Raw genomic sequence first — 111,850 nt, 5'->3', positions numbered from 1 at the left:
GGTGCGAATCGCCTTGCCCATGCAGACCTGCAGCTCGATCACCGGACGGGCGGTATAGGCCTTGCCCTCGTCGGGGTTGAAGTCGCCGTGGCGGCGCTTGATCTTGCTGATCCGCGCCAGGGGCTTCTCGATCGGGGTGTCGTCGGCGTTGTCGGTGGCCAGGTAGAAGCGCACCCAGGTTTCGCCGTCGCGCTTGAAACGCTTGATGTCGCGGGCGCTGAGGGAGGCGGTCTTGGCGCCGGTGTCGAGCTTGGCGGCCAGCTGGATGTCCGGGTCGTTGATGCGCGCGTATTCGTTCAGGCCGTAGACCGTCTTTTCGGCGGCTACGCTCAGGCCTGGTACGGCGATGAATAGGCAGAGCAGGGGAGCTAAGGGCTTGAGTTTCATAAGTCCTGGTTGGTGTCGCGTTCGGCGGGTCGATCTTGCGATCGCTGTCCAGTCCGTGACGGAAAACCCTGCGTCATCGACCTGCGCTCGGCAGGCCGGGCATGCCGGGCGCCCCGCCAGGCGCATGCGGGCCGCATTCTATCACGCGGTTTTTCGGCAGCGACAGCCGCTTATACCACTTGGTCGGGGTTTTGCCCCTGGGATGAAACGAAATTCCATCCAGGGGCTCGAAGCGTTACCGGAAGCGGGCAAGGGACCTTGGCGGTGCCGAGCCGCTGGCCCCGGAGCGGTTATTTGAAGCGCCGTTCCACGCCTTTTTCGACGAGGATCTTTGCGGAAATCTCCTCCACCGAGAAATGCGTGGAGTTGATGTAGGCGATGTTTTCGCGGCGGAACAGGCTTTCGACCTCGCGTACCTCGAATTCGCACTGGGCGAAGCTGGCGTAGCGACTGTTGGGCTTGCGTTCGTTGCGGATCGCGGTGAGGCGGTCGGGGTCGATGGTCAGGCCGAACAGCTTGTGCTTGTACTGCTTGAGGGCGTTCGGCAGTTGCAGGCGCTCCATGTCCTCTTCCGTCAACGGGTAGTTGGCGGCGCGGATGCCATACTGCAGGGCCATGTACAGGCAGGTGGGCGTCTTGCCGCAGCGCGAGACTCCGACCAGGATCAGGTCGGCCTTGTCGTAGTAGTGGGTGCGGGCGCCGTCGTCGTTGTCGAGGGCGAAGTTCACCGCCTCGATGCGATCCATGTAGTTGGAGTTGTGGCCGATGGAGTGGGACTTGCCGACCGAATAGGACGAGTCGGCCGAAAGCTCCTGTTCCAGAGGCGAAAGAAAGGTGGCGAAGATATCGATCATGAAACCGTTGGATTGCGCCAGGACCGCCCGGATGTCGCGGTTCACGATGGTATCGAAGATGATCGGGCGGGCCCCGTCCGACTCGGCAGCATTATTGATTTGCTGTACCATGGCGCGCGCTTTTTCTTCGGTATCGATGTACGGTCTCGTCAGTTTGACGAAGCTGATGTTCTCGAACTGTGCCAGAAGGCTTTGGCCCAGGGTTTCGGCGGTGATACCGGTGCCGTCCGAGATGAAGAATGCGGTTCGTTTCATTTGCACCGAAAGCCTTAAGGTAGGAACGATTCTTGGCTATGATAGGCCGCGCGTTGTCAGAGGCCTTTCTGTCGCAGCATTGTCACTTATTTCTAAGGGCCAGGCCAGAATCCAGCGGAGCTGCTCCTGGCCCCGCTTGAGCTTTTCCAATTCAATAGTGGAGAGATCACCTTGGTAGAGTACGTAGTTTCCCTCGATAAGCTCGGCGTCCATGATGTAGAGCATGTGGGGGGCAAGAACGCATCCCTCGGCGAGATGATCAGCAACCTGGCCGGTGCCGGCGTTTCCGTACCCGGCGGATTTGCCACCACCGCCCAGGCCTACCGTGACTTCCTCGAGCAGAGTGGCCTCAACGACCGTATCCACGCGGCCCTGGACGCCCTGGACGTCGACGACGTCAACGCCCTGGCCAAGACCGGCGCGCAGATCCGCCAGTGGGTGATGGAAGCCGAGTTCCCGGCCCGTCTCGACAGCGAGATCCGCCAGGCCTTCGCCGCCCTGGCCAACGGCAACGACAACCTCGCCGTGGCAGTGCGTTCCTCCGCTACCGCCGAAGACCTTCCGGACGCCTCGTTCGCCGGCCAGCAGGAAACCTTCCTCAATATCCGCGGCGTGGACAATGTGATCCGCGCAGCAAAAGAGGTCTTCGCCTCCCTGTTCAACGACCGCGCCATCGCCTACCGCGTGCACCAGGGCTTCGACCACAAGCTGGTCGCCTTGTCCGCCGGCGTGCAGCGCATGGTCCGCTCGGAAACCGGCACCGCCGGGGTGATGTTCACCCTGGACACCGAATCCGGCTTCCGCGACGTGGTCTTCATCACTGGTGCCTACGGCCTGGGCGAGACCGTGGTCCAGGGCGCGGTGAACCCCGACGAGTTCTACGTCCACAAGCCGACCCTGGAAGCCGGGCGTCCGGCCATCCTGCGCCGCAACCTGGGTAGCAAGGCGATCAAGATGATCTACGGCGACGAAGCCAAGGCCGGTCGCTCGGTCAAGGTGGTGGACGTCGATCGCGCCGATCGCGCCCGCTTCGCCCTGAGCGACGCCGAGGTCACCGAGCTGGCCAAGCAGGCCATGATCATCGAGAAGCACTATGGCCGCCCGATGGACATCGAATGGGCCAAGGACGGTGACGACGGCAAGCTGTACATCGTCCAGGCACGCCCGGAAACCGTGAAGAGCCGCGCCAGCGCCACGGTCATGGAGCGCTACCTGCTGAAAGAGAAGGGGACCGTCCTGGTGGAAGGACGTGCCATCGGCCAGCGCATCGGTGCCGGTCCGGTCAAGGTGATCAACGACGTGTCGGAAATGGACAAGGTCCAACCGGGTGACGTCCTGGTCTCCGACATGACCGACCCGGACTGGGAGCCGGTGATGAAGCGCGCCAGCGCCATCGTCACCAACCGCGGCGGGCGTACCTGCCACGCGGCGATCATCGCTCGCGAACTGGGCATCCCGGCGGTGGTCGGTTGCGGCAATGCCACCCAGATCCTGCAGGATGGCCAGGGGGTGACCGTTTCCTGTGCCGAAGGCGATACCGGCTTCATCTTCGAAGGTGAACTCGGTTTCGATGTGCGCAAGAACTCGATCGACGCCATGCCCGACCTTCCGTTCAAGATCATGATGAACGTCGGCAATCCCGATCGCGCTTTCGATTTCGCCCAGTTGCCGAACGAAGGCGTGGGCCTGGCCCGCCTCGAATTCATCATCAACCGCATGATCGGCGTGCACCCCAAGGCATTGCTGAACTTCGCCGGCCTGCCGGCGGACATCAAGGAAAGCGTGGAGAAGCGTATCGCCGGCTATCCCGATCCGGTCGGCTTCTACGTCGAGAAGCTGGTGGAGGGCATCAGCACCCTGGCCGCGGCGTTCTGGCCGAAGAAGGTCATCGTGCGCCTGTCCGACTTCAAGTCCAATGAGTACGCCAACCTGATCGGCGGCAAGCTCTACGAGCCGGAAGAAGAGAACCCGATGCTCGGCTTCCGTGGCGCCTCGCGCTACATCAGCGAGTCGTTCCGCGACTGCTTCGAGCTGGAGTGCCGTGCGCTGAAGAAGGTCCGCAACGAAATGGGCCTGACCAACGTCGAGATCATGGTGCCCTTCGTGCGCACCCTGGGCGAGGCGAGCCAGGTGGTCGAGCTGCTGGCCGGGAACGGCCTGAAGCGCGGCGAGAACGGCCTGAAGGTCATCATGATGTGCGAACTGCCGTCGAACGCCCTGCTGGCCGACGAGTTCCTCGAGTTCTTCGATGGCTTCTCCATCGGTTCCAACGACCTGACCCAGCTGACCCTGGGCCTGGATCGCGATTCCGGCATCGTTGCCCACCTGTTCGACGAGCGCAATCCGGCGGTGAAGAAGCTGCTGGCCAACGCCATCGCTGCCTGCAACAAGGCCGGCAAGTACATCGGCATCTGCGGCCAGGGTCCGTCGGACCACCCGGACCTGGCCCGCTGGCTGATGGAGCAGGGCATCGAGAGCGTCTCGCTGAACCCCGACTCGGTGCTGGATACCTGGTTCTTCCTTGCCGAGGGGCAAGACCAGGCCTGATCGGTCCTCGCTGTATCCGGAAAGGGCGGGTAACACCGCCCTTTTTCGTGCCTCCTGTACAAGACAAGCATGCAAAGCAGTAGTCGCCTCTTTCCTGTCGCCCTGGTCAGCGCCGAGTTGCGCGCCGACCTTACCGAAGACATCTACCGCCTGAAGCCCGGCAACAGCCCCGATGCCAGCGTCGAGCTGGTCGTAACCCGGCTTGGACAGCAGGCCGCCGGCGAGCGGCGCGGACCGCCTGTGATCCTCCTGCACGGGAGTTTTTCCAACCGCCGCTTCTGGTACTCGCCGCGTGCGCTCGGACTAGGTCCTTACCTGGCGCGGGCGGGGTTCGATGTCTGGCTGCCGGAAATGCGCGGCCATGGCCTGTCGATTCGCAACGATGGTTACCGGGACAACCGGGTCGCCGACTACGCGCGCTACGACCTGCCGGCGCTGGCCTCCTTCATCCACGAGCAGTGCGGGCAGCCGGCGCACTGGATTGGCCACTCCCTCGGTGGGGTGGTGCTGGCGGCGGGACTGGGCGGGGGCTACCTGGACCAGGCGCGGATCGCTTCCGTGGCGTTGTTCGGTAGCCAGGTCAGCACCGCGCACTGGCTGTTCAGGTTGCCCATGGCAGGCATCCTCGCGCGCCTGCTGCTGCGCCGCGTCGATGCGCTGTCCGGAAGCCGTTGGCGGCAGGGGCCGGAAGACGAGCCGGTCGGCCTGGCGCTGGAGGTCCTGCGTTGGCATGGGCTGTTCGGCCGCTTCGGCGAGCCGGGCAACGACTGGTGGAAGGGGCTCGCCGCAGTCGACGTACCGCTATTGGCGGTCGCCGGGGCTGGGGACCGGCAGGACCCGTCCTGGGCCTGTCGCAAGTTGTTCGAGCAGTTCGCCTCGTCCGAGCGCGAATACCTGTTGCTCGGACGCGAGGCTGGCTACGCCGAGGACTACGGGCATATCGAGATGCTGATCGGCAAGGCGGCCCAGCTAGAGGTCTGGCCCTTGGTGGAGCGCTGGCTGCGCCAGCGATCGCCGGCGGGCGACGAATCCGCGTGGAGTGAGGCGCTAGACGTATCGGAAGCCGGAATCAGCGGCTAACATGTGACGCAAATGGCGGCTCCGGTCACGCCGGCGCCGCCGGGGCGGGCGGCCGATGATCCTCCGGAGCTGCCCGAGCCGATCCCTTCACCCACAGGAGCTTCCCATGCATTACGTCACTCCCGATCTGTGCGATGCCTATCCTGAGCTGGTCCAGGTCGTCGAACCCATGTTCAGCAACTTCGGCGGCCGCGACTCCTTCGGCGGCGAGATCGTCACCATCAAGTGCTTCGAAGACAATTCGCTGGTCAAGGAGCAGGTCGACAAGGACGGCAAGGGCAAGGTCCTGGTCGTCGATGGCGGTGGTTCGCTGCGCCGCGCCCTGCTGGGCGACATGCTGGCCGAGAAAGCGGCGAAGAACGGCTGGGAAGGGATCGTCGTATATGGCTGCATCCGTGACGTCGACGTGATCGCCCAGACCGACCTCGGCGTCCAGGCCCTGGCCAGTCATCCGCTGAAGACCGACAAGCGCGGCATCGGCGATCTGAACGTCGCCGTGACCTTCGGCGGCGTCACCTTCCGCCCCGGCGAGTTCGTGTATGCCGACAACAACGGCATCATCGTTTCTCCGCAGGCCTTGAAGATGCCCGAATAGGGCTTTTTAACAGCCGTTCCGGCCCCGGTGACGCAGGCAGCGTCCCGGGGCTTTTTGCTGGAATGAACCCGAGGCGCGCATATGGGTCTCAGGACTGGCTTTAAGGTTATGCCGCAAGTCCATGAATTGACTGGTACCGGACTTGTGTTTTTACTGTCGAAATGGTCGTTTTACCAAGGGAAGCGCAATGCAAGCGTACGAGTCGGGTGACGAGCGCGGCTTGATCTATGGCTACGTCCTCAACGGGCGCGGCGGCGGACGCCGTGTCGGACGCAACCAGATAGCGGTGCTCGACCTGCTGCCGGAGGAGAGCCTTTGGCTGCACTGGGACCGCGGCGTACCGGAAGCGCAGGCCTGGCTGCGGGATTCCGCGGGGCTCAGCGAGTTCGCCTGCGATCTGCTGCTGGAGGAGGCGACCCGCCCCCGTTTGCTCGATCTCGGGGCCGAAAGCCTGCTGGTGTTCCTCCGTGGAGTGAACCTGAATCCGGGCGCGGAGCCGGAAGACATGGTTTCGCTGCGGGTATTCGCCGACGCGCGCCGGGTGATCTCGCTGCGCCTGCGGCCGCTGAAGGCGGTGGCCGATCTGCTCGAGGACCTGGAGGCGGGGAAAGGGCCGAAGACGGCATCCGAGGTCGTGTACTACCTCGCGCACTACCTGACCGATCGCGTCGACACGCTGATCAGCGGGATAGCCGACCAGCTCGATGCTGTCGAGGAACTGGTCGAGGCGGACGAGCGCGCCAGTCCCGACCAGCACCAGTTGCGTACCCTGCGCCGCCGGTCGGCGGGGTTGCGGCGCTACCTGGCGCCGCAGCGGGACATCTACTCGCAACTGGCGCGCTACAAGCTGTCCTGGTTCGTCGAGGACGACGCCGATTACTGGAACGAGCTGAACAACCGGCTGACGCGGAATCTCGAAGAACTCGAGTTGATACGGGAGCGCATCAGCGTCCTGCAGGAAGCCGAGTCGCGGCGAATCACCGAACGGATGAACCGCACCATGTATCTCCTTGGTATAATCACCGGCTTTTTCCTGCCGATGAGCTTCGTCACCGGCCTGCTGGGAATCAATGTCGGCGGCATTCCAGGGGCGGATGCACCGCATGGGTTCTGGCTGGCCTGCCTGCTGATCGGCGGGGTCGCCACCTTCCAGTGGTGGGTATTTCGTCGGCTGCGCTGGCTCTGACGTGACCTGGAGTGAGGAGAGGGCGTCACTCCCTCGTACAGACATGAGGTGCGCATGCACGATCCGTTCGAAGAGTCCCTGCGGGACCTGCTCAAGGCTTCGGCTCCCCAGCCGGACGACGACGCGCGTCTGGGACGGGTGCTGAAGACCGCCAATCGCCAGGTCGGCGCCGGTGACCTGTTCAGCCTCATGGGGCACTGGCTGCAGGCGCTGATGATCGGCATCAACAACGGTTCGCCGCATCTGGCGCCGGTTTCCCGTATTTCCGCGAAAAACGCATCTTCTGCTGACAAGGCTGAGTGAACATGCAATTCGATATCTGGACCCAGAGCTTGCTGACCGCGATGAACACCCTGTGGGGCAAGCTGGCAGGCTTCATCCCCAACCTGCTCGGCGCCCTGGTGGTCGTTCTGCTCGGCTTCGTCATCGCCAAGCTGCTCGATGCGCTGCTTTCCAAGCTGCTGGCCAAGCTGGGCCTGGACCGGCTGATGGGTGGCACCGGCCTGACCAAGCTGCTGGCCCGGGTCGGTATCCAGGTTCCGGTCTCGACGCTGGTCGGCAAGATCGTCTACTGGTTCGTGCTGCTCGTCTTCCTCGTATCCGCCGCCGAGTCGCTCGGCCTGCAGCGGGTATCCGCCACGCTGGACGTCCTCGCCCTGTACCTGCCCAAGGTGTTCGGCGCGGCCCTGGTGCTGATCGTCGGCGTGCTCCTGGCGCAACTGGTGAACAGCGTCGTGCGCGGCGCGGCGGACGGCGTCGGCCTCGAATACGCGAACGGCCTGGGGCGGATCGCCCAGTGGCTGGTCATCATCATCAGCATCTCGGTGGCGGTGGGGCAGCTCGAGGTCAAGACCGACCTGCTCAACTACATCATCGCCATCGTCCTGATCACCGTCGGCCTGGCCGCTGCGCTGGCCCTGGGCCTGGGCAGCCGCGAGGTCGCCGGGCAGATCATTGCAGGAATCTACGTCCGCGAGCTGTATCAGGTCGGACAACAGGTGAAAGTGGGTGACGTTGAAGGCACTATTGAAGAGATAGGTACGGTCAAGACCATCCTGCTGACAGAAGAGGGAGAGCTTGTGTCGCTGGCCAACCGTCTACTGCTCGATCAGCGAGTTACCAGCCGCTGATCCGGGAGAGATAATGGACGTGGCTGCTCTGCAGGGCGGCCCGGCTTACGATATGACTGGCCTGATCTCACTTGAATAAGCCTCACCCCCTGTCACAGCGGTATGACCCACGCCAGCTTTCCGATGAAGAGCTGGTCGAGCGTGCGCACTCGGAGCTGTTCCACGTGACGCGCGCCTATGAAGAATTGATGCGGCGTTACCAGCGCACGCTGTTCAACGTCTGTGCCCGCTACCTGGGCAACGACCGCGACGCGGACGACGTGTGCCAGGAGGTGATGCTGAAAGTTTTGTACGGGTTGAAGAACTTTGAGGGCAAGTCGAAGTTCAAAACGTGGCTATATAGCATCACGTACAACGAGTGCATCACGCAGTACCGCAAGGAGCGCCGCAAGCGCCGATTGATGGATGCGCTCAGCCTCGACCCGCTGGAGGAGGCTTCCGAGGAGAAGTCGCCGAAGGTTGAGGAGCGGGGCGGATTGGATCGTTGGCTCGTCCATGTCAATCCGATAGATCGGGAGATTCTGGTTCTTCGCTTCGTCGCGGAACTGGAGTTTCAGGAGATAGCGGATATCATGCACATGGGTCTGAGTGCGACGAAAATGCGCTACAAGCGGGCACTGGACCGCCTGCGCGAAAAGTTTTCAGATGCGACCGAAACATAGTTGGGTAAATATTGTCTCTCTATGCGGGAAGTTCTGATAAACTTGCCACCCAAGTTGTGCGGCTGATTGTTGGACAACTAACTGACCATCAAGATGGGGATTTAACGGATGAAACTGAAGAACACCTTAGGCGTTGTCATCGGCTCGCTGGTTGCCGCTTCGGCAATGAACGCCTTTGCCCAGGGCCAGAACTCGGTAGAGATCGAAGCCTTCGGCAAGCGCTACTTCACCGACAGCGTTCGCAACATGAAGAACGCGGACCTGTACGGCGGCTCGATCGGTTACTTCCTGACCGACGACGTCGAGCTGGCGCTGTCCTACGGTGAGTACCATGACGTTCGTGGCACCTACGAAACCGGCAACAAGAAGGTCCACGGCAACCTGACCTCCCTGGACGCCATCTACCACTTCGGTACCCCGGGCGTAGGTCTGCGTCCGTACGTGTCGGCTGGTCTGGCTCACCAGAACATCACCAACATCAACAGCGACAGCCAAGGCCGTCAGCAGATGACCATGGCCAACATCGGCGCTGGTCTGAAGTACTACTTCACCGAGAACTTCTTCGCCAAGGCCAGCCTCGACGGCCAGTACGGTCTGGAGAAGCGTGACAACGGTCACCAGGGCGAGTGGATGGCTGGCCTGGGCGTCGGCTTCAACTTCGGTGGTTCGAAAGCCGCTCCGGCTCCGGAACCGGTTGCCGACGTTTGCTCCGACTCCGACAACGACGGCGTTTGCGACAACGTCGACAAGTGCCCGGATACCCCGGCCAACGTCACCGTTGACGCCAACGGCTGCCCGGCTGTCGCCGAAGTCGTACGCGTACAGCTGGACGTGAAGTTCGACTTCGACAAGTCCAAGGTCAAAGAGAACAGCTACGCTGACATCAAGAACCTGGCTGACTTCATGAAGCAGTACCCGTCCACTTCCACCACCGTTGAAGGTCACACCGACTCCGTCGGCACCGACGCTTACAACCAGAAGCTGTCCGAGCGTCGTGCCAACGCCGTTCGTGACGTACTGGTCAACGAGTACGGTGTAGAAGGTGGTCGCGTGAACGCTGTTGGTTACGGCGAGTCCCGCCCGGTTGCCGACAACGCCACCGCTGAAGGCCGCGCTATCAACCGTCGCGTTGAAGCCGAAGTAGAAGCTGAAGCCAAGTAATCGGCTGAGCCTCTAAGGAAAAACCCGGCTCAGGCCGGGTTTTTCTTTGCCTGGAAAAAGACCGCTCGTCAGGCGCTCAGGGAAATCGGTTGCGACACGATGTCGCGGGTTACTTCGCCGATCACCAGGATCGCCGGGCTTTTCAAGGCGAAACGTCCGGCGTCCCGCAGTAGCTCGCCGAGGTTGCTGCGGCATTCGCGCTGGTTGCCCAGGGTGGCGTTCTCGATCATCGCCAGCGGCGTATCCTCGGCCATGCCTCCAGCCAGCAGCCCGGCCTGGATCTCCGCGAGACGGGCGACGCCCATGTAGACCACCAGCGTGGTACCGCTGCGTGCCAGGGCTTCCCAGGCCAGCGGGCTGTCGTCCTGGGTATGCGCGGTCACCAGGGTCACGCCGCGGCTGATGCCGCGGTAGGTCAGCGGTATGCCGCAGGCAGTGGCGCCAGCCAGCCCGGCGGTGATGCCGTTCACTATCTCGCTGTCTATCCCGTGCCGGGCCAGCCATTCGGCTTCTTCGCCGGCGCGGCCGAAGATGCATGGATCGCCGCCTTTCAGGCGCACCACGCTGCGTCCCTGGCGGGCATGCCGCAGCATCAGGCGCTGGATGAAGTCCTGCGGTGTGGAGCGGCAGCCGCCGCGTTTGCCGACCCGGACCAGCCGGGCGGACGGACAGTGCTCCAGTATGCTCGGGTTGACCAGATCGTCGACCATCACCACATCCGCGTCCTGCAGGGCGCGAACTGCCTTCAGGGTCAACAGTTCCGGATCGCCGGGACCCGCACCCACCAGCCAGACCTTACCGCTCATCGTCGTTCTCCTCAGGCATTCGCCGCCATGGGCCGGGGGGCCGCCAGCAGTCTCTTGATTTCCGGTACGCAGGAGCCGCAGCCGGTGCCGCAGCCGAACTCGCGCTTCAATCCGTCCAGGTCCAATCCGCGGGCGATGCCGCCGAGCACCGTTTGCTGGCTGACGTTCTGGCAACTGCACAGGGTCTTGCCGCCCGCACCCTGGCTGGGTCGTCCCGGTGCCGCGCCGAGTGGGGCGAGCAGCCAGCGGCGTAGCTCGCTATCGGCCCGGCCGGTAAGCCAGAGCTCTTTCAACCAGTCACGGGCGAGGGTTTCGCCGGCGAGCCGGACGGCGACGATGCGCCCGTCTTCGAGGCGCACGCGCTTGCCGATGGCGCGCCGTGGGTCGTCGTAGGCGAGGATCGGCCCGTCGAGCAATTCGAGTTGGCGATCTATCCGCTCCAGCAGGTCTGCGCCAGGTGCCTCATGGTGTGCGGCGCTGACCAGCAGGGCGGGGCGCTCGCGTCCGGCGAGACTGAAGCTGGCGTGGTCGAAGACTTCGCACAGCGCACGGAGGGCCTCGAAACGCGCCTGGATATCGGTTTCCACCAGCGCGAACAGGCGCCAGGGCAGTTCGACGGACTCGACCTGAACCCCGGCGTGCTTGAGTTCGGGTTGTTTCGACAGGGGGTCGAACGCCGGCAGGGTTAGGACATTGCAGCCCAGGCCCTTGAGGAAGCGATCGCCCCAGTGCATCGGCAGGAAGGCCTGGCCGGGGCGCACCGAGTCGTCTGCGCTCACCGGCAGGACCAGGGCGCCACGCCGGCTCTTCAGGCGCACGAGCTGCCCGTCCAGCAGTTGGCGGCGGCGCAGTTCCTCGGGATGCAGGTGCACCAGGGCCTCCTCTTCATGGCCGAACAGGCGTGCGCAGGTGCCGGTCCGGCTCATGCCGTGCCACTGGTCGCGCAAGCGTCCGGTATTGAGGGTCAGCGGGTAGCGCGCGTCGCGTTTTTCCTGGGCGGCGCGGTAGGGTTCGGCGACCAGTTGCGCGCGTCCCGAGGCGGTAGGGAAGCGGCCGTCTGCATAGAGCCGTGCGGTGCCTTGCTCCGCGCCAGTGGGAAATGGCCATTGCTGCGGCCCCAGGCGGTCGAGCAGTGCGTAGCTGAGGCCGGAAAGATCGAGGTCGCGCCCGGCGGTGAGCAGCTTGTATTCGTCGAACAGGCTGCGGCTGTCGGCAAAGGCGAACAGGCCGGGTTTAGCGGGCCGCAGGTGCCCTTCCAGGCGGCGAGCGAAGTCGCAGACGATGTTCCAGTCCTGGCGTGCTTCCCCGGGGGGCGGAACGGCCCGACGGACATGACTGACCCGCCGTTCCGAATTGGTCACGGAGCCTTCCTTTTCTCCCCAGGATGCGGCTGGAAGCAAAAGGTCGGCGTATTGGCAGGTTTCCGTGCCGGCGAAGGCTTCCTGGACCACCACGAAGGGACAGCGGGCAAGGGCTTCGTGGATCTTGCGCTGGTCCGGCAGCGATTGCGCGGGGTTGGTACAGGCGATCCAGAGCGCCTTGATCCGGCCGTCGTGGACCGCATCGAACAGCTCGATGGCGCTGAGACCGGGGGACGTGGGCAACTGTTCCACACCCCAGTAGTGCGCCACCTCGGCGCGATGGCCGGGATCGGCGGCTTCGCGGTGGCCGGGCAGCAGGTTGGCCAGGCTGCCGGTCTCGCGACCGCCCATGGCGTTCGGCTGGCCGGTGAGGGAAAACGGTCCGCATCCGGCGCGGCCGATCTTGCCGGTGGCCAGGTGCAGGTTGATCAGTGCGCTGTTCTTGGCGCTGCCGGCGCTGGACTGGTTGAGCCCCATGCACCAGAGCGAAAGGAAGCGCGGCGAACGGCCGATCCATTCGGCGCAGCGCTGCAGGTCGGCGCGGTCGATGCCGCAGATGTCGGCGACGGCGGCCGGGGTGTAGTCGCGCACCAGTTCCTTCAGGTCGGCGAAACCCTCGGTATGCTCGGCGATGAACGAACGGTCGATCCAGTCCTCCCAGAGCAGGATATGCAGGATGCCGTGGAACAGTGCGACGTCGGTACCGGGCAGCAGCGCCAGGTGCAGGTCGGCCAGCTCGCAGGTGTCGGTGCGCCGCGGGTCGATCACCACGATGCGCATCTCCGGCCGAGCGGCCTTGGCGGCTTCCAGGCGACGGAACAGGACCGGGTGGGCGAAGGCCATGTTGCTGCCGGCGATCAGCACGCAATCGGCGCAGTCGAGGTCTTCGTAGCTGCAGGGCGGTGCGTCGGCGCCCAGGCTGCGCTTGTAGCCGACCACCGCCGAGGACATGCACAGGCGCGAATTGCTGTCGATGTTGTTGGTGCCGACCAGGGCCCGCGCCAGCTTGTTGAAGGCGTAGTAGTCCTCGGTCAGCAACTGGCCGGAGATATAGAAGGCCACGCTGTCCGGCCCGTGTTCGCGAATGGTCTCGGCGAAACGCCCGGCGGCATGTTCCAGGGCACTCTCCCAGTCGCTGCGAGCCCGCGCCAGTTGCTTGCCGAGGCGCAGTTGGGGGTACAGCGCGCGGGCCTGGAGGTCGCCGGTCAGGTGCAGGCTGGCGCCTTTGCTGCAGAGTCTGCCGAAGTTGGCCGGGTGCCGCGGATCGCCTTGCACGCCGAGGATGCGTTCGCCGTCGTGTTCGATCAGGACGCCACAACCCACGCCGCAGTAGCAGCAGGTCGAAGCGGTGGTGCGCAGCGGGGAATCTGTCGACATGCTCGGCTCCTGTTATCGGCGAGAGATCAGGCGCACAGCGCCACGCTGTCCAGGCCGAGCAGCACCCGTCCGTTCTCCACCCGCACCGGGTGGCGATGGGCGCAGCCCTGGTCCGGGGCCACGGCTTCGCCGCTCTCCAGTTCGATCTGCCAGTTGTGCAACGGACAGGCCACTCGCTTGCCGTAGATCAGGCCCTGGGACAGCGGGCCGCCCTTGTGCGGGCAGCGGTCATCGAGGGCGAAGACCTGGTCGTCGGCGGCGCGGAAGATGGCGATGTCGCCTTTCGGGCCGGCGACCACGCGCGAGCCCAGCGGGTTGATTTCATCGAGGGCGCAGATATCCAGCCAGTTCATCGGTTCACTCCGGTAGGGGGAGGGCCGCCGTGGGACGGCCCGGGCAAGGGATTCAGACGTTTTCCAGTTGCTTGAGCGGAATCCGTTCGAACTCCTTCTTCAATTGCGGCTGTTCGATGCGCTGCTTCCATGGGTCCTGCTCGAAGGACAGGGCGAATTGCAGGCGGTCGTTGAGCGCCTTGCGGTTTTCCGCGTCCTCGACCACCGCCTTGCGGATGTGCTCCATGCCGACCCGCTGCAGGTAATGCACCGTGCGCTCCAGGTAGAAGGCTTCCTCGCGGTAGAGCTGGAGGAAGGCGCCATTGTATTCGCGCACCTCTTCGGCGGTCTTGAGCTTGACGAAGAACTCCGCGACCTCGGTCTTGATCCCGCCGTTGCCGCCGATGTACATCTCCCAGCCGGAGTCCACGCCGATGATGCCGACGTCCTTGATCCCGGCCTCGGCGCAATTGCGCGGGCAGCCGGAGACCGCCAGCTTGACCTTGTGCGGCGACCACATGTTGAACAGGTCGTGTTCCAGATCGATGCCCAGCTGCGTCGAGTTCTGCGTACCGAAGCGGCAGAATTCGCTGCCGACGCAGGTCTTCACGGTGCGGATGGATTTGCCGTAGGCATGTCCGGAGGGCATGTCGAGGTCTTTCCAGATGGCCGGCAGGTCGTCCTTCTTCACCCCCAGCAGGTCGATGCGCTGGCCACCGGTGACCTTGACCATCGGCACCTGGTACTTGTCGGCGACGTCGGCGATGCGCCGCAACTCGGCGGCGTTGGTCACGCCGCCCCACATCCGCGGTACCACCGAGTAGGTGCCGTCCTTCTGGATGTTGGCGTGGGCGCGTTCGTTGATCAGGCGCGACTGCGGATCGTCCTTGGCTTCTCCCGGCCAGGTCGAGATCAGGTAGTAGTTCAGGGCCGGGCGGCAGGTGGCACAGCCGTTCGGGGTCTTCCAGTCCATGAAGCGCATGGCGGCGTCGAGACTGGTCAGCCGGTGTTCGCGAATGGCCTTGCGGATCTGCCCGTGGTTGAGGTCGCTGCAGCCGCAGATGGCCTTCTCGCTCTTCGGCTTGACGTCGGCGGCGCCGCCGACGGTGCTGATCAGGATCTGTTCCACCAATCCCGCGCAGGAACCGCAGGAGCTGGCGGCCTTGGTGTGTTTCTTGACTTCGTCGACGCTGAACAGGCCGTGTTCTTGTATCGCCTTGACGATGGTGCCCTTGCAGACGCCGTTGCAGCCGCATACTTCGGCCGTGTCGGGCATGCTCGCGGCGCTGTTCTGGCCCTGGTGGCCGACATCGCCGAGGGCGTTCTCGCCGAACATCAGGTGGTCGCGGATCTGCGCGACGTTGTGGTTCTCGCGGATCTGCCGGAAGTACCAGCCGCCGTCGGCGGTGTCGCCGTAGAGACAGGCGCCGACCAGTACATCGTCCTTGATCACCAGCTTCTTGTAGACGCCGCCGATGGGGTCGGAAAGGGTGATGGTCTCGCTGCCTTCGCCGCCGATGAAGTCGCCGGCGGAGAACAGGTCGATACCGGTCACCTTGAGCTTGGTCGAGGTCACCGAGCCCTGGTAGCGGGCGTAGCCGAGATGAGCCAGGTGGTTGGCGCAGACCTTGGCCTGCTCGAACAGCGGCGCAACCAGGCCGTAGGCGATGCCACGGTGGTTGGCGCATTCGCCGACCGCATAGATGCGTGGGTCGTAGGTCTGCAGGGTGTCGTTGACCAGGATGCCGCGGTTGCAGGGGATGCCCGCGCTTTCGGCCAGCTCGGTATTGGGGCGGATGCCGGCGGCCATTACCACCAGGTCGGCGGGAATCACGTCGCCGTCGTTGAACTGCACGGCACAGACCCGGCCGCTGCCGTTGTCCATCAGTTCCTGGGTCTGGGTGTTCAGGCGGAAGCGGATGCCGCGGGCTTCCAGCGCGCCTTGCAGGAGTTTGCCGGCGGTGCGGTCCAGTTGGCGTTCCAGCAGCCAGTCGGAGAGGTGCACGACGGTCACGTCCATGCCGCGTTGCTTGAGGCCGTTGGCCGCCTCCAGGCCGAGCAGGCCGCCGCCGATCACCACCGCGTGGCTGTGGGTCCGGGCGCAGTCGATCATGGCCTGGGTGTCGGCGATGTCGCGGTAGCCGATCACGCCCTGCAGGCGATTGCCGGGTATCGGCAGGATGAAGGGGACCGAGCCGGTGGCCAGCAGCAGGCGGTCGTACTCGGCCTCGCTGCCGTCCGCGGCGACCACCCTGCGGCGAAGCCGGTCGATCTGCACCACCTTGCGGTCGAGGAGGAGCTTGATGCCGTTTTCCGCATACCAGTTGAGGTCGTTGAGGACGATTTCCTCGAAGGTCTGCTCGCCGGCCAGCACCGGGGACAGCAGGATGCGGTTGTAGTTGGGATGGGGCTCGGCGCCGAACACCGTGATGTCGTAGAAGTCCGAGTTGAGCTTGAGCAGTTCTTCCAGGGTACGGACCCCGGCCATGCCGTTGCCGACCATCACCAGCTTGATCTTCTTCATGCGGAGGAGCTCCTGCATAAGGTTGGCGCAAACAAAAAAGGCGTCCCGCTGTTGCCAGCAGGACGCCTTTGTCCAGGTCCCGTTCGGTCGGGAAACGCCGCCTCGTCGTTGAGGCAGGCGCTTTGTTGTCGATTGTCGGGAGAACCCAAGCAGGCGCCGTGCCAACTTGCGCTATTGCCTATCTCCATGGCCTTGCAGGGATAACGCGGGGCCTCCCCGCGGTCTTTCTGCCCCGTGCCGGGGCGTATCGCACCGGGCTGGTGCCTCTCAGCCCTTCAGCCAGACCAGGAGTAGCGCCAGGTTGGCGGCCAGGGACAGCAGGGCGATGGCGCGCCAGGTCTGCAGCGGTTCGCGCTCCAGCAATGGGCGGGTTGCCGCGGCCGGCAACGCTTCTCCCTGTTGCAGCGAGAGCAGCCATTCCTCGGCGGTCTCGAAGCGCTGTGCGGGGTCGCAGGCGACGGCGCGCAGCAGCAGGTCGTCGATCCAGGCCGGCAGGTCGGGGCGATAGCGGCTGGGCGGGACGGGGCGACCGAAGCGCGGGTGCTGGAAGGCTTCGATCTCGCCATAGGGATAGCGCCCGGTCAGAGCCTGGTAGAGGCAGACGCCGGTGGCGTAGAGATCCTGGCGCACCGAGGGCGAGGTGCCGGAGAAGCACTCCGGCGCCAGGTAGCTGGGCGTACCCGGTAGCAGATGGGGGTCTTCGCGCGACAATCCCGGACACCAGGCCAGACCGAAATCCAGCAGGCGCAGCTCGCCGTCGCGGCCGAGGTGGAGATTTTCCGGCTTGAGGTCGCGGTGCAGCAGGTTGCGTCGATGCAACTGGCCAAGCCCGCGCAGCAGCTGGTTGGCCAGCCCCAGCCACTCCGGCAGCGACAGCGGGCCATGGTTGCGCAAGCGCTCGGCGAGAGTCTCTCCGGGGTGCTCGCGCATCAGGTAATACAGATGCTGGCGCTGCGCCAATCCGTGCAGCTCGGGGAAATGCCGGCCCTGGACGCGGCGCAGGAACCATTCCTCGAGCAGCAGGGCCTGGGTTGCCAGCGGATCGTCGGCACGTGCGGCGGGAAGGGTCTTCAGCAGCCAGGGTTGGCCCTGGCCATCCTCGACCCGGTAGAGCAGGGACTGGCGGGATTCGCCGAGCAACTGCCGGACCCGCCAGCCTTCGAAGAGCTGGCCGGGCTTCAGCGGCGGCGGCAGTGGCCAGTGGCCCAGTTGCGCGAGGGCGTCGCCGAGGCTGCCTGCGGGCACGGCTTCCACGCGTACCAGCAGGGCGCTGGCGTTGTCCTGGCTGCCTGCCAGGTGGGCGGCGCGAACCAGAGCCTCGGCGCTGCGCTGCGGCTCTTCGGCGTTGCGCAGGATGCTGCGGATGCCGCTGTCGCCCAGCGTCGCCCAGACGCCGTCGCTGACCAGTAGCCACTGGCTGCCGGGCTCCAGATCGCCTTCCAGATAGTCGACCACCAGATGCTGGTCCAGTCCCAGGGCGCGGGTCAGCACGTGTTGCATGTGCGGCTGTTCCCAGACGTGGTCGCTGGTCTGCCGGAGCAACTCGCCGTCGCGCCACAGGTAGGCCCGGCAATCGCCGACGTGGGCAAGGGTGTAGCGGGTGCCGCGCAGCACCAGGGCGGTGAGGGTGGTGAGCAGCGGCTGGCCGCCGCCGTTGGCCTGTAGCCAGCGGTTCTGCGCCAGCAGCAGGCGGTCCAGGGACTGCACGATGGCCCAGGTTTCCGGAGTCGCATAGTAATCCAGGGCCAGCGCTTGCAGGCTGCTGCGCGCCGCCAGGCCGCCATCGGCGCACTGGCTGACACCGTCGGCGATGGCCAGCAGGTGTCCCTTGCTGGCGGCCAGGGCCGGCGCCGGGGTGACCACCCGCAGCGCGTCCTGGTTTTCCGTGCGAGGCCCGCAGGCGCTGGCCTCGCCGATGCTCAGTCGCAGCCCCACGCTCAGACCCGCGCGGCGGTAACCGCGGCCGAGCCCCAGGTGGTGCGCCAGCGCCGCTTCACCCCGTGGAGGCCGAACCAGGCCAGCACGCCGAGACTGGCGAACAGCCACAGGCCGAGCTGGTAGTCGCCGGTGCTTTGCTTGATCGCGCCGAGGCCGGCAGTCAGGCAGAAGCCGCCGATGCCGCCGGCCATGCCGATCAGCCCGGTCATCACGCCGATTTCCTTGTGGAAGCGCTGCGGTACCAACTGGAACACCGCGCCATTGCCGGCACCGAGACTGAGCATGGCGACCACGAACAGGCCGAGGGCGGCCATCGCGCTGGACAAGTGGAAACCGACCGCGGCGATGCAGATGGCGGCCAGGGTGTACACCATCAGCAGGCTGCGGATGCCGCCGATGCGATCGGCGAGGGCGCCACCGAGCGGGCGCATCAGGCTGCCGGCGAAGACGCAGGCTGCGGTGTAGTAGCCGGCGGTCACCGGGTTCAGGCCGTACTGGTCGTGGAAATAGCCGGGCAGGGTGCTGGCCAGGCCGAGGAAGCCGCCGAAGGTGACGCTGTAGAAGAACATGAACCACCAGCTGTCGCGGTCGCCGAGGGCTTTCAGGTAATCGCCCATGGCCTTGGGCGCCGGCCGCTGCGGGGCGTTGCGCGCGACCATGGCGAACACCAGGAGGGTCAGGACGAGCGGCAGCAGGGCGAAGCCGAACACGTTGTTCCAGCCGAACGCGGCGGCCAGGCCGGGGGCGAAGAGGGCGGCGAGCACGGTGCCGGAGTTGCCCGCGCCGGCGATGCCCATGGCCTTGCCCTGGTGTTGCGGCGGGTACCATTGCGATGCGAGCGGCAGGGCCACGGCGAAGGATGCCCCGGCGAAGCCGAGGAACAACCCCAGCAGCAGTGCCTGCGCATAGCTGTTCACGCCCAGCAGCCAGGCGGCCGCGAGGGCGGCGATGACGATGACCTGGGCGAGGATGCCGGCGCTCTTCGGCGACCAGCGATCGGCCAGCAGGCCGAGCAGGAAGCGCAGTACGGCGCCGGCGAGGATCGGCGTGGCGACCATCATCGCGCGCTGTTGGGTGCTCAGTTGCAGGTCGCCGGCAATCTGCACCCCCAGCGGGCCGAGCACGTACCAGACCATGAAGCTCAGGTCGAAATAGAGAAACGCCGCGAACAGGGTCGGCGCATGGCCGGCCTTCCAGAAGCTGTTGTTCATCGAACACCTCGTATCCAGCGGAATCGGGGCGGAACGGCCGCCCGGCGGAAGTTGCATCGCTACAAGGTGAGCGTCCGACAGCGGACCACCCACCCGCCCCGACGCTGGGGCGAAACGACGAAGACGCCACGGGCCTCTGCCGGGAAGGAGAGGCCGCGCGACGTCTTTGTCGGGGATGGGTAACCGCCGTTGGCTACCGACTGGCAGGACGTAGCAAGCTCTTTGCCAAGTTGTCGAAAGCGCGGCGTAGAGCGGTTGCAGGGACAACCATGGCGTCGGGCGTGCACGCCGCGGTGGCAGGCGTCGGGGGCTTGCACAGGGCTGGGGCGGCGCGTCCGTGCGCCGTCGGCGGTTCAGCGATGGGCGGTGTTCAGGTGGTAGATGGTCACGCGGCTGCCTTCGCCGCTGTCGCCGGCGTTGTCGTTCACGTAGGCGCCGGCCTTGAAATAGAGCAACTGGTCGCTCCAGGCGCTGCCGAGGGTCTGGTAGTAGGCGTCCTCTTCGCCGTCCTGGCTGCGCGCGCGCACCGCCAACTCGCCGCTGGAGGTGACGCGCAGGCTGTAGTTGAAGCGCTCGCCCAGGCGTACCTGCTCGAGGATCGACACGTTGCGGCTATAGGAATCGTCCGGGTGGTTGCGTACCAGCGCCTCGACCCGGCCGAGGCCTTCCTCGGGCTTGTAGTAGTACTGCAGCTTCACCAGAGGTTCGCCGTCGTCGGTCTGTGGCGACTTGCTGTGGATCTGGCCGATGATCACCTTGTTCTTCGAGGGGACCTTCTCGACGCTCATGGTCACCCGCAATTCGTTGTCGGCCTGCCAGTAGTACCAGTTGTCGAGGCTGCCGTCGGCCTGGGTTTCGCGCAGTTCGGTGCGAGGATAGGTGCTGTCCTCGGTGTGCGAGCCGTCGATGGGCACCCAGAAGACCAGGCCGCCATCGTTGCCTTGCTGGAAGTACCGGCTCTGGTAGCCGTTGTTGAGTTGCTGGGTGGTGATCACCTGCGGGGTGGGTTCGGTGGGAATGGTAAGGTTCCAGGTGCTGAGATCGATCATGCTGAGCATCTCCTGACCGCTGAGTCGGCGGTGCGGTTCGGGCGGACGCCTGCGGCTCCTAGCCCTGGGCGTCCACTGCGGGCCTCCCTGGTCATGCTAGTCGAGGGTGGCGAGGGGGTAGCTCCCAGAACGGATAGGGCCGTTCCGGGCGCACGAGCATAGCCGCGCCGCTCTGCGCCGGGGGCCAGCAGGGTGGCTGGCGATATGATCGCCAGCTGCCCAGCCGGATTCAGCCGCCGAGCATGTCGTGCATGGCGATGATCTGCTCGGCGACCTGGATCAGCTTCTGCTGGCGGCTCATGGCCTGGCGTCGCATCAGCGTGTAGGCCTCCTCTTCGCCGCAATGCTTCATCTTCATCAGCAGGCCCTTGGCCAGCTCGATGCGCTTGCGCTCGGCCAGCTGCGCCTCGCGCGCCTGCAGTTGAGCGCGCAGCGCCTGGTCGCTCTCGAAGCGCGCCATGGCGACGTCGAGGATCGGTTGCAGGCGGCTGGCCTGGATGCCTTCGACGATGTAGGCGCTGACCCCGGACTGGATGGCGCGGCGCATCACTCCCGGATCGTGCTCGTCGGTGAACATCACGATCGGGCGCGGCTGGTCGCGGCTGACCAGGCAGACCTGCTCCATCACATCGCGGCCGGGAGACTCCGTGTCGATCAGGATCACGTCGGGACGCAGCGCTTCGACGCGCGCCGGCAGGTCGATGGTCAGCCCCGACTCGTCCACCACTTCGAAACCGCTCTCGAGCAGGGCGGCCCTGAGGCGTCCGACTTTCTTCGGCGTGTCGTCGATCAGCAGGATACGCAGCATGGCGGGCGCACCAGGGTCAGAGGTCGATGCCCTGGCCGGTTTCGGCCAGGGCGTGGATCGGGAAGCTGCGGGCGTAGCCGGCGGGGTCGCTGCCGTCCCAGGTGCGCCCGTCGATCAGTGTCGAGCGGCGCATGTCGGCGCCGTCCAGGCACAGGCCAAGGGCCGTCGCGGCATCGCGGTACAGCGCGGTCTGCTGGACCCTCCGGGCGATGCCCAGGTAGTCCGGGTCTTCGCGCAGCAGGCCCCAGCGGCGGAATTGGGTCATGAACCACATGCCATCCGAGAGCCAGGGCCGGTTGACTTCGCCGTCGGCATAGAAACGCAGCGGATGCGGGTCCTGCCAGGCGTTGCCGAGGCCGTCCTGGTAGCGGCCGAAGAAGCGCGGCTGGATCGCGCCGAGCGGAGCGTCGACATAGTCGCGGCCGCTGATCAGTTGCGCGGTGCCCAGGCGGTTCTCGGCGTTCTGTTCGATGAAGCGGCTGGCGTCGAGGACCGCCATGACCAGCGCGCGGGCGGTGTTCGGGTAGGCGTCGACGAAGGCGCGGGTAGTGCCGAGGACCTTTTCCGGGTGGTCCGGCCAGATCGCCTGGCTGGTGGCGATGGTGAAGCCCTGGCCCTGGTCCACGGCCAGGGCGCCCCAGGGACCGCCGGCGCAGAACCCGTCGATGCGCCCGGCCTGGAGATGGCCGACCATCTGCGCCGGTGGAACCACCACGCTGTGCACGTCGTCCAGCGGATGCAGACCGATGCTCGCCAGCCAGTAGTTCAGCCAGAGCGCGTGGGTACCGGTGGGAAAGGTCTGCGCCAGGGTCAGGCGTGCACCATTCTGGCGCCGATGCCGGAGCAGTGCCTCCGCACTGGTCACGCCAGCCTGCTTCAGCGGTTCGGAAAGATTGATCGCCTGGCCGTTCTGGCACAGTCCCATGAGCACCGCCATCTCGCTTGCCGCGCTGCCGCCGAGGCCGAGCTGGACGCCGTAGACCAGCCCGTACAGGCACTGCGCGGCATCCAGCTCGCCGCTGAGCAGCTTGTCGCGCAAGGCGGCCCAGGACGGTTGGCGCCTGAGATTGAGCGTGAGGCCGTAGGGCTGGGCGAAGCCCTGGGTGGCGGCCACGATCAGCGAGGCCGAATCGGTCAGCGCCATGAAACCGATGTCCAGGGCGCTCTTTTCCGGTGCGTCGGAACCGCCGGCCCAGGCCTGGCTGCGTATCGCTCTGTCTGTCATCACCACCTCAAGTGCGGGAGGGCGGCGCGGGCCGTCCCGTTTTCCAGTGCGCAGGCGCCGTCGTCGGCGCGCTTTTCCATAGCTGCCACAGCAAGCGCTATGCCAGGCGGCGCGGGGGTTTTCGCCGGGCAAGAAAAAGCCCCGCACGGGGCGGGGCTTGTTCGACGCGTCGCTGGATCAGGCCTGGACGACCGGGATCTTGGCGTTCGCAGCCGCTTCGCGGAACTCGGCGATCTGGTCGAAGCTCAGGTAGCGGTAGACGTCGGCAGCCATGCTGTCGATGTCCTTCGCGTAGGCCATGTACTCCTCCACGGTCGGCAGTTTGCCGAGGATCGAGGAGACCGCCGCCAGCTCGGCCGATGCCAGGAACACATCGGTGGCATCGCCCAGACGGTTCGGGAAGTTACGGGTCGAAGTGGAGACCACGGTGGAACCGGTCTGGACGCGAGCCTGGTTGCCCATGCACAGCGAGCAGCCCGGCATTTCCATGCGCGCGCCAGCCTTGCCGTAGATGCCGTAGTAGCCTTCCTCGGTCAGTTGGTGGGCGTCCATCTTGGTCGGCGGAGCCAGCCACAGACGGGTCGGGATGCCGCCCTTGACCTTGTCCAGCAGCTTGCCGGCGGCGCGGAAGTGACCGATGTTGGTCATGCAGGAGCCGATGAACACTTCATCGATCTTGCGGCCCTGTACGCTCGACAGCAGACGCGCGTCGTCCGGATCGTTCGGCGCGCAGAGCACCGGCTCCTTGACGTCGGCCAGGTCGATCTCGATCACCGCGGCGTACTCGGCGTCCTTGTCGGCTTCCAGCAGCTCCGGCTTGGCCAGCCAGGCTTCCATCGCCTGGGCGCGACGCTCCAGGGTGCGCGGGTCGCCGTAGCCTTCGCCGATCATCCAGCGCAGCAGGGTGATGTTGGACTTCAGGTACTCGGCGATCGCCTGTTCCGGCAGCTTGATGGTGCAGCCGGCGGCGGAACGCTCGGCCGAGGCGTCGGACAGCTCGAAGGCCTGCTCCACGGTCAGGTCGTTGAGGCCTTCGATCTCGAGGATGCGGCCGGAGAAGATGTTCTTCTTGCCCTTCTTCTCGACGGTCAGCAGGCCCTGCTGGATCGCGTAGTAAGGGATCGCATGGACCAGGTCACGCAGGGTGATGCCCGGTTGCAGCTTGCCCTTGAAGCGCACCAGCACCGACTCCGGCATGTCCAGCGGCATCACGCCGGTGGCGGCGGCGAAGGCCACCAGGCCGGAGCCGGCCGGGAACGAGATGCCGATCGGGAAGCGGGTGTGCGAGTCGCCGCCGGTACCAACGGTATCGGGCAGCAGCATGCGGTTCAGCCAGCTGTGGATGATGCCGTCGCCCGGACGCAGCGACACGCCGCCACGGGTCATGATGAAGTCGGGCAGGGTGTGGTGGGTCTTGACGTCGATCGGCTTCGGATAGGCCGCGGTGTGGCAGAAGGACTGCATCACCAGGTCGGCGGAGAAGCCGAGGCAGGCGAGGTCCTTCAGTTCGTCGCGGGTCATCGGGCCGGTGGTGTCCTGGGAACCGACGGTGGTCATCTTCGGTTCGCAGTAGGTGCCCGGGCGCACGCCCTGGCCTTCCGGCAGACCGCAGGCGCGGCCGACCATTTTCTGCGCCAGGGTGAAGCCCTTGCCGCTATCGGCCGGTGCTTCCGGCTTGCGGAACAGGTCGGAGGCGCCCAGGCCCAGCTCGGCGCGGGCCTTCTCGGTCAGGCCACGGCCGACGATCAGCGGGATACGGCCGCCGGCGCGGACTTCGTCGAGCAGGACCGGGGTCTTCAGCTCGAAGGTGGTGACCACTTCGCCGCTGTCGTGGCGAACGACCTTGCCTTCATAGGGGTATACGTCGATGACGTCGCCCATGGCCAGGTTGGTGCAGTCGAACTCGATCGGCAGGGCGCCGGCATCTTCCATGGTGTTGTAGAAGATCGGTGCGATCTTGGTGCCGAAGCAGAAGCCGCCGGCACGCTTGTTCGGCACGAACGGAATGTCGTCGCCGAAGAACCACAGCACCGAGTTGGTGGCGGATTTGCGCGAGGAACCGGTGCCGACCACGTCGCCGACGTAGGCGACCGGGAAGCCCTTGGCCTTGACCGCTTCGATCTGCTTCAGCGGACCGACCGAACCCGGCTGGACCGGCTCGATGCCGTCGCGGGCCATCTTCAGCATGGCCAGGGCGTGCAGCGGGATGTCCGGGCGCGACCAGGCGTCGGGGGCCGGGGAGAGGTCGTCGGTGTTGGTTTCGCCGGGGACCTTGAATACGGTGAGAGTCAGCTTTTCCGGGACTTCCGGCTTGGCCTTGAACCACTCGCCATCGGCCCAGGATTGCAGCACGGACTTGGCCGCGGCATTGCCCTTCTTGGCGCGCTCGGCGACGTCGTGGAAGGCGTCGAACATCAGCAGGGTGTGCTTCAGCTGTTCGGCGGCGGTGTTGGCCAGTTCGGCGTCGTCCAGCAGCTCGACCAGGGTGGCGATGTTGTAGCCGCCCTGCATGGTGCCCAGCAGCTCGGCGGCACGTTGCTTGTCGATAAGGGGGGAGGTGGCTTCGCCCTTGACGATGGCGGAAAGGAAACCGGCCTTGACGTAGGCGGCTTCGTCGACGCCCGGCGGTACGCGGTTGGTGATCAGGTCAAGGAGGAATTCTTCTTCGCCGGCCGGCGGGTTCTTCAGCAGCTCGACCAGGCCTGCGGTCTGTTCGGCGTTCAGCGGTTGGGGCACGACACCCTGGGCGGCACGCTCTTCTACGTGTTTGCGGTAGGCTTCAAGCACAGTATTTCCCTCATCAGTGGTCCCGGGGGACACGTATCCAGGAACCGACGCAGATCCGCTCGTCAGGCCCAGGTGGACGGTAATCCACCAACCTACGAGGGCATCGGCAGGTTCCAGACAGAAGCTGTTTTCAAAGTTTTACGCCGGCGGGCTGGGGTGGGGCTGGCGAGACGCTTGAGGGAGGCGCCGTCGCCAGCGTACCTGCCGGAAACTGTGCTCGTGACGCTTTGAAAACAGCTTCTAACGGACATTGGCGCCTAAAAAGGCGGGCCAATGTTACTGGAAACTCGACGCAAAGTTAAGTCGGAAACCCTAGGAACCACGGGGTGAACTTGATTAGACAAAGGGCTAAGATGCCGCTTTGTTTTCGTTGTCCCGGCCATGTCTTCGCAAAGAATCAAAACCCCCTGCGTAGGGCTTTGCTCCACGGTATACGGCGACCTGGTATGCCGTGGCTGCAAGCGTTTTCACCATGAGGTGGTCAACTGGAACCTCTACGACGCCGAGGAAAAGCGGGCTGTCTGGAGTCGCCTTGAGCAGTTGCTGGCCCAGGTGATGGCCGCCAAGCTGGAAGTCTTCGACGCCGCGCGCCTGCGCCTGCAACTGGAGCAGCGGCAGATCCGTTTCGTCCCCGAGCAGTCCCCCTATTGCTGGGCCTACCAGTTGATCGCCCGCGGTTCCCGGCTGATCAACCAGATCGAAGCCTACGGCGTGGCACTGCTGCCGGAATTCCGCGACTGGAGCCTGCCGGACCTGCGCGATGCCATCGACCGGGAATTCTTCCTGCTGTCGGAAGCGCATTACCAGCGCTACATCGCGCCCTCGTTCCTGCAGGCGATCGACAGATAGGCGGTGTCTCCAGCGAAAAAGCCGCCCTTGGGCGGCGTTTTCGTCCGACCAGCGGTCACTCCTTGCTGGCCAGCTCCTCCAGGTGGGCGATGATGTCGTCCGGCTTCAACACCAGCACGTCGCTTTCCAGGGTATCCAGCACCACTTCCGCGGTATTGCCGATCAGCGCGCCGGACAACCCGGTGCGCGCCACGGTGCCGATCACGGTGACCACCGCGTCGAGCTTCTGCGCGGTGCGCGGGATCAGCACGTCGGCCGGACCTTCCTCGATGTGCAATTGTTCGTCGCTGAAACCGTACTCGGCCTGGAAGGTGCGGCAGGCCTCGCGATAGCGGGCCTCGATGGTTTCGCTGAGCTGGAAGGTCGGGTCGGCAGAGGAGAGCATCGGCGAGGGGTGGGCGCTGATCACGTGCAGCGTGGCCTTGGCCAGGCCGGCGATGTCGTAGGCATGGCTGATGATCCCGGCGTGCAGGGAGCGGTGCTCGCCGTCGTTGTTGCCGACGTCGACCGCGGCGAGGATCTTTCCGCCCGTCCAGGGCCGGGCGGTCTTGGTCATCAGTACCGGACAGGGCGCGAAGCGCAGCAGCTTCCAGTCGTCCGGGGTGAGGATGGCCTTTTTCAGCGGGTTGTCGGGAAAGTGCTGCTTGATGATCAGTCCGCAGCCTTCGGCCTGTTGCTCGGCGATGATGGTCTGGTGCAGGGAGTCCTTCCAGGCCTGGTTGGTCGAGACGCTGTAGCCTTCCTCGCGCAGCTCCTGGGCCAGGTCGTTGAGAGCGGCGCTGTGGTCGCGGCGCTTCTCGCAGACCAGCAGGTGCAGGTGCGACTGGGTCACGCCGGCGATCAGTTGTGCCCGTTTCAGGGCGAGACCTTCCAGCTGGTCCGGTTCAATCACCACGAGGATGCTGCGAATGGCTTGCATGATCGTCTCCCTGAGTGCTTGTGGTTATCGCTGAAACAACTCTAGACGCAATCCAGCCGCTGCTCTTGATGCATATCAAACGGGTCGGCCTGCCCGACCGCCGCAGCTTCCGTATAATGCTCCGCCTTTCCTGCCCCGACCAGCGTCATGGCAGGCCCTTTCCAGAATGAGTGACCTGCACCATGTTGCCCGAGATCGACCAATTCCTTGCCTGTTCCACTCCCGCCGCCTGGGTCGAGGCGGCCCTGGAGCGCCAGGACGTCATGCTGCTGGACCACAAGGCCTGCGAGATGAAGGCCGCGGCGACGGCGATGCAACTGATCGGCAAGTACTCCGGCCGCCTGGACCTGGTGAACAAGATGAGCCGCCTGGCGCGCGAGGAGCTGCGCCACTTCGAGCAGGTGCTGGCGATCCTGAAGAAACGCGGTATCCCGGTGGTCAATGTCAGCGCCTCCCGCTACGCCTCGGCGCTGCGCGACCTGGTGCGCAAGCAGGAGCCGCAGCGGCTGACCGATACGCTGGTGGTCGGCGCCTTCATCGAGGCGCGTTCCTGCGAGCGCTTCGCCGCCCTGGTGCCGCACCTGGACGCGGAGCTGGCGAAATTCTACGGCGGTTTGCTGAAGTCCGAGTCGCGGCATTTCCAGGACTACCTGAAGCTGGCCTACCAGTACGGCGACGAGGCCGACGTGGAGCGGACGATCGAGGTGGTGCGGGCCAAGGAGGCCGAGCTGATCAGCAGTCCGGACAACGAATTCCGCTTCCACAGCGGCCTCCCGGTGGACCTGGTGGCCTGAGCCGGAAACAAGAAAGCGCCCCGCGGGGCGCTTTTTTTGCTGCCTGGATCAGTCCTTGACCTTGAGGTCGAGGGCCAGGTCGCGGGCGGCCTTGGTCGCCAGAACGCCCATCAGCTGGCCGATCTCGTCCTGGCGGCTCGCCGCGCCGTTGGCGCCGGCACCCATCATTACGCTGGGGACGGGGGCCTGGGCGGCGGCTTCGGCCCAGACCTTGTTGATCGCGATCAGCGCGTCGAGCTTCGGCTGCAACGCGCCGTCCGCCTTGATCACCGCTTCGCGGGCGTAGGCCTCGGCGTCGGCGGTGATCTTGGTGGCCTGGGCGGTCACCGTGGCCTTGTCGCGCAGCAGTTCGGCGGTCTGCTTCTCGATCTCGGCGCGCTGCTTCTCGCGCTCGGCGTTGATCACCGCCAATTGCTTGTCGGTTTCCGCCTGGGTGGTGCGTTCGATCTGGTCGCGCAGGGTTTCCTGGCGCTTGGCCTCGACTTCCTTCTCGCCGCGGGCGGTGACCAGCAGCTTTTCCTCTTCTTCCTTCAGGCGGTTCTGCCGCGCCACCGCCAGCTCGGCGAGCGCCTGCTGGACCTTGACCATGCGCTGCTTGTACTGCGGGTTGGGATCGACGTTGGTGATCCGCGCTTCCACCACCTCGACGCCGAACTTGCGGAACTGCTGTTGCTTGCGTACCGGGATGCCCTTGGCATCGGTGACCTTCTCGGTGACGAACTGGCTGGCGTTGTTGTCGCCGAACGCTCCCTGCTCGGTGCCGGCCTGGAGGATCGCGGTCTGGTGCGGAATGGCGCCGCGCGGCCCGCGGACTTCCTTGCGCTTGATCAGGTACAGGCCGTCGTTGAGCTGGTTCTCGAACTCGGCGGCGAATTCGCTGCGGGCTCCGGCGTAGTAGTCGTCGGCGCTCATCAGCGAAGCGGTGGCCTGGAGGGTTTCCTTGATCGCCGGCACCAGTGCGGTGCGGATGAAATTGTCCGGGTTGCGGTATTCCTGGGCCATCTTCAGGAACGGCTCGCCGCCGGGCAGGCGAAAGCGCGCGGAAGATTCGACCTTGGCGTCGACGTTGCCGAGGAACACGATCGGGAAAGCCTCGATGGTGGCGCCGAGGCCGTCGTTGTCCGGATTGGTGTCGTTATCGTCCATGACCAGCACGGACTGCACGCTGATGGCCTTCTTCCAGGTGGTGGCGCGACCGAACCACTTGGTCGCGTAGCCGACGTCATCGACGATCTTCTCGTCGCCGAAGATGGTCCTTACGTGGGTCATGAAGCCGGCTTCGTTATAGAAGAACACGCCGTTGAACAGGCCGAAGCCGAGGGCGAGCACGCCGAGGGGGGCGGCGACGAACTTGATCAGGTTTCCCTTCGAGATGATCACGATCATTCCTTGATGCGGGGTGGGGGAGCGCGATCCTGCTGAAAGGTGGCCCGCGACGTCAAGATGGACGGCGGAAAAAATGCGAATCGCATAATGTTTCGCTGAAAGGCCCGCATGGCGGGCCTGGGGTGGGTCAGAGCGGGAAGGGCGCCTGGCGATGGCCGTTGGCGTCGATCTCCAGGGCCCAGCCCTGGCGGTCCCAGTCGCCGAGCACGATGCGCCGGGCGGGCTGGCCGTCGATGTCCAGCGGGTGTTCGGCCGGCCGATGAGTGTGGCCGTGGATCAGGGTACGCACGCCATGCCCGCGCATGACCCGGGGCACTTCTTCGGGCGTGACATCGATGATGTCGACGGCTTTCATGCGGGTCTGCGCGCGGCTTTCCTTGCGCAGCTTGCGTGCCAGCTTGTGTCGGGTGGCCAGCGGCAGGTGGCGCAGTACCCAGAGCGTGAGCGGGTTGCGCAGCCAGCGGCGCAGGCGCATGTAGGCCTCGTCTCGGGTGCACAGGCTGTCCCCGTGCATCAGCAATACCGGCTCGCCGTACAGGTCGATCACGCTCGGGTCGGGCAGCAGCGTGCATCCGGCCTCGCGGCAGAACGCCTTGCCAATGAGGAAGTCGCGATTGCCGTGCATCAGGTAGATGCGCGTACCGCCGTCGGCCACCTGGCGCAGGGACTGGGCGATGGAGCGCTGGAAGGCGTCCATGCCGTCGTCGCCGATCCAGGCTTCGAAGAAGTCGCCGAGGATGTACAGGGCCTCGGCCCGGCGGGCGCGCTCATCGAGGAAAGACAGAAACGCCCGGGTGATGTCCGGGCGTTCCGCTTCGAGATGCAGGTCCGAGATGAACAGGACGCTCATCGCTTCATTCTTCGACGATTTCGGCCTTCTCGATGATCACGTCCTCGGCCGGCACGTCCTGGTGGCCGCTGCGCATGGTGGTGGCCACGCCCTTGATCTTGTTGACCACGTCCATGCCCTCGACCACTTCGCCGAAGACGGCATAGCCCCAGCCCTGGGTGGTGGGGGCGGTATGGTTGAGGAAATCGTTGTCGGCGACGTTGATGAAGAACTGCGCGCTGGCCGAATGCGGGTCCATGGTACGAGCCATGGCGATGCTGCCGACCTTGTTGGTCAGGCCGTTGTTGGCTTCGTTCTTGATCGGTGCGCGAGTGGGCTTCTGCTTCATGCCCGGCTCGAAACCGCCGCCCTGGATCATGAAGTTGTTGATCACGCGGTGGAAGACGGTGTTGTCGTAGTGGCCGCTTTTCACGTACTCCTTGAAGTTCGCCGCGGTTTCCGGGGCTTTCTCTTCATCGAGCTTCAGGGTGATGACGCCATGGTTGGTATGCAGCTTGATCATGTGGGTAATCCGCTTTGTCGTGAAAATCGAAGGCCTGTCAGGGGGTTGACAGCTTCGGCTATGATAAGCGCTTTGATTTGCCCGGCCTACCCTGGTCGGGCGAGAGCATGACCAAGGATCCCATGAGCAAGCCAGAGACCACCGCCGCCCCGAACTTCCTGCGCCAGATCGTTCAAGCCGACCTGGATGCCGGCAAGCACGCGAAGATCGTCACCCGTTTCCCCCCGGAGCCCAACGGTTACCTGCACATCGGCCACGCCAAGTCGATCTGCCTGAACTTCGGCCTGGCCCAGGAATTCGCTGGCGATTGCCATCTGCGCTTCGATGACACCAACCCGGCCAAGGAAGACCAGGAGTACATCGATGCCATCGAGGCCGACATCAAGTGGCTGGGCTTCCAGTGGTCCGGCGAGGTCTGCTATGCCTCCAACTATTTCGACCAGTTGCATGCCTGGGCCATCGAGCTGATCAAGGCCGGCAAGGCGTTCGTCTGCGACCTCGGTCCCGAGGAAATGCGCGAATACCGCGGCACCCTCACCGAGCCGGGCCGCAACAGCCCTTACCGTGACCGTTCGGTGGAGGAGAACCTCGACCTGTTCGCCCGCATGAAGGCCGGTGAGTTCCCCGACGGCGCCCGTTCGCTGCGGGCGAAGATCGACATGGGTTCGCCGAACATGAACCTGCGCGATCCGATCCTGTACCGCATCCGCCATGCGCATCACCACCAGACCGGCGACAAGTGGTGCATCTACCCGAGCTACGACTTCACCCACGGTCAGTCGGACGCCATCGAGGGCATCACCCATTCGATCTGCACCCTGGAATTCGAAGACCATCGTCCGCTCTACGAGTGGTTCCTGGCCAACCTGCCGGTACCTGCGCAACCGCGCCAGTACGAATTCTCCCGGCTCAACCTGAACTACACCGTGACCAGCAAGCGCAAGCTCAAGCAATTGGTCGACGAAGGCCATGTCAGCGGCTGGGACGATCCGCGCATGTCGACCCTGTCCGGCTATCGCCGCCGCGGCTACACCCCGGAGTCGATCCGCAACTTCTGCGAGATGATAGGGGTGAACCGTGCCAGCGGCGTGGTCGACATCGGCATGCTCGAGTTCAGCATCCGCGACCACCTGGACGCCACCGCGCCGCGTGCCATGTGCGTGCTGAAACCGCTCAAGGTGGTGATCACCAACTACCCCGAAGGGCAGGTGGAGAACCTCGAGTTGCCGCGTCATCCGAAGGAAGACATGGGAGTGCGCGTACTGCCGTTCGGTCGCGAGCTGTTCATCGATGCCGGTGACTTCGAGGAAGTCCCGCCGGCCGGCTACAAGCGCCTGATCCCCGGTGGCGAGGTGCGTCTGCGCGGCAGCTACGTGATCCGTGCCGACGAAGCGATCAAGGATGCCGACGGCAATATCGTCGAACTGCGCTGCAGCTACGATCCGGACACCCTGGGCAAGAACCCGGAAGGCCGCAAGGTCAAGGGCGTGATCCACTGGGTGCCGGCCGAGGGCAGCGTCGAGTGCGAAGTGCGCCTGTACGATCGGCTGTTCCGCTCGGCCAATCCGGAGAAGGCGGAAGAGGGCGGCAGCTTCCTCGACAACATCAACGCCGACTCCCTGCAGGTACTGGCCGGCTGTCGCGCCGAGCCGTCGCTGGGCCAGGCGAACCCGGAGGATCGCTTCCAGTTCGAGCGCGAAGGCTATTTCGTCGCCGACCTGAAGGACTCCAGGCCGGGCAAGCCGGTGTTCAACCGTACCGTCACCCTGCGTGACTCCTGGGGACAGGGCTGAGGAAAGACCGTGCTGCAGATCTACAACACGCTGAGCAAGACCAAAGAAGTCTTCACGCCGCTGGTCGGCAACCAGGTACGCATGTACGTGTGCGGCATGACCGTGTACGACTACTGCCATCTGGGCCACGGCCGCAGCATGGTGGCGTTCGACGTGATCACCCGCTGGTTGCGCCACCGTGGCTACGACCTGACGTACGTGCGCAACATCACCGATATCGATGACAAGATCATCAATCGCGCCAACGAGAACGGCGAGCCGTTCGATGTGCTGACCGAGCGCATGATCGCGGCGATGCACGAGGACGAGGCCCGGCTGAACATCCTCAAGCCGGACCAGGAGCCACGCGCCACCGATCACATCGCCGGCATGCACGCGATGATCCAGACCCTGATCGACAAGGGCTATGCCTACGCGCCGGGCAACGGTGACGTGTACTACCGGGTCGGCAAGTTCGCTGGCTACGGCAAGTTGTCGCGGCGGCGGGTCGAGGACCTGCGCATCGGTGCGCGGATCGAGCCGGGCGAAGCGAAGGAGGATCCGCTCGATTTCGTGCTCTGGAAGGGCGCCAAGCCGGGCGAGCCGAGCTGGTCGTCGCCCTGGGGCGAGGGGCGCCCGGGCTGGCACATCGAATGCTCGGTGATGTCCACCTGCTGCCTGGGCGATTCCTTCGACATCCATGGCGGTGGCAACGACCTGGAGTTCCCTCACCACGAGAACGAGATCGCCCAGAGCGAGGCCGCGACCGGCAAGCCCTACGCCAAGTCCTGGCTGCACTGCGGGATGATCACCATCAACGGCGAGAAGATGTCCAAGTCGCTGGGCAATTTCTTCACCATCCGCGAAGTGCTGGAGAAATATCACCCCGAAGTGGTGCGTTACCTGCTGATCGCCAGCCATTACCGCAGTCCGATCAACTACTCGGAGGAGAACCTGCGCGAGGCCAAGGCGGCCCTGGACCGTTTCTACAACGCGCTCAAGGGGCTGCCCGAGGCGGCGCCGGCGGAAGCGGTGGAGTATGTCGAGCGCTTCGCCGCGGCGATGGACGACGACTTCAATACCGCGGGTGCCTGCTCGGTGCTGTTCGAGCTGGCGCGGGAGGTCAATCGTCTGCGCGAAAGCGACCTGTCGGCGGCGGCCGCGCTGGCCGCGCGCCTGAAGCAGTTGGCTGGCCTGCTGGGGGTGCTGCAACTGGAGCCGGAAGCCTTCCTGCAGGCGGGCGCCGAGGGCAAGGTCGATGCGGCCGAGGTCGAGGCGCTGATCCAGGCGCGCCTGGAGGCGCGGGCGGCGAAGAACTGGGCGGAGTCCGACCGGATTCGCGATCGGCTCACCGCCATGGGCGTCGTGCTGGAGGATGGCAAGGGCGGCACTACCTGGCGCCTGGCCGACTGAACCCGCAGCGATAAATGAAAAGCCCCGCGAACGCGGGGCTTTTCATTACCGGCGACCTCAGTCGTGCAGGTGTTCGGCGGCGTGCAGGGTATTTTCCAGCAGGCAGGCGCGGGTCATCGGCCCGACGCCGCCCGGCACCGGGGTGATCCAGCTGGCGCGTTGCGCTGCCACTTCGTATTCCACGTCGCCGACCAGTCGGCCGTCGGCCTGGCGGTTGATGCCGACGTCGATGACGATGGCGCCTTCCTTGATCCACTCGCCCTTGACCAGTCCCGGCTTGCCGGCAGCGACCACCACCAGGTCGGCGCGCGACACATGGTCGGCCAGGTCGCGGGTGAAGCGGTGGGTCACGGTGACGGTGCAGCCACCCAGCAGCAACTCCAGAGCCATGGGTCGGCCGACGATGTTCGAGGCGCCGACCACGACCGCATCCATGCCGTACAGGTCGGCGCCGGTGCTGGCGAGCAGGGTCATGATGCCTTTCGGGGTGCAGGGGCGCAGGAGGGGCATGCGCTGGGCCAGGCGGCCGATGTTGTAGGGATGGAAACCGTCCACGTCCTTGTCCGGGTGGATACGCTCCAGCAGCAGGGAGGCGTCCAGGTGGGCGGGCAGGGGTAGCTGGACCAGGATGCCGTCGATGGCGGTGTCGTCGTTCAGGCGGTCGATCAGAGCCAGCAGGTCGTCCTGGCTGGTTTCGGCGGGAAGATCGTAGGCCTGGGAGAGAAAGCCGACTTCCTCGCAGTCCTTGCGCTTGTGCGCCACATAGACCTGAGAGGCCGGATCGGTGCCGACCAGGATCACCGCCAGGCCGGGAACGCGCAGGCCTTGCTGGCGGCGCTCGGTCACGCGTTGGGCTATCTGCTGGCGAAGGTTGGCGGCGATCGCTTTGCCGTCGATCAGTTGTGCGGTCATGTCGGAAGGGTAACCATCGAATCGGGTGGAAAAAGGACGCGCATTTTCGCATGGACGCCGCCCGGGGCAAAGGAGGCGACCCGTGGATTTGCCGTAACTCCTTTATATAGCTGAATTTTTTTAAAAAACCCGTTGACGGCCTTTCGCCCCCTGTATAACATGCGCCCCGCTTGCCGAGCACAGCCGGACGCAGGGTAAGAGGTAAAGCAAGTCGGTTGCTGACTTTGTGATTGCCAGAGCTTAAAGTTTGCGCTCAGCATTGAATGCAGATGAATAAAGCGCCCGTAGCTCAGCTGGATAGAGCATCCGCCTTCTAAGCGGATGGTCGCAGGTTCGAGTCCTGCCGGGTGCGCCATTCGGCGAATCGGCAAGAAGCAGGCGATGTTTTACCGCAAGTCGTAATATGGTGGGCGTAGCTCAGTTGGTAGAGCACAGGATTGTGGCTCCTGGTGTCGTGGGTTCGATTCCCATCGTCCACCCCATATTCCGAAGCGCCAGGCCCGGGGCCTGGCGTTTTCATTTCCAAGCAGTGTCCCGCGGACGTGGTGGAATTGGTAGACACACTGGATTTAGGTTCCAGCGCCGCAAGGCGTGAGAGTTCGAGTCTCTCCGTCCGCACCACCTTCAGGCTCGGCTTGTCCGGCCGCTGCGGTTGAAGCCGGAACGTCCGGCACGATTCACGATATGGTGGGCGTAGCTCAGTTGGTAGAGCACAGGATTGTGGCTCCTGGTGTCGTGGGTTCGATTCCCATCGTCCACCCCATATTTCGAAGCGCCAGGCCTTGTGCCTGGCGTTTTCGTTTGCGCTTCACGATCTCTTCTCCGTTTGCCTTTCCGGTACCCAATCCGCCCTCATGGGCGCGACGGCAGGTTGAACTTGTTCCGGGTCCGGCGCTCTTAAGCGAGCCTGTCGTTCCTGGCGGGTCCGTATATGCAGTCTGGGTGAAGCGACATGTCGATGAAATGGACCGAGCAGCGCTTGCGCAAGGCTCTCAAGCAGATGGCGAACAATCATGAATCGGCTGCGGTCGAGGTCATGCGCGCCGTCGAGCGGGCGAACGATCCGAAGCTGGCGCAGCGCCTGCTCGAGGTGATCGAGCAGATGCACCAGGATGCCGATGCGCTGCGCTCCATCGACGACGAAATCGCCAGCGGCGTGATCCGTTGCCAATGAGGCCGTAGACGCTCCGCAGTTCAGGACTTCCCGGCTGAAACCGGCGCATCCGGCCGGTTCGCCAGTTTCGGGCGCAAGGTCGCGCCCTGGGCTGTGTTCCGGCGAACGGTATAAGGTTGGCGGCCGCGGAAGGCGAAGGCGGTGAACATGTTCGTATTCTCTCTCGGTGTGTTTCAGAAACGGTATTCCACCAGGGCGCTCGGGCCGATGCTGTCATGCCACTCTTCGGCGACAGCGGCGGAGCAGAGGCTGGCGAGCGTGCCGGCGAGGCACAGGGAGGGGCTTCTCATGGGGACTCCTTCCGTTGCAGCCAGGGACGTGCCTTGGTGTCTTGCTGGGCGAAGCGGTAGCCGAGCGCGTTCAGACCGTCGAAGTCGCGACTGAAGGTGTCTCCCAGGCCCTGGCCGCTGCCGGCCAGGACGGCGTGTGCGCTGTCGATGGGTTGCAGGATGAACTCGCCGGAGCGGGTTCCTCCGGCTTGCCCGCGCACCAGCAGGAAGCCGTCTTCGATCCTGATGCTCAGGCCGTTCAGGTAGCTGTGCCGGCCCGTGCTGGCGACGCGGTAGGTGCCGACGGCTTCGTTCCAGGCCTGGGGCAGGGATGTCGGCTCGATGCGCTCGCCGAGGTAGGCGGTCTGGTCGTGGCGGCGGGACACCAGGATTCGGCGTTGGCCGTAGCTGACCACGTCCAGTTGCAACTGTCCGGCGCTGTCCACGCCGACAGGCCAGAACCCCAGCAGTCTTTTTCTCATCTGCAGCCAGCCCGAGGTGTCGCGCAACAGTTCCACGCGTTGTTCGCCGAAATCCGCGTACAGGCGACCCCTGCGCTCGTACAGGCGAATCTGGCCTTGGCGGGTTGCGTAGCGACCGTATAGCTGTCGCCGGTCCTCCGGGCTCGGTACCTCCAGTGCGGGGGCGCGCGCGGGGGTGGGCTGTACGGCGGGGCGACGAGCGCCCTGTTTGACCTGCAGCATGAGCGACGCCGCTTGCCGGGCCAGGGAGGCAGTGAGCGACCCGCTGTCATCGGCGTTGCTCATGACAATGGCGGCGAGGCGCTGTTCCGGCAGCAGAATCAGATGGGCGCTGAATCCTGGGGTGGCGCTGGCGTACTCATAGTGACGGATGCCTCCTTCCAGCGGTGCGGAGCCGCACGGGCTGAGGAACCAGGCCAGGCCCACCTGGCAGTCGAAGTCCAGGGCATTGCCGGCGTTCTGCTGGCGGAACATCTCCTCGACGGAGTGTTTCCGGAGAAGCTGGCGCTCCTTGTGGCGCCCGTTGGCGAACAGCATGCGGACGAAGCGGCTGAGGTCGACCGGGCTGCTCCACAGGTCGTTGACCGGGAGGTCGCTGGCGGCGGCGGAGCCGGGGCGACCGCCGCCGCCGCCGCTGTAGCCGTGGGCGCGTTGCGCCTGGGGCAGGGCGTTCCTGGCGAAGCTGGAGCGAGTCATCTGCAAAGGGTCCAGCAGGTGCTCCCGCATGTGCTGCTCGAAGTGCTTTCCGGTGTTGCGCTCGATAGCCGCGCCGACCAGCTCGTAGCCAAGGTTGGAATAGGCGACCTGGGTTCCCGGCGGATTGCTCAGCCAGACGCCGGATACTTTCGCCGGCAGTTGGCCGAGTGAGCTCGGGCGTTCGCCGAACAGGGGCGGCAGGTGTTCGCCAGGAAGGCCGGACTGGTGGCTGAGCAGCCGGCGGAAAGTGATCGCGCGATCCGCCTCGCTCTGGTCGGCATGGAAGCGTGAGCGTACGTAGAACTCGCGCAAGGTGTCCTGGAGCGGGGCGTCGAGAGAGAGTTGGCCGCGTTCGGCCAGTTGCAGGGTCGCGCTGGCGATCAGTAGCTTGGACAGGTCGCCGGCGTGGAATGCGGTGTGCTCGCTGGCGTTGATCCTGTGCTGTCGGTCGGCATAGCCGAAACCGCGGGCCCAGACCAGTTGCTGGTCGTCGACCAATGCCAGGGCCAGGCCGGGCACGTCCTGCCTTTCCATTTCCCGGCGGATGTGGCGTTGCAGATAGTCGATGACCTCGCCGTAGTTGCCCACGGCGGCGCTCGGCGCTGGCGGGGCGGGCGGCAGTCCGTGGCAGCCGCTGGTGCCGAGCAGGCAGCCGAGAAGGGAAAGATGCATTGCACGAAACATGGAACACCTGGCGGAAAGGCGAGGTGTCCCATGCTAGGGCGGGCCTGGCTGGCAGTCCTTACGGCTTTGTCAGCAATCTGTGAAAGATTGTTAAGCCTCCGCTGTCAACGGGGTCGCTCCCAGGTCAGGCGGAAGGAGGCGCCTCCCTGCGGCGTTTCCAGCGCTTCCGCATAGCCGCCGTGCCATTGCGCGACCCGGCGGACGATCGCCAGGCCCAGGCCGAAGCCGCCGGTGCTGCGATCGCGGCTGTCGTCCAGGCGCGAAAAGGGTTCGAAGATCTTCTGCCGGGCGTCCGCCGGTATCCCGGGGCCGTCGTCGTTGACCCGTATCTGACAGCTGTCGCCTTGATCGAGGAGGGCGATTTCGACGCGCGAGTGTGCGTGGCGAATGGCGTTGCGCAGCAGGTTGATCACTGCGCGCGCCATGAAGCGAGGCTCGATGCGGATCTGTTCGACCTGGCAGGCGCTGATCTCGCAGGTGACTCCGGCGGCTTCGGCTTCCAGGGCGACGTCGGCGACGACGCTATCCAGCCAGCTCGCGGCGTCGACGATTTCCCGGTGGCTCCCGACGTTGCCGTGCTCCAGGCGGGCGTAGGTCAGCAGTTCGGAGACCATTTCCTCCAGTTCGCCGAGATCGGCGCGCATGTCCTCTATCAGGTCGTGGCGTACTTCGGCGTCGACCTGCTTGTTCAATTGCTCGAGTTCGAAGGACAGGCGGGAGATCGGCGTGCGCAATTCGTGGGATACCGCGTTGGTCAGTTCACGCTGGTTGCTGATCAGGCTTTCGATGCGGTCGGCCATCTGGTTGAAGTGCTGGGCCAGGGTGCGGATGTCGGAGCGTCGGAAAATGCGCGTGCGCGATGACAGGTCGCCGTCGCCGAAGCGTTGCGCGGCCAGGCGCAGGGTCTCGAGGTCGCGCCAGTGCGGGCGGACCCATACCAGCAGGGCGATGCCGACCAGCACGCCGAGCAGGATGTAGGCCAGCACGGTGAATAGTGGGGTCAGCGAGGGTTCCGGCGGCAGCTTGATGTCGAGCAGCTGCGGGCCCGCGTCGATGCGGCTGATGAATTCCGTGAAGTCCTCGCGTACCACCAGCAGGTTCTTGTCGAGGAGGGCCTGCTCTTCCTGCGTCAGCTTCGCCTGCCTGGCATCCGTCAGGCTCAGCTCGAGCCCGTAGTGGGGACGCCAGTCTTCGAGCTGTCGCTGGCGTCCGGCCTGGTCCAGCGGGGCCAGCTTTTCCACCAGCGAATAGGCCTGGCCGCGAACGGCGTCGCGGTGATAGTTCTCGACGATGCTGTCGTAGAACGCGTCGATGACATGGTCGACCACGAAGATCGCGGCGGCGAACCCCAGGGCCAGCAGCAGGTAGAGGCGCAGGAACAGGCGCAGCATTCAGAGCTCCCAGCCCAGCGGGTTGAACAGGTAGCCCTTGCCCCAGACGGTCTTGATCCGGACCGGCTCGCGCGGATTGTCCTTCAGTTTATTGCGCAGCTTGCTGATGCAGACGTCGACGCTGCGGTTCAGGCCGTCGAAGCCGATGCCGCGGATCTGGTTGAGGATCTCGTCGCGGGAAAGTATTTCCCCTGCCTGGCTGGCCAGCAGCCAGAGCAGCTCGAACTCCATCGTGGTCAGTTCGATGCCGAGGCCTTCGAGTTCCGCTTCGCGCCGCCGTCGGTCGATGTTCAGCTTGCCGAATGTCAGGCTTTCCGGGGAGGCGGGAAGGGGCGCGTGCCGGCGCATCAGGGCGCGCAGGCGGGCGAGCAGCACCGGTGGCTCGATCGGCTTGATCACGTAGTCGTCGGCGCCGGACTCCAGGCCGAGGATGTGATCGAGATCGTCCTCCTGGGCGGTGAGTATGAGGATCGGCAGGTTCGCGACCCGGCGGATCTCCCGGCACACCTGCAGACCATTCTGTCCGGGGAGCATGAGGTCGAGAACCACCACTTGCGGCTTGAAGTCGAGGAAGGCGGCGAACGCGGCATCACCGCGATGCACCTGGCGCACTTCGAAACCATGCTGGGAAAGGAAACTGGCGATCAGGCGGGCGAGCTTCTGGTCGTCTTCGACGAGCAATACCTTGCTGAGGGTAGGGCAGTCCATAGGGTTTCATCGGTCGGAGCGGAATCGGCTGGCATTATATGCGCCCGCTTCCGGCGAAGCTCCAGCGACTCGTTCGAGATCGGGCTGCGATCGGCGGAAGCGGCCGGAAACACCCCGGGGATCCGCCTGCACCCTGGCGGGGTGACTTCTGCTTTTCCCTCTACTAGAATGCATGCCCTTGATTCTGGGAGCCGGAAGGACCGGCTTACGTCTGTGCAACGAGGAATATCCATGCAAGTTTCTGTTGAAAGCACTTCCGCTCTTGAGCGCCGCATGACCGTTGGTGTGCCTGCCGAGCGTATCGAGACCGAAGTCAACAAGCGTCTGCAGCAGACCGCCCGTCGTGCCAAGATTCCAGGTTTCCGCCCCGGCAAGGTGCCGATGAGTGTCATTCGTCAGCGCTACGAAGCTTCCGCGCGCCAGGAAGCCATGGGCGATCTGATCCAGGAAACCTTCTACGAAGCCGTGGTCGAGCAGAAGCTGAATCCGGCCGGTTCGCCGTCGGTAGAGCCCAAGTCCTTCGAGAAAGGCAAGGACCTGGAATACATCGCAACCTTCGAAGTCTTCCCGGAATTTACCGTTTCCGGCTTGGAAGACATCAAGGTCGAGCGCCTGCAGGCCGAAGTTTCCGATGCTGATGTCGACAACATGCTCGACGTCCTGCGCAAGCAGAACACCCGTTTCGAAGTGGTCGAGCGTGCCGCCCAGAACGATGACCAGTTGAACATCGACTTCGTCGGCAAGATCGACGGCGAAGCCTTCGCCGGCGGTTCCGCCAAAGGCACCCTGCTGGTACTGGGCTCCGGTCGCATGATCGCCGGCTTCGAAGAAGGGCTGGTGGGGGCGAAGGCCGGTGAAGAGCGTGTGCTCAACCTGACCTTCCCCGAGGACTACCAGAACCTGGACCTGGCCAACAAGGCTGCCGAGTTCACCGTTACCGTCAATAGCGTAGCCGAGCCCAAGCTGCCGGAACTGAACGAAGAGTTCTTCGCTCTGTTCGGCGTGAAGGAAACCGGTCTCGATGGCTTCCGCGCCGAAGTGCAGAAGAACATGGAGCGCGAGCTGCGCCAGGCGATCAAGTCCAAGGTCAAGAACCAGGTCATGGAAGGTCTGCTGCAGGCCAACCCGATCGAAGTGCCCAAGGCCCTGATCGGCAACGAAGTGAACCGTCTGCGCGTGCAGGCCGTCCAGCAGTTCGGTGGCAACATCAAGCCTGACCAACTGCCGGCCGAGCTGTTCGAAGAGCAGGCCAAGCGCCGTGTGGTGCTGGGCCTGATCGTCGCCGAAGTGGTCAAGCAGCACGAGCTGAAGGCCGACGAAGGTCGCGTTCGCGAAATGATCGAGGAAATGGCCTCGGCCTACCAGGAGCCCGAGCAGGTCGTCGCCTGGTACTTCAAGAACGAGCCCCAGCTGAACGAAGTCCGTTCTGTTGTACTGGAAGAACAAGTCGTAGATACTGTCCTGCAAAAGGCCACTGTGACCGATAAGCAGGTATCCTACGAAGAAGCGGTCAAGCCGGCCGAAGCTCCGCAAGCGGCCTGATTCGTTCCTCTCGTTCGAATCCCACAAGCCAGCCTTAGTGCTGGCTTGTGCGTCTTTGAGGCTTCACTATCTGTTAGGGAGTGATCGCAAGACATGTCTCGCAACTCTTTTATTCCGCACGTTCCCGATATCCAGGCCGCCGGTGGCCTGGTGCCCATGGTGGTGGAGCAGTCCGCCCGCGGCGAGCGAGCCTACGACATCTATTCGCGCCTGCTGAAGGAGCGGATCATCTTCCTGGTCGGCCAGGTCGAGGACTACATGGCCAACCTGGTGGTTGCCCAGTTGCTGTTCCTGGAGGCTGAAAATCCCGAGAAGGACATTCATCTCTACATCAACTCGCCGGGTGGTTCGGTGACTGCCGGGATGTCCATCTACGACACCATGCAGTTCATCAAGCCCAACGTCTCGACCACCTGTATCGGCCAGGCGTGCAGCATGGGTGCCCTGCTGCTTGCGGGCGGTGCCGCCGGCAAGCGCTACTGCCTGCCGCATTCGCGGATGATGATCCACCAGCCGCTGGGCGGTTTCCAGGGCCAGGCCTCGGATATCGAGATCCATGCCAAGGAAATCCTCTTCATCAAGGAGCGTCTGAACCAGATCCTGGCGCACCACACCGGCCAGCCCCTGGACGTCATTGCCCGCGATACCGATCGTGACCGCTTCATGAGCGGTGACGAAGCCGTCAAGTATGGCCTGATCGACAAGGTCATGACCCAGCGCGACCTGGCCGTCTAAGGCTCCGCAATACTGGCGGTCGAGACATTCGGCCGCCTCGTGGGCTTGAAAATGCCCACAATTGCCTTCATCTTGTGTTTGAAGCTACCCATTGGATCGATCGAATGACTGATACCCGCAACGGCGAGGACAACGGCAAGCTGCTGTATTGCTCCTTCTGCGGCAAGAGCCAGCACGAAGTGCGCAAGTTGATTGCCGGCCCCTCGGTCTTTATCTGCGACGAGTGTGTCGACCTGTGCAATGACATCATCCGCGAGGAGGTGCAGGAAGCGCAGGCGGAAAGTAGTGGGCACAAACTTCCGGCGCCGAAAGAGATCCGCACCATCCTCGATCAGTACGTGATCGGGCAGGAGCGGGCCAAGAAGGTTCTGGCGGTAGCGGTATACAACCACTACAAGCGCCTCAACCAGCGTGACAAGAAGGACGATATCGAGCTCGGCAAGAGCAACATTCTGATGATCGGCCCAACCGGCTCGGGCAAGACCCTGCTGGCCGAGACCCTCGCACGTCTGCTGAACGTGCCGTTCACCATCGCCGATGCGACCACGCTGACGGAAGCGGGCTACGTGGGCGAGGATGTCGAGAACATCATCCAGAAGCTCTTGCAGAAGTGCGATTACGATGTGGAGAAGGCCCAGATGGGCATCGTCTACATCGACGAGATCGACAAGATCTCCCGGAAATCGGACAATCCCTCCATCACTCGCGACGTTTCCGGCGAGGGTGTGCAGCAGGCCCTGCTGAAGCTCATCGAGGGCACCGTTGCCTCGGTACCGCCGCAGGGCGGTCGCAAGCATCCGCAGCAGGAGTTCCTGCAGGTCGATACGCGCAACATCCTGTTCATCTGCGGCGGCGCTTTCGCCGGTCTGGAGCGGGTCATCCAGAACCGTTCCGCGCGCGGCGGCATCGGTTTCAATGCCGAAGTGCGCAGTCAGGAGATGGGCAAGAAGGTCGGCGAGGCGTTCAAGGAAGTCGAACCGGAAGATCTCGTCAAGTTCGGTCTTATTCCCGAGTTTGTAGGGCGTTTGCCGGTGATCGCGACTCTTGATGAGCTCGACGAGGCTGCGCTCATGCAGATCCTGACCGAGCCGAAGAACGCTCTCACCAAGCAGTACGCCAAGCTGTTCGAAATGGAAGGCGTCGATCTCGAATTCCGTCCGGACGCACTCAAGGCGGTTGCCCGCAAGGCGCTCGAACGCAAGACCGGTGCACGTGGCTTGCGTTCAATTCTCGAAGGTATCCTTCTCGATACCATGTACGAGATTCCCTCCCAGCAGGATGTCAGCAAGGTGGTCATCGATGAGAGTGTCATCGATGGCTCGTCGCAACCCCTGATGATCTACGAGAACAGCGAAAAGCCAGCCAAGGCTGCGCCTGAGGCATGAAAGAGCAGGGGCCTTCGGGCCCCTTTTCTTTTCCGACTGGCACGCTTGTTTTTTCCCGGGCCTAACCCCATCTTAGGCTGAAAGGTCTTCCTATCTGTTTCGTGGCCAAGTGCCGCTGTAGAGCCGACATTATGAAAACACTCGTCGAATTGCCCTTGCTGCCGCTACGTGACGTGGTGGTGTACCCGCACATGGTCATCCCGTTGTTCGTCGGTCGGGAAAAGTCCATCGAGGCCCTGGAGGCAGCGATGACCGGCGACAAGCAAATCCTCCTGCTGGCGCAGAAAAACCCCGCGGACGATGATCCGGGCGAAGATGGCCTGTACCGCATGGGTACGGTCGCTACCGTGCTGCAGTTGCTCAAGCTGCCGGATGGCACCGTCAAGGTGCTGGTCGAAGGCGAGCAGCGCGGCCAGGTCGAGCGCTTCATCGAGGAGGAAGGGCACATTCGTGCCGCGGTCCAGGCTATCGACGACGCCAATGTCGGCGAGCGCGAGGCCGAGGTCTTCACTCGCAGCCTGCTGAGCCAGTTCGAGCAATACGTCCAGTTGGGCAAGAAAGTCCCCGCCGAGGTGCTTTCCTCGCTGAACAGCATCGACGAGCCGAGCAGGCTGGTCGATACCATGGCCGCGCACATGGCGCTGAAGATCGAGCAGAAGCAGGACATCCTGGAGATCACCGACCTGTCGTCGCGGGTCGAGCATGTCCTGGCGCTGCTGGATGCCGAGATCGACCTGCTGCAGGTGGAAAAGCGTATCCGCGGCCGGGTCAAGAAGCAGATGGAGCGCAGCCAGCGCGAGTACTACCTGAATGAGCAGATGAAGGCCATTCAGAAGGAACTCGGCGATATCGACGAAGGGCACAACGAAGTCGAGGAGCTGAAGAAGCGCATCGACGCTGCCGGCCTGACCAAGGAGGCGCACACCAAGGCCACTGCCGAGCTGAACAAGCTCAAGCAGATGTCGCCGATGTCGGCGGAAGCCACCGTGGTGCGTTCCTACATAGACTGGCTGCTGAACGTGCCGTGGAAGGCCGAGAGCAAGGTGCGCCATGATCTCGCCAAGGCGGAAGACATCCTCGATGCCGACCATTATGGCCTGGAAGAGGTCAAGGAGCGCATTCTCGAGTATCTCGCCGTGCAAAAGCGGGTGAAGAAGCTCAAGGGCCCGGTCCTTTGCCTGGTGGGACCGCCCGGCGTGGGCAAGACCTCCCTGGCCGAATCCATCGCTCGCGCCACCAATCGCAAGTTCGTGCGCATGGCGCTCGGCGGCGTGCGTGACGAGGCCGAGATCCGCGGTCACCGTCGTACCTATATCGGCTCCATGCCGGGCCGCCTGATCCAGAAGATGACCAAGGTCGGCGTGCGCAACCCGCTGTTCCTCCTCGACGAAATCGACAAGATGGGCAGCGACATGCGCGGGGATCCCGCCTCGGCGCTGCTCGAGGTGCTCGACCCGGAGCAGAACCACAACTTCAACGATCACTACCTGGAAGTCGACTACGACCTGTCCGACGTGATGTTCCTCTGCACCGCGAACTCGATGAACATCCCGGCGCCCCTGCTGGATCGGATGGAAGTCATCCGCCTGCCGGGCTACACCGAGGACGAGAAGGTCAATATCGCCGCCAAGTACCTGATTCCGAAGCAGGTCCAGGCCAACGGCCTGAAGAAGGGCGAGCTGACCTTCGAGGAAGGCGCCCTGCGCGACATCATTCGCTACTACACCCGCGAAGCCGGGGTGCGCAGCCTCGAGCGGCAGATCGCCAAGGTCTGCCGCAAGGCGGTGAAGGAGCATGCCAAGCTCAAGCGTATCCAGGCGGTGGTGTCCAGCGAGACGCTGGAGAACTACCTCGGCGTGCGCAAGTTCCGTTATGGCCTCGCCGAACAGCAGGACCAGATCGGCCAGGTGACCGGGCTGGCCTGGACCCAGGTCGGCGGCGAGCTGCTTACCATCGAGGCGGCCGTGGTACCCGGCAAGGGCCAGTTGACCAAGACCGGATCGCTGGGCGACGTGATGGCGGAATCGATCACCGCGGCGTTGACCGTGGTGCGCAGCCGCGCCCAGAGCCTAGGAATCGCGGCGGACTTCCACGAGAAGCGCGACATCCATATCCACGTTCCGGAAGGCGCTACGCCGAAGGATGGCCCGAGCGCAGGCATCGGCATGTGCACGGCGCTGGTTTCGGCGATCACGCAGATCCCGGTGCGCGCCGACGTGGCAATGACCGGGGAGATCACCCTGCGTGGGCAGGTGCTGGCGATCGGCGGGCTGAAAGAAAAACTTTTGGCGGCGCACCGCGGCGGGATCAAGACGGTGATCATTCCCGAGGAAAATGTTCGCGACCTGAAGGAAATTCCGGACAATATTAAGAGTGATCTGGTTATTAAACCGGTTAAATGGATTGACGAAGTCCTGCAAATTGCGCTGCAATACGCCCCGGAGCCCTTGCCCGATGCGGCTCCGGAGATGGTTGCAAAGGATGAAAAACGCGAGCCTGATTCCAAGGAGCGAATTAGCACGCATTAGTCGGTAGGTATTCTTGACACTGTTTTTGGGCCCTTGTTATAAAGCGGCACTTGCTGAGTCAGTTGGCCTACCAGCGCAGAATTTCCTTACACCTAACACATAGAAACATACTCAACAGAAATAAGGGGACTTAGAGTGAACAAGTCGGAACTGATCGATGCAATTGCCGCATCTGCTGATATCCCGAAAGCTGTTGCCGGTCGCGCACTGGACGCAGTGATCGAGTCCGTCACTGGCGCCCTGAAGGCTGGTGACTCCGTCGTGCTGGTTGGTTTCGGCACCTTCGCTGTCAAAGAGCGCGCTGCTCGCACCGGTCGCAACCCGCAAACTGGCAAGCCGATCAAGATCGCCGCTGCCAAGATCCCGGGCTTCAAAGCCGGTAAAGCCCTGAAGGATGCTGTCAACTAAGCGTCTTTTGGGACTCGTTCTACCCAGGTCGGCCAAGGCTGGCCTGGCTGCGGAGCGGTAGTTCAGTCGGTTAGAATACCGGCCTGTCACGCCGGGGGTCGCGGGTTCGAGTCCCGTCCGCTCCGCCAGTTACGAGAAGGCGCATCCTCGGATGCGCCTTTCTTATATCCGCATCTCTTACCCACGCCGCGCCGCCCAAGACGGCTGGTCGTGGCAGTTTTTGGGGGCTGCATGCTGCAGAACATCAGGGATAATTCCCAGGGCTGGATCGCCAAGACCATCATTGGCGTGATCATCGTTCTCCTGTCGCTGACCGGCTTCGACGCGATCATCCGGGCCACCGACCACTCCAACGTGGCCGCCAAGGTCAACGGCGACGATATCAGTCTCAATGAAGTCCAACAGGCCGTGGACATGCAGCGTCGCCAGCTGCTGCAACGCCTGGGCAAGGATTTCGATCCATCCATGCTGGATGACAAGCTGCTCAAGGAAGCGGCCCTGAAGGGGCTGATCGAGCGTACCCTGCTGCTCCAGGCCGCCAAGGACGACAAGTTCGCCTTCTCCGACCAGGCGCTGGACCAGTTGATCCTGCAAACTCCCGAGTTCCAGGTCGACGGCAAGTTCAACGCGGATCGCTTCGACCAGGTCATCCGCCAGATGAACTACAGCCGCATGCAGTTCCGCCAGATGCTCGGCCAGGAAATGCTCATCGGCCAGCTTCGCGCCGGCCTGGCGGGCACCGGTTTCGTCACCGACAACGAATTGCAGTCCTTCGCTCGCCTCGAGAAGCAGACCCGCGACTTCGCCACCCTGGCGATCAAGGCCGACGCCTCCAAGAGCAGCGTGAGCGACGACGAGGTGAAGGCCTTCTACGAAGGCCACAAGAGCGAGTTCATGACTCCCGAGCAGGTGGTCGTCGAATACGTGGAGCTGAAGAAGTCCTCCTTCTTCGACCAGGTCAAGGTGAAGCAGGAAGACCTCGAGGCGCTGTACCAGAAGGAAATCGCCAACCTTTCCGAGCAGCGCGATGCCGCACACATCCTGATCGAGGTGAACGACAAGGTCGGCGACGAGCAGGCCAAGGCGAAGATCGACGAGATCAAGGCTCGCCTGGCCAAGGGCGAGGATTTCGCCGCGCTGGCCAAGGAGTTCTCCCAGGATATCGGCTCGGCCGCCACCGGCGGCGACCTGGGCTACGCCGGCCGCGGCGTGTACGACCCCGCGTTCGAGGAGGCGCTGTATGCGCTGAAGCAAGGTGAGGTATCCGCCCCGGTGAAGACTCCGTACGGCTACCACCTGATCAAGCTGCTGGGCGTGCAGGCGCCGGAAGTACCGAGCCTGGAAAGCCTCAAGCCGAAGCTCGAGGACGAACTGAAGAAACAGATGGTCGAGCAGCGCTTCGTCGAGGCTACCAAGGACTTGGAAAGCTCCGCCTACGAAGCCGCCGACCTGAGCCAGCCGGCGCAGGAAATGGGCCTGAAGGTCCAGACCAGCCAGCCGTTCGGACGTTCGGGGGGCGACGGCATCGCTGCCAACCGCCAGATCGTGCAGACCGCGTTCAGCGCCGAGGTGCTGGAAGAAGCGGCCAACAGTGGCGCCATCGAGCTGGATCCGGACACCGTGGTGGTGCTGCGGGTCAAGGAACACAACAAGCCGAAGGAGCAACCGCTGGAGCAGGTCGCGGCGAACATCCGCGAGCGCCTGGCCGCCGAAAAGGCCGCCGAGGAGGCGCAGAAGCGTGGCGAGGCCCTGATCGCAGAGCTGCGTGAAGGCCGTACCTCTTCCGCAGCGGGTGAGTCGTGGAAAGTGGTCGAGGCGGCCTCCCGCGGCCACGAAGGCGTCGATCCGAAACTGCTCCAGGCGGTGTTCCGCATGCAGCGTCCGGAGGCCAAGGACAAGCCTTCGTTCTCTGGCGTGACCCTGGCCAATGGCGATTACGTGGTGATCCGCCTGAATGGCGTCAGCGAGCCGGAGGAGGCTATCTCCGACGACGAGAAGGCCATGTACCGCCGCTTCCTGGCTTCGCGCAGCGGACAGGCAGACTTCGCCGCCTTCCGCCGTCAGTTGCAGGACAAGGCGGAAGTCGAGAAATACTGAGACCGAGATGCAGAGAAAAGGCCGCTTACGCGGCCTTTTCTTTATTCCTCCCATGAAAAATGGCCGCTCGAAGCGGCCATTTTTCATGGGCGGGGTGATCAGTCGTCGTCCAGCGGGCCCATGGCGGTAGTGTTGAAGCCGCCATCGACGTAGAGGATCTCGCCACTGATACCGCTGGCCAGGTCTGAACAGAGGAAGGCGCCGGCATTGCCGACTTCCTCGATGGTGACGTTGCGCCGCAGCGGCGTCTGCCGCTCGTTGGCGGCCAGCATCTTGCGGAAACTCTTGATCCCGGAGGCGGCGAGCGTTCGGATCGGCCCGGCGGAAACCGCATTGACCCGGGTGCCTTCCGCGCCCAGGCTGCCGGCCAGGTAGCGGACCCCGGCCTCCAGGCTGGCCTTGGCCATGCCCATTACGTTGTAGTTCGGCATGGTCCGTTCGGCGCCCAGGTAGGAGAGGGTCAGCAGGCTGCCGTTGCGGCCCTTCATCATTTCCCGTCCGGCCTTGGCCAGGGCGATGAAGCTGTAGGCGCTGATGTCGTGGGCGATGCGGAAGCCCTCGCGGGTGGTCACCGCGGTGAAGTCGCCGTCGAGCTGATCGCCTGGAGCGAATCCGACGGAGTGGACGATGATGTCCAGGCCGTCCCAGTGCTTGCCCAGGGCGGCGAACACCGCTTCGATCTGGCTGTCGTCGGCCACGTCACAGGGGAAGCACAGCTCCGGCCGCGAGCCCCAGCCACTGGCGAACTCCTCCACCCGGCCCCTGAGCTTGTCGTTCTGGTAGGTGAAGGCCAGTTCGGCGCCTTCCCGGTGCATGGCGGCGGCGATGCCGGAAGCGATGGAGAGCTTGCTGGCGACTCCGACGATCAGGGCGCGTTTTCCTGTGAGAAATCCCATGGTCCGTTCCTTGTCTGCTACTCAGTTTTCCGCGCTTGCCGGGGCCATGAAGGCAGCCTCCAGCAATTGCTGCGTATAGGGATGTTGCGGCGAGGCGAAAACCGCTTCGGCGCTGCCCTGTTCCACCACCTTGCCATGTCGAACCACCATCAGCTGGTGGCTGAGCGCCTTGACTACCGCCAGGTCGTGGCTGATGAACAGGTAGGTGAGGTTGTATTTGCCCTGCAGTTGCCGCAGTAATTCCACGACTTGGCGCTGCACGGTGCGGTCGAGCGCCGAGGTCGGTTCGTCGAGCAGGATCAGCGCCGGTTTCAGCACCAGCGCCCGGGCGATGGCGATGCGCTGGCGCTGGCCGCCGGAGAATTCGTGGGGGTAACGGTAGCGGGTCTGCGGATCGAGCCCGACCTCCACCAGCGCGTCGATGATCGCCTGCTCCTGTTCGGCCTCGCTGCCGATCCTATGGATGCGCAGGCCTTCGCCGACGATCTCGCCGACACACATGCGTGGGCTGAGGCTGCCATACGGGTCCTGGAACACCACCTGCATCTCGCGGCGCAGCGGGCGCACGTCATGTTGCGCGAGACCGTCCAGCCGGGTGCCTTCGAAGCGGATGCCGCCCTGGCTTTCCAGCAGCCGCAGGATTGCCAGGCCAAGGGTCGACTTGCCCGAGCCGCTTTCGCCAACGATGCCCAGCGTCTGCCCGCGGGGTAGTTCGAAATTGACCCCGTCGACCGCCTTGACGTGGTCCACGGTGCGGCGGAACACGCCTTTGCGGATCGGGAACCAGACCCGCAGGTCGTCCACCGCCAACAGGGTTTCACCGGGCGGGTTGCTTGCCGGCGCACCGCTGGGCTCGGCGTTGAGCAGCTCGCGGGTATAGGGGTGTCGCGGGGCTGCGAAGAGTTCCTGGCAGGAAGCCTGCTCGACGATCCGCCCTTGTTGCATGACGCAGACGCGGTGGGCGATGCGCCGGACCAGGTTGAGGTCGTGGGTGATCAGCAGCAGGGACATGCCCAGGCGTGCCTGCAGGTCCTTGAGCAGATCGAGGATCTTCAACTGGACGGTGACGTCGAGCGCGGTGGTCGGTTCGTCGGCGATCAGCAGTTGCGGCTCGCAGGCCAGGGCCATGGCGATCATCACCCGCTGCCGCTGGCCGCCGGAGAGTTCGTGTGGATAGGCTTTCAGGCGCTTGGCCGGTTCGGGGATGCCGACCAGCTCGAGCAGTTCGAGAATTTTCGCGCTGGCCTTGGCGCCACCCAGGCCCTTGTGCAGGGCGAGGACCTCGGCGAGCTGCTTCTCGATGGTATGCAGCGGATTGAGCGAGGTCATGGGTTCCTGGAAGACCATGGCGATGCGGTTGCCGCGGATCCCGCGCAGGCGCCGTTCCGGGAGCTTGAGCAGATCCTCGCCCTGGTAGTGGATGCTGCCTGCTGGGTGGCTGGCGACGGAGTAGGGCAGCAGGCGCAGGATGGAGTGGGCGGTCACCGACTTGCCCGAGCCGCTTTCGCCGACCAGGGCCAGGGTCTCGCCCTGGCGGATGTCGAAGCTGACGCCTTCGACCACCCGCTGGCGTTGCTCGCCGGAGAGGAATTCGACGGCGAGGTCGCGGATTTCCAGAATGTTCTCGCTCATCTCATTTCCTCGGGTCGAAAGCGTCGCGGGCGGCTTCGCCGATGAACACCAGCAGGCTCAGCATGACCGCCAGCACCACGAAGGCGGAAATGCCCAGCCAGGGTGCCTGGAGGTTGGACTTGCCCTGGGCGACCAACTCGCCCAGCGACGGCGCGCCAGGCGGCAGGCCGAAGCCGAGGAAGTCCAGGGAGGTGAGGGTGCCGATGGCGCCGGTGAGGATGAACGGCATGAAGGTCAGGGTCGAGATCATCGCGTTCGGCAGGATGTGACGGAACATGATGGCGCTGTTGCGCATGCCGAGGGCCCGGGCGGCGCGGACGTATTCCAGGTTGCGCCCGCGGAGGAACTCGGCGCGGACCACGTCCACCAGGCTCATCCAGGAAAACAGCAGCATGATGCCCAGCAGCCACCAGAAGTTCGGCTGGACGAAGCTGGCCAGGATGATCAGCAGGTAGAGCACCGGCAGCCCCGACCAGACTTCCAGGAAACGCTGGCCGAGCAGGTCGACCCAGCCGCCGTAGTAGCCTTGCAGGGCGCCGACGGTGACGCCGATCAGAGAACTGAGCACGGTCAGGGTCAGGGCGAAGAGTATCGACACGCGGAAGCCGTAGATCACCCGGGCGAGCACGTCGCGGGCCTGGTCGTCGGTGCCCAGCCAGTTTTCCGCCGACGGCGGGGCGGGGGCGGGAACCTTCAGCTCGTAGTTGATGGTGTCGTAGCTGTAGGGGATCGGCGGCCAAAGCACCCAGCCGTCCTTCTCGGCGATCAGTTGGCTGATGTAGGGGCTCTTGTAGTTGGCTTCCAGGGGGAATTCGCCGCCGAAGGTGGTTTCCGGGTAGCGTTTGAAGACCGGGAAATACCAGCCGCCGTCGTAATGCACGACCAGCGGTTTGTCGTTGGCGATCAGTTCGGCGCCGAGGCTGCCGACGAACAGGATGAGGAACAGCCAGAGCGACCACCAGCCACGCTTGTTGCTCTTGAAGCGGGCCCAGCGGCGCTGGTTGATGGGAGACAGGCGCATCGGATTACTCCCGGTTCTCGAAGTCGATGCGCGGATCGACCAGGGTGTAGACGATATCGCTGATCAGCTTCATGACCAGCCCGAACAGGGTGAAGATGAACAGCGTGCCGAAGACCACCGGGTAGTCGCGGTTCATCGCCGCTTCGAAGCTGAGCAGGCCGAGGCCGTCGAGGGAGAAGATCACCTCGATCAACAGCGAACCGGTGAAGAAGATCCCCAGCAGCGCAGCCGGCAGGCCGGCAATCACCAGCAGCATGGCGTTGCGGAATACGTGCCCGTAGAGCACGCGGCGTTCGGTCAGGCCCTTGGCGCGGGCGGTGACCACGTATTGCTTGCCGATCTCGTCGAGGAAGCTGTTCTTGGTCAGCAGCGTGATGGTGGCGAAGTTGCCGATCACCAGGGCGGTTACCGGCAAGGCCAGGTGCCAGAAATAGTCGAGCACCTTGCCGCCGAGGCTGAGCTGGTCGAAGTTGTTCGAGGTCAGGCCGCGCAGGGGGAACCAGTCCCAGTAGCTGCCGCCGGCGAACAGCACCACCAGCAGGATGGCGAAGAGGAAGGCGGGAATGGCGTAGCCGACGATGATCGCCGAGCTGGTCCAGATGTCGAAGACGCTACCATGGCGGACCGCCTTGGCGATCCCCAGCGGGATCGACACCAGGTACATGATCAGCGTGCTCCAGAGCCCGAGCGAGATCGACACCGGCAATTTCTCGATGATCAGGTCGGTGACCTTGGCGTCGCGGAAGAAGCTCTGCCCGAAGTCCAGGTGCAGGTAGTTCTTCAGCATGATCATGAAGCGCTCGGGGGCCGACTTGTCGAAGCCGTACATGCGCTCGATCTCTTTCACCAGCTCCGGGTCCAGGCCTTGCGCACCGCGGTATTGCGAGCCGGCCACGGCGACTTCGCCGCCGCCGCCGGAGATGCGCCCGGTGGCGCCGCCGGAAGCGGCGTCGAAGCCTTCCAGCTTGGCGATCATCTGCTCCACCGGACCGCCGGGAGCGGCCTGGATGATGATGAAGTTGATCAGCAGGATGCCGAACAGGGTAGGGACGATCAGCAGCAGGCGCCGCAGGATATAGGAGAGCATGCGGCGTTACTCCCGTTCCGGCTCGGCGTCTTGCGTGGCTTCGGCTTGCGCCTTGCTCGGCAGCGCCTTGTCGCTGGTCTGCCACCAGGTCATCAGGCCCCAGTCGTAGAGTGGCGTCACCTTCGGCCGGCCGAAACGGTTCCAGTAGGCGACCCGCCAGGTATCGACGTAGTAGTTGGGAACCACGTAGTAGCCCCACGACAGTACGCGGTCGAGGGCGCGGGTATGGTCGATCAGGCTTTGCCGCGAGTCGGACTGGATCAGGCTTTCCACCAGGCTGTCGATGGCCGGGTCCTTGAGGCCGATGAAGTTGCGGCTGCCGGCCTTGTCGGCGCTGCTGGAATGCCAGAACTCTCGCTGTTCGTTGCCTGGCGAGTTGGATTGCGGCCAGGTCGCCGAGGTCATGTCGAAATCCCGCGAGCGCAGGCGGTTGACGAACTGCGAGACGTCGACGCGACGGATCTGCATGTCGATGCCAAGTTCGGCCAGGTTGCGCTTGAACGGCAGGATGACCCGTTCCATGTTGGCCTGGAACAGCATGAACTCGAAGCTCAGTGGCTGGCCGTCGGGACCTACCATGCGGTTGTTCTCGATCCTGTAGCCGGCCTCGGTGAGCAACTGGTAGGCCTTGCGCCGCTGCTCGCGGATCACCCCGCTGCCGTCATTGACCGGATTCTGGAAGACCTGGTCGAAGGCCTCGTCGGGAATCTTGCCGCGCAGCGGTTCGAGGATCTTCAGCTCGGCTTCGCTGGGCAACTGGTGGGCGGCCATCTCCGAGTTCTCGAAATAGCTGTTGGTGCGCTTGTAGGAGCTGAAGAACAGCTGCTTGTTCGACCATTCGAAGTCGAACAGCAGGCTGATCGCCTGGCGTACCCGGCGGTCCTGGAACACCGGGCGGCGGATATTGAAGGCGAAGCCCTGCATCCCCACCGGGTTGTGGTTGTGGATGCTGGCCTTGATGAAGCGCCCGTCGCGCAATGCCGGCGACTCGTAGCCGGTGGCCCAGTCCTTCGCCGAATATTCGAGGTTGACGTCGTACTGGCCGGCCTTGAAGGCTTCCAGGGCGACCGACATGTCGCGATAGGAGTCGATGGTGATGGTGTCGAAGTTATAGAGTCCGCGGGAGACCGGAAGGTCCTTGGCCCACCAGTCCTTGACTCGCTCGTAGCTGATGGAGCGTCCCGGATCGACCTTGGCGATGCGGTAGGGACCGCTGCCTACCGGGATTTCCATGCCGGTCTTGGAAAAGTCGCGGTCGGCCCACCAGTGTTTCGGCAGGATCGCGATCTGCCCGAGGATCAGCGGCAGTTCGCGGTTGCCGGCGTGCTTGAAGTCGAAGCGCACGCGAAGCTTGTCCTCGGCGACCACCTTGTCGACGTCCGCATAGTAGTTGCGGTACATCGGGTCGCCCTTGCTCACCAGCGTCTCGAAGGTGAACACCACGTCTTCGGCGGTGACCGGCGTGCCATCGCTGAAACGGGCCTGGGGGCGCAGGTAGAAGCGCACGTAGCTGTTGTCCGGTGCCTTCTCGATCTTCTCCGCGAGCAGGCCGTATTCGGTGAACGGCTCGTCCTGCGACTGGAAGGCCAGGGTGTCGTAGATCAGGCCCAGCGAAGGGGCCGAGACGCCCTTGCCGATGAACGGGTTGAGGCTGTCGAAGCCGCCGAAGTCGGCCTGGCGGAGGATGCCGCCTTTTGGCGCATCCGGATTCACGTAGTCGAAATGCTTGAAATCGGCGGGATACTTCGGAGGCTCATCGTAGAGCGTCAGTGCATGTTTCGGGGCGGCGAGGAGCGGGCCGCAGCAGCCGAGCAGCAGGGCTGCCAGCAGAGGGGTGAAGCGGGGACGGATCATCGGGACGTCTCCAGGTTTTTCTGCCACCACGCGCGCAGGCCCAGGGTGTAGGGCGGGGTGGCGACGAAGGCGAAGCGGTTGCGGTACGCCAGACGGTGCGAATTGAGGTACCAGTTGGGAATGCTGTAGTACTGCCAGAGCAAGGTCCGGTCCAGGGCGCGCGCGGCGGCGACCTGTTCGTCGCGGCTGTGGGCGCCGAGCAGGCGGTTGAGCATGGCGTCGACCACCGGGTTGGCGATGCCCGCGTAATTCTTGCTGCCCTTGACCTTCACCTGGCTGGAGTGGAAGTACTGCCACTGTTCCAGGCCGGGACTGAGGGTCTGCGGCAGGGTCATGAGGATCATGTCGTAGTCGAACTGGTCCAGGCGCTGCTTGTATTGGGCGCGGTCGACGGTGCGCAGGCGCGCGTCGATGCCGATGCTGGCGAGGTTTTCGCGATAGGGCTGGAGAATACGCTCCAGGCTCGGATTGACCAGCAGGATTTCGAAGCGCAGCGGTTCGCCCTTTTTATTCAGCAGTCGGTCGCCGGACAGCTTCCAGCCGGCATCGGCCAGTAGACCGAGTGCATGCCTGAGGGTTTCACGGGGAATGCCGCGCCCCTCGGTGGTCGGCAGGCTGAACGGCTGTTTGAACAACTGCGCCGGCAATTGCTTGCGGTACGGCGACAGGTACAGCCATTCCTGGCCCTCCGGGACGCCGCTGGCGGCGAATTCGCTGTTCGGGTAGTAGCTGCGCGAGCGCAGGTAGGAATTGCTGAAGAGGGCGCGATTGGTCCATTCGAAGTCGAACATCTCGCCCAGCGCCTGGCGTATCGCGCGCTCCTTGAACACGGCGCGACGGGTGTTCATGAACAACGCCTGGGTCTGGCTGGGGATCTGGTGCGGGATTTCCGTGCGGATCACATCGCCGCGCAGAACCGTGGGGAAGCGATAGTTGTTCAGCCAGTTCTTCGCCTGGTGCTCGATGTAGAAGTCGAACTCGCCGGCCTTGAAGGCTTCGAAGGCGACGCCGTTGTCCCGGTAGAAGTCCACCACGACCCGGTCGAAATTGTATTTGCCGCGGTTCACCGGCAGTTTTTCGCCCCACCAGCCCTTCACGCGTTCGAACACCAGGCGGCGCCCGGGATCGACCTCGACGATGCGATAGGGACCGCTGCCCAGCGGCGCGGTGAAGGTGGTGGCGCGGAAGTCGCGATCCTTCCAGTAATGCTGCGGCAGCACCGGAAGCTCGCCCAGGCGCAGGATCAGCAGCGGGTTGCCGGAGCGCCGCAGGACGAAACGCACCCGGTGGGGGGTGAGGATATCGACCCGCTTCACCTCCTGCAGGTAGGTGCGGTACATCGGGTGCCCCTGCTTGACCAGGGTGCGATAGGAAAAGGCCACGTCGCTGGCGGTGATCGGCCTGCCGTCGTGGAAGCGCGCTTCCGGCCGCAGGTTGAATACCACCCAGCTGCGGTTTTCCGTGTATTCCACGCTCTTCGCGATCAGGCCATAGCTGGAGGCTGGTTCGTCGCCGGACGGGTCGTACAGGCCGGTGCCCACCATCAATGGTTCGTTCAGCTCGTTGACGCCGTACTGGAGGAAATCGCCGGTGCCGATCGGGCTGGTGCCTTTCAGGGTGTAGGGGTTGAGCGTGTCGAAGCTGCCCGAGGCCATCAGGCGCAAGGTGCCGCCTTTGGGGGCGTCGGGATTGGTCCAGTCGAAGTGCTGGAAATTGGCCGGATACTTGAGCGTGCCGAATTGGGCATAACCATGGCTCTGGGTAATCGCGGCGAAGCTGGGCAGGCTCACGGCCAGGCCGAGGATCAGGAAGGAGAGGCGACGCATCAGGCGTGTGTCCGGGTCCTTGGCTATTTTTGACAACGAATCGTCAGGCAACAGTAACACCTTGCCCGCACAGGAAAAAAGAGGGAGCGCGGGCCTGTCCGGCCTAGGGGCCGGGGTTCTGGCCGCGCTTGCGAAAACGCCACGCCGGCAGGAGCGGGCGTGGCGTTTCGGGACGGCCTGCAATGGGCTGTCAGCGGCTCGCGGTGTCCAGGTACAGGGTCAGGGTCTGGCCGGGCTTGAGCGCCTGCTTGCTGCGCGGGTTCCAGCGCTGCAGGTGCTTCATTTCGACATTGAAGCGCTTGGCGATCAGGTACATCGAGTCGCCTTGCTTGACCTTGTAGTAGGTGGCGCTGTCGCGCTTGCCGGCGGCGTTTCCCTTGCGGGCCGCCAGGGCCTGGGTGCCGCCTTGCAGCTTGAGGGTCTGGCCGACCTTCAGGGCGTGCTTGTCCAGGCCGTTCCAGCGCTTCAGGTCGTTGACGTCGACGCCGTTGTTGCGGGCGATCTGCCACAGGCTGTCGCCGTTCTTGACCTTATAGGAGCGGGTCCTGGCCGGGGGGGAAGCCTGTCGGGCGAGTTGCTGGTAGACCGGCTTGACGGCGCCGCCGGCGATCTGCCCGGGGATGCTCAGTTGCTGGCCTTTGCGCAGGTGGTTGCTGGACAGGCGGTTGGCGCTCTTGAGCTCCGCTACGGTGATCCGATAGCGGTTGGCGATGCTGTGCAGGCTGTCGCCGCTACGCACCCGGTATTGCTGCCAGGCGGTGACTTCCTTCGGCTTGAGGGTGTCCAGCGAGGCGGTCAGGAACGCCGCTTTCTCCATCGGCACCAACAGTTGCTGGGGGCCGTCCATGGTCACGCGGCGCTTGTAGGCCGGGTTCAGCTGGTACAGCTCGTCCTCGTCCAGGTTCGCCAGCGCGGCGACACTGGACAGGTCGATCCCGCGCTTGACCCGGACGGCCTGGAAGTAGGGCTCGTTGTTGATCGGGTTCAGGCTGATGCCGTAGGAATCCGGCGCCATGACGATCTGCGAGAGGGCGAGCAGCTTGGGTACGTAGTCCTGGGTTTCCTGCGGCAGCGGCAGGTTCCAGTAGTCGGTCGGCAGGCCCAGTTTCTCGTTGCGTTCGATGGCGCGGCTGACAGTGCCTTCGCCGGCGTTGTAGGCCGCCAGGGCGAGCATCCAGTCGCCGTTGAACATGTCGTGCAGGCGCTCGAGATAGGTCAGGGCGGCATTGGTCGAGGCGGTGATGTCGCGGCGACCGTCGTAGAAATTGGTCTGACGCAGGTTGAAATGCTGGCCGGTGGCGGGAATGAACTGCCAGAGGCCGGCGGCGTTGCTGCGCGACAGGGCGAAGGGGTTGTAGGCGCTTTCGATGACCGGCAGCAGCGCCAGTTCGAGCGGCATGTTGCGTTCTTCCAGGCGCTCGACCACGTAGTGCATGTAGAGGCTGCCGCGCGCGCTCGATTGTTCGAGGAATGACTGGTTGCTGAGGAACCAGAGGCGCTGACGTTCGATGCGCGGGTTGGTGCTGATCGCATCCTGGAGCTGGAAACCGTCGCGCATGCGGTCCCAGATGTCGTTGTAGGCGGCGTTCTGGCCGGGCTGGGTATGCAGCCAGGAGGGGTTGAACTGGACGTCGACGGCTCGGGCGCCGGGACGTGCTGCTTTGGCCTGGGCCTCCCCCTTGATCTGGCCGCTGCCCTGGCAGCCGGCGAGCGCACCGGCGATGAGCAGGATGGACACCCGAACGGCGCGAGCCAGGGCGTCTAGATCGGGGGTTTTACGTGTCTGTGGCGGCATCGGCTGAGTGCTGTTCCGGGCAAAAATTCAGCCGATTCTAGAAATGACCTCAAGAGTGGTCAAGATTTCGCCAACCTTCAGAACTGGTCCTTCCAGGCCCTCAGGACGGCGAAAACCTCCTCCGGGGTGCGGTTTTGCTGGCCGCTCCGCTGGTCGGCTTTTTTCTTAACAGAATTTTCCGAAACGCGAAGAAATGGATTGGTCGACAATTCCAGCGAGATTTCCGACGGCAGGGTGATGCGGTCCCGTTCGCGCAGCCGGGTCGCTTCCTCGAAGCGTTCCCGCAGCGCCGCGTTGTCGGGCTCCACCGCCAGCGCGAAGCGCAGGTTGCTCAGCGTGTACTCGTGGGTGCAGTAGACCCGGGTGTTGGCCGGCAGCGCGGCCAGTCGCGCCAGGGAATGATGCATCTGCGCCGGGGTGCCTTCGAAGAGACGGCCGCAGCCGGCGGCGAACAGGGTGTCGCCGCAGAACAGCAGCGGCGTCTCCGCCGGGTGGTAGTAGGCGATATGGCCGAGGGTATGGCCGGGCACGTGGAAGATCTCGAAGACCAGGCCGAGCACCTCGACCCGTTCGCCGTCTTCCAGCGCCAGGTCGCGGGCCGGGATCTTCTCGTTGGCCGGGCCGAGAACCCGCGCGCCGGTCAGTTCCTTCAGGGCCGCGACGCCGCCGACGTGGTCGTGATGGTGGTGGGTCACCAGGATATCGCTCAACCGCCAGTCGGGATGGGCGGCCAGCCAGGCTTCCACCGGCTTGGCATCGCCGGGGTCGACCACCGCGCAGCGACGGCTTGTCGCATCTTGCAACAGCCAGATGTAGTTGTCGTTGAAGGCGGGCAGGGCGTCGATCTGTATCATGGGTCGATGTCGCTAAGCAGAAGTCATTGGCGCATAGTATTGCTTATTTTCCCGTCGTGCCGGCGTCCGTCGCCGCGAAGGGGAAGACGCTGGAGGTACGCATGAACGAACCGCAAGCCTTCGCCCAGACCGATGCCGAGTGGCTGGCATCGATCAACCGGGCGCGCGACTGGTTCCAGGGCCCGCTGGGCAGCCTGATGCTGGCCGAGGAGCGACGCCTGTTGTGCGACGAGCTGACCCGTTACTTCGGTGGCTACCTGGTGCACTACGGGCCGCATGCCGAACTGCCGCCGAGCACCGGGCAGATTCAGCGCGGCGTGCGCCTGGGGCCGCCGCTGCCGGGCGTGGACATCGCCTGCGAAGAGGGCGCCTGGCCGCTCAGCGAACATGCCGCGGACGTGGTCCTGCTGCAACACGGCCTGGATTTCTGCCTGTCGCCTCACCGTCTCCTGCGCGAAGCCGCGCGTACCGTTCGTCCGGGCGGCCACCTGCTGCTGATCGGCATCAACCCATGGAGCCTGTGGGGCATCCGTCATTATTTCGCCGGGGATGCCTTGCGCCAGGCCCGCTGCATTCCTCCGTCGCGGGCCTGCGATTGGCTCAACCTGCTGGGCTTCGCGCTGGAGAAACGGCGCTTCGGGTGCTATCGTCCGCCGCTTGCGTCGGCAGCCTGGCAATCGCGCCTGGCTCGCCTGGAGCGCTGGGGCGACGCCTGGCAGTCTTCGGGCGCCGGCTTCTATCTATTGGTGGCACGCAAGCTGGTCGTGGGGTTGCGCCCGTTGCGCCAGAGCAAGCGCGAACCGCGCGGTCAGCTGGTGCCCATGCCGGTGGCGAAAGTCAGCCGGCGAGATTCCGAAATTTAGGCATGACAGATAAAGAACAGGTAGTGATCTATACCGACGGCGCCTGCAAGGGCAACCCTGGGCGCGGCGGCTGGGGGGCGTTGCTCCTCTACAAGGGCGCCGAGCGAGAGCTTTGGGGCGGCGAGCCGGACACCACCAACAACCGCATGGAACTGATGGCGGCGATCCAGGCGCTGGCGGCACTCAAGCGTTCCTGTCCGATCCGTCTGATCACCGACTCGGAATACGTGATGCGCGGCATCACCGAATGGTTGCCGAACTGGAAGAAGCGCGGCTGGAAGACCGCCAGCAAGCAGCCGGTCAAGAATGCCGACCTCTGGCAGGCCCTGGATGAGCAGGTCGCCCGGCACCAGGTGGAGTGGCAGTGGGTCCGCGGGCATACCGGCGATCCCGGCAACGAGCGGGCCGACCAGTTGGCCAACCGTGGCGTCGCCGAATTGCCGCGCTGAGCGGCCACACCGAAACAAGCGTTCAGCAGCCGCGGCTGCAGCGAAACAGAGAAAGGCTCTATAGATGCGTAGCGTCGTACTGGATACCGAAACCACCGGCATGCCGGTGACCGATGGTCACCGGATCATCGAGATCGGCTGTGTCGAGCTGGAGGGGCGTCGCCTGACCGGTCGCCACTTCCACGTCTACCTGCAACCCGATCGCGAGGTCGACGAAGGGGCGATCGCCGTCCACGGCATCACCAACGAATACCTGAAGGACAAGCCGCGCTTCCGCGAGGTCGCCAACGATTTCTTCGAATTCATCCGCGGCGCCCAGCTGATCATCCACAACGCGGCGTTCGATATCGGCTTCATCAACAACGAGTTCGCCCTGCTGGGCCAGCAGGACCGCTCGGACGTGACCGAGTACTGCTCGGTGCTGGATACCCTGCTGATGGCCCGCGAGCGCCATCCGGGCCAGCGCAACAACCTCGATGCGTTGTGCAAGCGCTACGGCGTGGACAACTCCGGTCGCGACCTGCACGGCGCGTTGCTCGACGCCGAGATCCTCGCCGACGTCTACCTGGCGATGACCGGCGGCCAGACCAGCCTGTCGCTGGCCGGCAGCGGCGCGGAAGGCGACGGCAGCGGCCGGCCGATGGTCAGCCCGATCCGTCGGCTCGATCCGGCGCGGGTAGCCACCCCGGTGCTGCGCGCCAACGCTGAAGAGCTGGCTGCGCATGCGGCGCGGCTGGCGGTGATCGAGAAGTCGGCAGGTGGTCCGTCGCTCTGGGCGCAACTGGAAGCGCCGGTCGGCGAATAGCCTGCCCATGCACCACGGGCGCCGCGTTCAGCGTGTCGCCCGGTCCACCAGCAAGGTGTCGCAGAACTGCTCGAAACGGCGGATCCTGCCGTCCTCTACCGTCCATACGTGTGCCACACGCGCTTCGAACGACTTGCCGCTGCGACGGTGGGTCGCTGCATATCGACCGACGGCGACCACGCTGTCGCCGCCGTCGATCAGGCGCTCGATCTCGACCCTGAAGCCCTCCCAGTCCCGCTGCAAGGCCTGGAACACACCGGCGCCGATGGCGGCCGCGCCGACATAGGTGCCGGCCAGCGGGAAACCGGCCATTTCCGTCCATTCGGTGCGTTCGTCCATGTCCGCCAGCATTCCGGCGAGGTCCCCACGGCTAGAGGCCGCATAGTGATCGCTGACGATCCGATAAGCGCTGCGCATCGTTGTCGCTCCGTAGCAGGGCAGAGAGGTCCATGCTCCTCGCTGGCGGGAGAGGAGGCAAGCGCGGCGCGCCGACTTGTGTTGCCGCGACCTTTTCTTACAAGGGCAAGCCGCCGGGGGTTACGTGCGTGCCGGCAAGTCTCTACCCTGAGCCGACCGGCGGGGTTCGCCCGCCTGCTGCTCGGGATCAACAATGTATAAAGACCTCAAATTTCCCGTCCTCATCGTCCATCGCGACATCAAGGCCGACACCGTTGCCGGCGAACGCGTGCGGGGCATCGCCCACGAACTGGAGCAGGACGGCTTCAGCATTCTCTCCACCGCCAGCTCCGCGGAGGGGCGCATCGTCGCTTCCACCCACCACGGCCTGGCCTGCATTCTGGTCGCTGCCGAAGGTGCCGGGGAAAACCAGCGCCTGCTGCAGGATGTGGTCGAACTGATCCGCGTGGCCCGCGTGCGGGCGCCGCAATTGCCGATCTTCGCCCTCGGCGAGCAGGTGACCATCGAGAACGCGCCGGCCGAGTCCATGGCCGACCTGCACCAGTTGCGCGGCATCCTCTACCTGTTCGAAGACACCGTGCCGTTCCTCGCCCGCCAGGTCGCCCGGGCGGCGCGCAACTACCTGGCCGGGCTGCTGCCGCCATTCTTCCGCGCGCTGGTCGAGCACACCGCGCAGTCCAACTATTCCTGGCATACGCCGGGCCACGGCGGCGGTGTCGCCTATCGCAAGAGCCCGGTGGGACAGGCGTTCCACCAGTTCTTCGGGGAGAACACGCTGCGTTCCGACCTGTCGGTCTCGGTCCCCGAGCTGGGATCGCTGCTCGACCATACCGGCCCCCTGGCCGAGGCCGAGGACCGTGCCGCGCGCAATTTCGGCGCCGACCATACCTTCTTCGTGATCAATGGCACTTCCACCGCGAACAAGATCGTCTGGCACTCCATGGTCGGTCGCGAAGACCTGGTGCTGGTGGACCGCAACTGCCACAAGTCGATCCTCCACTCGATCATCATGACCGGGGCGATACCGCTCTACCTGACTCCGGAACGCAACGAACTGGGGATCATCGGGCCGATCCCTCTGAGCGAATTCAGCAAGGAGTCGATCGCCGCGAAGATCGCCGCCAGCCCGCTGGCGCGCGGCCGCGAGCCGAAGGTGAAGCTGGCGGTGGTGACCAACTCCACCTACGACGGCCTGTGCTACAACGCCGAGCTGATCAAGCAGACCCTCGGCGACAGCGTCGAGGTGTTGCACTTCGACGAGGCCTGGTACGCCTATGCCGCGTTCCACGAGTTCTACGACGGACGCTATGGCATGGGCACCTCGCGCAGCGAGGAGGGACCCCTGGTGTTCGCCACCCACTCCACGCACAAGATGCTCGCCGCCTTCAGCCAGGCCTCGATGATCCACGTGCAGGATGGCGGGACCCGGAAGCTGGACGTGGCGCGCTTCAACGAAGCCTTCATGATGCACATCTCGACCTCGCCGCAGTACGGCATCATCGCTTCGCTGGACGTGGCTTCGGCGATGATGGAAGGGCCCGCCGGGCGTTCGCTGATCCAGGAGACCTTCGACGAGGCCCTCAGCTTCCGCCGGGCCCTGGCCAACGTACGGCAGAACCTGGACCGGAACGACTGGTGGTTCGGCGTCTGGCAGCCGGAGCAGGTGGAGGGCACCGATCAGGTCGGCACCCATGACTGGGTACTGGAGCCGAGCGCCGACTGGCACGGCTTCGGCGATATCGCCGAAGACTACGTGCTGCTCGATCCGATCAAGGTCACCCTGACCACCCCGGGCTTGAGCGCCGGCGGCAAGCTCAGCGAGCAGGGGATTCCGGCTGCCATCGTCAGCCGCTTCCTCTGGGAGCGCGGGCTGGTGGTGGAGAAAACCGGTCTCTACTCCTTCCTGGTGCTGTTCTCGATGGGCATCACCAAGGGCAAGTGGAGCACCCTGGTCACCGAACTGCTCGAATTCAAGCGCTGTTACGACGCCAACCTGCCGCTGCTCGACGTCTTGCCCTCCGTGGCCCAGGCCGGCGGCAAGCGCTACAACGGAGTGGGCCTGCGCGACCTCAGCGACGCCATGCACGCCAGCTACCGCGACAACGCCACGGCGAAGGCCATGAAGCGCATGTACACGGTGCTGCCGGAGGTCGCGATGCGGCCGTCCGAGGCCTACGACAAGCTGGTGCGCGGCGAGGTCGAGGCGGTACCGATCGCTCGGTTGGAAGGGCGCATCGCGGCCGTCATGCTGGTACCCTATCCGCCGGGTATCCCGCTGATCATGCCGGGTGAGCGCTTCACCGAGGCGACCCGCTCGATCCTCGACTATCTCGAGTTCGCGCGGACCTTCGAGCGCGCCTTCCCTGGTTTCGACTCCGATGTGCATGGCCTGCAGCATCAGGACGGACCGTCCGGGCGCTGCTATACCGTTGAATGCATAAAGGAATGAAGCCGACAGGCTAAGGGGTGTCGATGGCGGGGGGAGAGAAGGCCGGCAAGCGCGGCATGGGGTTCTGGACCTGCAGCGCGCTGGTGATCGGCAACATGGTCGGTTCGGGAGTCTTCCTGCTTCCCTCCAGCCTGGCGGCGTTCGGCGGGCTCAGCCTGTTCGGCTGGCTGGTGTCGAGCACCGGCGCGGTGCTGCTGGCGCTGACCTTCGCCCGCCTGGCGCGGGTCAACCCCGGCGCCGGCGGCCCCTACGCCTATACCCGCGACGGTTTCGGCAGCTTCGCCGGCTACCTGTGCGCCTGGACCTACTGGAAAGCCGCCTGGATCGGCAACGCGGCGATCGCCGTGACCCTGGTCGGCTACCTGCGGGTATTCATCCCGGCGCTGGCGGATCCGCTGCTGATGGTCAGCGTGGCCATCGCCGCGATCTGGCTGTGCACCCTGATCAACCTGCGAGGCATCGGCACCTTCAGCGTGGTGCAGAACCTGCTGACCATCCTCAAGCTGCTGCCGTTGTTGCTGGTCGGTATCCTCGGCTGGTTCCACTTCAATCCCGAGCACCTGGCGATCCCGGCGCGCAGCGAGCTGCCGAACATGGGCTATGCCCAGGCGATCGCCACCACCGCGGCGCTGACCCTGTGGTCGTTCATCGGCCTGGAGTCGGCCACCGTGCCGGCCGACGACGTCGAGGATCCGCGCCGCACCATTCCCCGTGCGACCCTGTTCGGCACGCTGGCCGCGGCGGCCCTCTACATCCTCTCGATCACTGCGGTGCAGGGCCTGATGCCGCCGGAGGTGCTGGCCCGCTCCACCTCGCCGTTCGCCGACGCGGCGCGGATCCTGATGGGCGACTGGGGCTACTACCTGGTGGCTGCCGGGGCGGTCATCGCCTGCCTGGGCGCGCTCAATGGCTGGGTCCTGTTGCAGGGCCAGATCCCGGTGGCTCCGGCGCGCGACGGGCTGTTCCCGGAGTCGCTCGGCCAGCTCAACAAGAACGGCGCGCCGGCCCACGGCCTGCTGGCCTCGGGGCTGCTGGTGACGGCGCTGGTGATGGTCGACGGGCATGGCGACCTGGTCGATGTGTTCAACGTGATCATCCTGCTCGGCACCATGACCGGGGTGGTCCCCTACGCGTTCTGCACCGCCGCGCTGTTGCAACTGCTGGCGGTGCGACCGGACGAGTTCTCGCCGCGTTCACGCCGGCAATTGCTGGTGATCGGCTCGCTGGGCTTCGCCTACTCGCTATGGGCGCTGTATGGCACCGGCCAGCAGGCGATCTTCTGGGGCTTCCTGGTGCTGATGGCCGGTATCCCGATGTACACCTGGCGGCAATGGCGCAATCAGGTCAACGGAGTGCCGACGCTCAAAGCCAATGACTGACCGCCCACCAGCCCAGGCCGCCCATCACCAGGGTGTAGGGTAGCGCCATCCAGACCATGCGGCCGTACGACAGGCGCACCAGCGGGGCGATGGAGGAGGTCAGCAGGAAGAGGAACGCCGCCTGGCCGTTGGGCGTCGCTACGCTGGGCAGGTTGGTGCCGGTATTGATCGCCACCGCCAGGGTATCGAAATGCTCGCGGCTCATGTGGCCGGCATCCAGCGCCTGTTTCACCTCGGTGATGTAGATGGTGGCGACGAATACGTTGTCGCTGATCGCCGAGAGCAGGCCGTTGGCGATGAACAGCATGCCCGGCTGGCGTTCCGCCGGCAGCGCCAGCACCGCCTGGATGATCGGGGTGAACAGGTGCTGCTGGTGGATCACCGCGACCACCGCGAAGAACACCACCAGCAGCGCAGTGAACGGCAGGGCCTCCTGGAAGGCGCGGCCGATCTGGTGTTCGTCGGTGACGCCGGTGAAGGCAGTGATCAGCACGATCACCAACAGGCCGATCAGGCCGACCTCGGCGACATGCAGGGCCAGCCCGACGATCAGTACCAGCGCCGCCAGGGCCTGCACCAGCAGCGCGGCCTTCTGCTGCGCTCCGCGTTTGCGGCTTTCGCTGGCGGCGTACTCGGCGAGCACCTGGCGCACCGCCGCCGGCAACTGGGCGCCATAGCCGAAGCGGCGGCTCTTCTCCAGCAGCACGCAGGTCAGCAGGCCGGCCGCCAGTACCGGCATGGATACCGGCGCGACCTGGCGGAAGAACTCGACGAAATGCCAGCCGGCCTCGTGGCCGATCAGCAGGTTCTGCGGCTCTCCCACCAGGGTGCAGACGCCGCCCAGCGCGGTGCCGACCGCCGCGTGCATGAGCAGGCTGCGGAGGAAGGCGCGGAATTCCTCGAGATGGGCCCGGTGCAGCTCGGGGACCTGGCGGTCGGTGGCGGGATCGTAGTCCTCGCTGGCGCGCTGCCCCGAAGCGACCCGGTGATACACGGCGAAGAATGCCACCGCCACGCTGATCACCACGGCGGTCACGGTGAGGGCGTCGAGGAAGGCCGAGAGGAGGGCGGCCAGCAGGCAGAACAGGAGCGATAGCAGGGTCTTCGAGCGCACGCCGAGCAGCAGGCGGGAAAACAGCAGGAGCAGCAGGTCCTTCATGAAGTAGATGCCGGCGACCATGAACATCAGCAGCAGGAGCACCGGGAAGTTGTGCTGCAATTCCGCATAGAGCGCCTCGGGGGTAGCCAGGCCAAGCAGCAGCGCCTCCAGCACCAACAGGCCACCCGGCTGTAGCGGATAGCATTTCAGCGCCATGGCCAGGGTGAAGATGAACTCGCCGACCAGCACCCAGGCGCTTGTCACCGGCCCGGCCAGCCATAGCAGCAGGGGGTTGAGCAAGAGGAAGGCGAGCACCGTCAGCTTGTACCAGCGCGGCGAATGCCCGAGGAAGTTCTGTGCGAAAGCCTGGCTCAGGGGACTGCTCACGATGGACTCCACGGCAAGGAAAAGACTGAAAATGCCAGCAGGACTTTCGTTGGATCAAGCGTTTAGCGCAATCATCGAAGAGATTGCGGTATCAATGGGCGTGCCGTGCATCACATAGTGCAGCATCGACATTTGGCTCGCCCTTGTTATAGTTGCGGGATTTTCCGCACAACAAAAATCTCTGCGTTCTGACAGCGCAGTTGCTCTGCCGAGGACTATCGCCGTGACCGAGTACAACGCATTCCGTGTGGAGCTGGCAGACAAGATCGCCCACGTCCAGATCAACCGTCCGGACAAGATCAATGCCATGAACCAGGACTTCTGGCGCGAGATCATCGAGATCTTCCGCTGGGTCGACGATACCGACGAAGTGCGGGTGGTCGTGCTGTCCGGGGCGGGCAAGCATTTTTCCTCGGGGATCGACCTGATGCTGCTGGCCCAGGTCGGCAGCCAACTGGGCAAGGACGTCGGCCGCAACGCCGACGCCCTGCGTCGCAAGATTCTCGAGCTGCAGGCCTCGTTCAACGCGGTCGACAACTGCCGCAAGCCGGTGCTCGCGGCGATCCAGGGCTACTGCCTGGGCGGCGCCATCGACCTGGTCTCGGCCTGCGACATGCGCTACTCGACCGCCGACGCGCAGTTCTCGATCAAGGAGATCGACATCGGCATGGCCGCCGACGTCGGCACCCTGCAGCGCCTGCCGCGGATCATCGGCGATGGCATGATGCGCGAGCTGGCCTACACCGGGCGCATGGTCGACGGCGAAGAGGCACGGAGCATCGGCCTGGTCAATCGTACCTACGCGGACCAGGCCGCATTGATGGATGGGGTCTTCGAACTGGCGCGGCAGATCGCCGCGAAGTCGCCGATCGCCATCCGTGGTACCAAGGAAATGATCCGCTATATGCGCGACCACCGGGTCGACGACGGCCTCGAGTACGTCGCTACCTGGAACGCCGCCATGCTCCAGTCCGCCGACCTGCGGGTGGCGATGGCCGCGCATATGGCCAAGCAGAAGCCGGAATTCGCTGATTGATGCCGTTGTATATTCTTGCGCGGGAGGCGCACTAGACCGATGGTCACAGGAGCCACGTCCCTCAGTCTGGTGCGCGACGAGTTGTTCGCCACCATGGAACAGGCCGAACAGGGTCTTGAGCAGTTCATTGCCGAGCGGCAGAACGGCAGCCTGCTGCAGCACGCCGTCGAATGCCTGCAACAGATCCGCGGCACCCTCAACCTGATCGAGCTGGCCGGCGCCGAGCTGCTGGCCCAGGAAGCCCTGCAGCTGGCGACCGACATTCCCACCGGCGTCAGCGAGGAGCGCGACGGCCAGCTGGCAGCCCTGGGCAACGCCCTGTACGTGCTGCGCCGCTACCTGGAGAACGTCGAGGCCAATCGCCAGGAGATCCCCGAGCTGCTCTTGCCGGCGATCAACGAAGTGCGCTGTGCCGCAGGGCAGCCGGCGCTGCCGGAAAGCTTCTTCTTCAGCGCCCGCCTGGATATCCCGCGGCCGCCGAGCACTGCCATCGACCACCTGCCTTCCGAAGCCGAACTGGGCGAGGAAAGCCGGCGGATGCGCCACATGTACCAGATCGGCCTGCTCGGCCTGATCCGCGAACAGAACCTCTATCCCAGCCTCAAGCTGATGGGCCGCGCGCTGGCGCGCCTCGACAGCCTGCACGGCGGGGTGGCCCGTTCGCGGCTGTGCTGGATCGGCGCCGCGGCGATCGAGTCGATCGTCGATGGCCAACTGTTGCCGCGCAAGTCGCGCAAGCAACTGTTCTCGCGCATCGACCGCGAGCTCAAGCAATTGCTGATCGGCCCGGCCTACGAGGCGCCGCGCCATCTGCTCAAGGAACTGCTTTACCTGGTGGCGCTGTCCGACGGCCAGGGCCCGCGTTCGCGCGAGGTCCGCGAACTGCATGGGCTGGCGCCGCTGCCGTTCACCGACCACCTGCTGGAAGAGGAATCGCAGCGCCTGTCCGGCCCCGGCCAGTCGGTGATGCGTTCGCTGTCCACGGCGATCCGCGAGGAACTCGCCGGGGTCAAGGACATGCTCGACCTGATCGAGCGCGGCGTGGCCCAGCCGGATAGCCTGACCAACCTGCATGCGCAACTGGGCAAGCTGAGCAAGACCCTCGGCATGGTCGGCCTGAACTCGGCCGGCACCGCCCTGCAGACCCAGCTACCCACCGTGGCCGCCTGGGCTGCCAGCGGCGTCGCCGATTCGCCGCCGGCGTTGCTGCGCCTGGCCGATGCGGTGCTCTACGTGGAAAGCATGGTCGGCAACCTCGAGCGCGGCGAGCGCCGCATCATCCGGCCGACTCCGGCGGAGCCCGGGCAGGAAGCCGATGCGTTCGCCGTGCACCAGTTGGCCGAGGCGCGCATCGTGGTGATCGAGGAGGCCAAGGCCGGCCTGGCCCTGGCCAAGCGTGCGATCACCGCGTACCTGGAATCCAATGGCGACAAGCTCAACCTGGCCAACGTCCCGGCCAGCCTGCAGGCGGTCCGGGGCGGTCTCTGGTTCCTCGGTCAGGAGCGCGCCGCGCTGCTGGTCGGCGGCTGCGCCGACTACATCCAGCAGCGCATGATCGAGACCGCGCAGATGCCTTCGGAGCAGATGCTGGAAACCCTCGCCGACGCCCTGACCAGTCTCGAATACTATCTCGAGGGCGGTGCCGTGCTGCGTCCGCAGGGCCAGCCGGACGTCCTCGACCTGGCCAGCGCCAGCGTCAAGGCGCTCGGACTGCCGGTGGCCGCCTGATGGCCGGCGAGTTCCGCTGGCAGGCAGGTCGGCCGGCTACCGCCCAGGTCGGCGGCTGGGTGCTCGCGCACTGTCAGCAGCGCTTCCTCCAGGACGACAACGGCCTGCTGTTCCCCCGCGAATGGCTGAAGCGCCAGGAACTCCCGCTGCTCGCCGAACATGGGGTCGGCCATTGGCAGGGCGAGCCGGTCTACGTGCTGGAACTGGACGAGCCGATCGAGCTGCCGGGCATGGCCTGGGCGCCGTTGCGGCAGTTCATGCTGCACGGCGATTTCGATCAGTTCTGCATGCTCGGCTATGCCAGCCAGATCGGCATCTGGGCACGTCACAACCGGTTCTGCGGCAATTGCGGCACACGCATGCAGGCGCAGGACCACGAGCGGGTGATGCAGTGTCCGCAGTGCGGGCTGCACCAGTACCCGCGCCTGTCGCCGAGCATGATCGTCCTGGTGACCCGGGGCGACGAGGTGTTGCTGGCGCGTTCGCCGCGCTTCGTGCCGGGGGTCTACAGTACCCTGGCCGGCTTCGTCGAGGCCGGCGAGTCGGTGGAGCAGTGCGTGGTCCGCGAGGTGCGCGAAGAGGTCGGGGTGGAGGTCGCCAATCTCGAATACATCGGCAGCCAGAACTGGCCGTTCCCGCATTCGCTGATGCTCGGTTTCCACGCCGAGTACGTGTCCGGCGAGATCGTCCCGCAGGAAGACGAGATCGAGGACGCCCAGTGGTTCTCCCTCGATGCCTTGCCGCCGCTACCGGCGCAGCGCTCGATCGCCCGGCACCTGATCGACCTGTACCTGGCGCGCCGCTCAGGCGCCGCTGAACCAGTGCTGCCAGGCTAGCCGCGCGGTCAGCGCCAGGACCACCAGGATGAACACCGGGCGAATGAACTTCGCCCCGCCGCCGATGGCGGTGCGCGCGCCGAAATAGGCGCCGACCATCAGCGACGCACCCATGCACAGGCCGAGCAACCAGATCACCTGGCCGGAGGCGATGAACACCGCCAGCGCCACTATGTTGCTGACGAAGTTCATGCTCCGCGCCACACCGCTGGCGCGGACCAGGTCCAGCGGGTACATGAGCAGCGAGCTGACGGTCCAGAACGCTCCGGTGCCCGGTCCCGCCACGCCGTCGTAGAAGCCCAGGGCGAGGCCCTGCGGCCACTGGCGCTTGCGTCCGAGCGGCGCATCGGCGTCCAGCGGCGCCTTCGGCGTGCCGCCGAAGAGCATGTAGAGGCCGCAGGTGAATACCACCACCGGGAGCATCCGGTTCAGCCACTCGGCGGGCAGCAGGTGAGCCGCCCAGGCGCCTATGGCGGCGCCGATCGCGGTGGCGAGCAGAGCGTTGCGCCACTTCCCGGGATGGAACAGCTTGCGCCGGTAGAAGGTGTAGCTGGCGGTCGCCGCACCGAAGGTCGAGCTCAGCTTGTTGGTACCCAGCGCCAGGTGCGGCGGGACCCCGGCGGTGAGCAGCGCAGGGATGGTCAACAGGCCGCCGCCGCCGGCGATGGCGTCGATGAAGCCGGCGAGAAAGGCCACCACGGCCAGGATGATCAGGGTGCTGGGGTCTATCGCGAGTTCGAAGGGCATGAAAAACCGGACCTGCTTCCAATCGGGAAACGGCCTCGCTGGCCGTCGGGAGGAGGGGTGCGCATAATGCCCGCAATTTCACGCAGAAGGAATCGCTTGCATGCAGTACGACGGTCTGGCCTGGGCATTCGCGTTACTGGCCTTGCTGGCCGCCCTGGTCGCGGTGCGCATCCTCTTCGAACGCACCTGGTTCCTCGGCTGGCTGCGCGGCACCTGCGGCTTGGCCTTCGTCGCCGTGGCGGCGCTGCTGCTGGTGCTCGCCTGGGACCTGCGCAGCTATTCGCTGCTCAAGCCCGAGCAGCCGATGGCCACCCTGAGCTTCCAGGCCGAAGGGCCGCAGCGCTACCGGGTGCTGATCCAGGAGGGCGCCAACGAGCGCAGCGTGGTGCTGGACGGCGAACTCTGGCAACTGGACGCGCGGATTTTCCGCTGGAAGGGGCTGGCCGCGTTGATCGGTCTGGCGCCGGGCTATCGCCTCGACGCGCTCAGCGGCCGCTTCCTGGCCCTCGAGCAGCAGTCCCGGGGCCGCCGCCTGGGCTTGTCGCAGAGTCCGCTGGGGGTCGATCTCTGGCGCTGGCTGCGGGCCGGCGAGCACGACCTGTTCCTGTTCGAGCCGCTGGCGGGGCGGGTGACTTTCCTGCCGATGGCGGACAAGGCGGTGTTCGCGGTGAACTACGGCGTCGCCGGGCTGCTTGCCGAGCCGATGAACCTGGCGGCCGAGGAGGCGCTCAGGGACTGGCGCTAGGCCATGCGAAAAGCCGGGGCGGCGGCGATCGCCTGGGCGGTTTCGCGAAAGCGTTCGATGAGTTCCGACGGCGTGCGGTAGGCCAGCGCCAGCCGATAGGGAATTCGCGCCCGCCGCCCTTGCAGGGGACGAAAGGTGACCCCCGGCGGGCGCAACGGTTGTAGCAGCGAAGGCACTAGCGCGACGCCGATGCCGCCGGCCACCAGCCCGGCGATGGTCTGCATCTGCCGCGCCTCCTGCACCACCTCCGGGACGAAGCCGGCTGCCGCGCAGGCGGCGACGATCAGGTCGTGCATGCCCGGCCCATAGTGCCGTGGAAACAGCAGCCAGGGTTCTCCGGCCAGTTGTTCCAGGCGCAGGCGCGCATGGCGTGCCAGCCGATGCCCTTCGGGCAATGCCACGCGCATGTCGCCGTCCACCAGTAGATGTGTGTACAGGCCGGGCTGGCGGTCGACCGGCAGAACGATCAGGCCGGCATCGATGCGGTCTTCGCGCAACGCCTCCAGTTGCCCCGCGGTGGTGTCTTCCTGGAGCTGGAAGTCCAGCGCGCCATGCTGGTGGCGGAACGCCTGGAGTATGCGCGGTAGCAGAATATTGATGGTGCTGTCGACGAACGCCAGGCGCAACGTTCTGCGTCCGCTGGCGGCGCTGCGCGCGGCCGCCAGGGTGCGTTCGGCCTGGGCCAGGGTGCGCCGGGCTTCGTCGAGGAACGCGCGGCCTGCCGGCGTCAGGCGGTGGATACGGTTGTCACGCTCCAGCAGGCTGGCGCCGACTTCTTCTTCCAGCCGCCGGATCGCAGTGGTCAGCGGTGGCTGGGCCATGTGCAGGCGCTCAGCGGCGCGGCGGAAGCTCAGCTCCTCGGCAACCGCGACGAACTGGCGGAACTGGCGTAAGTCGGCCATTGCGATATCTCCCGGATATGGTGAGTTAAGAAAGACAGTATTGGATATATCGCGGCGGATCCGTCGAAAATCCATCCGTACGCTCGCTCTGGCCAGACGAGGCGTTCCATCCATTACAGAGGAAGCCCGTCATGCACACTCATTCTCCAATCCCCCGTACCGCCCTGGTCACCGGCGGCTCGTCGGGCATCGGCCTGGCCATCGCCCGGCGCCTTCGGCAACAGGGTTATCGGATCGCCCTGGTGGCCCGTGATTCCCAGCGCCTGCAACGCGCTGCCGCCGAGTTGGGCGGTGTGCCCTGGATGGCCGCCGATCTTTCCCGCCGCGAAGCTGTCGAGGCGGTGGCCGCCTGGGTTGGCGACACCTTCCAGGGGCTCGACGTGCTGGTGAACAACGCCGGGTTCACCCGAAAGATCGCCGCCACCACTCCGCTGGCTGAGGCCGAGCGGGAATGGGATGCGCTGCTGGACGGCAACCTGAAAAGCGCGTTCCTCATGTCGCTGGCGGTGTTGCCGCATTTCACGGAAGAGGGCGGGCGGATCATCCATATCGGATCGATCGCTGCGCAGACCGGTAGCGGCAGTCCTGGTGCGCTGGGCTATGCGGCAGCCAAGTCCGGCCTGCATGGCTTCGGCGTGGCCCTGGCGCGGGAACTCGGTTCGCGCGGGATCACGGTGAACAGCGTGGCGCCGGGTTACATCGCCGACACCCGGTTCTTTCCCGGCGGCCTCGATCCGCAACGGGTCGCCGCCATCGTCGGCGAGACCCCGCTGGGCAGGACCGGCCGGGTCGAGGACATCGCCGCGGCGGTGGCCTGGCTGGCCTCGCCCGAGGCGGGGTTCGTCACCGGAACGGTGGTGTCGGTGAACGGTGGCTGGCGGGTCGGCAACTGAAGTGGAAGCGGCGGGTAACGCCTATGGGGGTACTCGTCCGGCTACCCGAGAACGCAGGTGAATAGCCGTGGGGCGCCTGTCCCGCGCTGGTGCGAGGCATTGGCAATCCTGAAATGAAAAGAGGGAGCCCTGGCTCCCTCTTCGCGCGTTCGCCGTTCCGTCAGGAAAGGAAGCCGCCGTCGACGTTCAGCGCCACGCCGGTGGTGTAGCTGGACGCTTCGCTAGCCAGGTAGAGCACGGCGCCTGCCATTTCGCTCGGCTCGGCCACGCGCTTGAGCGGGATGCGCTGCAGGGCGAGGTTGCGGATCGCGTCGTTCTTCACCAGCGCCGAAGCGAACTTGGTGTCGGTCAACCCTGGCAGGAGGGCGTTGCAGCGGATGCCGAACTGCGCGCATTCCTTGGCGAAGACCTTGGTCATGCTGATCACGGCGGCCTTGGTCACCGAGTAGATGCCCTGGAACTCGCCGGGCGATACGCCGTTGATCGAGGCCACGTTGATGATGCTGCCGCCGCCGTGTTCCTTCATCAGCTTGCCGCCCTCGATGGACATGAAGTAGTAGCCGCGGATGTTGACGTCGACGGTCTTCTGGAAGGCGCCGAGGTCGGTTTCCAGTACGTTGCAGAACTGCGGGTTGGTGGCGGCGTTGTTGACCAGGATGTCGAGGCGGCCGAACTGCTCGCGGATCTGTGCGAAGACGTTCTGGATCTGCTCCATCTCGCCGATGTGGCAGGCGATCGCGGTGGCCTTGCCGCCCTCCGCGGTGATCGCGTCGGCGACCGCCTGGCAGCCATCGATCTTGCGGCTCGAGACGATCACGTGGGCGCCTTGCTGGGCCAGCAGCTTGGCTATCGCCTCGCCGATGCCGCGGCTGGCGCCGGAAACGAAGGCGATCTTGCCGTCGAGGTCGAACAGGTGGGTCTTGGACATGGGCTATCCCCTTGTAGTGGTCGGTTACAGGCGGGAGCGCTCGATGGCCTGCAGGCTCATCTGCTCCAGCAGCTTGTTCATCTGCACGAACTGGGCGAAACGCTTGTCCTGGGTCTGCCCGTGGTAGTAGCGGTAGTAGATCTGCTGGACGATGCCGGCAAGACGGAACAGGCCATAGGTGTAGTAGAAGTCCAGGTTGTCGATCGGTGGGATCCCGGCCCGCTCGGCGTAGTAGTCGGCGAACTCCCGGCGGGTCAGCATGCCCGGCAGGTGGCTGGGCTGGCGGCGGGTCAGCTGCACCGGAGCCGGGTCGCCGGCTTCCACCCAGTAGGCGAGGGTATTGCCGAGGTCCATCAGCGGATCGCCGAGGGTGGCCAGTTCCCAGTCCAGCACGCCGATGATCTGCATCGGGTTTTCCGGGTCGAGGATCACGTTGTCGAAGCGGTAGTCGTTGTGCACGATGCCCGGCTTGTGGTGATCGGCCGGCTGCTTGTCCTTGAGCCAGGCCTTGACCGGTTCCCAGAGCGGCGCGTCGGGGGTCAGGGCCTTCTCGTAGCGGTCGGTCCAGCCGGCGATCTGGCGCTGCACGTAGCCGTCCGGGCGGCCCAGGTCGGCCAGTCCGCAGGCGGCGTAGTCGACGTTGTGCAGTTCGACGAACTTGTCGATGAAGCTCTTGCACAGGCTGCGGGTCTGTTGTTCGTCGAGATTCAGCTCAGGCGGCAGTTCGGCGCGCAGGATGATGCCCTTGACCCGTTCCATGACGTAGAACTCGGCGCCGATCACCGACTCGTCGGTGCAGTAGAGGTAGGCTTTCGGGCAGTAGGGGAAGCCTGCGTTCAACTGGTTCAGGATGCGGTATTCGCGGCCCATGTCGTGGGCCGACTTGGCCTTGTGGCCGAATGGCGGGCGACGCAGGACGAACTCCTGGCGCGGATACTCGATCAGGTAGGTCAGGTTGGACGCGCCACCGGGGAACTGGCTGATCTTCGGGGTGCCTTCGAGGCCGGGGATATGGGCTTTCAGGTACGGGTCGATGACGGCGGCGTCGAGTTCTTCGCCGGCGCGGATGCGAGTGGATTGGTCGGTCAGCGACATGGGGTTCCCTTCTCGTGGTGCCACGGCGGAGCCGCGGGAGCCGGTGCGCGCATCAGGCTGCGCAATGATGGTGACCGGCGATAATTGGCTAATCTAATGCCCTGTCCCGGCCCTCACAAGCCGCCGCCGGGCGTTATGGGCAAGCGTGTTGCCGCTCCATCACGGTCCCTGATCGTCGGCCTGGAGGAATGCCGGACGAAAAAAAACCGGAGCCGCGAGGGACTCCGGTTTTCCTTCTGGCATGGCGCCGGAAACGGTCAGACCGGGAACAGTTCGCCCAGCTTCATCGCCAGCATCATGTCGCCTTCGGCGCGCAGCTTGCCGGCCATGAAGGCCTGCATGCCGTCGGTCTCGCCGCTGGTGATGCCCTTCAGGGTTTCGCTGTCCATGATCAGGGTGACGTTGGGGTTCTCGGCGTCGCCCTGTACCACTTCGCAGGTACCGTCCTTGACGACCAGGTAGTGGTTGTCGCCGTCTTCGATGTTGAACTGGAACACCAGATCCAGGCCGGCGGCCGCGCTGGCGTTGAACTTGCTTTTCATGGTGGAGACGATGTCAGCAACGGTGGTCATGGGTTCTATTCCTTTCTTCTAGGGTTTTTTCGGCGACCGGAACGGTCGCGGTAGGCCGGCTCATCGATAGGTGATGAGTTCCGGCGCCTTCAACAGTTCCAGGTGCACGTGACTGTTGAAGGAAGCCAGGGACACTTCCTCGCCGCGGAATTTCAGGCGAGTCAGCGAGGTATTGACGATCTGCCAGTTCAGCTCGAAGGCCTTGAGCGGCGGAACGCCGACGATCAGTTGGAGCAGGGCGGTGATGGTACCGCCGGAGGTGAACACGGCGACCCTGTCCTTGCCGCTGGCCTGCGCCAGCAGACGACGAAGACCGTCATGGACCTTATCGAGGAATTCCTGCCAGCTTTCCAGCCCATCTTTCTCATGGTTGCCGGAAACCCAGCGCGCGATGATGGTGGAGAACAGGCGCTGGAACTCGGCCCGATGCTCGGCCGCATGGCGAAGGATGTGCAGGGCTTCCGGCTGCTCCTCGAGCAGGTCCGGCAGGTGCGCGCGGATCACCGCGTCGGCTTCGAATTCGTTGAACGCCGGATCGACTTCCAGCTCCGGCGTGGCCAGCCCGGAGGACTCCAGGCGTTCGAGGGCGGCGCGGGCGGTGTGCTGCTGGCGGCGCAAGCCGCCGCTGAGGACGCGGTCGAAACGGACGCCGAGGTTCAGCAGGTGGTCGCCGAGGATTTCCGCCTGGCGGATGCCGGTCGGCGACAGCACGTCGTAGTCGTCGGCACCGAACGACGCCTGGCCATGTCGAATCAGGTAGATGCTGCCCACGGGCGGACCTCGGCGGGTGAAAGTTCCGCGAGGGTATGAGGATCACCCAGGGCTGTCAACGAAAAAACATACGCTTGTTTGAATGTCATTCGCTGCCTTTATCGGCTGCTCCGGGCGCGCCCTGCAAAGGCTCTCCAGGCAGTGGCATCGCTGGCCGCCCGTCGGTGGCCTGGGTATGCTTGCGCAATCGTGTCGCCCGTAGACGGGTGCGTCAACAGTAGAGAGGGGGTTGTGTGGAGTTCATTGCCGAATATGCGGGCTTTCTGGCCAGGACCGTGACCGTGCTGGCGGCGATCATCGTGGTGCTGGTGGTGATCGTCGCCCTGCGCGGCCGCGGCCGGCGCGGCGCAGGCGGGCACCTCGACGTGCAGAAGCTCAACGATTTCTACAAGGACCTGCGCGAGCGGGTCCGCCACAGCGTCCTCGACAAGGCCAGCCTCAAGGCCTTGCGCAAGGAGGAGAGCAAGGCGGCGAAGCAGGCGAAGAAACATCCTGAACAGAAGTCGCGGGTCTACGTGCTCGATTTCGACGGCGACATCAAGGCCTCGGCTACCGAGCAACTGCGCCACGAAGTGACTGCGGTGCTGAGCATGGCGGGCAAGGACGACGAGGTGGTGCTGCGCCTGGAAAGCGGCGGTGGCATGGTCCATGGCTACGGCCTGGCGGCCTCGCAACTGGCGCGCATCCGCCAGGCCGGCGTGCCGCTGACCGTGTGCGTCGACAAGGTGGCGGCCAGCGGCGGCTACATGATGGCCTGCATCGGCGATCGGATCCTTTCCGCGCCCTTCGCCATCCTCGGCTCGATCGGCGTGGTGGCGCAGTTGCCCAACGTCCACCGGCTGTTGAAGAAGCACGATATTGACTTCGAGGTGCTTACCGCCGGCGAATACAAGCGTACGCTGACGGTATTCGGCGAGAACACCGAGAAGGGCCGGGAAAAGTTCCAGGAGGACCTGGAGGTGACCCACGAACTGTTCAAGAACTTCGTGGCCCACTACCGGCCGCAACTGAACATGGACGAGATCGCCACCGGCGAGGTCTGGCTGGGCCAGGCCGCACTGGGCAAGCTGCTGGTGGACGAACTCAAGACCAGCGACGAGTACCTGGCCGAGCAGGCCAGGGAGCGCGATGTCTACCAGGTGCAATTCGTCGAGCGCAAGAGCCTGCAGGAACGCGTCGGCCTGGCCGCCAGCGTGGTTATCGACCGCGTGCTGGTGACCTGGTGGGGGCGGCTCAACCAGCAGAAGTTCTGGCAATAGGCCGGCGCCGACAGGGACGAACACGCTGTCTTCAGGGTTTTCACGAGAGGAGGTCGAAATGGCTGTATTCAAGGCGTTGTGGGTGACGGAAGCGCCCCACGGCGTTTACGAAACGCAGGTGGTCGAGCGCGATACCGGCGACCTGCCGGCGGGCGACGTACTGATCCGCGTGCAGTATTCCTCGCTGAACTACAAGGATGCGCTGTCCGCCAGCGGCAACCGCGGGGTGACCCGCAAGTACCCGCATACCCCCGGCATCGATGCCGCCGGTGTGGTCGCCGAGTCCTCGGTGGCCGAGTTCGCGGCCGGCGACGAGGTGATCGTCACCGGCTACGACCTGGGCATGAACACCGCCGGCGGTTTCGGCCAGTACATCCGCGTGCCCGCGGCCTGGGTGATCAAGCGCCCGCAAGGCCTGAGCCTGCGCGAGGCGATGATCCTCGGCACCGCCGGCCTGACCGCGGCGCTCTGCGTCGAAAAGCTGGAGCGCAGCGGCCTGCGCCCCGACCATGGCTCGGTGCTGGTCACCGGCGCCAGCGGCGGGGTCGGCAGTATCGCCGTGGAACTGCTGGCCAAGCTCGGCTACACCGTGGCGGCCGCCACCGGCAAGCTGGAGCAGGCCGAGTTCCTCAACCGCCTGGGGGCCAAGCAGATCCTCGATCGCGCCACCGTGGCCGATGGCGTCGACAAGCCGTTGCTCAAGGAACAGTGGGCCGGCGCGGTGGACACCGTCGGCGGCGACATCCTCTTCAACGTGGTCAAGTCGTTGCAGTACGGCGGCAGCGTCGCCTGCTGCGGCCTGACCGCCGGCGCCGGCTTCAAGGCCTCGGTGCTGCCGTTCATCCTGCGCGGGGTCAACCTGCTCGGGGTGGACTCGGTGGAGCTGCCGCTGGTGGTCAAGGCATCCATGTGGGACAAGCTGTCGCTGCAATGGAAGCTCGACAACCTCGAAGAGGTGGCGCGCGAGATCGCCCTCGAAGAGCTGCCGGGGGCGATCAACCAGATCCTCGCCGGCAAGCTGGTCGGCCGGGTGCTGGTCAACCTCGGCTGAGGGCGTTACCGGAGCCCAGCTCCGGCAACAGGTAGCCCGCCCATAGCGATTCGGCGAACTGCGGCCGGAAGAAGCCGAAATGGCCGATGTGGCGGGCGCCGATTTCCTCGGGAGCGATGCGCCAGGCGGTTTTCGGCGCTTCGCGGTAGAAGCCCAGCAGCGACTCGATGCTGCGTCGGGACATCATTTCATCGTCGGTGAACGACAGCGACACGATGGGCGTGCGTACGGCGGAGAAGGCGCGGCGGATGGCCTCGCCATCCGCGAGGGCGTACTGCGGATGCAGGCACCAGCGTCGCCATTGTTCGATCACCCCGCGCGGCAGGTCGCCGACCATGCCCAGGCGGCGCCCGGGAAAATAGCCGAGCAGCGGCGTCAGCAGGGGCGCGACGAGGTACCAGAACAACCAGACCTTGTTGCGCAACCGCGGGCTGTTTTCCTTCCAGTAGCCACTGCCGCTGGCGATGCTGAAGACCCTATCGATACGCTCGCGCCCTTCGACGAAGGGCAGGATCTGGCCGCCCAGGCTATGGCCGATCCAGTACAGGGGCTTGCTCCCGCTCTCGGCGAGCGCGGCGGCGAGCATGGCGCTGCAGTCATGACGGGCCCAGCCCAGCACATCGACCTCGAGACCGCGCAGCGAGCCGTTGCGCGATTGCCCCATGCCCAGGTAGTCGAAGGTGATGGCCAGGTAGCCGCGCTCTGCCAGCCAGGCGGCGAAGGGCGCGTAGAAGCGCTGTTCCACTCCCATCGCCGGGACGATCAGGAGATAGCCGCGCGGCTCCCCGGCAGGCCGGTACCAATGGCTGGCCAGCGGATGGCCGTTGCCGTTATCGATGAGGCGTGGTTGCGGAGGGTTCATGCCGGTCTCCGTGGTCTGCTCATGGCTTCGAGAATAGAGCTGGCCGCCAGGGCGCCTCCAGCCGGCCGAAAGCACGGCCGGGGCGCCTTGGCGGTCAGGCCTGGCTGACGTACATGGTGATCTCGGCGCGGAATACCGGCTTGTCGTCGACATAGGCGACCACCGGCACCACCAGGTTGCCGGTGGCTTGCCAGTCGATCTGGCTGCCGTCGGCCACCGCGCGCACGTCGCCAGTGGCCTTGGCCAGGTACTCGACGGTCATGCCGCGCGGAATCCAGCGATGGCCGGCGGGAATCGAGGCGTCGGTCATGGTCCCGGCGGCCAGTTCGGCGGCATTGCACAGGGCGATGGCATGCACCGTGCCGATATGGTTCAGCACCTCGCGGCGCTTGGGGAAGGTGACTTCGGCATAGCCGGGACGCAGTTCGACGAACTGCGGGGCGATGCTGGCGAAATAGGGTGCGAACTGGCCGATCATGGCGCTGAACTGGGCCGGGCCGACCTGCTGGTACATCTGCATCATCTGACTCATGGAAAACTCCGGGCGTTTCAGGATTGAAGATGTGTGCGCACCGGGGCAGTATACGAAGGTTAGAAATTTATTCTAGAAAAATATTCTAGTCAGCGTTTCGACGATTAACGACAAGGACCGAGATGGGCCGTTCTTCCCGCAAAGACGAGATTCTCCAGGCCGCCCTGGCCTGCTTCAGCGAGCATGGCGTAGACGCCACCACCATCGAGATGATCCGCGACCGTTCCGGAGCGAGCATCGGTAGCCTCTACCACCATTTCGGCAACAAGGAACGCATCCATGGCGAACTCTACCTGGCCGGGATCGGCCAGTACGCGGCGTTGCTCGAAGCCGGCTTCGCCAGGGCGCGCAGCGCCGAGGAAACGGTCAGGTTGCTGGTCACCAGCTACATCGACTGGGTCGTGGCGAATCCCGACTGGGCACGCTTCATCCTGCACAGCCGCGGGCGGGTGGAGGCGGGGGAGCTGGGCGAGCGCCTGCGGGCCGACAACCAGGCGCACTTCGCACGGATCCATGCGGCGCTGGCGGGATATCGGGCCGAGGGCCTGTTCCGCGAGATGCCGGACGACTGCTTTGCTTCGGTGGTGATCGGCCCGGCCCACGACCTTGCCCGCCAGTGGCTGGCCGGGCGAACCCGGGTGGCGTTGGCCGACTGTCGCGAACTGCTGGCGCAGGTGGCCTGGGACAGCGTGCGGGCGGCCTGAGGCGTCCGTGACCTCGGGAATGAAAAAGCCCCGCGGCTGCGGGGCTTTTCCGTCAGGGCGGGGGTCAGCCGCGGCGGCGGAACAGCGGTAGAGGCTGCTCCACCGAGGTCTGGTAGACCTCGCTGAAGTCGTCCAGGCTGGCCAGGGCGTCTTCCGGGCTGCGATCGGCACGGATGGCATAGGCGTCGAAGCCGCAGCGGCGCATGAAGAACAACTGGTCGCGCAGCACGTCGCCGATCGCGCGGATCTCGCCCTTGTAGCCGTAGCGCTCGCGCAGCAGGCGCGCGCTGCTGAAGCCGCGGCCATCGGTAAAGGCGGGGAAGTTCACCGCGATCACCTGGAACCTGTCGAGGTCGCCGGCGATGCTTTCCGGCTCCTCGTCCGCGTCCAGCCAGACCCCCAGGCCGCCGTCGCGGCCGCGCAGGGCCGGGCCGTGCTCGAGCCACAGGGCCAGCGGGATGATCACGTCGTCGCTGTTGGGTACGCTTTCCAGGGTCGCGTCCTTGGGCAGCAAGTGCCAGCGGTCGTCGACCACCTGGCGGTCCTTAATGATTCGCTGCATATACGCGCTCCTTGAACGGGTCGATACCGATACGGCGGAAGGTGTCGATGAAGGGTTCTTCCTCGGTCCGGCGTTCCACGTAGACCTGGATGATCTTGTCGATCACGTCGGCCATCTGCTCCTGGGCGAAGGACGGGCCGAGGATCTGCCCGAGGCTGGCGTCGCGCGCCGAGCTGCCGCCGAGGGAGACCTGGTAGAACTCCGCGCCTTTCTTGTCGACCCCGAGGATGCCGATGTGGCCGACATGGTGATGGCCGCAGGCGTTCATGCAACCGGAGATGTTCAGGTCGATGTCGCCGATGTCGAATAGATAGTCGAGATTGTCGAAGCGGCGCTGGATGGCTTCGGCGATCGGGATCGACTTGGCGTTGGCCAGGGAGCAGAAGTCGCCGCCGGGGCAGCAGATGATGTCGGTCAGCAGGCCGACGTTGGGGGTGGCGAAGCCCAGTTCGCGGAGTTCGCCCCAGAGGGCGAAGAGTTCGCCCTGCTCGACGTCGGCGAGAATGATGTTCTGGTTATGGCTGTTGCGCACCTCGCCGAAGCTGTAGCGGTCGGCGAGATCGGCGATGGCCTCCAGCTGTTTGTCGGTGACGTCTCCCGGCGCGGTGCCGGTGGGCTTCAGCGAGAGCGTCACGGCGACGTAGCCGGGCTTCTTGTGGGCGAAGGTGTTGCGTGCGCGCCAGCGGGCGAAGCCGGGGTGCTCCGCGTCGAGCCGGGCGAGGGACTCGTCGAGGTCGTCGAGGGTCTTGTAGGCCGGATCGACGAAATGCGCGGCGACGCGCTGGACTTCCGCCTCGGTGAGGGTGCTCGGTCCGTCCTTGAGGTTGGCCCATTCGGCCTCGACGCGCTCGGCGAAGACTTCCGGGGTCAGCGCCTTGACCAGGATCTTGATCCGCGCCTTGTACTTGTTGTCGCGCCGGCCATAGCGGTTGTAGACGCGCAGGATGGCATCCAGGTAGCCGAGCAGGTGCTGCCAGGGCAGGAATTCATTGATGAAGCTGCCGACGATGGGAGTTCGGCCCAGGCCGCCGCCGACCGAGACGCGGAAGCCGAGCTCGCCGGCCTCGTTCTTCACCGCCTCCAGGCCGATGTCGTGCACTTCGATGGCGGCACGGTCGCTCACCGCGCCGTTCACCGCGATCTTGAACTTGCGCGGCAGGTGGGCGAACTCGGGGTGGAAGGTCGACCATTGGCGGATGATCTCGCACCAGGGGCGCGGGTCCACCAGCTCGTCGCGGGCGACGCCGGCGAACTGGTCGGTGGTGGTGTTGCGGATGCAGTTGCCGCTGGTCTGAATCGCGTGCATCTGCACGGTGGCCAGCTCGGCGAGGATTTCCGGCACGTCTTCCAGCTCCGGCCAGTTGAACTGCACGTTCTGCCGGGTGCTGATGTGGGCGTAGCCCTTGTCGTAGTCGCGGGCGATCTGCGCCAGCTTGCGCAGTTGGCGCGAGGAGAGCAGGCCATAGGGAACGGCGATGCGCAGCATCGGGGCATAGCGCTGGATATAGAGACCGTTCTGCAGGCGCAGCGGGCGGAACTCCTCACCGGTCAATTCACCCGCCAGGTAACGGCGGGTCTGGTCGCGGAACTGCTTGACGCGGTCCTCGACGATCCGTTGGTCGTACTCGTCGTATACGTACATGAATATTCCTGCTGTCAGGCTATGCGGCTTACTGCGTTAACCAGCGCGCACGGCTACGCGCTCCACGCGGAGTGGGCGCACGATACCAGTTCATATTTATGCGTAAAAGTGATGTTTGAGTATATGGTAAGAACCAAAAAGACTAAGTCGCCAGGCAAGCATAACCGCTTCGCAACGGCGCCTTTCTTGAGCGATGGGCGGCGCTGGTCTTAACTGGAGAGTGCCTTTCGATGTCTTCGTCCCGATACCCACAAGAAACAGGGGGAGTCATGAGCGAGCCGAGCAAAACCCAGGAAAACCGCGACAGCGTGGTCGACGCCCGCGCGGCCTTCGTCCTGATCCTGCTGGTGGTGGCTACCGCGGTGTTCTGGGTCAGCCACCAGTGAAAGCCCGCCTCGGCGGCGCAGAGGTCACAGGCCGCTGAGGCTCAGCACCAGTTTCACGATCCCGGCCAGCAACAGCACGAACACCAGGGTGAAGAGCAGGCCCAGCATGATGAAGTGCACGGGCTTGCCGTGGGTGAAGTCGCGGGCGCGGTTTCGCCCGCTCTGTACGCCGAAGGCGGCAGCCATCACGCTATGCAGCATCTGCCAGAAGGTCGGCGGCTTCTGGTTCGGTTCTTCCGTCTCGATACCCATCGGTGGTCCTCCCTTTTCCATACCTGCCCTGAGAGTCTAGACCCTTGGCGGGAGGAGGGTGGCTTCAGGCCTGGCGGGCGGGGATGCGCCGTTCCACCGTGCCCTGCGTGGCCCTGGCGCGCAGTTGCCCGCAGCCGCCGTCGATGTCCTGGCCGGCCGAGTTGCGCACCTTGGTCAGCACGCCGCGGCTGTGCAGGTAGCGCACCAGCTCGACGATCCGCTCCCCGCTCGGGCGCCGGTAGGCGTCGCCGTCCATGCTGTTGTAGGGGATCAGGTTCATCACCGCGAAGCGGCCCTTGAGCAGGCGCAGGATGCCGTCCATTTCCTCCAGGCTGTCGTTGATCCCTTCGAGCAGGGTCCATTGGTACTGGATCGGATAGTCGACCCGGCGGGCGTAGGCCTCGCCGGCTTCCACCAGTTCTTCCGGGCTCAGCGGCGGCGCCTTGGGCAACAGTTGCCGGCGCAGTTCGGCGCGGGTGCTGTGCAGGGACAGGGCGAGGGCGGGCTTCACCCGTTGCCGGGGCAGGCGCTCGAACACGCGGGGATCGCCGACGGTGGAGAACACCAGGTTCTTGTGGCCGATGCCGCCATCGGTGCCGAGCAGGTCGATGGCTTCGAGGACGTTGTCGAGGTTGTGCGCCGGCTCGCCCATGCCCATGAACACCACTTTCTTCACCGCTCGCCGACGGCGCGCCAGGACCACCTGGGCGACCATCTCCAGGCTGCCGACCTGGCGCAGCAGGCCGCTGCGGCCGGTCATGCAGAACACGCAGCCGACCGCGCAGCCGACCTGGGTCGAGACGCACAGCCCACCGCGCGGCAGCAGCACGCTTTCCACCATCTGCCGGTCGGCCAGTTCCACCAGCAGGCGCGACGAGCCGTCGCTCGCCGGATGCTCGCTGTGCAGGCGGGCGATGCCTTCCAGTTCCGCTGCTACCTGGGGCAGACCATGGCGTACGCCCAGCGGCAGGAAGTCCTCGGCCCGCTGGCGGGCGGTGCAGGCATCGAGGGCGCGGCCCTGCAGCCAGGCGCGGACGATCCTCCCGCAATGCAGGGGCTTGGCGCCGAGATCGGCGAGGCGCTGGTGGAGGTCTTGGCTACGCATGGGGCGCGCATCCTACCATTGCCCGTCATGAGGCGGTATGGCCGGCGCCGACGTGCTATCGTTGCGCTCCGCTCCACCGCAGCAACGGAACCGTTCCATGAAATTCGTCCACCAGCGCGAACACCTCAACGAAGACGACATCGTGGTCATCGAGTGCTCGCAGCAATGCAATATCCGCCTGATGAACGACGCCAATTTCCGCAGTTTCAAGAATGGCGGGCGGCATAGCTACCATGGCGGCGCCTTCGACCGCTTCCCGGCGAAGATCAAGGTGCCCAGCACCGGGTTCTGGAACATCACCATCGATACCGTGACCCGGCGCCCGATCAGCGTGACGCGCAAGCCGAACTTCAAGTGGTCGATCAAGTTCGTGCGCCGTTCCGGTTCGCAGTTCACCTGAGGGCGCGCGTCCCATGAGTGCGAAAATGGACGAGCAGGCGCTTCTGGCGTTGCTCCGCGAGCTGGCCATCGACAGCCAGCGGGTCGAGCATCCGGCGATCGCCTCCATCGAGGAATATTACGCGCAGGGCATCGAATTGCCCGACCAGGGCATCAAGAACCTGTTCCTGCGCAACCGCAAGGGTACTCGCCACTACCTGGTGCTGCTCGACGAGCGCAAGGAGGCCGACCTGCCGGGCATCGCCGAACAGATCGGCGAAAGCCGCCTGTCGTTCGCCTCGGTCGAGCGCCTGCGCGAATACCTCGGTGTTGAACTGGGCTGCGTGACGCCTTTCGCGCTGGTCAACGATCCGCAGCACAGGGTCGAGGTGTTGCTCGACGATGCCATCCGCCAGGACCAGTTGCTCGGTTTCCACCCGTTGGTGAATACCGCCACCGAGTGCATCCGCTACGCAGACCTGCTGGCTTTCCTCGCCCACACGGGGCATGAACCGCGCCTGATCCGGGTGTAGGTCGCAGCTTCGCGCCTGCCGGCGCCAGGCCAGGTCATGCCGGCGCCGGTTTCACTCGAAGAAGTTGTGCCAGCAGTCGCTCAACGGGCCGACCTCGAAGGTCTTGCACCAGGGTTGGGCTTCCAGCCACAGGCGGGCGCTTTCCCGGTCCGCCTCGTCCAGGCTGCCGACCCGCGCCAGGCACAGGTAGCCGCTGATCTCCGCCTGTTCCGGCGAGCCGCCACCGCCGAACACCCAGCCCTGGGCCTCGACGAAGTCGATCAGATGGTCCAGCGCATCGTCGTGGGAGAGGGCGTTGCGGTCGTAGGTCAGTTCGAAGCTGAAGCCGAACTCCTGGAACTCGCCCAGGCGCAGTTTCTTGCGCAGGCGGCGCTTGCGCGGCTTTTCCATCTGCTCGGGAGTGAGGAATTTCATCGTCGCCTTCCTGGTCAGTCATCGTAGCCAAGGTTCGGCGCCAGCCAGCGCTCGCTGACGCTGGCTTCCTGGCCCTTGCGCTGGCTGTAGCGTTCCACCTGGTCCTTGTCGATCTTGCCGACCGCGAAGTACTGCGCCTGCGGGTGGGCGAAATACCAACCGCTGACCGCCGCGGCCGGGAACATCGCGTAGTGCTCGGTCAGGCTGACGCCGGACAGGCCCTGCGGATCGAGCAGTTCGAACAGAGTGCCTTTCTCGGTATGGTCGGGGCAGGCCGGGTAGCCCGGTGCCGGGCGGATGCCGACGTATTGCTCCTTGATCAAGGCCTCGTTGTCGAGGTGCTCGTCGCGGGCGTAGCCCCAGTACTCCTTGCGCACCCGCTCGTGCAGCCACTCGGCGCAGGCTTCGGCGAGGCGGTCGGCGAGCGCCTTGACCATGATGCTGTTGTAGTCGTCGCCCTTGGCTTCGTACGCCTTGGCCACTTCCTCGGCGCCGATCCCGGCGGTGGTGATGAAGCCGCCGATGTAGTCGCGCACGCCGCTTTCCTTCGGCGCGACGAAATCGGCCAGCGACAGGTTCGGCTTGCCGTCCGGCTTGATCGTCTGCTGCCGCAGGTGGTGCAGGGTGGCGAGGGTCTCGCCATCGGCGCCGTAGACCTCCAGGTCGTCGTGCTCGACCTGGTTGGCCGGCCAGAAGCCGAACACCGCGCGGGCCTTGATCAGCTTCTCGTCGATCAGCTTCTTCAGCATCGCCTGGGCGTCGTTGAACAACGAGGTGGCGGCCTCGCCGACCACCTCGTCGGTGAGGATGCGCGGGTACTTGCCGGCCAGGTCCCAGGAAATGAAGAACGGCGTCCAGTCGATGTACTCGGCGAGCACCGCGAGGTCGATCTCGTCGAGCACCCTGACGCCGGTGAAGGAAGGCGTCGGCGCCTGGTAGCCGGCCCAGTCGAACGCCGGCTTGTTGGCGATCGCCTGTTCGTAGCTCAGCCGCTCGGTGCGGGCGCTGCGGTTGGCCGTGCGTTCGCGGACCACCGCGTAGTCGGCGCGGGTGCGGGCCACGTAGTCGGCCTTCAGCTCCTTGGACAGCAGGCTGGTGGCCACGCCTACCGCGCGCGAGGCGTCGGTGACGTAGACCACCGCGTCGTTGCTGTACTGCGGATCGATCTTCACCGCGGTATGCGCCTTCGAGGTAGTGGCGCCGCCGATCATCAGCGGCAACTGGAAATTCTGCCGCTGCATTTCCTTGGCGACGTGGACCATCTCGTCCAGCGACGGCGTGATCAGGCCAGACAGGCCGATGATGTCGCATTTCTCGGCGATGGCGGTCTGCAGGATCTTCTCCGCCGGCACCATCACGCCGAGGTCGACCACGTCATAGCCGTTGCAGCCGAGCACCACGCCGACGATGTTCTTGCCGATGTCGTGCACGTCGCCCTTCACCGTGGCCATCAGGATCTTGCCCTTGGCTTCCGGCTTGTCGCCTTTCTCCGCCTCGATGAAGGGAATCAGGTGGGCCACCGCCTGCTTCATCACTCGCGCGGACTTGACCACCTGCGGGAGGAACATCTTGCCGGCGCCGAACAGGTCGCCGACCACGTTCATCCCGGACATCAGCGGACCTTCGATGACCTCGATGGGACGCGCACACTGCTGGCGGCATTCCTCGGTGTCCTCGACGATCCAGGTGGTGATGCCCTTGACCAGCGCATGCTCGAGGCGCTTCTCGACACTGTAGCTGCGCCATTCCTCGTCCTCGGCCTCCTTGACCGCGCCGCCGCCCTTGTAGTCGTCGGCGATCGCCAGCAGGGCCTCGGTGGCCTCGGGCGTGCGGTTGAGCACCACGTCCTCGACCCGGTCGCGCAGCGCTTTCGGAATCTCGTCGTAGATTTCCAGCTGGCCGGCGTTGACGATGCCCATGGTCAGGCCGTTGCGGATCGCGTAGTAGAGGAACACCGAGTGGATCGCCTCGCGTACCGGGTTGTTGCCGCGGAACGAGAAGGACACGTTGGACACCCCGCCCGAGCTCAGGGCGTAGGGCAGGTGGTCGCGGATGTAGGCGCAGGCGTTGATGAAATCGACCGCGTAGTTGTTGTGTTCCTCGATGCCGGTGGCGATGGCGAAGATGTTCGCATCGAAGATGATGTCTTCCGGTGGGAAGCCGACTTCGTCGACCAGGATGTCGTAGGAGCGCTTGCAGATTTCTTCCTTGCGCGCCTGGGTGTCGGCCTGGCCGTCCTCGTCGAAGGCCATCACCACCACCGCGGCGCCGTAGCGCTTGCACAGGCGGGCATGGTGCTTGAAGGCCTCGACGCCTTCCTTCATCGAGATCGAGTTGACGATGCCCTTGCCCTGAATGCACTTCAGGCCGGCCTCGATCACTTCCCACTTGGAGGAGTCGATCATGATCGGCACGCGCGAGATGTCGGGCTCGGAGGCGATCAGGTTGAGGAAGGTGACCATGGCCGCCTTCGAGTCCAGCATGCCTTCGTCCATGTTGATGTCGATCACCTGGGCGCCGGCTTCCACCTGCTGCTGGGCGACCTCGAGAGCTTCCGCGTAGTTTTCCTCGCGGATCAGCCGGGCGAACTTGGCCGAACCGGTGATGTTGGTGCGCTCGCCGACGTTGACGAACAGCGAGCTGCGGTCGATGGTGAACGGCTCCAGGCCGGACAGGCGACAGGCCCGGGGAATCTCCGGGATGGCCCGCGGCGGGTACTTGGCCACTGCCTTGGCGATCGCCTCGATGTGCGCCGGGGTGGTGCCGCAGCAGCCGCCGACGATATTGAGGAAGCCGGCGGCGGCGAATTCCTCGACCACCACGGCCATTTCCGCCGGCGATTCGTCGTATTCGCCGAAGGCGTTCGGCAGGCCGGCGTTGGGGTGGGCCGAGACATGAGTGTCGGCCTTGGTCGACAGTTCCTCGATGTACGGCCGCAATTCCTTGGCGCCGAGGGCGCAGTTCAGGCCTACCGAGATCGGCCGGGCATGCCGCACCGAGTTCCAGAATGCCTCGGTGGTCTGGCCCGACAGGGTGCGGCCGGAGGCGTCGGTGATGGTTCCGGAGATCATGATCGGCAGCTCCACGCCGAGTTCCTCGAACACGCCCTGGACGGCGAAGATCGCCGCCTTGGCGTTGAGGGTGTCGAAGATGGTCTCGATCAGGATCAGGTCGGCGCCGCCTTCGATCAGGCCGCGGGTCGCCTCGACGTAGTTCTCCACCAGTTCGTCGAAGGTGACGTTGCGGTAGCCGGGGTTGTTCACGTCCGGGGAAATCGAGCAGGTGCGGCTGGTCGGGCCGAGCACGCCGGCGACGAAGCGCGGCTTGTCCGGGGTCTCGGCGGTCTTCGCGTCCGCCACCTGGCGGGCCAGGCGCGCCCCTTCGACGTTGAGTTCGTAGGCCAGCGACTGCATGCCGTAGTCGGCCTGGGACACCTGGGTGGCGTTGAAGGTGTTGGTCTCGAGGATGTCGGCGCCGGCGTCGAGGTAGGCCTTCTCGATGGCCTGGATCACGTCCGGGCGGCTCAGCAGCAAGAGGTCGTTGTTGCCTTTCACGTCGCTCGGCCAGTCGGCGAAGCGCTCGCCGCGGTAGTCGGCCTCTTCCAGCTTGTAGCTCTGGATCATGGTGCCCATGCCGCCATCGAGGATCAGGATACGTTCCCTGAGGGCGTGCTGGAGGGCTTGCAGGCGGGCGCTGCGATCGGTGAGCGGGCTGGACATGGATGGACCTGGCGTCAGTGGGCGGAAAGGTGAAAAGCATAACAAAGGCAGGGGCTTTCCGACCGGGGGTGGCTGGACCATGAATTTCATTCAAGTTGAAAGATGTTCATCCGCGGGCCGGAAAAGCCCCTGGCGCCGTTTTGTCGCAGCATACGGGCGGAATGCGGAGGTCGGAGTGCGCAGGCGGGCGGCGAAGGGGCGGGCGAGTGGAGTCGGGATGCTCGTGGGGAATCGTGCTGCGAATGAGTCTGGCTCATTCGCAGCACGGCCTGAATCAACTGGCCCTGGGCAGGCTGCAACTGGCCAGGGAGTAGACGTAGTAGTTGAGGCGGTCGCGGTCGGTGCGATTCCATACCTGGCCGACCGACTTCAGGCCCTGGCTCTGGCCGACCGCTCCGGCGATGCTGCCGCACCAGCACATCGGGTACTTCTGCCGATACAGCGGACCGCTGATGACCACCGCGACGTGCCCGTAGGTGCGGCCCTTCAGGCCGGCGATCACCAGGAAGCCCTGGGCCGCCTTCTGCGCGGCCTCGGCGCCGGAGGCGAGCTTGGTCCAGCTCTGCTCCAGGCCGTCGACCATGGCGTTGGCGTTGCCGCGGGGCATCGGTACGCCCAGCTCGGCGGCCACCGACTGGACGAAGCCGGAACAGTTGTCCTTGTTCGGGGTGCCGGCCAGGTAGCTCTTGTCCCAGCTGTTCTTGCAGGCGTTGACGATGCATTGATCGAGACTGTCCATGTATCACCTATGCGTGTCGATAAGGGGCGCTCCGGCCCGGATCATTTCTTTGCGGTCTGGCAGAACGGCGCGAGCGAACGCTTCACGATCTTCGCGCAGCTGTCGACGGATTCGCCCGAGCATTTCTCACCCAGGCGCAGCCCGTCCTTGTCCACCGCCCAGCGCTGGCCGGAGATGTCCTCGCGGTGCACCACCTTGCAGGTGGCGCTGTCGTAGGACACCAGCTCGGCGCTGGAGCCGCTGAATTCATGCATCAGCACGCGCCGACCGTCCTGGCTCAGGAACACGCCGCCGCGCGACCAGATGCCGCCGTCCTCTATGCGGCAATCGTTGCCGCTGACGCGGTCGGCCAGGTAGACCGGCGGTTCGGGAAAGGCATCGGGGTTGTCGTCGTTGGGATCCTCGTTGCTGAACATCACGCGGACGTGCTCGTCCTCGCCGCCGAACATGTTCGGCGAGCCGAACTGGGGCACGATTTCCAGCTGGGTGAAAGTACAGTCCGCCGCCTGGGCCGAAAGGCTCAGGAAGAGAGCGGCGAAGCTGCCGGCGAGCAGTTTCATGGGGCGGGTTCTCCGTTGGGCCGCCAGGGCGGCGAAAGGATGGACCAGGCCGCGCCGGGCGCGAACGGAAGCGCCGCCTGACGACAGCAGGCGGAAAGCGGCGAAGAGGGGACGTGGGGCGCACGCGAACCGGCGCGGATGGGGCGCGGCGAGTCGAAACATATCCCTGTTTCCTCGAAGTCATCGTCCTTGATCGCCAGGGCGGGCCTGGGAGCCCGGCTAGCATACGTGGCGGCCGAAGCCGGTGGAATGCTGGCGAAATGGCGGCTCATATCCGGGGCGCGTTCGCCCGCCGTTGTGAAAGTGCGGCGCAGAGAGGCGGGTTTGCTAGAATCGCCCGTCGCCGAGTGAGGAGTGGTTCATGTTGCCAAGACCGTTGGTTGGGTTGGCCTTCGTTTTGTCGTCTTTTATCCAGTCTGTTTCCGCTGCTGAAATTTCCTATAGCCGTGACGTCCAGCCGATCTTTACCGCCAAGTGCGTCGCCTGCCACGCCTGCTACGATTCGCCCTGCCAGCTCAACCTGAGCAGCGCCGAGGGCGCGCAGCGCGGCGCCAACCAACTGCCGGTCTACGACGGCACGCGGACCAAGGCGCAGGAAACCACCCGCCTGTACCTCGATGCGCACGGTGCCGACGCCTGGCGGCGCAAGGACTTCTGGTCGGTGCTCGAATCGCAGGACGGCCAGGCCGCACTGATGGCGCGGATGCTCGAGCTTGGCCACAGCCAGCCGTTGCAGCCGAATGCGAAGATCCCCGAAGGCCTGGACATTTCGATCAACCGCGCCAACCAGTGCCCGACGCCGGCCAGCATCGATGCGTTCATCCGCAAGAACCCAGGTTCCGGCATGCCTTTCGCGGTGGCCGGGCTGAGCGACGACGAATACGCCACCTTGCAGAAGTGGCTGGCCGCGGGCGCCCCGGTCGACCAGCAGCCGTTGCGGCCGACCGCCGCCGAGGCGCGCCAGGTGGCCAGCTGGGAGCGTTTCCTCAACCAGCCTGGGGCCAAGCAGAGCCTGGTCTCGCGCTGGCTCTACGAGCACCTGTTCCTGGCGCACCTGTATTTCCCGGAGCAGGGCGCGCCCGGCCACTTCTTCCAGCTGGTGCGTTCGCGCACGCCCAGCGGCCAGCCGATCGACCCGATCCCGACCCGGCGTCCCAACGACGATCCGGGCAACAGCTTCTATTACCGCCTCTGGCCGATTCAGGGCGTGATCGTACACAAGACGCACATCACCTATCCGCTGACGGCGAAGAAGCTGGAGCGCGTCCAGGAGCTGTTCTTCGGCACCCAGTGGAACACCGACAAGGTTCCCGGCTACGGCGTGCAGAGCCGCGCCAACCCGTTCGCCACCTTTGCCGCGATCCCGCCACGGGCGCGCTACCAGTTCATGCTGGACAACGCCGAATACTTCACCCGTACCTTCATCCGCGGGCCGGTGTGCCGTGGACAGATCGCCACCGACGTGATCCGCGACAACTTCTGGGTGGTATTCCAGGACCCCGAGCAGGACCTGTTCGTCACCGACGCCAACTTCCGCGCGCAGAGCGAGCCGCTGCTGGCCTTGCCGGGGCAGATCGACGAGCTGAAGAACCTGCTCGGCCTGTGGAGCGCCTACCGGGACAAGCGCAACGAGTACGAAGACCTGCGCCAGGACGTCTACGCCGACGCGCCGCCGCCGACCTGGAACACGCTCTGGCACGGCAACGACAACGCCCTGCTGAGCATCTTCCGCCAGTTCGACAGCGCCTCGGTGCGCAAGGGCCTGCTTGGCGAGGTACCGCAGACCCTGTGGCTGATGGACTACCCGCTGTTCGAGCGAACCTACTACGGGCTGGTGGTGAACTTCGATGTCTTCGGCAACGTCTCGCACCAGGCGCAGACGCGGCTGTACTTCGACCTGATCCGCAACGGCGCCGAGCAGAACTTCCTCCGCCTGATGCCGGTCGACGCGCGCCAGCCGTTGCTCGACGACTGGTACCAGAACAGCGGCAAGCTGAAGATGTGGATGGACTACCAGGCCTTCGACGACGACACGCCGAGCGCGCTGGGATTGCCGGAGAAGCAGCCGAAGAAGGCCTTCGCCGAAGAACTGCTGCGTCGCTACGGCGACCTCAATGCGCGTCCCGACCCGATCAACCGCTGCCTGGACGGCAACTGCTATCGACCGGGCATCGACCGCGAACTGCAGGACGCCGAGCAGGCCTTCAGTCGCCTGGTGAGCCGGCCGGCGGCCGGCCTCAAGGTCATCGAGCGCTTCCCCGAGGCGACCATGCTGCGGTTACGTACGTCCAGCGGCAAGCGCGAGGTCTATACCGTGCTGCGCAACCGCGCGCACAGCAATGTCGCCTTCATGCTCGGCGAGTCGCTGCGCTACCAGCCGGGCCTGGACACCCTGACGATCTACCCGGGCGTGCTGTCCAGCTACCCGAACTTCATGTTCGATCTGCCGGCGACGGATGCCGAGGCCTTCGTCGGCGCCCTGGAGGCGGCGAAGAGCGGCGAGGACTTCGACAAGGTGGTCGAACGCTGGGGCGTGCGCCGCAGCAATCCGCAGTTCTGGAGCTACTTCCACGATCTCGAGGCGTACATCCGCGAAACCGAGCCGGTCGAGGCGGGCGCACTGGACATGAACCGCTACGAGAACCTCTGAGTCTCGCGACCCGCTCCACAAGGGGCGGGTCGGTTATCGCGAATTATTCCTACTAATTTACTAGGGCTTTATCCGCAAGTACCGATTGGCGTAAACTGTCGGCATATTTGCGAGGAGTTGCCATGAGCGCCATCACCATTACCGAAGCTGCCCAAGCGTATCTGGCCGAGTTGCTGGAGAAGCAGAGCACCCCGGGTATCGGCATTCGTATCTTCATCACCCAGCCGGGTACCCAGTACGCGGAAACCTGCATCGCCTACTGCAAGCCGGGCGAGGAAAAGGTCGAGGACACCGCCATCGCCCTGAAGGACTTCACTGCCTGGATCGATGCGGTCAGCGAGCCCTTCCTCGAAGATGCGGTGGTGGACTACGCCACCGACCGCATGGGCGGCCAGCTGACCATCAAGGCGCCGAACGCCAAGGTGCCGATGGTCAACGAGGACAGCCCGATCACCGAACGCATCAACTACTACCTGCAGACCGAGATCAATCCCGGGCTGGCCAGCCACGGCGGACAGGTGAGCCTGGTCGACGTGGTCGAGGACAACATCGCCGTGTTGCGTTTCGGCGGCGGTTGCCAGGGCTGCGGGATGGTCGACATGACCCTCAAGGATGGCGTCGAGAAGACCCTGATCGAGCGTATTCCCGAACTGAAGGGCGTGCGTGACGTGACCGACCACAGCAACAAGGAGAACGCCTACTACTGAGGCGTTTCCGTAAGGCAGAAGAGGCGACCGCAAGGTCGCCTTTTTCGTTGCCGGCGTTTCAGCGCGACAGCGTCCGCGTTCGCCGTACCGGCCAGAGCAGTGCCAGCGCCACCAGCAGCGCCGGCCAGACCAGCAGGTTCACCGCGTTCCAGCCAAGGCTGGTGATCAGGGCGCCGGAGCCGAACGACATCAGCGCCGCCACCAGGCTGTTGCCTTGCTCCATCAATCCTTGCGCGGCGCCGCGCTCGCTTTCGGCGTGGCCCTCGCCGAGCAGGGTGGTGCCGGCGATGAGCATCAGGTTCCAGCCGCTGCCCAGGGCCAGCGAACTGAGCAGGAAATGCGTGACCGACTGCCCGTCCAGGGCGATGCCGGCACTTGCGGCGAGCAGGAACGCGCCGAGCAGGGCGACGCGACGGTTGCCGATGCGGTCGACCAGCGGTCCGGCGAAGAACGCCGGAAGGAACATTCCCAGCACGTGCCACTGGATGACCCGACTCGACTGTTCCAGCGGCAGGCCGCAGAAGCTCATGGCCAGCGGCGTGGCGTTCATGATCAGGATCATCAATCCGTGTCCGGTCGCGGTGCAGGCGATGGCCGCGCGGACCACCGGCCGCCGCAACAGGCCGCCTATGTCGCGCCAGGCGAGTCGTGCCGGGCGTGGCGCCTGGCCTTCGAGGAGCAGGGCCATCAGCAGCAGGCCGGCGAGGGCCAGCACGGCGATCAGCAGATAGGCACCGACGAAGGGCTGGGCCAGCGCGTTGCGCGACCACAGCGCCAGGCTCGGCGCCAGCAGCGCGGCGAGTACTCCGCCGGCGAGCACGTAGGCGCTGGCGCGGCCTTTCCGCCCGGCATCCACCGCCTCCAGCGCGGCGAACCGGTAGTACATGGCCGAGGCCTGGTAGACCCCGATGCCCAGCGCGCCGAGACAGAACCAGAGGAAATCGCCAGTCCAGACACCGGCGGCGCAGACCAGGCCGCCGAGCACGCCGCCGCCGGCGCCGAGCATCAGCCCGGGACGTCGGCCGTGGCGCTGCATGAAGTGCGACAACGGCTGCACCGCCAGCAGGTTGCCCAGCACCAGCAGGGCCAGGGGCAGGGTAGCCAGGCTGTTCAACGGCGCCAGCTGGACGCCGACCAGGGCGGTCAGGGTTATGCCGATCAGCGAGCAGGACCAGTACAGGGCCTGGCCGCAGAACAGCAGGAGCAGGGTCGGGTTGCGTAGCAGCATGGCGTCACTCCGGACAACCGCCGGGCCTGACGACGCGTCGGCTGGAGGCAGGCTGACGGACCAGCGCATCCCGCGGACGCCTTGGCCGGGCCAGCAGTTCGCCGCCGCAGTTCGGGCACTGGCCGCCCAGGCGGGTCGTCGCGCAATCGCGGCAGAAGGTGCACTCGAAGGTGCAGATCAGCGCGTCGCCGCTGTCGCCGGGCAGGTCGCGGTCGCAGCACTCGCAGTTGGGGCGCAGTTCCAGCATGGGAAGGTCCTCGGTGGGAGCGTCAGGCCAGCATGCCGAAGCGTTCGGCGTATTCCTGGGGGCTGACCGAAAGATGCTTGTGGAACGTCCGCCGGAGGTTTTCCGGATGGCCGAAGCCGCACAGCCGGGACACCGTGGCGATCGACGCCTGGGCGTCCTGCAGCAGGGCGCGCGCGGCCTCCAGGCGAACCCGCTCGACGTAGCGACCGGGCGCCACGCCCAGTTCCTGGAGAAATACCCGGGACAGCGTACGCGGGCTCATGCAGGCCTGGTCGGCGAGGGCTTCCAGGGACAGGTCGCCGGCGAGGTTGGCGGGAATCCACTCCAGCAGCGCGGCCAGGCGCGGGGTGCGGCTCGGTTCCGGGGTCAGCCAGGCGCTGAACTGGGCCTGGCCGCCAGGACGCTTGAGGAACATCACCAGGCGTCGCGCGACGCTGAGCGCCAGGCTGCGGCCGAGGTCGGCCTCGACCAGCGCCAGGGCCAGGTCGATTCCCGCCGTGACGCCGGCCGAGGTGAAGATGTGGGCGTCGCCGTCGCGGCACCGCGGGTCGTAGGTGTGCAGGCGGTCGCCTTGCACATGGACGCCGGGAAACCCCTGGCGCAGCGTCGCCACGTCGGCCCAGTGGGTGGTCGCTGGGTGCCCGTCGAGAACCCCGGCGGCGGCCAGGATCAGCGCTCCCGAACACACCGAGCCGAGCCGCCGTATGCGCGGTTCGGCGGCTTTCAGCCAGGCGAGCAGGTCGGCGTTGCGGGTCTGCGCCTCGACACCGAGGCCGCCGGGCACCAACAGGGTGTCCAGGCTTTCCGGCGGACAGTCGCGCCAGGCGAGGTCGGCGCAGATGCGGATGCCCGCGGAACTGGGCACCGCTTCGCTACGCTCGCCGAGCACCTGTATCCGGTAGAAAGGCGGCAGGCCCTGGCGCTGGCGTTCGACGTTGGCCGAGGCGAATACCTGCAGCGGTCCGGTCACGTCCAGGCTCATCACGTCGGGATAGATCAGGCAGGCAATCAGGCGCGGTTCGGGCATGGCACAACCTCATGGCGATGGCGGCAGTCTGGCGTCCTTCGGGCCTGGCCGCAATGCCAGTCGGCCCACGGATCTTGCCATTCGCTCGCCCGGGGCGTCCCGCTGCGCCGATGGTTGGTATCGCCTCGGCACGCCGCATGCCCTATTGTCTGGTAACGGGTGATGGCTTTTTGACTCATCGCTGCAGAGGCGCCAGGGTATTGTCGTCCAGGCCTGTTCCAGCGTTCGGTCCGAGGTAGGGGAGTCAGCATGCTTGCACGCGACAGCCTGGTACAGGCTGGTCTGCCGGATAATCCGTATGCGCGCCAGTTGCGCAACGGTTTTCGTTGGTTGCGGTTCGAAAAGGAGCTGGAAAACGAGTTTCGCGAGTTTCTCAGTTGGAACTCGCTGATGCAGCGGCGTGCTGCCATCGGGGTGGCGTTCCTGATCTGGACGCTGTTCATCGTGGCCGACTGGTTGATGGTGGACATCCGCCTGCACCCCAGCCTGTTCGAGCAACTGCTGGGCGTGCGCCTGGGAATGATCGGCCTGCTGCTGGTGGTCTGGCCGGCGGCCTTCCTGCCCAGCCTGCGCAAGGTCGGCGATGCCATCGCGCCCTACTGCCTGCTGCTGATCAACCTGGCGGTGCTGGCCTGCGACGTGCTGTTCGAGTGGCATGGGGTGCCGCGCTTCACCCAGTTGGGTGCGACCCTGGGCATCCTCGCGGTGTTCTTCCCGCTCGGCCTGGCGTTCTGGGCCTGCGTGCGCCTGGCGTTGCTGTGCCTGGCCCTGAACCTGGCGGTATTCCTGCTCTTCGGCGGTGAAGAGAACCTGCGTACCAACCTGCTGAATACGCTCTACAACGGCCTGGTGGTGCTGATCTGTTCGTTCGCCCTGTACCTGCAGGACTACGCCCAGCGCGAGCAGTTCCTCGGCCGGCGGCTGCTGGGCATGATGGCCGAACAGGACAGCCTCACCGGCCTGGTCAACCGACGCTACTACGAGCTGCTCGCCCAGCGGGCCCTGGAGCAGGGCGCCCGCGAAGAAAAGGGAGTGGCGCTGATCCTGGTGGATGTCGACGACTTCAAGGCCTACAACGACCACTACGGGCATCCGGCCGGCGATGCCGCCCTGCGCCAGCTTGGCGTCGTGCTCCGGCAGGGCGCGCGGCGGCCGTTGGATATCGCCGCGCGCCTGGGCGGGGAGGAGTTCGCCGTGTTGCTCTACGACAGCGAGGAGGGCAACACCCTGGCCATCGCCGAGCGCCTGCGGCAGGCGGTGGAGGCGCTGGGCATCGAGCACCTGGGCTCCAGCGCCGGCCCCTGCCTGACCATCAGCCTGGGGGTGGCCTATTCGACCTCAGGCATGGGCCTGGACGCGCTCTATCGCGAGGCCGATCGCGCGCTCTACGAGGCCAAGGATGCAGGGCGCAACGCGGTGCGCGTGGCGTTCCGGCAGCACGACCGCCTCGAATAGAGGAAACGAAAAAAGGCGCCCGTGGGCGCCTTTCGTCGTATGGAGCGGCTCAGCCTTGGCTGGGCATACTCCAGTCCTGCAGGTTGTAGCCGTTGTGGCTGAGTTCTTCGCGTGCCTGTTGCAGCAGGCCGGCAAGCTGCTCCGGATCGGAGTAGGCGGAGCTCGGAATGCGCGCACGGCCCAGCAGGCGGGTGCCGGTGCGATCGACTACGGACAGGCTCAGGCCGCCGTCACTGCCTAGCTCGGACCAGGCAACGCACTGGTATGGCTGGAAGGCGCGCCCGGTGATCAGCAAAGCCTCGTTGAAACGGAGCGTAGCGTTCATGGGAGTCGGTCTCTCTCGTTCATGTCTGTGTGGAACATGGGTGGCGCTTCCCGGCTCCACCGTGTTCGGTCACGCTAACTGATGCTTTCGAAAGCGAAAAAGTCACGGCGTGGCGCGTTTGTGCAACAGGTTGTCGCTTTTTCGAAGGGTTTTAGCGTGCCGAAGCGGCTAGGCGCGGTGTTTTGTCGCAGAACTCCAGGAGGGCGGCCAGGCCGCCTTGCGCTCGCCGCCCGCGCCTGCACAGCCTAGAATGGCGGCCCACCTGTGGCCGCGGACCGCTTCGCATGGATATCGACCTCGCCCGTACCTTCCTGGAGATCGCCCGCAGCGGTAGCTTCGTCGCTGCCGCGGAACGCCTGCACCTGACCCAGACCGCCGTCACCGCGCGCATCCAGAACCTCGAAGGGCAACTCGGCTGCCGGCTGTTCGTGCGCAACCGCGCGGGCGCGCGCCTGACCGCCGACGGCGAGCACTTCCTCGGCTACGCCAGCCAACTGGTGCAGACCTGGGATGCGGCGCGACGCGACCTGCCGCTGCCGGACGGCTTCCGCAACCTGCTCAACCTCGGCGGCGAGGTCAGCCTGTGCAATCCGCTGCTGCTGAACTGGATGCGGCGCCTGCGCGAGGCGATTCCCGGCCACGCCGTGCGGGTCGAGATCGGCCAGGGTGCCGACCTGCTCAAGCAACTGGAGCAGGGCGCGCTGGACGCCGCGCTGGTCTACCAGCCGGAATACTGGCCGGGGCTGCAGGTCGAGCAGTTGCTGGAGGAAAAGCTGGTGATGGTGCGTTCCGTGCTATCCGCGGAGCCTTATCTGTATGTCGACTGGGGCCCGGATTTCCGCAGCCAGCACGATGCCGCGCTGCCGGACCGGGCCAAGGCCGCGCTAGCCTGCAACCTCGGTCCGCTGGCCCTGCAGTACATCATGCAGAACGGCGGCAGCGGTTATTTCCGTACCCGGGTGGTGAGCAGCTACCTGGATGGCGGCACCCTGCAACGGGTCGAGCAGGCGCCGGAGTTCGCCTACCCGACCTACCTGGTGTACTCCCGCGAGCGCCTGTCGCCGACCCTGCGCCATGCGTTCCAGTTGCTGCGCGAAGTGGTCCGCGAGGACAGCGACTGGTCGCAGCGCTGGGACTACGTGATCTGATCGGCCTGGCCCAGGTGCTGCAGCCAGTTGCGGTAGAGCGCGGCGATCAGGTCGGTCTGGCTGACGATGCCGACCAGGTAGCCGGCTTCGTTGAGCACCGGCAGGCAGTGCAGGCCTTCGTCGGATAGCAGCGAGACCAGCTCGACGGCGTGGGTGTCGGCCTGTACGCAGACCACCGGGGTGGTCATGATCGTCTTCAGCTTGGTCCCGCGCAGGAAGCGCAGGCGCTTGAACGGGCTGCCGTCGGGGCGGAAGTGCTTGAGCAGGTCGCTCTGGGTGACGATGCCGGCCAGCCGCCGATGCTCGTCGAGCACCGGCAGGGCCTTCAGGCGGTGGTCCTGCAACTGCTTCCAGGCGTCGTCGATGAAGGTCTCGGTGCTGGCGGTCTGCACGTCGCGGGACATGATCCGTGCCGCGGTCAGCTCGCCCATGCGCCGGCGCAAGGCGTAGCGCTCGGTGTGGTGGATCAGTCGCTCGAGGTCGTCGCGGGTGATGTCGACGTATTCGCCGAAGTCCTGCAGCGCCTGGTCCAGGTCCCGGGCGGAGAAGTCCGTTCGCGCGCTCGGCGCCAGGTCGCGGGTGCCATGGAGATTGGCCCGCGGCGGCTGGTAGGGGCGCGGGTAGGGAGAGCGCATCAGGTTGTTGTAGAGCAGCGCGCAGCCGATCAGCACCAGGGTGGAGAGCAGGATCGGCCAGACCACGTCGATGCCGAGTTCGCTCAGGGACGGGTTGAGGGCCACGCTCAGGGCCAGCGCGCAGCTCGGCGGATGCAGGCAGCGCAGGGCGAACATCAGCAGCATGCCGAGGGCCATGCCGACCAGGGCCGGGGCCAGTTCGTGCCCGAACCAGTAGGCGCTGAGGCCGCCGGCCAGGGCGGCGACCAGGTTGCCGCCGAGCATCGACCAGGGTTGCGCCAGGGGGCTGGAGGCGAGGGCGAACAGTAGTACGGCGGATGCGCCGAGCGGCGCTGCCAGGCGCAGCGCCAGTTCGCTGCCGAACAACGCCTGGCAGGCGAATACCGCGGCGAGCGCGCCGATGCAGGCACCGAGTCCGGCGCGCAGGCAGTCGCGCGGTCGAGCGTTCAGGGTCAGGGGGCGGAAGCCTTTCAGCCAGGTGCGTACGGCGGTGCTGGGGGAGTCGTTCATGGAACTCTTCGAAGCGAAAGAAAGGGGCCGTTGCCGGCCCCGCAAGGCACTTTCGTGCTGGAGGCATCCATCCCTGGATGATGGAGTCGGTTCAGGCGAGGAACGGCGGGCCGGCGGCCTCGCGGGATTCCTCGAGGGGGCGGACCACCTGCCGGCAGATCTTGCCGGTATCCCGGGCGACCCGGCGGGCGGCCTCGGGATCGTCGGCGAACGGCAGCAGGGCGGCCTGTTCGCGTTCCTCGCGGGTACTGCCGGCGAGGCTGAGGGCGAGGCCGAGCGCCAGGGTGGAGAGGCACAGCAGGGACAACAGCATGTTCAGGCCCCCTGGCCGGCCGCCAGGACCGGCTGCCGCTGGTCCTGCGCGCTGCGCAGGGTCCGCCAGGTGTTGTAGGCCATCAGCAGCATGCCGCTGGCGAAGGTGGCGCCGCCGAGCAGGCGCACCACGTAGCCCGGATGGCTGGCCACCAGCGCCTCGACGAACGAGTAGGTGAGCGTGCCGTCCTCGTTGACCGCCCGCCACATCAGGCCCTGGGTGATGCCGTTGACCCACATCGAGGCGATGTACAGCACGGTGCCGATGGTGGCCAGCCAGAAGTGCGCGTTGATCAGGCCGACGCTGTGCATCCGCTCGCGGCCCCAGAGTTTCGGGATCATGTGGTAGAGCGTGCCGATGGAGATCATCGCCACCCAGCCGAGGGCGCCGGCGTGGACATGGCCGATGGTCCAGTCGGTGTAGTGGGACAGCGAGTTGACCGTCTTGATCGCCATCATCGGGCCTTCGAAGGTGGACATGCCGTAGAACGCCAGGGACACCACCAGGAAGCGCAGGATCGGGTCGTCGCGCAACTTATGCCAGGCCCCGGAGAGGGTCATCATGCCGTTGATCATGCCGCCCCAGCTCGGTGCCAGGAGGATCAGCGACATCACCATGCCGAGCGACTGCGCCCAGTCCGGTAGCGCGGTGTAGTGCAGGTGGTGCGGGCCGGCCCAGATGTAGATCGAGATGATCGCCCAGAAATGCACGATGGACAGGCGATAGGAGTAGATCGGTCGCCCGGCCTGCTTGGGCACGAAGTAGTACATCATGCCGAGGAAGCCGACCGAGAGGATGAAGCCGACCACGCTGTGCCCGTACCACCACTGGATCATCGCGTCGGTGGCGCCGGAATAGGCCGAGTAGGACTTGCCCAGGCTCACCGGCAGCAATGCGTGGTTCACCATATGGACCATCGCGGTGACGATGATGAAGGCGCCGTAGAACCAGTTGCCGACGTAGATGTGCTTCACCTTGCGACGGGCGATGGTGCCGAAGAACAGGTAGGCATAGACCACCCAGACGATCGCCATCCACAGCGCCAGCGGCCATTCCATCTCGGCGTATTCCTTGGAGGTGGTATAGCCCAGCGGGTAGCTGACGATCATCCCCACGATCGCCGCCTGCCAGCCGCAGAACACGAAGCGCGCCAGGGCATCGGAGATCAGCCGCACGCCGCTGGTGCGCTGCACCACGTAGAAGGAGGTGGCGAACAACGCGCTGCCGCCGAAGGCGAAGATCACCAGGCTGGTGTGGATCGGGCGGATGCGGCCGAAGCTGGTCCAGGGCAGGTCGAGGTTGAGCGCCGGCCAGACCAGTTGGGCGGCGATGAACACCCCGAGGCCCATGCCGAGGATGCCCCAGACCAGGGTCATCAGGGTGAACTGGCGGACGACGTCGTAGTTGTAGCCGTCCGGATCTTTTCTGCTATCCGTATCGTTCATGGTCGCTGGCACGCCGGGCCCCGGGGTCCGGCCGGCTGGCGAGCAGGCGCGACCCTCGGGTCCTCGTTGGGTTATCGGTATTTTTCTGGGTATCCCGTTGCCGGGTCGATGGAGTGCGGAGGTCGGATCTTCGTCTGGAAGGCTCGGAACAGACGGCTCATGGCACTGGTGGCCATTCTAGGAGGGGAGCTTTATTCGTCTCCAACGAATAATGTTGCTATTACAGTGCAAAATTATTGAATTGAAACGGAGGAGGACTTCCGGGGCAGGGCGCACAACCGCTTCGTGGGATGTGCGCCAGGGCGGCTATCCGCCCTCCGCGATGGCGCTGCCGGCGATGGCAGGCTCAGCCAGTCTTTTTCTTCTTCGGCAGCAGGCGCTTGACCAGCAGCACCCCCGCCAGGACCACCGCGCCGGCGACGATGCCGAACAGGAAGTTCAGCAGGGTCGGGGTGATCGCCGCCAGCAGCGGGCCCAGCGTGGCGATGCCGGCGACGCTCTGCGCGGCCTGTTCGATGGCGTGGTGGACCACCGGGATACCGTGGGTGAGGATGCCGCCGCCGACCATGAACATCGCCGCCATGCCGACCACCGACAGGCCTTTCATCAGGTACGGCGCGGTGCGCAGGATGGCGCCGCCGAGGCCTTGGGCGAAGCCGCTGTCGCGCCTGGACAGGTAGAGGCCGGCGTCGTCCAGCTTGACGATGCCGGCGACCAGGCCGTAGACGCCGATGGTCATCACCAGGGCGATGCCGACCAGCACCAGTACCTGGGTGGTGAAGCTGGACTCGGCGACGGTACCCAGGGTGATGGCGATGATTTCCGCGGAGAGGATGAAGTCGGTACGGATCGCGCCGCCGATCTTCTGCTTTTCCAGGGCGGCCACGTCGACATTGGCCGCCAGCGCTGCCTCGTCGGCGTGCTCGTCGTCATGGGGCAGGTATTTGTGGGCGATCTTCTCGAAGCCTTCGAAGCACAGGTAGGCGCCACCGAGCATCAGCAGCGGGATCACCGCCCAGGGCGCGAAGGCGCTGATCAACAGCGCGGCGGGGACGAGGATCGCCTTGTTCCGCAGCGAGCCCTTGGCTACCGCCCAGACCACCGGCAGTTCGCGGTCGGCGTTGACCCCGGTGACCTGCTGGGCGTTGAGGGCCAGGTCGTCGCCGAGGACACCGGCGGTCTTCTTCGCGGCGACCTTGGTCATCAGCGAGACGTCGTCGAGCACCGCGGCAATATCGTCGAGGAGGGTGAGGAGGCTGGCTCCGGCCATCTTGGGTTTCCTTACTGGGTGGTGGGCACCGCCATCTTGGCGGGGTGTGTATTTGACACCGGATCGCGGCGGCGGAACAGTGCCTCGCGTTGGAGCGCGGGAGCCGCCGCACAGTTCATTGCGCAGGCGTTCGAGCGAGGTTTGCCAGGGCCAGGCGGGCGATGGCCAGCTCGGCTTCGGTCTCCTCGCGACTGCCGTCCTCGTCGAACCAGGCCGCCGAGAGTCCGGTCCAAGCCAGGATCCATTGCAGCAGGCGGCGGCGCTGCAGGCCGCTGGCGGCGATTACGATCTCCAGCTGGCGCTCGAAACGGCCGGGCGCCTGGGCGGTCTTCGCGTCGGGATTGGTGAACAGGTTGGCGTAGTCGTAGCCGCGCTCGCCGTAGAGCCGCTTGGGGTCGATGACTTGCCAGCCGCGCTCGCCGAAGTCGAGCACATTGCCGTGGTGGATGTCGCCATGCAGCGGGCGCTGTTCGCGAGCGGTCTCCAGCAGGTAGCGGGCGGCATTCGCGCAGTCGACGTAGAGCCCGCCGTAGCGGCGCTCGGCGGCATACAGCGAGTCGAACCAGCGCTCCAGCGGGGTCAGCTCCGGCAACGGACCCGGGCGCGGGGCATGGATGCGTTCGATGGCCTGGCAGAGGATACGCGTAGCCTCGTCGTCGTCGCCGCGCCTGACCATTTCCAGCAGCGAGCGCCCGCCGGTGGCACGCTCCATCAGCAGCGCCTGGTGGTCGTAGGCCAGCACCCTGGCCGCGCCCTGGCCGTCCCACCAGTTGAGCAGTACGTGGCCGAAACGCTCTTCTTCGGCACTGGATATCTTCAGCATCGCCGCTGCGCCGCGATGGCGCACCGGCAGCAGGCGGCTGCTGTGGGTGGCGAAGGGCTCGCCGTCGGGTTGCAACGCCCAGCGCTCGAGGTAGGGCGAGAAATCGAGGGATTCGTTCACGGTCGGTCTCAGGCGCCCAGGCGCTGCTGGATGAAGTCGAGGAAGCACTGGATGCGCAGCGCCAGTTGCGAGTTGCGATAGTAGACGGCGTGGATCGGTTGCCGGTATTCGCTCATCTGTTCGGCGAACAGCGGCACCAGGCGCCCATCCTGGATATCGCGGTCGGTCATGAAGCTGGCCAGGCAGGCGATGCCCTGGTGGCTCAGGGCCAGTTGGCGGAGCGTCTCGCCGCTGGAGGCAGAGATATCCGGCTGGATCTCCAGGCGATCGCCGTCGGCGTGCACCACCGGCCAGCGGTTGAGATGCTCGGGCTGGGTGAAGCCGAGCAGGGTGTGCCCTCGCAGCCCCTCGATGCTCGCCGGCGTGCCGTGGCGGGCCAGGTACTCCGGGCTGGCGAGGATGTGCAGGCGGCTGGCGCCCAGCGGCCGCGCGTGCAGGGTGGAGTCGCTGAGCGCACCGATGCGGATCGCCACGTCGGTGCGTTGCTCCAACAGGTCGATGATCAGGTCGTTGGTGTTGAGTTCGAGCTGGATGTCCGGGTACAGCCGGCGGAACTCGCCGATGTGCGGCACCACCGCGTGCAGCATGAAGGGCGAGGCGGCGTTGATCCGCAGGCGCCCGGCGGGGCTCTGCCGGCGCAGGGCCAGGCGTTCCTCGAGCGCCTCCATCTGCTGCAGGATCTGCCGTGCCTGGTCGAGGAAGTAGCGGCCTTCCTCGGTCAGCTCCATGCGCCGGGTGGTGCGGTTGAGCAGGGTGGTGCCGAGCTTGTGCTCGAGGCGCGAGAGGGTCCGGCTGACGGCCGAGGCGGTCAGTCCCATCTGTTCCGCGGCGGCGCTGATGGAACCGCTGTCGACTACACTGACGAAGCTTTGCAGTTCATCGGAGTTGGCTTTCATTCGTGACTCCAGGGCAATCATTGCCGAAGCATAGCGATGTTTTCGGCAAGGACTGAAGAGGCACGCGTGCCCGCAGGAGGTTTTCATGCCCGGCCACCGCATTACCCTCACCGGAGAAAAGCAGACGCTCCTGATCACCCTCTACGCCAAGGCGCTGGATAGCCGCCTGGACGATTCCATCCTCCATGACCGTTTCGCCGAGGAGGCGGTGCGGCAGATCGACTTCGACTTCTCCAGGGTCGCCCTCGGCAAGGGCAACGAACGGGCCCTGGCCATGCGCTCGCATTACTTCGACCAGGCCTGCCGCGAGTTCCTCGGCCGCCATCCCGAGGGGCAGGTGCTCAACCTCGGTTGCGGCCTGGACAGCCGTATCTACCGGGTCGACCCGCCGGCCGAGCTGCCCTGGTTCGACCTCGACTATCCGGAAGTCATGGACCTGCGCGAGCGACTCTACCCGCCGCGCGCCGGCGCCTATCGGGCGCTGCGCCACTCGGTGGACGACGACGGCTGGCTGCAAGGGGTGCCGCGCGAGCGGCCCGCCCTGGTCCTGGCCGAGGGGCTGATGCCCTATCTGCGGGAGTCCCAGGTGCGACGCCTGGTGGAACGCCTGGTCGACCACCTGGGTAGCGGCGAGCTGCTGTTCGACGGCTACGGCCGCCTCGGCATCATGCTGCTGCGCCTGTATCCGCCGCTGCGCGAGACCGGGGCGCAGGTGCATTGGAGCATCGACGACCCGCGCGAACTCGAGCGGTGGCATCCGGCCCTGCGTTTCATCGAGGAGGTCACCGACTATGACCCGCAGGACGTCGCCAAGCTGCCGCAGTCGTCGCGGCTGATGCTGCCGATCTACAACGGCTTCGCCTTCCTGCGGCGGATGGGGCGGCTGATCCGCTACCGTTGGCCCAGGGTCTAGGCGCCGCAGGCGAGGCCGGGGTCAGGCGAGCACCGCCACCGACTTGATCTGCGCCCACAACAGCTGGCCGGGTCGTAGTTGCAACTGGTCCCGCGAGTAACGGGTGATCCGCGCCAGCAGCGGATTGCCGCCGGCATCCAGGCGCACCAGGACGTGGGCCGCGGTGTCGGTATCGACCAATTCCAGGACCCGTACCGGCAGGCGGTTGAGGATGCTGCTCTGGGCGTCGTCGCGCAGGTTCAGGCTGACGTCGCGCGCCTGTACCTTGAAGCGCAGGCGCTTGCCGGGGGCCAGCGGGGCGTGGGCGACGCGCATTTGCAGCGCGCTGCCGGGCAGGACCAGGGTCAGCAGGCCGTAGGCCGGGTCGTGGTCGCTGACCGTGCCCTCGATCACCACCCCGGCGTCGTCGTCCAGCGCCAGCGGCAGGTCGACTCGCGCCAGGGTTTCGCCGATCGGCCCGCTGGCGCGGACCTTGCCGTTCTCCAGCAGCACCAGGTGATCGGCCAGGCGCGCCACTTCGTCTGGCGAGTGGCTGACATAGAGCACCGGGATGTCCAGTTCCTCGTGCAGGCGCTCGAGATAGGGCAGGATCTCGCCCTTGCGCTTCATGTCGAGGGATGCCAGAGGCTCGTCCATCAGCAGCAGGCGCGGGCTGGTGAGGAGGGCCCGGGCGATGCCGACGCGTTGCTGCTCGCCGCCGGAGAGGCGTTCCGGCATGCGTTCCAGCAGGTGCTCGATGCCCAGCAGGGCGCAGGCCTGTTCCAGCTCGACGCGGCGTTCGGCGGCGGCGATGCGCTTGAGACCGAAGGCCAGGTTGCGCCGCACCGTCAGGTGGCGGAACAGGTTGGCATCCTGGAACACGTAGCCGAGGGCACGCCGGTGGGGCGCGACGAAGAGGTTGCGGCGGCTGTCCTGCCAGGTCTCGCCATTGATCGTCACCTCGCCCTCGGCGGCCTTTTCCAGGCCGGCGATACAGCGCAGGCAAGTGCTCTTGCCGGAGCCTGAATGGCCGAACAGAGCGGTCACGCCACGACCGGGAAGAGCCAGGTCGATGTCCAGTTCGAAGCCGGGGTAGGCGCGGCGGAAGCGCAGGCGCAGGCCGTCCATCTCAGGCCCAGCCCGGCCGGCGGCGCCGGCCCGAATAGAGGGCGAGGAGGACGACGAAGGAGAACGCCACCATGCCGCCGGCCAGCCAGTGGGCCTGGGCGTATTCCATGGCTTCGACGTGATCGAATATCTGCACCGAGACCACGCGGGTTTTCTCCGGGATGTTGCCGCCGATCATCAGCACCACGCCGAACTCGCCGACGGTATGGGCGAAGCCGAGGATCGCGGCGGTGACGAAACCCGGCCGGGCCAGCGGCAGGACCACGCTGAAGAAACGGTCGACGGGGCTCGCGCGCAGGGTCGCGGCAGCCTCCAGCGGTTTCTCGCCGATCGCCTCGAAGGCGTTCTGCAACGGTTGCACGACGAAGGGCAGCGAGTAGAACACCGAGCCGACCACCAGACCGGCGAAGGTGAAGGGCAGGGTGCCGAGACCGAGGCTCTGGGTGAGCTGGCCGATGAAACCGTTGGGACCCATGCTGACCAGCAGGTAGAAGCCGATCACCGTCGGCGGCAGCACCAGCGGCAGGGCCACCACCGCGCCGATCGGCCCCTTCAGCCAGGAGCGGGTGCGCGCCAGCCACCAGGCGATGGGCGTGCCGATCAGCAGCAGGAGGAGGGTGGTGAGCGAAGCCAGCTCGATGGTCAGCCAGATGGCCGCCAGGTCCGTACTGTCGAGTGGCAACGCCATGCAGGTCCCGCCTTAGAGTTCGTAGCCGTAGGACTTGATCAGCGCGGCGGCCTTGGCGCCCTTCAGGTAGTCGACCAGGGCCTTGGCGGCGGCGTTGTCCTTGCCCTTGTTGAGGATGACCGCGTCCTGGCGGATCGGGTCGTGCAGCTCGGCGGGAACGATCCAGGCCGAGCCGGTTGCGACTTTACCATCCTTGTAGATCTGCGACAGGGCGACGAAGCCCAGTTCGGCGTTGCCGCTGGAAACGAACTGGTAGGCCTGGCTGATGTTCTGGCCTTCCACCAGCTTCGGCCCGAGCGTGGCGGCGAGGCCGAGCTTGTCCATCGCCTGGGTGGCGGCGAGGCCGTAGGGCGCGGTCTTCGGGTTGGCGATGGACAGGTGCCTGAAGCTGCCACTCTTCAGCACCTCACCCTTGGCGTCGACGTAGCCGGCCTTGGGCGACCAGAGTGCCAGGGTGCCGATGGCATAGGTGAAGCGCGAGCCGGGCACGATCTCGCCTTCCTGCTCCAGTTTCGCCGGAGTGCTGTCGTCGGCGGAGAGGAAAACCTGGAACGGAGCGCCGTTCTTGATCTGCGTATAGAACTGGCCGGTGGCGCCGTAGGCGGCAACCAGCCTGTGCCCGGTGTCTTTCTCGAATTCCTTGGCGATGGCCTGGATCGGCGCGGTGAAGTTGGCCGCGACGGCGACCTGCACCTCGTCGGCGCTGGCGGCCAGGGATACGGCGCTGGCGAGGAGGGCGAGCAATAGCTGGGGCAGGCGGGTGGTCATGGAGTGCTCCTGTGGGGGGGGGCGAACGAAGTTGGCGGACGGGGCTGGCGCAAGCTTAGGGGTTCGCTATGGCTTTTGGAATATAGCGCTACGCGGAAATTGATCCGGCGCAAGTCGCTCAGCCGGCCAGCGCGCGGAAACGCCGACGCGGCGCGGCCTCGCCGGGGAGTGCCAGGCAGCCGGCGCAGACCAGGCGGACGATGTTTTCCGCCGCCTGCCGGTAGTCGCTTGCGTCCAGCCCGGCCTGGCCGGTGAGGCGCGCCAGTTGCCAGCCGCCAAGGGCATAGGACTCGGTCATCGCCCACAGGTTGAGCAGCAGGTGGTACGGATCCAGCGGCGCCAGCAGGCCTTCGTCGATCCACTGGCGGATGCGCTCGGCGTTGCGTTCCGCCTGGGCGTCGAGGCGTTCCAGCAGCGGCGCCGGCATGCGCGGCGCGCCGCGCATGATCTCGCAGGAGAAGACCCTGGCCGCGTGCGGCCGCTCGGCGCCGATGCGCATCTTGTTGTCGACGTAGGCGCGTAGCGCCTCGGCGGGCGGCTGGCCGCCGGCGAATGGCCGGGAGGCTTCCAGCAGGGGCTCGACGATGCTGTCCAGCACCGCCTCGTAGAGTTGCGCCTTGGAGCGGTAGTAATAGAGCACGTTGGCCTTCGCCACGCCGGCGCGCTCGGCGACGTCGCTGAGCCGGGCGGCGCTGAAGCCGCAGTCGGCGAAGACTTCGCAGGCGGCGTCGAGGATCAGTTGCAGGTTGCGTTGGCGGATCTTCTTCATCGGGACCGATACGGGGCAGGTTTCGTTGTTAATATTTTTATATAACGAACGCCTTGTGCCTGGATAGTCGTCGTCAGGCCGGCGACGCTTGATCGGATGCGCATTGCCAAGCCGTGGGGGCGCTGGTATCTGTATGCATGAACAGTACCAGGCTCCGCTTCCCGTGAATTCCCCAGCGCTTCCCGAACCCTTCTACTACCTGCACAACTTCCGCGCGGTGCTCGCCTGGATCGGCGAACGCTATGCCGATCTGCTCGACGATCAGGAACGT

At 65.4% G+C, this 111,850-nt stretch carries 100 protein-coding genes and 5 tRNA genes (2 of these 105 cut by a window edge); 45 read left to right on the top strand and 60 right to left on the bottom strand.

The window, feature by feature from the left end:
- Both rloA and ppsR read right to left on the bottom strand, forming a co-directional pair.
- Positions 1-387 carry the 5' portion of a retropepsin-like aspartic peptidase RloA gene (gene rloA, locus AC1RB9_RS16720; RefSeq protein WP_003087811.1) on the bottom strand. 153 nt of this gene lie to the left of the window's left edge, so only the first 387 of its 540 coding nucleotides appear in the window; the start codon lies at positions 385-387; its stop codon lies beyond the left edge, outside the window.
- Between the two features lie 290 nt (positions 388-677).
- On the bottom strand, positions 678-1,496 hold the full coding sequence (gene ppsR / locus AC1RB9_RS16715; RefSeq protein ID WP_003087813.1) for a posphoenolpyruvate synthetase regulatory kinase/phosphorylase PpsR: 819 nt from the start codon (positions 1,494-1,496) through the stop codon (positions 678-680).
- 171 nt (positions 1,497-1,667) lie between these two features.
- On the opposite strand from ppsR, the gene ppsA reads away from it, so the two are divergent.
- From ppsA to oprF, 8 genes are all read left to right on the top strand, one after another.
- Entirely contained in the window at positions 1,668-4,043 is a 2,376-nt protein-coding gene (ppsA, locus tag AC1RB9_RS16710) for a phosphoenolpyruvate synthase (protein WP_003450060.1), read from the top strand.
- Positions 4,044-4,112: 69 nt separating this feature from the next.
- Entirely contained in the window at positions 4,113-5,123 is a 1,011-nt protein-coding gene (locus tag AC1RB9_RS16705) for an alpha/beta fold hydrolase (protein ID WP_003120309.1), read from the top strand.
- Positions 5,124-5,229: 106 nt separating this feature from the next.
- Complete coding sequence (gene rraA, locus AC1RB9_RS16700; RefSeq protein ID WP_003087823.1) at positions 5,230-5,718, top strand: ribonuclease E activity regulator RraA; 489 nt, start codon at positions 5,230-5,232, stop codon at positions 5,716-5,718.
- 187 nt (positions 5,719-5,905) lie between these two features.
- Positions 5,906-6,904 carry a zinc transporter ZntB gene (locus tag AC1RB9_RS16695; protein ID WP_003098062.1) on the top strand — a complete coding sequence of 333 codons (999 nt, stop codon included), beginning with the start codon at positions 5,906-5,908 and terminating at the stop codon, positions 6,902-6,904.
- A gap of 48 nt (positions 6,905-6,952) precedes the next feature.
- The gene (locus AC1RB9_RS16690) at positions 6,953-7,207 is read left to right on the top strand and encodes a hypothetical protein (protein WP_003120308.1); all 255 of its coding nucleotides are present in this window, start codon (positions 6,953-6,955) and stop codon (positions 7,205-7,207) included.
- Between the two features lie 2 nt (positions 7,208-7,209).
- On the top strand, positions 7,210-8,034 hold the full coding sequence (locus AC1RB9_RS16685) for a mechanosensitive ion channel family protein (protein WP_003087830.1): 825 nt from the start codon (positions 7,210-7,212) through the stop codon (positions 8,032-8,034).
- A gap of 71 nt (positions 8,035-8,105) precedes the next feature.
- Positions 8,106-8,696, top strand: coding sequence for an RNA polymerase sigma factor SigX (gene sigX, locus AC1RB9_RS16680; RefSeq protein WP_003098059.1), 591 nt, complete (start codon positions 8,106-8,108; stop codon positions 8,694-8,696).
- Positions 8,697-8,804: 108 nt separating this feature from the next.
- A complete protein-coding gene (gene oprF, locus AC1RB9_RS16675) occupies positions 8,805-9,857 on the top strand; it encodes an outer membrane porin OprF (protein WP_003087843.1) in 1,053 nt (350 codons plus the stop codon).
- A 68-nt stretch (positions 9,858-9,925) separates the two neighbouring features.
- On the opposite strand, the gene cobA is transcribed toward oprF, so the two are convergent.
- From cobA to acnB, 10 genes are all read right to left on the bottom strand, one after another.
- Entirely contained in the window at positions 9,926-10,663 is a 738-nt protein-coding gene (cobA, locus tag AC1RB9_RS16670) for a uroporphyrinogen-III C-methyltransferase (RefSeq protein ID WP_003087845.1), read from the bottom strand.
- An 11-nt stretch (positions 10,664-10,674) separates the two neighbouring features.
- Positions 10,675-13,401, bottom strand: coding sequence for a nitrate reductase (locus tag AC1RB9_RS16665; RefSeq protein WP_003450063.1), 2,727 nt, complete (start codon positions 13,399-13,401; stop codon positions 10,675-10,677).
- A 26-nt stretch (positions 13,402-13,427) separates the two neighbouring features.
- Complete coding sequence (gene nirD / locus AC1RB9_RS16660) at positions 13,428-13,754, bottom strand: nitrite reductase small subunit NirD (protein ID WP_003098054.1); 327 nt, start codon at positions 13,752-13,754, stop codon at positions 13,428-13,430.
- A gap of 52 nt (positions 13,755-13,806) precedes the next feature.
- On the bottom strand, positions 13,807-16,257 hold the full coding sequence (gene nirB / locus AC1RB9_RS16655; protein WP_003450065.1) for a nitrite reductase large subunit NirB: 2,451 nt from the start codon (positions 16,255-16,257) through the stop codon (positions 13,807-13,809).
- A 267-nt stretch (positions 16,258-16,524) separates the two neighbouring features.
- Positions 16,525-18,120, bottom strand: a complete 1,596-nt coding sequence (locus AC1RB9_RS16650; protein ID WP_014603054.1) for a bifunctional protein-serine/threonine kinase/phosphatase — start codon at positions 18,118-18,120, stop codon at positions 16,525-16,527.
- 74 nt (positions 18,121-18,194) lie between these two features.
- A complete protein-coding gene (locus tag AC1RB9_RS16645) occupies positions 18,195-19,406 on the bottom strand; it encodes a NarK family nitrate/nitrite MFS transporter (RefSeq protein WP_003450070.1) in 1,212 nt (403 codons plus the stop codon).
- Positions 19,407-19,759: 353 nt separating this feature from the next.
- Positions 19,760-20,455, bottom strand: coding sequence for a polysaccharide lyase family 7 protein (locus AC1RB9_RS16640; protein ID WP_003450072.1), 696 nt, complete (start codon positions 20,453-20,455; stop codon positions 19,760-19,762).
- Positions 20,456-20,684: 229 nt separating this feature from the next.
- Positions 20,685-21,263 carry an ANTAR domain-containing response regulator gene (locus tag AC1RB9_RS16635; protein ID WP_003087868.1) on the bottom strand — a complete coding sequence of 193 codons (579 nt, stop codon included), beginning with the start codon at positions 21,261-21,263 and terminating at the stop codon, positions 20,685-20,687.
- Between the two features lie 16 nt (positions 21,264-21,279).
- Positions 21,280-22,488: a CmpA/NrtA family ABC transporter substrate-binding protein gene (locus tag AC1RB9_RS16630; RefSeq protein WP_003450078.1), complete on the bottom strand. Its 1,209-nt coding sequence runs from the start codon at positions 22,486-22,488 to the stop codon at positions 21,280-21,282.
- Between the two features lie 177 nt (positions 22,489-22,665).
- On the bottom strand, positions 22,666-25,275 hold the full coding sequence (acnB, locus tag AC1RB9_RS16625) for a bifunctional aconitate hydratase 2/2-methylisocitrate dehydratase (protein WP_003087875.1): 2,610 nt from the start codon (positions 25,273-25,275) through the stop codon (positions 22,666-22,668).
- Between the two features lie 381 nt (positions 25,276-25,656).
- Between acnB and AC1RB9_RS16620 the strand changes: the two genes are divergently transcribed.
- Positions 25,657-26,124, top strand: coding sequence for a DUF1289 domain-containing protein (locus AC1RB9_RS16620; RefSeq protein WP_003098041.1), 468 nt, complete (start codon positions 25,657-25,659; stop codon positions 26,122-26,124).
- 55 nt (positions 26,125-26,179) lie between these two features.
- Here the strand turns inward: AC1RB9_RS16620 and AC1RB9_RS16615 are convergent, their stop codons facing one another.
- Entirely contained in the window at positions 26,180-27,043 is an 864-nt protein-coding gene (locus AC1RB9_RS16615; RefSeq protein ID WP_003087881.1) for a universal stress protein, read from the bottom strand.
- A 170-nt stretch (positions 27,044-27,213) separates the two neighbouring features.
- Here AC1RB9_RS16615 and AC1RB9_RS16610 point away from each other — a divergent pair, with 170 nt between their 5' ends.
- Positions 27,214-27,837 (top strand): tRNA isopentenyl-2-thiomethyl-A-37 hydroxylase MiaE, encoded by a 624-nt coding sequence (locus AC1RB9_RS16610; RefSeq protein ID WP_004342965.1) that lies wholly within the window; start codon positions 27,214-27,216, stop codon positions 27,835-27,837.
- Between the two features lie 48 nt (positions 27,838-27,885).
- Here the strand turns inward: AC1RB9_RS16610 and AC1RB9_RS16605 are convergent, their stop codons facing one another.
- The 3 genes from AC1RB9_RS16605 to AC1RB9_RS16595 form a co-directional block, all read right to left on the bottom strand.
- Positions 27,886-29,217 carry an SPFH domain-containing protein gene (locus tag AC1RB9_RS16605; RefSeq protein ID WP_003087885.1) on the bottom strand — a complete coding sequence of 444 codons (1,332 nt, stop codon included), beginning with the start codon at positions 29,215-29,217 and terminating at the stop codon, positions 27,886-27,888.
- A 133-nt stretch (positions 29,218-29,350) separates the two neighbouring features.
- Positions 29,351-30,073, bottom strand: coding sequence for a UDP-2,3-diacylglucosamine diphosphatase (gene lpxH / locus AC1RB9_RS16600; RefSeq protein WP_003113585.1), 723 nt, complete (start codon positions 30,071-30,073; stop codon positions 29,351-29,353).
- A gap of 4 nt (positions 30,074-30,077) precedes the next feature.
- A complete protein-coding gene (locus tag AC1RB9_RS16595; RefSeq protein WP_003087890.1) occupies positions 30,078-30,575 on the bottom strand; it encodes a peptidylprolyl isomerase in 498 nt (165 codons plus the stop codon).
- 122 nt (positions 30,576-30,697) lie between these two features.
- On the opposite strand from AC1RB9_RS16595, the gene AC1RB9_RS16590 reads away from it, so the two are divergent.
- Positions 30,698-32,368 (top strand): glutamine--tRNA ligase/YqeY domain fusion protein, encoded by a 1,671-nt coding sequence (locus AC1RB9_RS16590; RefSeq protein WP_003098032.1) that lies wholly within the window; start codon positions 30,698-30,700, stop codon positions 32,366-32,368.
- Between the two features lie 9 nt (positions 32,369-32,377).
- On the top strand, positions 32,378-33,760 hold the full coding sequence (gene cysS, locus AC1RB9_RS16585) for a cysteine--tRNA ligase (RefSeq protein ID WP_003450081.1): 1,383 nt from the start codon (positions 32,378-32,380) through the stop codon (positions 33,758-33,760).
- 57 nt (positions 33,761-33,817) lie between these two features.
- On the opposite strand, the gene folD is transcribed toward cysS, so the two are convergent.
- Positions 33,818-34,672 (bottom strand): bifunctional methylenetetrahydrofolate dehydrogenase/methenyltetrahydrofolate cyclohydrolase FolD, encoded by an 855-nt coding sequence (gene folD / locus AC1RB9_RS16580; RefSeq protein ID WP_003450083.1) that lies wholly within the window; start codon positions 34,670-34,672, stop codon positions 33,818-33,820.
- A 278-nt stretch (positions 34,673-34,950) separates the two neighbouring features.
- Between folD and AC1RB9_RS16575 the strand changes: the two genes are divergently transcribed.
- From AC1RB9_RS16575 to AC1RB9_RS16555, 5 genes are all read left to right on the top strand, one after another.
- Positions 34,951-35,027, top strand: a tRNA-Arg gene (locus AC1RB9_RS16575).
- Positions 35,028-35,078: 51 nt separating this feature from the next.
- Positions 35,079-35,154, top strand: a tRNA-His gene (locus AC1RB9_RS16570).
- Positions 35,155-35,208: 54 nt separating this feature from the next.
- A tRNA-Leu gene (locus AC1RB9_RS16565) sits at positions 35,209-35,293 on the top strand.
- Positions 35,294-35,359: 66 nt separating this feature from the next.
- Positions 35,360-35,435: transfer RNA gene (locus AC1RB9_RS16560), tRNA-His, on the top strand.
- A 189-nt stretch (positions 35,436-35,624) separates the two neighbouring features.
- Complete coding sequence (locus AC1RB9_RS16555; protein WP_003087901.1) at positions 35,625-35,846, top strand: hypothetical protein; 222 nt, start codon at positions 35,625-35,627, stop codon at positions 35,844-35,846.
- A 286-nt stretch (positions 35,847-36,132) separates the two neighbouring features.
- On the opposite strand, the gene AC1RB9_RS16550 is transcribed toward AC1RB9_RS16555, so the two are convergent.
- From AC1RB9_RS16550 to parR, 3 genes are all read right to left on the bottom strand, one after another.
- Entirely contained in the window at positions 36,133-37,977 is a 1,845-nt protein-coding gene (locus AC1RB9_RS16550) for a serine hydrolase domain-containing protein (RefSeq protein ID WP_033873391.1), read from the bottom strand.
- Positions 37,978-38,081: 104 nt separating this feature from the next.
- A complete protein-coding gene (gene parS / locus AC1RB9_RS16545; RefSeq protein WP_003087912.1) occupies positions 38,082-39,368 on the bottom strand; it encodes a sensor histidine kinase ParS in 1,287 nt (428 codons plus the stop codon).
- The gene (gene parR, locus AC1RB9_RS16540; RefSeq protein ID WP_003098126.1) at positions 39,369-40,076 is read right to left on the bottom strand and encodes a response regulator transcription factor ParR; all 708 of its coding nucleotides are present in this window, start codon (positions 40,074-40,076) and stop codon (positions 39,369-39,371) included.
- Positions 40,077-40,307: 231 nt separating this feature from the next.
- Between parR and tig the strand changes: the two genes are divergently transcribed.
- The 7 genes from tig (at position 40,308) to AC1RB9_RS16505 (ending at position 48,771) form a co-directional block, all read left to right on the top strand.
- A complete protein-coding gene (gene tig / locus AC1RB9_RS16535; protein ID WP_003087920.1) occupies positions 40,308-41,618 on the top strand; it encodes a trigger factor in 1,311 nt (436 codons plus the stop codon).
- Between the two features lie 93 nt (positions 41,619-41,711).
- The gene (gene clpP / locus AC1RB9_RS16530; protein WP_003098129.1) at positions 41,712-42,353 is read left to right on the top strand and encodes an ATP-dependent Clp endopeptidase proteolytic subunit ClpP; all 642 of its coding nucleotides are present in this window, start codon (positions 41,712-41,714) and stop codon (positions 42,351-42,353) included.
- Between the two features lie 104 nt (positions 42,354-42,457).
- The gene (clpX, locus tag AC1RB9_RS16525; RefSeq protein WP_003087924.1) at positions 42,458-43,738 is read left to right on the top strand and encodes an ATP-dependent Clp protease ATP-binding subunit ClpX; all 1,281 of its coding nucleotides are present in this window, start codon (positions 42,458-42,460) and stop codon (positions 43,736-43,738) included.
- A gap of 131 nt (positions 43,739-43,869) precedes the next feature.
- Entirely contained in the window at positions 43,870-46,266 is a 2,397-nt protein-coding gene (gene lon / locus AC1RB9_RS16520; RefSeq protein ID WP_003087926.1) for an endopeptidase La, read from the top strand.
- Positions 46,267-46,401: 135 nt separating this feature from the next.
- Positions 46,402-46,674: a nucleoid-associated protein HU-beta gene (gene hupB / locus AC1RB9_RS16515; protein WP_003087931.1), complete on the top strand. Its 273-nt coding sequence runs from the start codon at positions 46,402-46,404 to the stop codon at positions 46,672-46,674.
- A gap of 51 nt (positions 46,675-46,725) precedes the next feature.
- Positions 46,726-46,802 (top strand) — tRNA-Asp (locus AC1RB9_RS16510).
- Positions 46,803-46,905: 103 nt separating this feature from the next.
- Positions 46,906-48,771, top strand: coding sequence for a SurA N-terminal domain-containing protein (locus AC1RB9_RS16505; RefSeq protein WP_003098131.1), 1,866 nt, complete (start codon positions 46,906-46,908; stop codon positions 48,769-48,771).
- A gap of 98 nt (positions 48,772-48,869) precedes the next feature.
- Here AC1RB9_RS16505 and fabI read toward each other — a convergent pair whose 3' ends face one another.
- The 8 genes from fabI to gloB form a co-directional block, all read right to left on the bottom strand.
- Positions 48,870-49,667: an enoyl-ACP reductase FabI gene (fabI, locus tag AC1RB9_RS16500; RefSeq protein WP_003087936.1), complete on the bottom strand. Its 798-nt coding sequence runs from the start codon at positions 49,665-49,667 to the stop codon at positions 48,870-48,872.
- Positions 49,668-49,688: 21 nt separating this feature from the next.
- The gene (locus AC1RB9_RS16495) at positions 49,689-51,299 is read right to left on the bottom strand and encodes an ABC transporter ATP-binding protein (protein ID WP_003450091.1); all 1,611 of its coding nucleotides are present in this window, start codon (positions 51,297-51,299) and stop codon (positions 49,689-49,691) included.
- Position 51,300: 1 nt separating this feature from the next.
- Complete coding sequence (locus tag AC1RB9_RS16490) at positions 51,301-52,320, bottom strand: ABC transporter permease (protein WP_003087942.1); 1,020 nt, start codon at positions 52,318-52,320, stop codon at positions 51,301-51,303.
- Between the two features lie 4 nt (positions 52,321-52,324).
- Positions 52,325-53,407: a microcin C ABC transporter permease YejB gene (locus AC1RB9_RS16485; RefSeq protein WP_003098134.1), complete on the bottom strand. Its 1,083-nt coding sequence runs from the start codon at positions 53,405-53,407 to the stop codon at positions 52,325-52,327.
- Positions 53,408-53,413: 6 nt separating this feature from the next.
- On the bottom strand, positions 53,414-55,261 hold the full coding sequence (locus AC1RB9_RS16480; RefSeq protein WP_003098136.1) for an extracellular solute-binding protein: 1,848 nt from the start codon (positions 55,259-55,261) through the stop codon (positions 53,414-53,416).
- Positions 55,258-57,087: an extracellular solute-binding protein gene (locus AC1RB9_RS16475; protein WP_003450100.1), complete on the bottom strand. Its 1,830-nt coding sequence runs from the start codon at positions 57,085-57,087 to the stop codon at positions 55,258-55,260. The genes AC1RB9_RS16480 and AC1RB9_RS16475 overlap by 4 nt, the downstream gene beginning before the upstream one ends.
- A 190-nt stretch (positions 57,088-57,277) precedes the next feature.
- Entirely contained in the window at positions 57,278-58,882 is a 1,605-nt protein-coding gene (locus tag AC1RB9_RS16470; protein WP_023081790.1) for a lytic transglycosylase domain-containing protein, read from the bottom strand.
- Between the two features lie 77 nt (positions 58,883-58,959).
- Entirely contained in the window at positions 58,960-59,736 is a 777-nt protein-coding gene (gene gloB, locus AC1RB9_RS16465) for a hydroxyacylglutathione hydrolase (RefSeq protein ID WP_003087949.1), read from the bottom strand.
- A 101-nt stretch (positions 59,737-59,837) separates the two neighbouring features.
- Here gloB and AC1RB9_RS16460 point away from each other — a divergent pair, with 101 nt between their 5' ends.
- The 3 genes from AC1RB9_RS16460 (at position 59,838) to dnaQ (ending at position 61,853) form a co-directional block, all read left to right on the top strand.
- Complete coding sequence (locus AC1RB9_RS16460; RefSeq protein ID WP_003087952.1) at positions 59,838-60,599, top strand: methyltransferase domain-containing protein; 762 nt, start codon at positions 59,838-59,840, stop codon at positions 60,597-60,599.
- 2 nt (positions 60,600-60,601) lie between these two features.
- Positions 60,602-61,048: a ribonuclease HI gene (gene rnhA / locus AC1RB9_RS16455; RefSeq protein WP_003087954.1), complete on the top strand. Its 447-nt coding sequence runs from the start codon at positions 60,602-60,604 to the stop codon at positions 61,046-61,048.
- A gap of 64 nt (positions 61,049-61,112) precedes the next feature.
- Positions 61,113-61,853 carry a DNA polymerase III subunit epsilon gene (gene dnaQ / locus AC1RB9_RS16450; RefSeq protein WP_003087958.1) on the top strand — a complete coding sequence of 247 codons (741 nt, stop codon included), beginning with the start codon at positions 61,113-61,115 and terminating at the stop codon, positions 61,851-61,853.
- 27 nt (positions 61,854-61,880) lie between these two features.
- On the opposite strand, the gene AC1RB9_RS16445 is transcribed toward dnaQ, so the two are convergent.
- The gene (locus AC1RB9_RS16445; RefSeq protein WP_003098144.1) at positions 61,881-62,270 is read right to left on the bottom strand and encodes a nuclear transport factor 2 family protein; all 390 of its coding nucleotides are present in this window, start codon (positions 62,268-62,270) and stop codon (positions 61,881-61,883) included.
- A gap of 193 nt (positions 62,271-62,463) precedes the next feature.
- On the opposite strand from AC1RB9_RS16445, the gene ldcA reads away from it, so the two are divergent.
- Together ldcA and AC1RB9_RS16435 are read left to right on the top strand one after the other, a co-directional pair.
- Positions 62,464-64,719 (top strand): lysine-specific pyridoxal 5'-phosphate-dependent carboxylase LdcA, encoded by a 2,256-nt coding sequence (gene ldcA / locus AC1RB9_RS16440; protein WP_003087961.1) that lies wholly within the window; start codon positions 62,464-62,466, stop codon positions 64,717-64,719.
- Positions 64,720-64,742: 23 nt separating this feature from the next.
- Positions 64,743-66,098 (top strand): amino acid permease, encoded by a 1,356-nt coding sequence (locus tag AC1RB9_RS16435; protein ID WP_003117687.1) that lies wholly within the window; start codon positions 64,743-64,745, stop codon positions 66,096-66,098.
- On the opposite strand, the gene nhaB is transcribed toward AC1RB9_RS16435, so the two are convergent.
- Positions 66,082-67,584: a sodium/proton antiporter NhaB gene (nhaB, locus tag AC1RB9_RS16430; RefSeq protein WP_003113594.1), complete on the bottom strand. Its 1,503-nt coding sequence runs from the start codon at positions 67,582-67,584 to the stop codon at positions 66,082-66,084. The two genes, AC1RB9_RS16435 and nhaB, sit on opposite strands and share 17 nt — an antisense overlap.
- A 223-nt stretch (positions 67,585-67,807) precedes the next feature.
- Here nhaB and AC1RB9_RS16425 point away from each other — a divergent pair, with 223 nt between their 5' ends.
- From AC1RB9_RS16425 to nudC, 3 genes are read left to right on the top strand one after another with little or no spacing between them, the layout of a single operon-like run.
- Positions 67,808-68,620: a crotonase/enoyl-CoA hydratase family protein gene (locus AC1RB9_RS16425; RefSeq protein WP_003087972.1), complete on the top strand. Its 813-nt coding sequence runs from the start codon at positions 67,808-67,810 to the stop codon at positions 68,618-68,620.
- Positions 68,621-68,659: 39 nt separating this feature from the next.
- Complete coding sequence (gene fimL / locus AC1RB9_RS16420) at positions 68,660-70,348, top strand: type IV pilus/biofilm regulator FimL (RefSeq protein ID WP_003098159.1); 1,689 nt, start codon at positions 68,660-68,662, stop codon at positions 70,346-70,348.
- The gene (nudC, locus tag AC1RB9_RS16415; protein WP_003113595.1) at positions 70,348-71,184 is read left to right on the top strand and encodes an NAD(+) diphosphatase; all 837 of its coding nucleotides are present in this window, start codon (positions 70,348-70,350) and stop codon (positions 71,182-71,184) included. Before fimL ends, nudC begins: the two co-directional genes overlap by 1 nt.
- Here nudC and AC1RB9_RS16410 read toward each other — a convergent pair.
- Positions 71,152-71,931: a TSUP family transporter gene (locus tag AC1RB9_RS16410; protein ID WP_003450110.1), complete on the bottom strand. Its 780-nt coding sequence runs from the start codon at positions 71,929-71,931 to the stop codon at positions 71,152-71,154. The two genes, nudC and AC1RB9_RS16410, sit on opposite strands and share 33 nt — an antisense overlap.
- Positions 71,932-72,031: 100 nt before the next feature.
- Here AC1RB9_RS16410 and AC1RB9_RS16405 point away from each other — a divergent pair, with 100 nt between their 5' ends.
- Positions 72,032-72,676 (top strand): hypothetical protein, encoded by a 645-nt coding sequence (locus AC1RB9_RS16405; protein WP_003087981.1) that lies wholly within the window; start codon positions 72,032-72,034, stop codon positions 72,674-72,676.
- On the opposite strand, the gene AC1RB9_RS16400 is transcribed toward AC1RB9_RS16405, so the two are convergent.
- Positions 72,673-73,578 carry a LysR family transcriptional regulator gene (locus AC1RB9_RS16400; RefSeq protein WP_003117685.1) on the bottom strand — a complete coding sequence of 302 codons (906 nt, stop codon included), beginning with the start codon at positions 73,576-73,578 and terminating at the stop codon, positions 72,673-72,675. The two genes, AC1RB9_RS16405 and AC1RB9_RS16400, sit on opposite strands and share 4 nt — an antisense overlap.
- Before the next feature lie 131 nt (positions 73,579-73,709).
- Between AC1RB9_RS16400 and AC1RB9_RS16395 the strand changes: the two genes are divergently transcribed.
- Positions 73,710-74,471, top strand: a complete 762-nt coding sequence (locus AC1RB9_RS16395) for an SDR family NAD(P)-dependent oxidoreductase (protein ID WP_003450113.1) — start codon at positions 73,710-73,712, stop codon at positions 74,469-74,471.
- 160 nt (positions 74,472-74,631) lie between these two features.
- Here the strand turns inward: AC1RB9_RS16395 and AC1RB9_RS16390 are convergent, their stop codons facing one another.
- The 4 genes from AC1RB9_RS16390 to AC1RB9_RS16375 all read right to left on the bottom strand — a co-directional run bounded on the left by AC1RB9_RS16390 (position 74,632) and on the right by AC1RB9_RS16375 (position 77,837).
- Positions 74,632-75,399 carry an SDR family oxidoreductase gene (locus AC1RB9_RS16390; protein ID WP_003087987.1) on the bottom strand — a complete coding sequence of 256 codons (768 nt, stop codon included), beginning with the start codon at positions 75,397-75,399 and terminating at the stop codon, positions 74,632-74,634.
- A 24-nt stretch (positions 75,400-75,423) separates the two neighbouring features.
- Positions 75,424-76,494 (bottom strand): phosphotransferase family protein, encoded by a 1,071-nt coding sequence (locus AC1RB9_RS16385; RefSeq protein WP_003098170.1) that lies wholly within the window; start codon positions 76,492-76,494, stop codon positions 75,424-75,426.
- Positions 76,495-76,751: 257 nt separating this feature from the next.
- Positions 76,752-77,066: an SCP2 sterol-binding domain-containing protein gene (locus AC1RB9_RS16380; protein WP_003087993.1), complete on the bottom strand. Its 315-nt coding sequence runs from the start codon at positions 77,064-77,066 to the stop codon at positions 76,752-76,754.
- A gap of 60 nt (positions 77,067-77,126) precedes the next feature.
- Entirely contained in the window at positions 77,127-77,837 is a 711-nt protein-coding gene (locus tag AC1RB9_RS16375; RefSeq protein WP_003087996.1) for a histidine phosphatase family protein, read from the bottom strand.
- Between the two features lie 233 nt (positions 77,838-78,070).
- Between AC1RB9_RS16375 and sohB the strand changes: the two genes are divergently transcribed.
- The gene (sohB, locus tag AC1RB9_RS16370) at positions 78,071-79,096 is read left to right on the top strand and encodes a protease SohB (RefSeq protein WP_003087997.1); all 1,026 of its coding nucleotides are present in this window, start codon (positions 78,071-78,073) and stop codon (positions 79,094-79,096) included.
- A gap of 58 nt (positions 79,097-79,154) precedes the next feature.
- The gene (locus AC1RB9_RS16365) at positions 79,155-80,147 is read left to right on the top strand and encodes a YhdH/YhfP family quinone oxidoreductase (RefSeq protein ID WP_003087998.1); all 993 of its coding nucleotides are present in this window, start codon (positions 79,155-79,157) and stop codon (positions 80,145-80,147) included.
- Here AC1RB9_RS16365 and AC1RB9_RS16360 read toward each other — a convergent pair.
- Both AC1RB9_RS16360 and AC1RB9_RS16355 read right to left on the bottom strand, forming a co-directional pair.
- A complete protein-coding gene (locus tag AC1RB9_RS16360; RefSeq protein WP_003117684.1) occupies positions 80,134-81,009 on the bottom strand; it encodes an alpha/beta hydrolase family protein in 876 nt (291 codons plus the stop codon). The two genes, AC1RB9_RS16365 and AC1RB9_RS16360, sit on opposite strands and share 14 nt — an antisense overlap.
- A 94-nt stretch (positions 81,010-81,103) precedes the next feature.
- Positions 81,104-81,541 (bottom strand): hotdog fold domain-containing protein, encoded by a 438-nt coding sequence (locus AC1RB9_RS16355; protein ID WP_003098177.1) that lies wholly within the window; start codon positions 81,539-81,541, stop codon positions 81,104-81,106.
- 122 nt (positions 81,542-81,663) lie between these two features.
- Here AC1RB9_RS16355 and AC1RB9_RS16350 point away from each other — a divergent pair, with 122 nt between their 5' ends.
- Positions 81,664-82,245, top strand: coding sequence for a TetR/AcrR family transcriptional regulator (locus AC1RB9_RS16350; RefSeq protein WP_003098179.1), 582 nt, complete (start codon positions 81,664-81,666; stop codon positions 82,243-82,245).
- A gap of 64 nt (positions 82,246-82,309) precedes the next feature.
- Here AC1RB9_RS16350 and AC1RB9_RS16345 read toward each other — a convergent pair whose 3' ends face one another.
- The 4 genes from AC1RB9_RS16345 to AC1RB9_RS16330 all read right to left on the bottom strand — a co-directional run bounded on the left by AC1RB9_RS16345 (position 82,310) and on the right by AC1RB9_RS16330 (position 86,192).
- Positions 82,310-82,807: a DUF934 domain-containing protein gene (locus AC1RB9_RS16345; protein WP_003088003.1), complete on the bottom strand. Its 498-nt coding sequence runs from the start codon at positions 82,805-82,807 to the stop codon at positions 82,310-82,312.
- The gene (locus AC1RB9_RS16340) at positions 82,791-84,449 is read right to left on the bottom strand and encodes a nitrite/sulfite reductase (protein ID WP_003450120.1); all 1,659 of its coding nucleotides are present in this window, start codon (positions 84,447-84,449) and stop codon (positions 82,791-82,793) included. The genes AC1RB9_RS16345 and AC1RB9_RS16340 overlap by 17 nt, the downstream gene beginning before the upstream one ends.
- Before the next feature lie 410 nt (positions 84,450-84,859).
- Positions 84,860-85,087: a DUF2970 domain-containing protein gene (locus AC1RB9_RS16335; protein WP_003098182.1), complete on the bottom strand. Its 228-nt coding sequence runs from the start codon at positions 85,085-85,087 to the stop codon at positions 84,860-84,862.
- Between the two features lie 64 nt (positions 85,088-85,151).
- Positions 85,152-86,192, bottom strand: a complete 1,041-nt coding sequence (locus AC1RB9_RS16330; protein WP_003122825.1) for an RNA methyltransferase — start codon at positions 86,190-86,192, stop codon at positions 85,152-85,154.
- 97 nt (positions 86,193-86,289) lie between these two features.
- On the opposite strand from AC1RB9_RS16330, the gene AC1RB9_RS16325 reads away from it, so the two are divergent.
- Positions 86,290-86,592, top strand: coding sequence for a DUF1883 domain-containing protein (locus AC1RB9_RS16325; RefSeq protein WP_003088019.1), 303 nt, complete (start codon positions 86,290-86,292; stop codon positions 86,590-86,592).
- 13 nt (positions 86,593-86,605) lie between these two features.
- Entirely contained in the window at positions 86,606-87,103 is a 498-nt protein-coding gene (locus tag AC1RB9_RS16320; protein ID WP_003122823.1) for a prolyl-tRNA synthetase associated domain-containing protein, read from the top strand.
- A 51-nt stretch (positions 87,104-87,154) separates the two neighbouring features.
- Here AC1RB9_RS16320 and AC1RB9_RS16315 read toward each other — a convergent pair whose 3' ends face one another.
- From AC1RB9_RS16315 to tsi1, 4 genes are all read right to left on the bottom strand, one after another.
- Entirely contained in the window at positions 87,155-87,517 is a 363-nt protein-coding gene (locus AC1RB9_RS16315; RefSeq protein WP_003098191.1) for a YggL 50S ribosome-binding family protein, read from the bottom strand.
- A gap of 14 nt (positions 87,518-87,531) precedes the next feature.
- Positions 87,532-91,236: a methionine synthase gene (gene metH, locus AC1RB9_RS16310; protein WP_003088025.1), complete on the bottom strand. Its 3,705-nt coding sequence runs from the start codon at positions 91,234-91,236 to the stop codon at positions 87,532-87,534.
- 274 nt (positions 91,237-91,510) lie between these two features.
- The gene (gene tse1 / locus AC1RB9_RS16305) at positions 91,511-91,975 is read right to left on the bottom strand and encodes a type VI secretion system effector peptidoglycanhydrolase Tse1 (RefSeq protein ID WP_003088027.1); all 465 of its coding nucleotides are present in this window, start codon (positions 91,973-91,975) and stop codon (positions 91,511-91,513) included.
- Between the two features lie 41 nt (positions 91,976-92,016).
- Positions 92,017-92,535, bottom strand: a complete 519-nt coding sequence (tsi1, locus tag AC1RB9_RS16300) for a type IV secretion system immunity protein Tsi1 (protein WP_003450123.1) — start codon at positions 92,533-92,535, stop codon at positions 92,017-92,019.
- Between the two features lie 361 nt (positions 92,536-92,896).
- Between tsi1 and AC1RB9_RS16295 the strand changes: the two genes are divergently transcribed.
- Positions 92,897-95,185 carry a fatty acid cis/trans isomerase gene (locus AC1RB9_RS16295; protein WP_023090619.1) on the top strand — a complete coding sequence of 763 codons (2,289 nt, stop codon included), beginning with the start codon at positions 92,897-92,899 and terminating at the stop codon, positions 95,183-95,185.
- 122 nt (positions 95,186-95,307) lie between these two features.
- Positions 95,308-95,892 carry a Fe-S biogenesis protein NfuA gene (nfuA, locus tag AC1RB9_RS16290; protein ID WP_003088034.1) on the top strand — a complete coding sequence of 195 codons (585 nt, stop codon included), beginning with the start codon at positions 95,308-95,310 and terminating at the stop codon, positions 95,890-95,892.
- Between the two features lie 58 nt (positions 95,893-95,950).
- On the opposite strand, the gene AC1RB9_RS16285 is transcribed toward nfuA, so the two are convergent.
- The 3 genes from AC1RB9_RS16285 to AC1RB9_RS16275 are packed head-to-tail and all read right to left on the bottom strand — an operon-like array spanning position 95,951 to position 98,394.
- Positions 95,951-97,120, bottom strand: coding sequence for an MFS transporter (locus tag AC1RB9_RS16285; protein ID WP_003450126.1), 1,170 nt, complete (start codon positions 97,118-97,120; stop codon positions 95,951-95,953).
- Between the two features lie 4 nt (positions 97,121-97,124).
- Positions 97,125-97,367, bottom strand: coding sequence for a DUF1272 domain-containing protein (locus AC1RB9_RS16280; protein WP_003088038.1), 243 nt, complete (start codon positions 97,365-97,367; stop codon positions 97,125-97,127).
- Positions 97,368-97,389: 22 nt separating this feature from the next.
- The gene (locus AC1RB9_RS16275; RefSeq protein WP_003144687.1) at positions 97,390-98,394 is read right to left on the bottom strand and encodes a GlxA family transcriptional regulator; all 1,005 of its coding nucleotides are present in this window, start codon (positions 98,392-98,394) and stop codon (positions 97,390-97,392) included.
- A 249-nt stretch (positions 98,395-98,643) separates the two neighbouring features.
- Here AC1RB9_RS16275 and AC1RB9_RS16270 point away from each other — a divergent pair, with 249 nt between their 5' ends.
- Positions 98,644-99,849: a GGDEF domain-containing protein gene (locus tag AC1RB9_RS16270; RefSeq protein ID WP_003450128.1), complete on the top strand. Its 1,206-nt coding sequence runs from the start codon at positions 98,644-98,646 to the stop codon at positions 99,847-99,849.
- 49 nt (positions 99,850-99,898) lie between these two features.
- On the opposite strand, the gene AC1RB9_RS16265 is transcribed toward AC1RB9_RS16270, so the two are convergent.
- The gene (locus AC1RB9_RS16265; RefSeq protein ID WP_003098204.1) at positions 99,899-100,174 is read right to left on the bottom strand and encodes a hypothetical protein; all 276 of its coding nucleotides are present in this window, start codon (positions 100,172-100,174) and stop codon (positions 99,899-99,901) included.
- A gap of 284 nt (positions 100,175-100,458) precedes the next feature.
- Between AC1RB9_RS16265 and AC1RB9_RS16260 the strand changes: the two genes are divergently transcribed.
- Positions 100,459-101,322, top strand: coding sequence for a LysR family transcriptional regulator (locus tag AC1RB9_RS16260; protein ID WP_003098205.1), 864 nt, complete (start codon positions 100,459-100,461; stop codon positions 101,320-101,322).
- Here AC1RB9_RS16260 and AC1RB9_RS16255 read toward each other — a convergent pair.
- From AC1RB9_RS16255 to AC1RB9_RS16230, 6 genes are all read right to left on the bottom strand, one after another.
- Positions 101,310-102,467 carry a CBS domain-containing protein gene (locus AC1RB9_RS16255; RefSeq protein ID WP_003139903.1) on the bottom strand — a complete coding sequence of 386 codons (1,158 nt, stop codon included), beginning with the start codon at positions 102,465-102,467 and terminating at the stop codon, positions 101,310-101,312. The genes AC1RB9_RS16260 and AC1RB9_RS16255 overlap by 13 nt on opposite strands.
- 91 nt (positions 102,468-102,558) lie before the next feature.
- On the bottom strand, positions 102,559-102,780 hold the full coding sequence (locus AC1RB9_RS16250) for a hypothetical protein (protein WP_003098206.1): 222 nt from the start codon (positions 102,778-102,780) through the stop codon (positions 102,559-102,561).
- Positions 102,781-102,782: 2 nt separating this feature from the next.
- Positions 102,783-104,225, bottom strand: a complete 1,443-nt coding sequence (ccoN, locus tag AC1RB9_RS16245) for a cytochrome-c oxidase, cbb3-type subunit I (RefSeq protein WP_481864873.1) — start codon at positions 104,223-104,225, stop codon at positions 102,783-102,785.
- 346 nt (positions 104,226-104,571) lie between these two features.
- A complete protein-coding gene (locus AC1RB9_RS16240; RefSeq protein WP_003098208.1) occupies positions 104,572-105,495 on the bottom strand; it encodes a DUF808 domain-containing protein in 924 nt (307 codons plus the stop codon).
- Positions 105,496-105,610: 115 nt separating this feature from the next.
- Positions 105,611-106,438 carry an aminoglycoside phosphotransferase family protein gene (locus tag AC1RB9_RS16235; RefSeq protein WP_003098209.1) on the bottom strand — a complete coding sequence of 276 codons (828 nt, stop codon included), beginning with the start codon at positions 106,436-106,438 and terminating at the stop codon, positions 105,611-105,613.
- 8 nt (positions 106,439-106,446) lie between these two features.
- Entirely contained in the window at positions 106,447-107,334 is an 888-nt protein-coding gene (locus AC1RB9_RS16230) for a LysR family transcriptional regulator (protein ID WP_003098210.1), read from the bottom strand.
- 85 nt (positions 107,335-107,419) lie between these two features.
- Here AC1RB9_RS16230 and AC1RB9_RS16225 point away from each other — a divergent pair, with 85 nt between their 5' ends.
- A complete protein-coding gene (locus AC1RB9_RS16225; protein WP_003113611.1) occupies positions 107,420-108,247 on the top strand; it encodes a class I SAM-dependent methyltransferase in 828 nt (275 codons plus the stop codon).
- A 21-nt stretch (positions 108,248-108,268) separates the two neighbouring features.
- Here the strand turns inward: AC1RB9_RS16225 and modC are convergent, their stop codons facing one another.
- From modC to AC1RB9_RS16205, 4 genes are all read right to left on the bottom strand, one after another.
- Complete coding sequence (modC, locus tag AC1RB9_RS16220) at positions 108,269-109,354, bottom strand: molybdenum ABC transporter ATP-binding protein (protein WP_003450133.1); 1,086 nt, start codon at positions 109,352-109,354, stop codon at positions 108,269-108,271.
- A 1-nt stretch (position 109,355) separates the two neighbouring features.
- The gene (gene modB / locus AC1RB9_RS16215) at positions 109,356-110,042 is read right to left on the bottom strand and encodes a molybdate ABC transporter permease subunit (RefSeq protein ID WP_003088068.1); all 687 of its coding nucleotides are present in this window, start codon (positions 110,040-110,042) and stop codon (positions 109,356-109,358) included.
- A gap of 12 nt (positions 110,043-110,054) precedes the next feature.
- Positions 110,055-110,810, bottom strand: coding sequence for a molybdate ABC transporter substrate-binding protein (modA, locus tag AC1RB9_RS16210; RefSeq protein ID WP_003117674.1), 756 nt, complete (start codon positions 110,808-110,810; stop codon positions 110,055-110,057).
- 118 nt (positions 110,811-110,928) lie between these two features.
- Positions 110,929-111,579 carry a TetR/AcrR family transcriptional regulator gene (locus AC1RB9_RS16205; RefSeq protein WP_003450136.1) on the bottom strand — a complete coding sequence of 217 codons (651 nt, stop codon included), beginning with the start codon at positions 111,577-111,579 and terminating at the stop codon, positions 110,929-110,931.
- Between the two features lie 133 nt (positions 111,580-111,712).
- Between AC1RB9_RS16205 and fan1 the strand changes: the two genes are divergently transcribed.
- Positions 111,713-111,850: the 5' end (the start) of a nuclease Fan1 gene (fan1, locus tag AC1RB9_RS16200; protein ID WP_003450139.1), read on the top strand. The gene runs 1,542 nt beyond the window's last position; only the first 138 of its 1,680 coding nucleotides appear in the window; the start codon lies at positions 111,713-111,715; the stop codon falls past the right edge of the window.

This window comes from Pseudomonas sp. 20-5 (genome assembly GCF_056782835.1).
This window is presented reverse-complemented; position numbering and strand designations above follow the sequence as displayed.

What these genes read in the sequence shown, in the direction of transcription:
- fabI (WP_003087936.1), bottom strand. Translation starts at nt 49,667, where the DNA reads ATGGGATTTCTCACAGGAAAACGCGCCCTGATCGTCGGAGTCGCCAGC.
- AC1RB9_RS16285 (WP_003450126.1), bottom strand. Translation starts at nt 97,120, where the DNA reads ATGCTGCTACGCAACCCGACCCTGCTCCTGCTGTTCTGCGGCCAGGCC.
- AC1RB9_RS16355 (WP_003098177.1), bottom strand. Translation starts at nt 81,541, where the DNA reads ATGAGTCAGATGATGCAGATGTACCAGCAGGTCGGCCCGGCCCAGTTC.
- AC1RB9_RS16250 (WP_003098206.1), bottom strand. Translation starts at nt 102,780, where the DNA reads ATGCTGTTGTCCCTGCTGTGCCTCTCCACCCTGGCGCTCGGCCTCGCC.
- gloB (WP_003087949.1), bottom strand. Translation starts at nt 59,736, where the DNA reads ATGATACAGATCGACGCCCTGCCCGCCTTCAACGACAACTACATCTGG.
- fimL (WP_003098159.1), top strand. Translation starts at nt 68,660, where the DNA reads ATGGTCACAGGAGCCACGTCCCTCAGTCTGGTGCGCGACGAGTTGTTC.
- lon (WP_003087926.1), top strand. Translation starts at nt 43,870, where the DNA reads ATGAAAACACTCGTCGAATTGCCCTTGCTGCCGCTACGTGACGTGGTG.
- AC1RB9_RS16695 (WP_003098062.1), top strand. Translation starts at nt 5,906, where the DNA reads ATGCAAGCGTACGAGTCGGGTGACGAGCGCGGCTTGATCTATGGCTAC.
- AC1RB9_RS16260 (WP_003098205.1), top strand. Translation starts at nt 100,459, where the DNA reads ATGGATATCGACCTCGCCCGTACCTTCCTGGAGATCGCCCGCAGCGGT.
- AC1RB9_RS16320 (WP_003122823.1), top strand. Translation starts at nt 86,606, where the DNA reads ATGAGTGCGAAAATGGACGAGCAGGCGCTTCTGGCGTTGCTCCGCGAG.
- AC1RB9_RS16475 (WP_003450100.1), bottom strand. Translation starts at nt 57,087, where the DNA reads ATGCGTCGCCTCTCCTTCCTGATCCTCGGCCTGGCCGTGAGCCTGCCC.
- AC1RB9_RS16550 (WP_033873391.1), bottom strand. Translation starts at nt 37,977, where the DNA reads ATGTTTCGTGCAATGCATCTTTCCCTTCTCGGCTGCCTGCTCGGCACC.
- dnaQ (WP_003087958.1), top strand. Translation starts at nt 61,113, where the DNA reads ATGCGTAGCGTCGTACTGGATACCGAAACCACCGGCATGCCGGTGACC.
- tse1 (WP_003088027.1), bottom strand. Translation starts at nt 91,975, where the DNA reads ATGGACAGTCTCGATCAATGCATCGTCAACGCCTGCAAGAACAGCTGG.
- AC1RB9_RS16410 (WP_003450110.1), bottom strand. Translation starts at nt 71,931, where the DNA reads ATGCCCTTCGAACTCGCGATAGACCCCAGCACCCTGATCATCCTGGCC.
- folD (WP_003450083.1), bottom strand. Translation starts at nt 34,672, where the DNA reads ATGACCGCACAACTGATCGACGGCAAAGCGATCGCCGCCAACCTTCGC.
- modB (WP_003088068.1), bottom strand. Translation starts at nt 110,042, where the DNA reads ATGGCGTTGCCACTCGACAGTACGGACCTGGCGGCCATCTGGCTGACC.
- AC1RB9_RS16445 (WP_003098144.1), bottom strand. Translation starts at nt 62,270, where the DNA reads ATGCGCAGCGCTTATCGGATCGTCAGCGATCACTATGCGGCCTCTAGC.
- parR (WP_003098126.1), bottom strand. Translation starts at nt 40,076, where the DNA reads ATGGACTGCCCTACCCTCAGCAAGGTATTGCTCGTCGAAGACGACCAG.
- lpxH (WP_003113585.1), bottom strand. Translation starts at nt 30,073, where the DNA reads ATGAGCGTCCTGTTCATCTCGGACCTGCATCTCGAAGCGGAACGCCCG.
- AC1RB9_RS16590 (WP_003098032.1), top strand. Translation starts at nt 30,698, where the DNA reads ATGAGCAAGCCAGAGACCACCGCCGCCCCGAACTTCCTGCGCCAGATC.
- AC1RB9_RS16270 (WP_003450128.1), top strand. Translation starts at nt 98,644, where the DNA reads ATGCTTGCACGCGACAGCCTGGTACAGGCTGGTCTGCCGGATAATCCG.
- AC1RB9_RS16225 (WP_003113611.1), top strand. Translation starts at nt 107,420, where the DNA reads ATGCCCGGCCACCGCATTACCCTCACCGGAGAAAAGCAGACGCTCCTG.
- AC1RB9_RS16630 (WP_003450078.1), bottom strand. Translation starts at nt 22,488, where the DNA reads ATGACAGACAGAGCGATACGCAGCCAGGCCTGGGCCGGCGGTTCCGAC.
- AC1RB9_RS16555 (WP_003087901.1), top strand. Translation starts at nt 35,625, where the DNA reads ATGTCGATGAAATGGACCGAGCAGCGCTTGCGCAAGGCTCTCAAGCAG.
- AC1RB9_RS16330 (WP_003122825.1), bottom strand. Translation starts at nt 86,192, where the DNA reads ATGCGTAGCCAAGACCTCCACCAGCGCCTCGCCGATCTCGGCGCCAAG.
- AC1RB9_RS16205 (WP_003450136.1), bottom strand. Translation starts at nt 111,579, where the DNA reads ATGAAGAAGATCCGCCAACGCAACCTGCAACTGATCCTCGACGCCGCC.
- ldcA (WP_003087961.1), top strand. Translation starts at nt 62,464, where the DNA reads ATGTATAAAGACCTCAAATTTCCCGTCCTCATCGTCCATCGCGACATC.
- AC1RB9_RS16360 (WP_003117684.1), bottom strand. Translation starts at nt 81,009, where the DNA reads ATGAACCCTCCGCAACCACGCCTCATCGATAACGGCAACGGCCATCCG.
- AC1RB9_RS16395 (WP_003450113.1), top strand. Translation starts at nt 73,710, where the DNA reads ATGCACACTCATTCTCCAATCCCCCGTACCGCCCTGGTCACCGGCGGC.
- ccoN (WP_481864873.1), bottom strand. Translation starts at nt 104,225, where the DNA reads ATGAACGATACGGATAGCAGAAAAGATCCGGACGGCTACAACTACGAC.
- AC1RB9_RS16505 (WP_003098131.1), top strand. Translation starts at nt 46,906, where the DNA reads ATGCTGCAGAACATCAGGGATAATTCCCAGGGCTGGATCGCCAAGACC.
- AC1RB9_RS16345 (WP_003088003.1), bottom strand. Translation starts at nt 82,807, where the DNA reads ATGCAGCGAATCATTAAGGACCGCCAGGTGGTCGACGACCGCTGGCAC.
- AC1RB9_RS16400 (WP_003117685.1), bottom strand. Translation starts at nt 73,578, where the DNA reads ATGGCCGACTTACGCCAGTTCCGCCAGTTCGTCGCGGTTGCCGAGGAG.
- AC1RB9_RS16380 (WP_003087993.1), bottom strand. Translation starts at nt 77,066, where the DNA reads ATGACCACCGTTGCTGACATCGTCTCCACCATGAAAAGCAAGTTCAAC.
- AC1RB9_RS16615 (WP_003087881.1), bottom strand. Translation starts at nt 27,043, where the DNA reads ATGCAAGCCATTCGCAGCATCCTCGTGGTGATTGAACCGGACCAGCTG.
- AC1RB9_RS16295 (WP_023090619.1), top strand. Translation starts at nt 92,897, where the DNA reads ATGTTGCCAAGACCGTTGGTTGGGTTGGCCTTCGTTTTGTCGTCTTTT.
- AC1RB9_RS16460 (WP_003087952.1), top strand. Translation starts at nt 59,838, where the DNA reads ATGAACGAACCGCAAGCCTTCGCCCAGACCGATGCCGAGTGGCTGGCA.
- modC (WP_003450133.1), bottom strand. Translation starts at nt 109,354, where the DNA reads ATGGACGGCCTGCGCCTGCGCTTCCGCCGCGCCTACCCCGGCTTCGAA.
- AC1RB9_RS16480 (WP_003098136.1), bottom strand. Translation starts at nt 55,261, where the DNA reads ATGATCCGTCCCCGCTTCACCCCTCTGCTGGCAGCCCTGCTGCTCGGC.
- AC1RB9_RS16705 (WP_003120309.1), top strand. Translation starts at nt 4,113, where the DNA reads ATGCAAAGCAGTAGTCGCCTCTTTCCTGTCGCCCTGGTCAGCGCCGAG.
- AC1RB9_RS16350 (WP_003098179.1), top strand. Translation starts at nt 81,664, where the DNA reads ATGGGCCGTTCTTCCCGCAAAGACGAGATTCTCCAGGCCGCCCTGGCC.
- clpP (WP_003098129.1), top strand. Translation starts at nt 41,712, where the DNA reads ATGTCTCGCAACTCTTTTATTCCGCACGTTCCCGATATCCAGGCCGCC.
- nirD (WP_003098054.1), bottom strand. Translation starts at nt 13,754, where the DNA reads ATGAACTGGCTGGATATCTGCGCCCTCGATGAAATCAACCCGCTGGGC.
- AC1RB9_RS16495 (WP_003450091.1), bottom strand. Translation starts at nt 51,299, where the DNA reads ATGAGCGAGAACATTCTGGAAATCCGCGACCTCGCCGTCGAATTCCTC.
- AC1RB9_RS16340 (WP_003450120.1), bottom strand. Translation starts at nt 84,449, where the DNA reads ATGTACGTATACGACGAGTACGACCAACGGATCGTCGAGGACCGCGTC.
- AC1RB9_RS16485 (WP_003098134.1), bottom strand. Translation starts at nt 53,407, where the DNA reads ATGCTCTCCTATATCCTGCGGCGCCTGCTGCTGATCGTCCCTACCCTG.
- AC1RB9_RS16620 (WP_003098041.1), top strand. Translation starts at nt 25,657, where the DNA reads ATGTCTTCGCAAAGAATCAAAACCCCCTGCGTAGGGCTTTGCTCCACG.
- AC1RB9_RS16405 (WP_003087981.1), top strand. Translation starts at nt 72,032, where the DNA reads ATGCAGTACGACGGTCTGGCCTGGGCATTCGCGTTACTGGCCTTGCTG.
- AC1RB9_RS16470 (WP_023081790.1), bottom strand. Translation starts at nt 58,882, where the DNA reads ATGCCGCCACAGACACGTAAAACCCCCGATCTAGACGCCCTGGCTCGC.
- AC1RB9_RS16435 (WP_003117687.1), top strand. Translation starts at nt 64,743, where the DNA reads ATGGCGGGGGGAGAGAAGGCCGGCAAGCGCGGCATGGGGTTCTGGACC.
- ppsR (WP_003087813.1), bottom strand. Translation starts at nt 1,496, where the DNA reads ATGAAACGAACCGCATTCTTCATCTCGGACGGCACCGGTATCACCGCC.
- AC1RB9_RS16490 (WP_003087942.1), bottom strand. Translation starts at nt 52,320, where the DNA reads ATGCGCCTGTCTCCCATCAACCAGCGCCGCTGGGCCCGCTTCAAGAGC.
- nirB (WP_003450065.1), bottom strand. Translation starts at nt 16,257, where the DNA reads ATGAAGAAGATCAAGCTGGTGATGGTCGGCAACGGCATGGCCGGGGTC.
- nfuA (WP_003088034.1), top strand. Translation starts at nt 95,308, where the DNA reads ATGAGCGCCATCACCATTACCGAAGCTGCCCAAGCGTATCTGGCCGAG.
- AC1RB9_RS16275 (WP_003144687.1), bottom strand. Translation starts at nt 98,394, where the DNA reads ATGCCCGAACCGCGCCTGATTGCCTGCCTGATCTATCCCGACGTGATG.
- nudC (WP_003113595.1), top strand. Translation starts at nt 70,348, where the DNA reads ATGGCCGGCGAGTTCCGCTGGCAGGCAGGTCGGCCGGCTACCGCCCAG.
- oprF (WP_003087843.1), top strand. Translation starts at nt 8,805, where the DNA reads ATGAAACTGAAGAACACCTTAGGCGTTGTCATCGGCTCGCTGGTTGCC.
- AC1RB9_RS16265 (WP_003098204.1), bottom strand. Translation starts at nt 100,174, where the DNA reads ATGAACGCTACGCTCCGTTTCAACGAGGCTTTGCTGATCACCGGGCGC.
- AC1RB9_RS16280 (WP_003088038.1), bottom strand. Translation starts at nt 97,367, where the DNA reads ATGCTGGAACTGCGCCCCAACTGCGAGTGCTGCGACCGCGACCTGCCC.
- AC1RB9_RS16665 (WP_003450063.1), bottom strand. Translation starts at nt 13,401, where the DNA reads ATGTCGACAGATTCCCCGCTGCGCACCACCGCTTCGACCTGCTGCTAC.
- AC1RB9_RS16335 (WP_003098182.1), bottom strand. Translation starts at nt 85,087, where the DNA reads ATGGGTATCGAGACGGAAGAACCGAACCAGAAGCCGCCGACCTTCTGG.
- AC1RB9_RS16635 (WP_003087868.1), bottom strand. Translation starts at nt 21,263, where the DNA reads ATGCTGCGTATCCTGCTGATCGACGACACGCCGAAGAAAGTCGGACGC.
- AC1RB9_RS16595 (WP_003087890.1), bottom strand. Translation starts at nt 30,575, where the DNA reads ATGATCAAGCTGCATACCAACCATGGCGTCATCACCCTGAAGCTCGAT.
- metH (WP_003088025.1), bottom strand. Translation starts at nt 91,236, where the DNA reads ATGTCCAGCCCGCTCACCGATCGCAGCGCCCGCCTGCAAGCCCTCCAG.
- AC1RB9_RS16240 (WP_003098208.1), bottom strand. Translation starts at nt 105,495, where the DNA reads ATGGCCGGAGCCAGCCTCCTCACCCTCCTCGACGATATTGCCGCGGTG.
- clpX (WP_003087924.1), top strand. Translation starts at nt 42,458, where the DNA reads ATGACTGATACCCGCAACGGCGAGGACAACGGCAAGCTGCTGTATTGC.
- AC1RB9_RS16685 (WP_003087830.1), top strand. Translation starts at nt 7,210, where the DNA reads ATGCAATTCGATATCTGGACCCAGAGCTTGCTGACCGCGATGAACACC.
- AC1RB9_RS16255 (WP_003139903.1), bottom strand. Translation starts at nt 102,467, where the DNA reads ATGAACGACTCCCCCAGCACCGCCGTACGCACCTGGCTGAAAGGCTTC.
- AC1RB9_RS16645 (WP_003450070.1), bottom strand. Translation starts at nt 19,406, where the DNA reads ATGAACAACAGCTTCTGGAAGGCCGGCCATGCGCCGACCCTGTTCGCG.
- AC1RB9_RS16325 (WP_003088019.1), top strand. Translation starts at nt 86,290, where the DNA reads ATGAAATTCGTCCACCAGCGCGAACACCTCAACGAAGACGACATCGTG.
- AC1RB9_RS16315 (WP_003098191.1), bottom strand. Translation starts at nt 87,517, where the DNA reads ATGAAATTCCTCACTCCCGAGCAGATGGAAAAGCCGCGCAAGCGCCGC.
- tsi1 (WP_003450123.1), bottom strand. Translation starts at nt 92,535, where the DNA reads ATGAAACTGCTCGCCGGCAGCTTCGCCGCTCTCTTCCTGAGCCTTTCG.
- rraA (WP_003087823.1), top strand. Translation starts at nt 5,230, where the DNA reads ATGCATTACGTCACTCCCGATCTGTGCGATGCCTATCCTGAGCTGGTC.
- cobA (WP_003087845.1), bottom strand. Translation starts at nt 10,663, where the DNA reads ATGAGCGGTAAGGTCTGGCTGGTGGGTGCGGGTCCCGGCGATCCGGAA.
- AC1RB9_RS16230 (WP_003098210.1), bottom strand. Translation starts at nt 107,334, where the DNA reads ATGAAAGCCAACTCCGATGAACTGCAAAGCTTCGTCAGTGTAGTCGAC.
- AC1RB9_RS16365 (WP_003087998.1), top strand. Translation starts at nt 79,155, where the DNA reads ATGGCTGTATTCAAGGCGTTGTGGGTGACGGAAGCGCCCCACGGCGTT.
- rnhA (WP_003087954.1), top strand. Translation starts at nt 60,602, where the DNA reads ATGACAGATAAAGAACAGGTAGTGATCTATACCGACGGCGCCTGCAAG.
- modA (WP_003117674.1), bottom strand. Translation starts at nt 110,810, where the DNA reads ATGACCACCCGCCTGCCCCAGCTATTGCTCGCCCTCCTCGCCAGCGCC.
- parS (WP_003087912.1), bottom strand. Translation starts at nt 39,368, where the DNA reads ATGCTGCGCCTGTTCCTGCGCCTCTACCTGCTGCTGGCCCTGGGGTTC.
- AC1RB9_RS16640 (WP_003450072.1), bottom strand. Translation starts at nt 20,455, where the DNA reads ATGATCGATCTCAGCACCTGGAACCTTACCATTCCCACCGAACCCACC.
- tig (WP_003087920.1), top strand. Translation starts at nt 40,308, where the DNA reads ATGCAAGTTTCTGTTGAAAGCACTTCCGCTCTTGAGCGCCGCATGACC.
- AC1RB9_RS16385 (WP_003098170.1), bottom strand. Translation starts at nt 76,494, where the DNA reads ATGTCGCTGACCGACCAATCCACTCGCATCCGCGCCGGCGAAGAACTC.
- AC1RB9_RS16390 (WP_003087987.1), bottom strand. Translation starts at nt 75,399, where the DNA reads ATGTCCAAGACCCACCTGTTCGACCTCGACGGCAAGATCGCCTTCGTT.